The 114087-nt window shown below is 63.2% G+C and carries 106 protein-coding genes, 1 pseudogene and 1 other annotated feature (1 of these 108 cut by a window edge); of the genes and pseudogenes, 52 read left to right on the top strand and 55 right to left on the bottom strand.

All coding sequences use genetic code 11. The features are described from left to right. Both HV765_RS04545 and HV765_RS04540 read left to right on the top strand, forming a co-directional pair. Positions 1-578, top strand: partial view of a GAF domain-containing protein gene (locus HV765_RS04545; RefSeq protein WP_175168952.1) — the 3' portion only. It extends 2419 nt beyond the left edge of the window; the window shows 578 of its 2997 coding nt (coding positions 2420-2997); the start codon falls outside the window, past its left edge; its stop codon occupies positions 576-578. A 132-nt stretch (positions 579-710) separates the two neighbouring features. Further along, positions 711-1067, top strand: coding sequence for a superantigen-like protein SSL4 (locus tag HV765_RS04540; protein WP_175168951.1), 357 nt, complete (start codon positions 711-713; stop codon positions 1065-1067). A gap of 106 nt (positions 1068-1173) precedes the next feature. Here HV765_RS04540 and HV765_RS04535 read toward each other — a convergent pair whose 3' ends face one another. Next, entirely contained in the window at positions 1174-2670 is a 1497-nt protein-coding gene (locus HV765_RS04535) for an RNA polymerase factor sigma-54 (protein ID WP_254600445.1), read from the bottom strand. 104 nt (positions 2671-2774) lie between these two features. Continuing rightward, positions 2775-3719 (bottom strand): sigma-54 interaction domain-containing protein, encoded by a 945-nt coding sequence (locus HV765_RS04530; protein WP_338077793.1) that lies wholly within the window; start codon positions 3717-3719, stop codon positions 2775-2777. A gap of 262 nt (positions 3720-3981) precedes the next feature. On the opposite strand from HV765_RS04530, the gene HV765_RS04525 reads away from it, so the two are divergent. Next, positions 3982-5367 (top strand): sigma-54-dependent transcriptional regulator, encoded by a 1386-nt coding sequence (locus HV765_RS04525; RefSeq protein ID WP_054422136.1) that lies wholly within the window; start codon positions 3982-3984, stop codon positions 5365-5367. Positions 5368-5487: 120 nt separating this feature from the next. On the opposite strand, the gene HV765_RS04520 is transcribed toward HV765_RS04525, so the two are convergent. Further along, positions 5488-5871 carry a hypothetical protein gene (locus HV765_RS04520; protein WP_054422137.1) on the bottom strand — a complete coding sequence of 128 codons (384 nt, stop codon included), beginning with the start codon at positions 5869-5871 and terminating at the stop codon, positions 5488-5490. Between the two features lie 141 nt (positions 5872-6012). Here HV765_RS04520 and HV765_RS04515 point away from each other — a divergent pair, with 141 nt between their 5' ends. Further along, positions 6013-6294 carry a hypothetical protein gene (locus HV765_RS04515; protein ID WP_245636280.1) on the top strand — a complete coding sequence of 94 codons (282 nt, stop codon included), beginning with the start codon at positions 6013-6015 and terminating at the stop codon, positions 6292-6294. A 29-nt stretch (positions 6295-6323) separates the two neighbouring features. Here the strand turns inward: HV765_RS04515 and HV765_RS04510 are convergent, their stop codons facing one another. Further along, positions 6324-6602 (bottom strand): hypothetical protein, encoded by a 279-nt coding sequence (locus HV765_RS04510; protein ID WP_054422138.1) that lies wholly within the window; start codon positions 6600-6602, stop codon positions 6324-6326. A gap of 144 nt (positions 6603-6746) precedes the next feature. Between HV765_RS04510 and HV765_RS04505 the strand changes: the two genes are divergently transcribed. Together HV765_RS04505 and HV765_RS04500 are read left to right on the top strand one after the other, a co-directional pair. Then, positions 6747-7337: a hypothetical protein gene (locus tag HV765_RS04505; protein ID WP_054422139.1), complete on the top strand. Its 591-nt coding sequence runs from the start codon at positions 6747-6749 to the stop codon at positions 7335-7337. Between the two features lie 143 nt (positions 7338-7480). Continuing rightward, positions 7481-7654 carry a CsbD family protein gene (locus HV765_RS04500; RefSeq protein ID WP_054422140.1) on the top strand — a complete coding sequence of 58 codons (174 nt, stop codon included), beginning with the start codon at positions 7481-7483 and terminating at the stop codon, positions 7652-7654. Positions 7655-7726: 72 nt separating this feature from the next. Here HV765_RS04500 and HV765_RS04495 read toward each other — a convergent pair whose 3' ends face one another. Then, the gene (locus HV765_RS04495) at positions 7727-8068 is read right to left on the bottom strand and encodes an ElaB/YgaM/YqjD family protein (RefSeq protein WP_054422141.1); all 342 of its coding nucleotides are present in this window, start codon (positions 8066-8068) and stop codon (positions 7727-7729) included. A gap of 76 nt (positions 8069-8144) precedes the next feature. Next, positions 8145-8477, bottom strand: a complete 333-nt coding sequence (locus HV765_RS04490; protein WP_054422142.1) for a four-helix bundle copper-binding protein — start codon at positions 8475-8477, stop codon at positions 8145-8147. Between the two features lie 148 nt (positions 8478-8625). On the opposite strand from HV765_RS04490, the gene HV765_RS04485 reads away from it, so the two are divergent. Continuing rightward, entirely contained in the window at positions 8626-8877 is a 252-nt protein-coding gene (locus HV765_RS04485) for a hypothetical protein (protein WP_054422143.1), read from the top strand. On the opposite strand, the gene HV765_RS04480 is transcribed toward HV765_RS04485, so the two are convergent. After that, positions 8878-9936 (bottom strand): DNA topoisomerase IB, encoded by a 1059-nt coding sequence (locus HV765_RS04480; protein ID WP_175168949.1) that lies wholly within the window; start codon positions 9934-9936, stop codon positions 8878-8880. It abuts the gene before it with no gap. Between the two features lie 205 nt (positions 9937-10141). Here HV765_RS04480 and HV765_RS04475 point away from each other — a divergent pair, with 205 nt between their 5' ends. The 3 genes from HV765_RS04475 to HV765_RS04465 all read left to right on the top strand — a co-directional run bounded on the left by HV765_RS04475 (position 10142) and on the right by HV765_RS04465 (position 11708). Next, the gene (locus tag HV765_RS04475; protein ID WP_175168948.1) at positions 10142-10303 is read left to right on the top strand and encodes a hypothetical protein; all 162 of its coding nucleotides are present in this window, start codon (positions 10142-10144) and stop codon (positions 10301-10303) included. Positions 10304-10420: 117 nt separating this feature from the next. After that, positions 10421-10573 carry a DUF3309 domain-containing protein gene (locus tag HV765_RS04470; protein ID WP_006222114.1) on the top strand — a complete coding sequence of 51 codons (153 nt, stop codon included), beginning with the start codon at positions 10421-10423 and terminating at the stop codon, positions 10571-10573. 178 nt (positions 10574-10751) lie between these two features. After that, positions 10752-11708, top strand: coding sequence for a 2-hydroxyacid dehydrogenase (locus tag HV765_RS04465; RefSeq protein ID WP_175168947.1), 957 nt, complete (start codon positions 10752-10754; stop codon positions 11706-11708). 8 nt (positions 11709-11716) lie between these two features. On the opposite strand, the gene HV765_RS04460 is transcribed toward HV765_RS04465, so the two are convergent. Continuing rightward, entirely contained in the window at positions 11717-12553 is an 837-nt protein-coding gene (locus HV765_RS04460; RefSeq protein WP_054422146.1) for a universal stress protein, read from the bottom strand. A gap of 331 nt (positions 12554-12884) precedes the next feature. After that, the gene (locus tag HV765_RS04455) at positions 12885-15014 is read right to left on the bottom strand and encodes an FUSC family protein (protein WP_175168946.1); all 2130 of its coding nucleotides are present in this window, start codon (positions 15012-15014) and stop codon (positions 12885-12887) included. A gap of 305 nt (positions 15015-15319) precedes the next feature. Here HV765_RS04455 and HV765_RS04450 point away from each other — a divergent pair, with 305 nt between their 5' ends. From HV765_RS04450 to HV765_RS04435, 4 genes are all read left to right on the top strand, one after another. Then, on the top strand, positions 15320-16225 hold the full coding sequence (locus tag HV765_RS04450) for an EAL domain-containing protein (protein ID WP_175168945.1): 906 nt from the start codon (positions 15320-15322) through the stop codon (positions 16223-16225). Positions 16226-16513: 288 nt separating this feature from the next. Further along, positions 16514-16690 carry a hypothetical protein gene (locus HV765_RS04445; RefSeq protein ID WP_175168944.1) on the top strand — a complete coding sequence of 59 codons (177 nt, stop codon included), beginning with the start codon at positions 16514-16516 and terminating at the stop codon, positions 16688-16690. 202 nt (positions 16691-16892) lie between these two features. Further along, the gene (locus HV765_RS04440; protein ID WP_175168943.1) at positions 16893-17996 is read left to right on the top strand and encodes a DUF748 domain-containing protein; all 1104 of its coding nucleotides are present in this window, start codon (positions 16893-16895) and stop codon (positions 17994-17996) included. Positions 17997-18180: 184 nt separating this feature from the next. Next, the gene (locus HV765_RS04435; protein ID WP_175168942.1) at positions 18181-19854 is read left to right on the top strand and encodes an ABC transporter ATP-binding protein; all 1674 of its coding nucleotides are present in this window, start codon (positions 18181-18183) and stop codon (positions 19852-19854) included. 194 nt (positions 19855-20048) lie between these two features. Here the strand turns inward: HV765_RS04435 and HV765_RS04430 are convergent, their stop codons facing one another. From HV765_RS04430 to HV765_RS04395, 8 genes are all read right to left on the bottom strand, one after another. After that, on the bottom strand, positions 20049-21515 hold the full coding sequence (locus HV765_RS04430) for a SulP family inorganic anion transporter (RefSeq protein ID WP_175168941.1): 1467 nt from the start codon (positions 21513-21515) through the stop codon (positions 20049-20051). A 33-nt stretch (positions 21516-21548) separates the two neighbouring features. Next, positions 21549-21601: a sequence feature (sul1 is cis-regulatory element that is thought to sense ions involved in sulfur or methionine metabolism; They are found in Alphaproteobacteria), on the bottom strand. 105 nt (positions 21602-21706) lie between these two features. Further along, a complete protein-coding gene (locus HV765_RS04425) occupies positions 21707-23854 on the bottom strand; it encodes a TonB-dependent receptor (protein ID WP_175168940.1) in 2148 nt (715 codons plus the stop codon). A gap of 48 nt (positions 23855-23902) precedes the next feature. Beyond that, positions 23903-24307 (bottom strand): DUF2946 family protein, encoded by a 405-nt coding sequence (locus HV765_RS04420; protein WP_175168939.1) that lies wholly within the window; start codon positions 24305-24307, stop codon positions 23903-23905. A 48-nt stretch (positions 24308-24355) separates the two neighbouring features. Continuing rightward, positions 24356-25069: an MgtC/SapB family protein gene (locus tag HV765_RS04415; protein ID WP_054422153.1), complete on the bottom strand. Its 714-nt coding sequence runs from the start codon at positions 25067-25069 to the stop codon at positions 24356-24358. Between the two features lie 265 nt (positions 25070-25334). Beyond that, the gene (locus tag HV765_RS04410; protein WP_054422154.1) at positions 25335-25655 is read right to left on the bottom strand and encodes a hypothetical protein; all 321 of its coding nucleotides are present in this window, start codon (positions 25653-25655) and stop codon (positions 25335-25337) included. 358 nt (positions 25656-26013) lie between these two features. Continuing rightward, on the bottom strand, positions 26014-27009 hold the full coding sequence (locus HV765_RS04405; protein ID WP_175168938.1) for a c-type cytochrome: 996 nt from the start codon (positions 27007-27009) through the stop codon (positions 26014-26016). A gap of 2 nt (positions 27010-27011) precedes the next feature. Beyond that, a complete protein-coding gene (locus tag HV765_RS04400; protein WP_175168937.1) occupies positions 27012-28778 on the bottom strand; it encodes a GMC family oxidoreductase in 1767 nt (588 codons plus the stop codon). Then, a complete protein-coding gene (locus tag HV765_RS04395) occupies positions 28771-29577 on the bottom strand; it encodes a gluconate 2-dehydrogenase subunit 3 family protein (RefSeq protein ID WP_054422157.1) in 807 nt (268 codons plus the stop codon). The genes HV765_RS04400 and HV765_RS04395 overlap by 8 nt, the downstream gene beginning before the upstream one ends. Before the next feature lie 116 nt (positions 29578-29693). On the opposite strand from HV765_RS04395, the gene HV765_RS04390 reads away from it, so the two are divergent. The 13 genes from HV765_RS04390 to HV765_RS04330 all read left to right on the top strand — a co-directional run bounded on the left by HV765_RS04390 (position 29694) and on the right by HV765_RS04330 (position 46264). Then, complete coding sequence (locus tag HV765_RS04390; RefSeq protein ID WP_175168936.1) at positions 29694-30152, top strand: hypothetical protein; 459 nt, start codon at positions 29694-29696, stop codon at positions 30150-30152. A gap of 383 nt (positions 30153-30535) precedes the next feature. Continuing rightward, a complete protein-coding gene (locus HV765_RS04385; protein WP_175168935.1) occupies positions 30536-32116 on the top strand; it encodes a TerC family protein in 1581 nt (526 codons plus the stop codon). A 332-nt stretch (positions 32117-32448) separates the two neighbouring features. Continuing rightward, positions 32449-33825, top strand: coding sequence for a DUF1254 domain-containing protein (locus HV765_RS04380; protein ID WP_254600443.1), 1377 nt, complete (start codon positions 32449-32451; stop codon positions 33823-33825). Between the two features lie 21 nt (positions 33826-33846). Beyond that, positions 33847-34860 (top strand): SphA family protein, encoded by a 1014-nt coding sequence (locus HV765_RS04375; protein WP_254600442.1) that lies wholly within the window; start codon positions 33847-33849, stop codon positions 34858-34860. Between the two features lie 81 nt (positions 34861-34941). Continuing rightward, entirely contained in the window at positions 34942-36108 is a 1167-nt protein-coding gene (locus tag HV765_RS04370; RefSeq protein WP_082387000.1) for a formylglycine-generating enzyme family protein, read from the top strand. Positions 36109-36160: 52 nt separating this feature from the next. After that, the gene (locus tag HV765_RS04365) at positions 36161-37132 is read left to right on the top strand and encodes an AAA family ATPase (RefSeq protein ID WP_175169507.1); all 972 of its coding nucleotides are present in this window, start codon (positions 36161-36163) and stop codon (positions 37130-37132) included. Between the two features lie 8 nt (positions 37133-37140). Continuing rightward, entirely contained in the window at positions 37141-38091 is a 951-nt protein-coding gene (locus HV765_RS04360) for a DUF58 domain-containing protein (RefSeq protein ID WP_175169506.1), read from the top strand. Next, a complete protein-coding gene (locus tag HV765_RS04355; protein WP_175168933.1) occupies positions 38088-38597 on the top strand; it encodes a DUF4381 domain-containing protein in 510 nt (169 codons plus the stop codon). Before HV765_RS04360 ends, HV765_RS04355 begins: the two co-directional genes overlap by 4 nt. After that, entirely contained in the window at positions 38584-39639 is a 1056-nt protein-coding gene (locus HV765_RS04350) for a vWA domain-containing protein (RefSeq protein ID WP_175168932.1), read from the top strand. The genes HV765_RS04355 and HV765_RS04350 overlap by 14 nt, the downstream gene beginning before the upstream one ends. After that, positions 39624-41291 (top strand): VWA domain-containing protein, encoded by a 1668-nt coding sequence (locus HV765_RS04345; RefSeq protein WP_175168931.1) that lies wholly within the window; start codon positions 39624-39626, stop codon positions 41289-41291. Before HV765_RS04350 ends, HV765_RS04345 begins: the two co-directional genes overlap by 16 nt. Continuing rightward, positions 41288-42706 (top strand): BatD family protein, encoded by a 1419-nt coding sequence (locus HV765_RS04340; protein WP_175168930.1) that lies wholly within the window; start codon positions 41288-41290, stop codon positions 42704-42706. Before HV765_RS04345 ends, HV765_RS04340 begins: the two co-directional genes overlap by 4 nt. Further along, positions 42703-43707, top strand: coding sequence for an HAD family hydrolase (locus HV765_RS04335; protein WP_175168929.1), 1005 nt, complete (start codon positions 42703-42705; stop codon positions 43705-43707). The genes HV765_RS04340 and HV765_RS04335 overlap by 4 nt, the downstream gene beginning before the upstream one ends. An 88-nt stretch (positions 43708-43795) precedes the next feature. Next, on the top strand, positions 43796-46264 hold the full coding sequence (locus HV765_RS04330) for a fused MFS/spermidine synthase (protein ID WP_254600441.1): 2469 nt from the start codon (positions 43796-43798) through the stop codon (positions 46262-46264). A gap of 10 nt (positions 46265-46274) precedes the next feature. Here the strand turns inward: HV765_RS04330 and HV765_RS04325 are convergent, their stop codons facing one another. The 3 genes from HV765_RS04325 to HV765_RS04315 all read right to left on the bottom strand — a co-directional run bounded on the left by HV765_RS04325 (position 46275) and on the right by HV765_RS04315 (position 47958). After that, the gene (locus HV765_RS04325; protein WP_175168927.1) at positions 46275-46694 is read right to left on the bottom strand and encodes a hypothetical protein; all 420 of its coding nucleotides are present in this window, start codon (positions 46692-46694) and stop codon (positions 46275-46277) included. A 197-nt stretch (positions 46695-46891) separates the two neighbouring features. After that, positions 46892-47515: an FMN-dependent NADH-azoreductase gene (locus tag HV765_RS04320; RefSeq protein ID WP_175168926.1), complete on the bottom strand. Its 624-nt coding sequence runs from the start codon at positions 47513-47515 to the stop codon at positions 46892-46894. Continuing rightward, entirely contained in the window at positions 47512-47958 is a 447-nt protein-coding gene (locus tag HV765_RS04315; protein WP_054422168.1) for a GNAT family N-acetyltransferase, read from the bottom strand. Before HV765_RS04315 ends, HV765_RS04320 begins: the two co-directional genes overlap by 4 nt. A 109-nt stretch (positions 47959-48067) precedes the next feature. Between HV765_RS04315 and pdxR the strand changes: the two genes are divergently transcribed. Then, positions 48068-49492 (top strand): MocR-like pyridoxine biosynthesis transcription factor PdxR, encoded by a 1425-nt coding sequence (pdxR, locus tag HV765_RS04310; protein ID WP_175168925.1) that lies wholly within the window; start codon positions 48068-48070, stop codon positions 49490-49492. A gap of 74 nt (positions 49493-49566) precedes the next feature. Here the strand turns inward: pdxR and HV765_RS04305 are convergent, their stop codons facing one another. Together HV765_RS04305 and HV765_RS04300 are read right to left on the bottom strand one after the other, a co-directional pair. Next, positions 49567-50046 (bottom strand): carboxymuconolactone decarboxylase family protein, encoded by a 480-nt coding sequence (locus tag HV765_RS04305; RefSeq protein ID WP_175168924.1) that lies wholly within the window; start codon positions 50044-50046, stop codon positions 49567-49569. 98 nt (positions 50047-50144) lie between these two features. Beyond that, positions 50145-51470 (bottom strand): ATP-binding protein, encoded by a 1326-nt coding sequence (locus tag HV765_RS04300; RefSeq protein ID WP_175169505.1) that lies wholly within the window; start codon positions 51468-51470, stop codon positions 50145-50147. Positions 51471-51666: 196 nt separating this feature from the next. Here HV765_RS04300 and chrA point away from each other — a divergent pair, with 196 nt between their 5' ends. After that, positions 51667-52923, top strand: a complete 1257-nt coding sequence (gene chrA / locus HV765_RS04295) for a chromate efflux transporter (protein ID WP_175168923.1) — start codon at positions 51667-51669, stop codon at positions 52921-52923. Positions 52924-52950: 27 nt separating this feature from the next. Here the strand turns inward: chrA and HV765_RS04290 are convergent, their stop codons facing one another. Both HV765_RS04290 and HV765_RS04285 read right to left on the bottom strand, forming a co-directional pair. Further along, entirely contained in the window at positions 52951-53745 is a 795-nt protein-coding gene (locus HV765_RS04290) for an enoyl-CoA hydratase (protein WP_175168922.1), read from the bottom strand. Positions 53746-53841: 96 nt separating this feature from the next. Further along, positions 53842-55038, bottom strand: a complete 1197-nt coding sequence (locus HV765_RS04285; protein ID WP_175168921.1) for a multidrug effflux MFS transporter — start codon at positions 55036-55038, stop codon at positions 53842-53844. Positions 55039-55205: 167 nt separating this feature from the next. Between HV765_RS04285 and HV765_RS04280 the strand changes: the two genes are divergently transcribed. Beyond that, positions 55206-55526 carry an Rdx family protein gene (locus tag HV765_RS04280; protein ID WP_175168920.1) on the top strand — a complete coding sequence of 107 codons (321 nt, stop codon included), beginning with the start codon at positions 55206-55208 and terminating at the stop codon, positions 55524-55526. A 99-nt stretch (positions 55527-55625) separates the two neighbouring features. Here the strand turns inward: HV765_RS04280 and HV765_RS04275 are convergent, their stop codons facing one another. The 3 genes from HV765_RS04275 to HV765_RS04265 form a co-directional block, all read right to left on the bottom strand. Continuing rightward, positions 55626-57155 carry a tripartite tricarboxylate transporter permease gene (locus tag HV765_RS04275; RefSeq protein WP_175168919.1) on the bottom strand — a complete coding sequence of 510 codons (1530 nt, stop codon included), beginning with the start codon at positions 57153-57155 and terminating at the stop codon, positions 55626-55628. A 3-nt stretch (positions 57156-57158) separates the two neighbouring features. Continuing rightward, on the bottom strand, positions 57159-57629 hold the full coding sequence (locus HV765_RS04270; RefSeq protein WP_054422175.1) for a tripartite tricarboxylate transporter TctB family protein: 471 nt from the start codon (positions 57627-57629) through the stop codon (positions 57159-57161). Positions 57630-57889: 260 nt separating this feature from the next. Beyond that, a complete protein-coding gene (locus HV765_RS04265) occupies positions 57890-59083 on the bottom strand; it encodes an MFS transporter (protein WP_175168918.1) in 1194 nt (397 codons plus the stop codon). 109 nt (positions 59084-59192) lie between these two features. Here HV765_RS04265 and HV765_RS04260 point away from each other — a divergent pair, with 109 nt between their 5' ends. Then, entirely contained in the window at positions 59193-59678 is a 486-nt protein-coding gene (locus HV765_RS04260; RefSeq protein WP_054422449.1) for a MarR family winged helix-turn-helix transcriptional regulator, read from the top strand. A 127-nt stretch (positions 59679-59805) separates the two neighbouring features. On the opposite strand, the gene HV765_RS04255 is transcribed toward HV765_RS04260, so the two are convergent. After that, positions 59806-60285, bottom strand: coding sequence for a nuclear transport factor 2 family protein (locus HV765_RS04255; RefSeq protein WP_175168917.1), 480 nt, complete (start codon positions 60283-60285; stop codon positions 59806-59808). 25 nt (positions 60286-60310) lie between these two features. After that, entirely contained in the window at positions 60311-60889 is a 579-nt protein-coding gene (locus HV765_RS04250) for a TetR/AcrR family transcriptional regulator (protein WP_175168916.1), read from the bottom strand. Between the two features lie 414 nt (positions 60890-61303). On the opposite strand from HV765_RS04250, the gene HV765_RS04245 reads away from it, so the two are divergent. Together HV765_RS04245 and HV765_RS04240 are read left to right on the top strand one after the other, a co-directional pair. Continuing rightward, positions 61304-61456: a hypothetical protein gene (locus HV765_RS04245; protein ID WP_175168915.1), complete on the top strand. Its 153-nt coding sequence runs from the start codon at positions 61304-61306 to the stop codon at positions 61454-61456. Positions 61457-61787: 331 nt separating this feature from the next. Next, positions 61788-62420 (top strand): fused MFS/spermidine synthase, encoded by a 633-nt coding sequence (locus tag HV765_RS04240; RefSeq protein ID WP_245636284.1) that lies wholly within the window; start codon positions 61788-61790, stop codon positions 62418-62420. A gap of 135 nt (positions 62421-62555) precedes the next feature. On the opposite strand, the gene HV765_RS04235 is transcribed toward HV765_RS04240, so the two are convergent. The 4 genes from HV765_RS04235 to HV765_RS04220 form a co-directional block, all read right to left on the bottom strand. Further along, positions 62556-63590 carry a porin gene (locus HV765_RS04235; protein WP_175168914.1) on the bottom strand — a complete coding sequence of 345 codons (1035 nt, stop codon included), beginning with the start codon at positions 63588-63590 and terminating at the stop codon, positions 62556-62558. 105 nt (positions 63591-63695) lie between these two features. After that, positions 63696-63839, bottom strand: a complete 144-nt coding sequence (locus tag HV765_RS04230; protein WP_175168913.1) for a hypothetical protein — start codon at positions 63837-63839, stop codon at positions 63696-63698. A gap of 375 nt (positions 63840-64214) precedes the next feature. Further along, positions 64215-65765: a sensor domain-containing diguanylate cyclase gene (locus HV765_RS04225; protein ID WP_175168912.1), complete on the bottom strand. Its 1551-nt coding sequence runs from the start codon at positions 65763-65765 to the stop codon at positions 64215-64217. Positions 65766-65880: 115 nt separating this feature from the next. Continuing rightward, positions 65881-66960 carry a site-specific integrase gene (locus HV765_RS04220; protein WP_175168911.1) on the bottom strand — a complete coding sequence of 360 codons (1080 nt, stop codon included), beginning with the start codon at positions 66958-66960 and terminating at the stop codon, positions 65881-65883. Between the two features lie 242 nt (positions 66961-67202). On the opposite strand from HV765_RS04220, the gene HV765_RS04215 reads away from it, so the two are divergent. From HV765_RS04215 to HV765_RS04190, 6 genes are all read left to right on the top strand, one after another. Then, positions 67203-68288, top strand: a complete 1086-nt coding sequence (locus tag HV765_RS04215; RefSeq protein ID WP_175168910.1) for a DNA-binding protein — start codon at positions 67203-67205, stop codon at positions 68286-68288. Positions 68289-68730: 442 nt separating this feature from the next. After that, on the top strand, positions 68731-69867 hold the full coding sequence (gene ydiK, locus HV765_RS04210) for an AI-2E family transporter YdiK (protein WP_245636285.1): 1137 nt from the start codon (positions 68731-68733) through the stop codon (positions 69865-69867). A 143-nt stretch (positions 69868-70010) separates the two neighbouring features. Further along, positions 70011-70736, top strand: coding sequence for an RNA pseudouridine synthase (locus HV765_RS04205; RefSeq protein ID WP_175168909.1), 726 nt, complete (start codon positions 70011-70013; stop codon positions 70734-70736). A gap of 192 nt (positions 70737-70928) precedes the next feature. After that, positions 70929-71867: a S66 peptidase family protein gene (locus tag HV765_RS04200; RefSeq protein ID WP_054422451.1), complete on the top strand. Its 939-nt coding sequence runs from the start codon at positions 70929-70931 to the stop codon at positions 71865-71867. A 134-nt stretch (positions 71868-72001) separates the two neighbouring features. Then, positions 72002-72346: a helix-turn-helix transcriptional regulator gene (locus HV765_RS04195; protein WP_054422185.1), complete on the top strand. Its 345-nt coding sequence runs from the start codon at positions 72002-72004 to the stop codon at positions 72344-72346. A gap of 15 nt (positions 72347-72361) precedes the next feature. Next, on the top strand, positions 72362-73669 hold the full coding sequence (locus HV765_RS04190) for a type II toxin-antitoxin system HipA family toxin (protein WP_175168908.1): 1308 nt from the start codon (positions 72362-72364) through the stop codon (positions 73667-73669). Positions 73670-73714: 45 nt separating this feature from the next. On the opposite strand, the gene HV765_RS04185 is transcribed toward HV765_RS04190, so the two are convergent. Further along, positions 73715-74212, bottom strand: coding sequence for an Rrf2 family transcriptional regulator (locus HV765_RS04185; RefSeq protein WP_175168907.1), 498 nt, complete (start codon positions 74210-74212; stop codon positions 73715-73717). A 101-nt stretch (positions 74213-74313) separates the two neighbouring features. On the opposite strand from HV765_RS04185, the gene HV765_RS04180 reads away from it, so the two are divergent. Together HV765_RS04180 and arsH are read left to right on the top strand one after the other, a co-directional pair. Further along, positions 74314-74625 (top strand): ArsR/SmtB family transcription factor, encoded by a 312-nt coding sequence (locus HV765_RS04180; RefSeq protein ID WP_175168906.1) that lies wholly within the window; start codon positions 74314-74316, stop codon positions 74623-74625. 33 nt (positions 74626-74658) lie between these two features. Continuing rightward, positions 74659-75417, top strand: coding sequence for an arsenical resistance protein ArsH (arsH, locus tag HV765_RS04175; RefSeq protein ID WP_175168905.1), 759 nt, complete (start codon positions 74659-74661; stop codon positions 75415-75417). A gap of 146 nt (positions 75418-75563) precedes the next feature. Here the strand turns inward: arsH and HV765_RS04170 are convergent, their stop codons facing one another. After that, complete coding sequence (locus HV765_RS04170; protein ID WP_054422188.1) at positions 75564-76478, bottom strand: SAM-dependent methyltransferase; 915 nt, start codon at positions 76476-76478, stop codon at positions 75564-75566. An 18-nt stretch (positions 76479-76496) separates the two neighbouring features. Beyond that, on the bottom strand, positions 76497-77795 hold the full coding sequence (locus HV765_RS04165; RefSeq protein WP_175169504.1) for an APC family permease: 1299 nt from the start codon (positions 77793-77795) through the stop codon (positions 76497-76499). 354 nt (positions 77796-78149) lie between these two features. On the opposite strand from HV765_RS04165, the gene HV765_RS04160 reads away from it, so the two are divergent. The 7 genes from HV765_RS04160 to HV765_RS04130 all read left to right on the top strand — a co-directional run bounded on the left by HV765_RS04160 (position 78150) and on the right by HV765_RS04130 (position 88651). Further along, positions 78150-78599 carry a DUF6389 family protein gene (locus tag HV765_RS04160; RefSeq protein ID WP_054422190.1) on the top strand — a complete coding sequence of 150 codons (450 nt, stop codon included), beginning with the start codon at positions 78150-78152 and terminating at the stop codon, positions 78597-78599. 304 nt (positions 78600-78903) lie between these two features. Then, on the top strand, positions 78904-81222 hold the full coding sequence (locus HV765_RS04155; RefSeq protein WP_420840100.1) for a TonB-dependent receptor family protein: 2319 nt from the start codon (positions 78904-78906) through the stop codon (positions 81220-81222). Between the two features lie 34 nt (positions 81223-81256). Further along, positions 81257-82522 carry a PepSY-associated TM helix domain-containing protein gene (locus HV765_RS04150; RefSeq protein WP_175168904.1) on the top strand — a complete coding sequence of 422 codons (1266 nt, stop codon included), beginning with the start codon at positions 81257-81259 and terminating at the stop codon, positions 82520-82522. An 87-nt stretch (positions 82523-82609) separates the two neighbouring features. Continuing rightward, on the top strand, positions 82610-83584 hold the full coding sequence (ku, locus tag HV765_RS04145) for a non-homologous end joining protein Ku (RefSeq protein WP_175168903.1): 975 nt from the start codon (positions 82610-82612) through the stop codon (positions 83582-83584). Position 83585: 1 nt separating this feature from the next. Beyond that, a complete protein-coding gene (gene ligD, locus HV765_RS04140; RefSeq protein ID WP_175168902.1) occupies positions 83586-86102 on the top strand; it encodes a DNA ligase D in 2517 nt (838 codons plus the stop codon). A 105-nt stretch (positions 86103-86207) separates the two neighbouring features. Next, positions 86208-87845: a sensor domain-containing diguanylate cyclase gene (locus HV765_RS04135; RefSeq protein ID WP_175168901.1), complete on the top strand. Its 1638-nt coding sequence runs from the start codon at positions 86208-86210 to the stop codon at positions 87843-87845. Between the two features lie 14 nt (positions 87846-87859). Further along, on the top strand, positions 87860-88651 hold the full coding sequence (locus HV765_RS04130; RefSeq protein WP_175168900.1) for a bestrophin-like domain: 792 nt from the start codon (positions 87860-87862) through the stop codon (positions 88649-88651). A 7-nt stretch (positions 88652-88658) separates the two neighbouring features. On the opposite strand, the gene HV765_RS04125 is transcribed toward HV765_RS04130, so the two are convergent. The 9 genes from HV765_RS04125 to mdcA all read right to left on the bottom strand — a co-directional run bounded on the left by HV765_RS04125 (position 88659) and on the right by mdcA (position 98754). Beyond that, complete coding sequence (locus HV765_RS04125) at positions 88659-89021, bottom strand: DUF1294 domain-containing protein (RefSeq protein ID WP_175168899.1); 363 nt, start codon at positions 89019-89021, stop codon at positions 88659-88661. A 187-nt stretch (positions 89022-89208) separates the two neighbouring features. Further along, complete coding sequence (locus HV765_RS04120) at positions 89209-92202, bottom strand: autotransporter family protein (RefSeq protein WP_175168898.1); 2994 nt, start codon at positions 92200-92202, stop codon at positions 89209-89211. A gap of 341 nt (positions 92203-92543) precedes the next feature. Continuing rightward, complete coding sequence (gene mdcH, locus HV765_RS04115) at positions 92544-93479, bottom strand: malonate decarboxylase subunit epsilon (protein WP_175168897.1); 936 nt, start codon at positions 93477-93479, stop codon at positions 92544-92546. A gap of 2 nt (positions 93480-93481) precedes the next feature. Continuing rightward, complete coding sequence (gene mdcB / locus HV765_RS04110; RefSeq protein WP_175168896.1) at positions 93482-94396, bottom strand: triphosphoribosyl-dephospho-CoA synthase MdcB; 915 nt, start codon at positions 94394-94396, stop codon at positions 93482-93484. Beyond that, positions 94374-95069 (bottom strand): malonate decarboxylase holo-[acyl-carrier-protein] synthase, encoded by a 696-nt coding sequence (gene mdcG, locus HV765_RS04105; RefSeq protein ID WP_175168895.1) that lies wholly within the window; start codon positions 95067-95069, stop codon positions 94374-94376. The genes mdcB and mdcG overlap by 23 nt, the downstream gene beginning before the upstream one ends. 9 nt (positions 95070-95078) lie before the next feature. Beyond that, complete coding sequence (locus HV765_RS04100; protein WP_175168894.1) at positions 95079-95846, bottom strand: biotin-independent malonate decarboxylase subunit gamma; 768 nt, start codon at positions 95844-95846, stop codon at positions 95079-95081. Further along, positions 95833-96783 (bottom strand): biotin-independent malonate decarboxylase subunit beta, encoded by a 951-nt coding sequence (locus tag HV765_RS04095; RefSeq protein WP_175168893.1) that lies wholly within the window; start codon positions 96781-96783, stop codon positions 95833-95835. Before HV765_RS04095 ends, HV765_RS04100 begins: the two co-directional genes overlap by 14 nt. Further along, entirely contained in the window at positions 96780-97097 is a 318-nt protein-coding gene (gene mdcC, locus HV765_RS04090; RefSeq protein ID WP_175168892.1) for a malonate decarboxylase acyl carrier protein, read from the bottom strand. Before mdcC ends, HV765_RS04095 begins: the two co-directional genes overlap by 4 nt. A gap of 10 nt (positions 97098-97107) precedes the next feature. Then, entirely contained in the window at positions 97108-98754 is a 1647-nt protein-coding gene (gene mdcA / locus HV765_RS04085) for a malonate decarboxylase subunit alpha (RefSeq protein ID WP_175168891.1), read from the bottom strand. Positions 98755-98876: 122 nt separating this feature from the next. Between mdcA and HV765_RS04080 the strand changes: the two genes are divergently transcribed. Beyond that, positions 98877-99722 carry a LysR family transcriptional regulator gene (locus HV765_RS04080; RefSeq protein ID WP_175168890.1) on the top strand — a complete coding sequence of 282 codons (846 nt, stop codon included), beginning with the start codon at positions 98877-98879 and terminating at the stop codon, positions 99720-99722. 21 nt (positions 99723-99743) lie between these two features. On the opposite strand, the gene arsB is transcribed toward HV765_RS04080, so the two are convergent. Genes arsB through HV765_RS04065 form a run of 3 tightly spaced genes read right to left on the bottom strand, consistent with a single transcriptional unit; the run spans position 99744 to position 101669 of the window. Beyond that, the gene (arsB, locus tag HV765_RS04075) at positions 99744-100826 is read right to left on the bottom strand and encodes an ACR3 family arsenite efflux transporter (protein ID WP_175168889.1); all 1083 of its coding nucleotides are present in this window, start codon (positions 100824-100826) and stop codon (positions 99744-99746) included. Positions 100827-100830: 4 nt separating this feature from the next. Beyond that, on the bottom strand, positions 100831-101331 hold the full coding sequence (locus HV765_RS04070; RefSeq protein ID WP_175168888.1) for an arsenate reductase ArsC: 501 nt from the start codon (positions 101329-101331) through the stop codon (positions 100831-100833). An 8-nt stretch (positions 101332-101339) separates the two neighbouring features. Next, on the bottom strand, positions 101340-101669 hold the full coding sequence (locus HV765_RS04065) for an ArsR/SmtB family transcription factor (RefSeq protein ID WP_082386974.1): 330 nt from the start codon (positions 101667-101669) through the stop codon (positions 101340-101342). A 119-nt stretch (positions 101670-101788) separates the two neighbouring features. Between HV765_RS04065 and HV765_RS04060 the strand changes: the two are divergent. Further along, positions 101789-102034 (top strand): annotated as a pseudogene (locus tag HV765_RS04060) (YkvA family protein); the annotation flags it as partial. Positions 102035-102653: 619 nt separating this feature from the next. Here the strand turns inward: HV765_RS04060 and HV765_RS04055 are convergent. Both HV765_RS04055 and HV765_RS04050 read right to left on the bottom strand, forming a co-directional pair. Beyond that, positions 102654-103808, bottom strand: coding sequence for a type II toxin-antitoxin system HipA family toxin (locus HV765_RS04055; protein WP_276529721.1), 1155 nt, complete (start codon positions 103806-103808; stop codon positions 102654-102656). Positions 103809-104327: 519 nt separating this feature from the next. Beyond that, the gene (locus HV765_RS04050; protein WP_175168886.1) at positions 104328-104678 is read right to left on the bottom strand and encodes a hypothetical protein; all 351 of its coding nucleotides are present in this window, start codon (positions 104676-104678) and stop codon (positions 104328-104330) included. Between the two features lie 184 nt (positions 104679-104862). Between HV765_RS04050 and HV765_RS04045 the strand changes: the two genes are divergently transcribed. Further along, positions 104863-105108 (top strand): helix-turn-helix domain-containing protein, encoded by a 246-nt coding sequence (locus HV765_RS04045; protein WP_175168885.1) that lies wholly within the window; start codon positions 104863-104865, stop codon positions 105106-105108. A 42-nt stretch (positions 105109-105150) separates the two neighbouring features. Here the strand turns inward: HV765_RS04045 and HV765_RS04040 are convergent, their stop codons facing one another. From HV765_RS04040 to HV765_RS04020, 5 genes are all read right to left on the bottom strand, one after another. Next, a complete protein-coding gene (locus HV765_RS04040; protein ID WP_175168884.1) occupies positions 105151-106038 on the bottom strand; it encodes a hypothetical protein in 888 nt (295 codons plus the stop codon). 145 nt (positions 106039-106183) lie between these two features. Further along, on the bottom strand, positions 106184-107917 hold the full coding sequence (locus HV765_RS04035) for an ATP-dependent helicase (protein ID WP_175168883.1): 1734 nt from the start codon (positions 107915-107917) through the stop codon (positions 106184-106186). Next, positions 107914-109980 (bottom strand): ATP-dependent nuclease, encoded by a 2067-nt coding sequence (locus tag HV765_RS31700; RefSeq protein WP_217483336.1) that lies wholly within the window; start codon positions 109978-109980, stop codon positions 107914-107916. The genes HV765_RS04035 and HV765_RS31700 overlap by 4 nt, the downstream gene beginning before the upstream one ends. Positions 109981-111099: 1119 nt before the next feature. Continuing rightward, the gene (locus HV765_RS04025; RefSeq protein WP_175168882.1) at positions 111100-112107 is read right to left on the bottom strand and encodes a GlxA family transcriptional regulator; all 1008 of its coding nucleotides are present in this window, start codon (positions 112105-112107) and stop codon (positions 111100-111102) included. After that, a complete protein-coding gene (locus HV765_RS04020; RefSeq protein ID WP_175168881.1) occupies positions 112094-113095 on the bottom strand; it encodes a tripartite tricarboxylate transporter substrate-binding protein in 1002 nt (333 codons plus the stop codon). Before HV765_RS04020 ends, HV765_RS04025 begins: the two co-directional genes overlap by 14 nt. 135 nt (positions 113096-113230) lie before the next feature. Here HV765_RS04020 and HV765_RS04015 point away from each other — a divergent pair, with 135 nt between their 5' ends. Then, positions 113231-113953, top strand: a complete 723-nt coding sequence (locus tag HV765_RS04015) for a DJ-1/PfpI family protein (RefSeq protein WP_254600439.1) — start codon at positions 113231-113233, stop codon at positions 113951-113953. The last annotated feature ends 134 nt before the right edge of the window (positions 113954-114087 follow it).

Below are 114087 nucleotides of genomic sequence, written 5' to 3'. Positions count from 1 at the left end.
TGGGCGAGGGCACGGGCCTGGGCTTGTCAATGATCTACGGCTTTGCCAAGCAGGCCGGCGGCATGGCCACGCTGGAAAGCGCGGTGGGCCAAGGCACCACCGTCAGGCTGCTTTTGCCCAGGTTCGACGGCGCGCCGGATGCCGCACAGTTGTCTGAACCGTCCACGCCGCAGACCGCAGGCGTGGGGCGGCAGTCGCTGGTGGTGGTGGTGGAAGATGACGACAACGTGCGCGAGATGGTGCACGAGTGCCTGGCCGAGCTGGGCATGCAAGTGCTGACGGCCTCAGACGGCGAAGCAGGACTTGAACTGGTGTTGGGCACGGCCGACATTGATTTGCTTGTCACCGATGTCGGGTTGCCTGCGCTGAACGGCCGGCAATTGGCCGATGCCGCGCGGGCGGCGCACCCTGGCCTGAAGGTTCTGTTGATGACAGGCTACGCAGAAAGCGCGGCCCGCGATGGCGGCTTCCTGGAACGCGGACTTGAGCTGATCGTGAAGCCATTTTCGCTGGACGTGCTGGGTGAAAGGGTGCAGCGGATGCTGGATTCCAACGAGGGTGATGGCGCTGCGGGGTGACGGCCTTGCAAAGGCAGGTAAAAAATACCTGTTCATGCTGCTCTGCCTGTTTCCTGGGGCGGAACTCCCGGCGGCAGGTCCGGGAACGGGGCTTGCTTAATGGAAAGTGCATTCCAACCTAGGAGCCTGACCATGAAATCTCGTGCCCTGACTTGCGCTTTTGTACTGATGGCCGGCCTGACGTCCGCCGGCACGGTGTTGGCCCAATCCGCCGCGCCGACCACGCCGTCTTCCACGCCGAACGATGCGTCCGCCGCGCAGCCGAATCGTGCGCTGCCGCCGGGGCAGATGGCGCCCGCACCCAACGCGACGCCGTCCACCGGCACCACGCCGCCCAGCACGCAGCACAGTGGCACGATGTCGTCGGGTAAGAAGCATTCGGAAGAAACGCCGAAGCGCCCGCGCGAAGCGAACGATAACGTGCCGCGCACGCCTGCGGCCGGTGCGGCACCCCCTCCGGGATACCCGAACTCGGGCGGCTCGAAGTAAGTAGCCCGCCACGAAAAAGGCTTCCTTCGGGAAGCCTTTTTTTGGCGTGATGATTGGCGGCCAGACCATTGACCGTTCATCGTTCACGGCCCACCGTGACGCATTGCTAGTGCTGCCGGCGCAACTCCGCAGGCGGCACGCGCAACTGGCCGCGATACTTCGATACTGTCCGCCGTGCCAACAGAATGCCGCTTGCCGCCAATTGCTGCGTCAGCGCCACGTCTGACAAGGGCATGGACGGGTCTTCCGCTTCCACCATTTCCTTGATCAGCGCACGCACGGCGGCAGCGGAACAAGAGCCGCCGGATTCAGTCGCCAGCTCGCGCGAGAAGAAGTGGCGAAACTCGAAGACGCCACGGGGCGTCACCATGTACTTGCCGACCGTGGCGCGCGAGACCGTGGATTCGTGCATGTTTAAATCGTCGGCCACTTCGCGCAACATCAGCGGGCGCAGCGCCACCTCGCCGTATTCAAAAAAGGTCTGCTGACGTTTGACGATGGCCTCGGCCACGCGCTGGATCGTGGTGTAGCGCTGTTCGACATTGCGCACAAGCCAACGCGCTTCCTGCAATTCCTGCGCCATGGGGCTGCGGTCATCCAGCCGCGCGCGGCGGAACAGGTCGGCATAGGTGCGGTGCAACCGCGCATGCGGCATGGCGTTGCGGTTGGGCAGCACGCGCCAACGGCCTTGCCATTTATCCACGAACACATCAGGCACCACATAGACGGGCTCGTCCACGCTGTAGCGCGAACCCGGTTTGGGGTTCAGGCTGCGGATCAATGCGCAGGCGTCGCGCACCTCGTCGTCGGAACACCCGAGCACGCGGCGCAGGCCGACGCAGTCATTCTTGCCCAGGCGGTCCAGATGCTCATTCACCATACGCAACGCCAGATCGCGGATCGACGCGTCAACGGCGCGAACGGTCGCCAATTGCAGCGACAGGCATTCCGCCAGGTCGCGCGCGGCCAGGCCGGGAGCATCCAGCTGTTGCACCAGACGCAGCGCCGCCAGCCATTCGCCTTCGTCGGGCGGGGGGCTGAACTCGGGGCGCTCTGTGCTGCACAGACTGGTGAGCGGCGCGCGCAGATAGCCGTCGTCGTCTAACGCATCAATGATGAATTCGGCAAGCAAGCGGTCGCGCGGCTGCAGATGGTAGTTACCCAAATCCGCCGACAGACGTTCGCGCATCGATACGGATGCGCTGACCCATTGGCCCATGTCCTTGGTGTCGCCACCGCTGGCAGATTGCGTGGGGTAGTCGCCGGAATAGGCGGGCGCATCGGGTGGGGTGTCGTCGGCCTCGGTCGTGGCCGGGCTGGCCGGTTCCGCAACGTGTCCCGTTTCGCCGCCACCGTGCACGCTACTCAAGGGAACCGCGCCGATGGACGGCTGGTCGTTATCGAGCTCGTCGATATCCTCAAGAAACGGGTTGGTGGCAAGCGCGTGTTCCACCGCAGTCGTGAACTCCAGCGCTGACATTTGCAGCAGCTTGACGGACTGCTGCAAGCGGGGCGCCAACGTCATTTGCTGGCGCAGGCGCAATTCTTGCGTAGGGTGGCCCAAACGAGTCTCCTGAATGGAAGCCGCCAAAGGGCGGCGCATCCTGGTACTCATGCAAGAACTGTGCCAACTGCGTTGCCGGGCGGAAAGCAAGGTGCGCACCACCCGCTTGCGCCACCGTATTACAAGCGGGCGGTAAGAACTGCTCAATGCCCGGCTGCGCCTTCTTTTTCGTACACGTCCAGGCGGTTGTACAAGGTCTTCAGGCTGACGCCCAAGGTGTCGGCCGCCAAGCGCTTGTCGCCATCGTGATGCGCCAATGTGGCCAGGATGAATGCGCGTTGCGCGCGGCCCAGCGGCATGCCTACCGGGAAGTTCAACGCGCCATCGCGGACTTCGGCTTGCGAGTGCGCGGTTGCGCGGGTGAGTAGTGGGGTATCCAGTTGCGCGTCCGACAAGATGTAGGCGCGCTGCACGACGTTGCGCAATTCGCGGACGTTACCCGGCCAGTCGTGCTGCGCAATGGCGTCCAGCATGGCTTTGGAAAACGTCTTTTCCGTGCGGTGCTGCGTATTCAGGGTATCCAGGAACCGGTGCGCCAGAATCAATGCATCGTCGCCGCGCTCGCGCAACGGTGGCACGCGCAGCGGCACGACCAGCAGCCGATGCAGGAAATCTTGCCGTAGCCGGCCTTCAGCCACCGAGACGCCCGGATCGCGATTGCTGGCGCAGATGATGCGCACGTTCGCGCGCAGCAAGTCCGAGCCGCCAACGCGTTGATAGGTGCCGGCTTCCAGCACGCGCAGGAAATGCACCTGCATGTCGGGTGGCATCTCGGTGACTTCATCCAGGAAGAGGGTGCCGCCGCTGGCGTATTCGAAGTAGCCGGCATTCTGCGACACCGCGCCGGTAAAGCTGCCTTTCTCATGGCCGAAAAGTTCGGCATGGGCAAGCGTGCCGCTGATAGCGCCGCAGTTGACCGCCACGAAGGGCTGGTCGCGCCGTTCGCTGGCGTCGTGAATCGCGCGCGCAACAATTTCCTTGCCCGCGCCACTTTCACCAACGATGAACACGCTGGCGTCGGTCGAGGCGGCCAGTTGCAACTGGGCCCCTAGTTTTTGCATGACGGGCGACAGCCCCGTCACGTCCATAAGGGTCGGGGGGGACGCAACCGCATCCTCGCGCCCGGTGGTGGTGCGATTTACCATGCTGATACCTCGGCCCGCCGGGCCTGCTCGCGATATTTCCATGGTAGTAGGGCGGTGCCGCGCCGATTGCGACCAGTTGCAAGTATTCGAAAACTTTAGTGGACGGTATCGAAAATTTACGCTTCTCGCCGTCAGAGTGACTATTCTCAATCTCATGCAAACGCGCGCGCACATGTCGCGCCGCGCAGGGCAATACGGAGAAGCTATGCCACACCTGCTAATCGTCGACGACGATGATGCGATTCGGGAAACACTGGCCGAGATGGGCCGCGATAGCGGGTTTTCGGTTGCGGTCGCGGGCAGCGTCAAAGACGCGCTGATTCAGCTCGAGCGCCAAGCGCCGGATCTGGTCCTGACCGATGTCCGTCTGCCGGGCGGCAATGGCATGGACATTTTCAACAACGTGGCGATCGCCAGTGCCGAAGTCGTTGTGATGACGGGGCACGGCTCGGTCGACTACGCGGTGCAGGCATTGCGCCTGGGCGCCAGCGATTTCCTGGTCAAGCCCATCTGCATGGAACGGCTCAATGAGATCCTGACCCGCGTCGTCACCAATGCTGGGGGAGATTTGCCCGGTATGCCGTTTGAAGAGCCGGGACGCTTTGGCAAGCTGTTCGGCCAGTCTGAGCGCATGCTGGAGCTGTACCGGCAACTGGGGCGCGTGGCCCCCACCAATGTCACGACCTTGCTGATCGGCGAAAGCGGTACGGGCAAGGAACTGGCCGCCCACGCCATTCATGAACTGAGCACGCGGCGCCAACGCCCGTTCATTGCGGTGAATTGCGGCGCGATCTCTCCGAACCTGATCGAAAGCGAGATGTTTGGGCACGAACGGGGCAGCTTTACCGGCGCCGATCGTCAGCACAAGGGCTATTTCGAACGCGCCGATGGCGGCACCTTGTTCCTGGACGAAGTCACCGAAATGCCGTTGGACTTGCAGGTGAAGCTGCTGCGCGTGCTGGAGACCGGGCGCTTCATGCGGGTGGGAACCAACCGCGAAATCAGCTGCGATATCCGGATCATCGCCGCCACCAACCGCAACCCCGAGCAGGCGGTGCAGGAAGGCAAGCTGCGCGAAGATTTGTACTACCGGCTTAGCGTGTTCCCCATTCAATTGCCCGCGCTGCGCGAGCGCGGTGACGACATCCTGTTCCTGGCGCGGCGCTTTTTGCAGGCCCAAAACCAGGAATCGGGCAAGAACAAAGCGTTTTCACCGCAGGCCGACGAGGTGCTCAAGCAATACGAATGGCCGGGTAACGTGCGCGAGTTGAAGAACTTCGTGCGCCGCGCCTTCATTCTGGCCGACGGCGACGTGCTGGACGTGGATATGCTGGCACCGCATGTGTCGCCGGGCGGCGACGCGGACGCTGCGCAGGTCAGTGTGCCCGTGGGCGAAACGCTGGCTGAAGCAGACCGGCGCTTGATCCTGGCCACGCTTGAACGCTGCAATGGCGTGAAGAAGCAGGCGGCGTTGATGCTGGGCATCAGTCCGAAGACGCTCTATAACCGCCTGGAAGAATATGCGGCGGCCGGGTATGCGCTGCCAGGTGAAGACGCCGGCGGCGCGCGCAATTCCCGGAATTCCGCATAAGGTCTTTCGGAAGAGGCCCCGGAATTCCGTATAGGGCCTTTCTCGGTTGAGGCCCCCGAAATCCACATAGGGCCTTGCTGAACTGAGGCGGCAAGCATCGCGCCGCCGCCTCGAACCGCCTTACTTGCCGTGGCGCGTCTTCAGGTCAGCCATACACGCGTCTTTGGCGTTACCCGACATGGCGTCGCATTTTTCCTTGCCCACCTTGTAATCGGCGTCGTTCTTGACTTTGGCGGCGTCATGGTTGGCTTCGGCCTTTTCCTTGCCCGCCTTGGCATCGGCCTTCGCCTTGTCGCGATTGGCTTCGGCCTGCTGCTGGCAAACGTCCTTTTGATTGCCCTTCATACCGTCGCACGCCTTTTTGTCCATCTTGTATTGATTGTCGATCTGATCGTTCGTGCGAACGGGCGGAGAACCGCCTTGCGTGGTTTGCGCGGACGCTTGGAACGCCACGGCGGACAGGCAGAGAGCGATGGCGGGGCAAACGGTTCTGGACAGATTCATGACTGACTCCTTTGGATATGGGTCCGGGTTAGGCTGGACCTCAACCACCCCTTAGCAAGCGCCGTTCCCGCGCGGGGCCAGGCACGGCCCAGGCACGGCACTTGCGCCACAGCTTGCGCATGACGCCATATGGAGAAAGAGATGGAACCGCACTCGCGCAGTGATCAAGTGAATGACTCGGCCAACGGCCAGGCCAGAAACCCTGCCAAAAACCCGGCCAACGACCCGGCAAAACCCCAGGCCAACACGCCTACCGATGACACCGACACCGCGCATCGCAGCGGCCAGTTCGGTGCGGACAAGCCGGAGTTTGGCAAAGCGCCGCCGGCGAGCAAGCGCCACGCGGACAAACAACCCAACCAGCAGGGACCGGAGTACGAGGAAGGCGGGCAGTACCCGGGCAAGCGGCCCGAGGGGAAGTAAAAAAAGCCGGGCGCCTTGCCCGGCTTTTTTCAATCAGCCGTTCCGCCATTGCGCACCGGGTTGGGCGGTGAATGGGAAACGCCAGCTTCGTCTTCGCCTGTGACGCGGTCGGGTGCGATATCGCGGCCATCGTCGTCGCGCAGGTTGGGGTCTACGCTTTCGCGATCGCCCGTGGCCTGGGAATCGCTGTCCGTGTGGGCCATCCCGGGAGGCAGGTCGCTGGCGGAATCAGACGAATCGCTGGGGCCTAGATCCGGGCGCCCGCTCGGGTCCAGCTCAGGGAAATCGGGGGGTGGGGTGCGTGACATGGCGGTCTCCGGGAAGGTGAAGGCAGAAGCCTGGGCAGGACGCCCGTGCTTGCACCTACCCAGCAATCGTCGTGCCGCTTCAAGGCGGGTATGGCAATTGCTGGCCTCGGATAAGCAAACCGCAGGACAAAACGGGAGATCGCCATGTCACTAATCGTCGCTGCACGATTTCAAACCTTCGACCAGGCCACGGTGGCCGCACAGAAGCTCTTCGCGGAAGGCTTCACCGAAGATGATGTGCACACCTTCTATATCAATTCGGCGGGTGAGCATGGCCGCTACCCCTTGGGCGGTGACCGGCTGGCAGACCCGGATTCAAAGGGCGGGCACCTGGGCGCCGTCGCGGGCGCGTCGGTGCTGGGGCTGGTGTTCGCCTTGGCAGGCGGCTTGATCGCGGCGCGTGTGGCCGCGTCGATCTTTGTCGTGATCGCGGCGGCAGGGGTCGGGGCCTACCTGGGTGCGTTGGCGGGCGCGCTATGGATCATCGGACGGAACAAGCGCAAGGCGGCCAACACACCGCGCGCACAAGAGGTGCACCCGGCGGTAAGGCCGGCTGGCGTGATGCTGGCCCTGCATGTGGCCCCGGGCCAGGATGCGTTGGCGCGGCGCGTGCTTCGGGAATCCGGCGGCCGCGACATCGAGCGCGCACAAGGCCGCTGGCAGGGCGGCAAGTGGGAAGACTTTGATCCGCTCAAGCCGCCGCACCCGGTTGAGGAGGCGTCCACGCTGCCTTGATCGCGGGGCGCCCCGCGCGTGTCGACGGGTGCACGCAATTCCAATTCTCGTTGCGGCGGGTTTGGGCACGCCGCTTGCTGTAGAGGGGCAGGTGCTGGCGACAGCGCCACTAACCTATCAACGCGATGAAAAGTGAGAAAGCCATGAACAAGGACCAGGTGAAGGGCAGAGTCAATGAGGCCGTTGGCAAGGCGAAAGAAGTCGCTGGCAAAGCGACCGGCAGCACGTCCACCGAATTGAAGGGGACGGCGCAAAAGGTGGCCGGCAAGACGCAGGCCGCTTACGGCGATGCCAAGGACAAGGTCGAAAAGTCGTAAGACGCACTTGGCCAGTACGAAAAAAGCCGGGGAATGCCCCGGCTTTTTTTTGGCGCGTGTGCGAGGGCGGGCTTACTGCCGTCCGACAATCACGCCGAACAGGAATGCTGCGCCCGCGACGAGCCCAACGGCTTGCCAGGGGCGAGCGTGGATGTATTCCTCGGTGCAGTCGATGGTTTCGCGCATCAGATCGCCGGCATTTTCAGAGGCCTCGCGCAGGCTACTTCGCGTTGCCGCTAACTGATCGGCCAGGCGCGCCTTCAGCGCATCAAGATCGCCGGGATCGGCATCACGCAAGGTCGCTTCAATTTCATCGATCCAACTTTCCGGATGGCGTGCGCGCCTGCGCAACCCACGATTATCCGGGCCATTCTCGGGGAAATCGGAAGGCAGAGGGGTGTTCGTAGAGGCCATCTGAAAGCTCCTGGCAGTCGGGCGCAATATCCGCCAGCGCGATCCGGCCCGTGCGGCCGCGTGGCGTGCCGAGGCGTCAAGCCTCGAGCATGTCTTGGCAAGCCAGCGTGCACGCCAGGCATGCCCCGGCGCAAATCTGGCAATGCTCCATGTCCTGGTGCGGGGCGCATGCGCGGGCGCAGGCATCGCAGACCAAGGCGCACAAAGTACATAGCGCGGTAGAAAATTCTCCGTCACGCGCCAGCATGGCGGCGCACAAGCGGCACACGCTGGCGCAATCAATCGCCAGGCTGATGCAGCGCTTCATGCGAGCCGCGTTGATCTCCAGGCTGGTTGCGGCACACTGGTCACATGCCACCGCGCATTCGTAGCAGGCTTGCACACATTGCTCGAAGTTTGGGTCTCGCATTGCATCTCCTTGTGAGTGCCCAGGGTGGCCGGCCAAGGCGTGTGCGAGCTTGCCCGGCCACATCCGCTTGCAATTTGAAGTGGGTGCCAGTGCTCTGACGCGGCAGTTGGCCGTAGGATGAAAACTCGAAACCAGGCAGGAGACCCCCATGACATCCCGATCCGATTCGAAACCCGCTGCTTCCGCCAAGCAGGCGGCGCCTGTGCAGGACAACGCTAAGATACTGCCCCCGCAGGGTCCCGTCGACGTGCCAAATCAACCGGTTAAACCAGACGCCTCGACACCCGACGAAGCGGCGCGCGACAAGCGTGCGGTGGTGGATAACCAGACCGAGTCGAACTGGGCCGATGGGGCCGCGCCGCAGCCGCGTGCGAAGAACGCGCGCTCATCCTTGTTCTGATCAGGCCGGGGCGGCGGGCGGCAGCTTCTGAAGAAAGGCCAACAGCCGCCGCTCGCTGGCATCCAGTCCGCGTGGCCCGGCTGGCGCGCGCGCCTTGGCGGGCAAGGCGCCGGCCAGATAGGCGTCCAGCACGGCGGGGTGGACATAACATGCCCGGCATACCGCAGGCGTGTTGGCCAAACGCTTGGACACGTCCTTGATCACGTCGACGACCGTCTGCTTGGCCTGCGCGTCGTTCTCAAACGGCCGGGCTTGCAGCGCGGCGTAGGCCAACACGGAACCGGCCCAGGTGCGATAGTGCTTGGCGGTGAAATCGCCGTCGCCCGCCGCACGCAGGTACGCATTGACGGCCCCCGAATCCACCGGGTGTTTGCCGCCATCTTCATCCAGGTATTGGAATAGCTGCTGCCCCGGAATTTCCAGGCAGCGCTTGATGATGCGCGCCACGCGGCGGTCCCTGACTGTCACGTCATGCGGCACGCCGCTCTTGCCTTGAAAGCGAAACCGGAACTGGCTGCCGGCTACGGTGGTGTGCCGCCGCGTCAACGTGGTCAGGCCATACGATTTGTTCTCGCGCGCATATTCCCGCGCGCCGATGCGGATCAGCGTGGTTTCCAGCAAGCGCACCAAGGTGGCAATCACTTTCTCTTGCGCCAACCCCGGCGCCTGCATATCCCGGGCGACCTGGCGGCGAATGCGCGGCAGCGCCAAACCGAAGGCCAGCAGATTCTGATATTTGCCCGCATCGCGCATCGTGGCCCAGGCGGGGTGATAGCGGTATTGCTTGCGTCCGCGGGCATCGCGCCCAGTCGCTTGCAGATGGCCATGGGGAAGGGCGCAGATCCACACATCTTCGTAGGCGGGCGGAATGACCAGGGCATGGATGCGGGCGATTTCGGCGGCATCCTTAACCCGCTTGCCGTGCGCATCCACGTAGTGGAACGTGCTGCCGTTGACACGAACGCGCCGGTAGCCGGGCTGCGAGTCGTCTACATAAACCAGCGGAGGTTCGACGGCGGCGCAAAGGGCCGGTTCGGCGGGCGAGATGCGGGTATCCATTCGTTCTCCGGCTGCGTTGGGCGGCTGCACGGGTTAGCTGTAATGAGTGGCTGCTTGGACGGCTGACCCGCCTCTGGCGCTTAGCGAGTTCTAGCAAGCGGCGTGCCATCCAACGCTTTCCCGCAGGGCGGCGGGGCTTGGGCACGGCGCTTGCTGAAGGGTCGGGCAGCAAGACAAAGACCCGAAGCCCTTTAAGGAGAGTGCCATGCAAGACTCAATGCAACTACATGTGCCGCCCAAACCCGACCCGATTCCGCCCGGATCGCCGCCGGGTGATTTGCCGGTGGAACCGGATACGGATGAGCCGGAGGTGGACCTGCCGCCGCTGTCTCCCCCGATCAGGGAAATTGATCCGCCCAAGCGTTGATGCCAGTGATGCTGGATCTCGCCCTTGAATAAAACGAATCAACAAGATCGAAGTCCGTAAATTCGTATCACCAAGATCGAATAACCAAGATCGAATCAAACAAGACGAGGAGTCATCATGTCGACCATCCTGCTGATCATTCTGATCCTGCTGCTTATCGGCGCCGTGCCCGCTTGGCCGCACAGCAAGGGCTGGGGCTATTACCCCAGCGGCTTGCTCGGCATCGTCGTGATCGTGCTGATCGTGATGCTGCTGATGGGGCGAATATAAGCGCCTGACGGTTGACTGACGGCGGCTTGCCACGCGGCAAGCCGGGTCAGACAACGTGGTTTACCGGGAATGGTCGCTCGCTGGACGGCGGGTGGCGGTACCGGGTAGCGAAGGGGCGGGACGAGGCGTAAGATTTCCCCGCCTTGATACCGACCTTCGCTCACCCCGTTACGCCAACATGACCATTCCCTTATTGATTTTGATCGACAGCGTGCATGACTACCTGCACGCCATTGAAGCCCGCGGCTTTCACGCCGTGTACGCTCCCACCGCCCAGGCTCGCGCGGACGCAATCGCGCAACATGCGGACGATATCCGCGTGGTGTTGACCCGCGGCGCCACAGGTTTTCGCGCCGACGAGATGGCGGCGCTGCACAAGCTTGAGCTGATCTGTTCGCTTGGGGTGGGCTACGAAAATATTGATCTGGCCGCCGCCGCCGCGCGCGGCATCATTGTCACCAACGGCCCCGGTGCCAATGCGGTGTCGGTGGCCGACCACGCCATGGCGCTGCTGCTGGGCGCTGCGCGCCATCTGCCCCAAGCCGACGCCTGGGTGCGTCAAGGCCACTGGAGCGGGTTCATGGGGCCGCAAGTCACCGGCAAACGGCTGGGCATTTTGGGCCTGGGCACCATCGGCCTTGAAATTGCCAAGCGCGGCGCCAATGGCTTTGGCATGAGCGTTGGCTATTACAACCGGCGCGCTCGCCCGGAATCCGGCTACACCTATTTCGATAACGCGCGCGATCTTGCGGCGGCGTCAGACTTTCTGGTGGTGGCGACGCCCGGCGGCGCGGGTACGCGTCATCTGGTGAACGCTGATGTGCTGGATGCGTTGGGCCCCCAGGGCTACCTGGTGAACATTGCGCGCGGCAGCGTCGTGGATACCGACGCATTGATCGCCGCGTTGGCCAACGGCCGCATTGCGGGCGCGGGGCTGGACGTGGTGGACGGCGAGCCCACCATTCCCGATGCGCTCAAGGCGTTGACGAACGTGGTGCTGACGCCGCACAGCGCCGGCCGTTCGCCCGAAGCGGTCGAAGCCACCGTGACGTTGTTCCTGCAAAACGCCACGGCGCATTTCAGCGGCCAAGCCGTGCTGACGCCCGTGTTGGACGCGCACGCCGAAGCCGCCTGATCGCGGGCTTAGTGCGAGAACATGATCGGTACGGTCATGCTCTTCAGGATAGAGGCGGTGGCCCCGCCCATCGCCCATTCGCGGAACTTGCTGTGACCATAGGCGCCCATGACGATCAGGTCGGCGCTATGGTCGGCCGCGGCGTTCAGGATGGTGCTGCCCACGCCAACGCCCTTGATGTCGCGGCGCACGTGGTCGGGCGCCGGCATGCCCTGGGCGACGCAGTAGGTGGCCAGGTCTTCAAACGGCACGGCTTCGCCTTTTGACGAGGCGCCGCCTTCGTCCATGGTCAGCACCACCAGACGCGACGCCAGACGCAACGCGGGTGCGGCGTCGGCCAGCGCGCGGGCGGCTTCACGGCTGCCGTCCCAGCACACCAGCACGCGCTCGCCCACGGCGGAAAAATTCCCGCTGGAAGGCAGCACCAGCACGGGGCGGCCCGCGGTCAACAACATCTGTTCGACAAATTCGGTTTCGTGCGCGGCTTCCACGTCGTCCGGGTTGAACTGGCTGACGATGACCAGGTCGCTCGCGCGGGCGTAGAGGGCCACGCTGGCGCTGGGGGAGGCCTCTCCGGCGCGCACCACAGCCGGCACATCGGCGGCGGCGGCCGCTTCCAGGAACGCGTTCTGAACCGCGCCCCGATTTTGCGCCTGGATTTCCTTCATCACGCTAAGCGTGCGCGACATCAGCACGGATTCGCCGTAGTAATACTGTGGCGGTGCGGCGCTGGCGTAGATGCCAACGAGCTCGGCCTTGTGGCGCTTGGCGAGTGACAGCGCCAATGCCGTGCGGCGGGTGCAATCGAATCCGTGGTCCAGATGGACGGAAATGCGGCGATACATGGCGGCCTCCTTAATAAGCGTTCCATATCTGCATGGTTGCGCTTTCCATGAAGGCCGCTATTGATGCGTATCAAGCCGTCTTGATATTGCCGGGGCAGGGTCAAGATATTGACGGGGCAGGGTCAAGATATGGCCGGGGCAGGGTCAAGATATGGCCGGGGCAGGGTCAAGATATGGCCGGGGCAGGGTCAAGATATGGCCGGGGCAGGGTCAAGATATCGCCGGAGCCGGGTCAAGACATGGCCAGGGTCGGGTCAAGACATGGCCAGGGCCGGGTCAAGACATGGCTAGGGCCGGGCCAATATATCGCCGGGGCCGGCTGAAGGTCTGGCTATCGGGCCGGTTCCTTTTCGACGCGGTCCCGCAGTTGTCGAACCTGGCGCGCCTGCTGCGCGATGCGGTCTAGCGGCCCGGCCAGCGCCGGGTCGGCCGCCGCAATCGCGGGCGGCACCGCCAGTTGGCGCGGTGGCACATCCTGTGCGCCGTCCTGCGGATGCAGCGCATGCGCCAGGACCAGACCGTATTCGCGTAGCGCGTCCGCAGCCGGTGCTTGCGCGGGAAGCGCTGGCTGGATTTCCAGTACGGTGCCTGCCGCGGTGATCCGCCGCATGGCGTTCAGCAAATTCACGGCCGTGTCCACGTTGCGGTCGCGGTGCACTGGGTTTTGCTGCAAGCGCTGCAACGAGGCCTCGGCATTGTCGGCAGATAGGCAGGCCAGGCGGCGCAAGCCGACGATATCTGGCTCGCCTGGCGCATCCGGCTCGCCGCTTTTCTGCCGGATCAGCGCCAAGGCGTAGGCGGCGTGGCGTTCCAGTGCGCGGGTCAAGGCGCCTGTCAGTTGGCGGGGTTCTTTTTCCGGCCACACCAGAAAGCCCACCAGCAAGGCCAGGATGCCGCCCAGTACGCTGTTGAACGCACGCAGCGCAGCCAGCATGGGTTCATAAATATCCGGCTGCTGAATATGGCTGACCAGCACGAACTGCGACGTCAGAAAGAATGTGAACAGCGCGTAGTGAATCGTGCGGGCGGCGAATGTGCCCAAGGCAATGGGCAGCACGGCCAGCGCAACCGACAACGGCGTGCTTAGCAACAGGCCCAGCAGCGACGCGCCAATGGCGCCGGCCACGCTGCCGATCACGCGTTCGACGGTGCGCTGCCAGGTGGTGGCGAAGTACGGTTGCAGGATGAACACCAGCGTCAACGACATCCAATAGCCATGGTTGACGGCGAACGTCTTGGACAAGGCCACGGCGATGGTTGCGCCGATGCCCACCCGCAACGCGTGGCGGAACGCGTCGGACTCGACGCCCAGGTTTTGGCGCAACGTGCGCCAGGCCTGGCGCGCGCGGCTGCTCACGGCGGGGCCTTGCGCGGGCGCGGCAGGGGCGTCGCCCTGGTCGAACAGGGCCTGCATCACGGATTGCGCGGTGTGCAGCAGGCGGTCCAGCACCGGCACCACGGTGGCCAGATCGGGCGCATACGCCATAGCGCCGCCGCGCAAGTCGTGCAGGCCCGCGCTGTAATGGGCCAGCCGTTCGCGCAGGCACTCGGCCTGCTTGGCGTCGCTGACGTCCGACGTGCTGGCGATGGCGTTGCAGACGCTGGCGTAGCGGTGCAGCGCATGGGACAGGTGCGCGCCGGCGCTGCGGCCCAGCCAGCGCGGCGCATTGGATTCCAGCAGGTCCGCCGCCGCAACCAGGGCGATGAAGCTGTCTTCGGCGCTGTCCAGTAAATACATCAGCTGGTGGGCGCGGGCGCGCCGCGACGGGCGGGTGTCTTGCACTTCGCGGATGCGAACGCGGGCGGCTTCCAAGGCCGCGCGCTGGGCGCTGCGTTGGGGCTTGGTGACGGCCGTCCAGGCTTGCGGCCCGGCGGCGGGCGTCAAGCCTGAATACATGCGCGCCAGCGCGTCGGCAAAATCGGCCAGGCCACGATAGCAATGCGCAACGGCATGGGTGGCGTCCTTCCAGGGGCGGCGGCGCCAGACCAGCGCCGTCATCAAAATGGCCCAGACGGCGCCGGCCAGGAAGAACAGCGTGTAGGACAGGCTTTCAGTGAGTGTCGGCGCGGGTAACTCGGCGGCGACGACGAAGCCGGCTGACAGCAGCGTGCCGACAATGGCGGCCGCCGGCCCCAGCACGCGCAGCAGTCCGCCAAACGTGCAGCAGATGAACGTCAGCGGCAACAGCAGCCATAAATGCCCGGCGCTGGCGCTGGCCAGAAAACAGAAGAGGGCGCCAATCAGCCCCAACGCCAGCATGGAGCCGGCACGTTGCCGCAGCGGGCCGCCGGGGTCGCCGAAGCAGGCCCAGAACGCCGCGATGGCGGTCCAGCCCAGGCGCGGCTCGTGCGCCAGCACGGCAAGAATGACAGGGGCCGCGCTGATGGCGGCGGCTTGCAGGGCGTCCAGCCACAGGACATTGCGCAGCGATGCGCGCCAACGGGAAAGCAGATTCGTCACGCTGATCTTGAAGCAGCAATTAGGCCCGAAGGCCGAAAGACGCAAACCCTACCATGTCGACAAGGCGTGCGCGTGGACGTCGGCATAACGTATGGTTACATCCATGTGACCTTACGACATCATTTGTGCAAAATTGGCTGGAACAATTGCGCAAAATGGCATAAAAAACACTAGCGGTTCAGCGCGCCGAATTTTTCGTCGGCGCGCTTGCGGTAAGCCCGAAGTGAATACTCATGTCCCAATGTGCCTCTATCTGCGCCCGGACAGCGCAGGCCATTTATCAGAGGCGCGCGAGGAGCGTAGACATGACGCCGAATCACGAGGCTTCCACGAGCTCGGTGGTCAGCGATGACGAAATCGCGGCCATGGTGGCAGGTAAAGAGGGATTGCGGGTGCTGTTGCAGCCGCAGATGGATTTGCTGACTGGCAAGATCGTGTCGGCGGAAGCACTGGCGCGATGGCAGCATCCCCGCTTGGGGCTGGTCATGCCTGCTGAATTCATCCCCGCCATCAATCGCATGGGCCTGGACCGGCATTTGTTCGAACGCGTTTGCCTGCGAGTCATCGACATGCTGTTGACGATGCGCCGCGCCGGCGTGGCGGTGCCGATTGCCGTCAATGCGCCCGCCACCACCTTGTCAGATGAAAACGCCGTGAATTTTTTGCTTGAGCGCATACGCGCGGCCGAGCTGCCCGCGTCTTTGGTGCGTATCGAACTGACCGAAGACGAACCCATCAAAGAACTGGATGTGCTGCGCGCCTCGCTGTTGAAGCTGGAAGAGGCGGGCTGCGAGGTCAGCCTGGACGACTTTGGCACGGGCCACGCATCGCTCAAGTTGCTGTCGGCCATTCCGTTGTCTGAAGTGAAGATCGACCAATATTTCGTCACCCGCATGCGGCGCAGCGCCGTGGCGTTCGAAGTCTTGCGCTCGGCGGCCGAACTGGCTACCCGCATGGGCTGGCGCGTCGTCGCCGAAGGCGTGGAAAATGTGGCCGACGTGCCTGCCTTGCGCGCTGCGGGCTGCCGTTACGGCCAAGGCTATGCACTAGGCCGCCCGATGCCGCTGGACGCGTTGATGCTGCGCCTGCGCAGCCAACGCGACGGCGTCGAGCCCTTGTCAGCGCCGGCCAGTTACGCCTCGTCCTGGCTCGAGGCCTTCGACGGCAGCGAAGCCGAACCGGTCATTCCAAAGGGCGTCGTCACGCAATAAGGGCATCTTCACCCCTCAAAGGCGTCGTCACTCAATAAGGGCATCTTCACCCCTCAAAGGCGTCGTCACTCAATAGGGCATCTTCATCCCATATGCGCGCTGCCACCCCGTAATGGGCAGCGCTGGCGGGCGGGGCGGTAATTCTTACCGGCGCCGGCACGCCGCTCACCCCGAAGAAACGGGGCCGCTCAGAACCTGCATCCTTTTCCACCCCTAAACGGCGCTTGGGCACGTCAGTTGCTACCCCTGATAGCGCGGGAGTCCTTTCCGCCTACTAGGAGACTTGTAATGTCCAACCAGAATCAGCCGGACCAGCAAAAGCAGCCCCAAAAGCAACAGGCCCAGGAAAATCCCAAGGACCGCAACCAGCCGGGTCAGCAGCCCGGTCAAGCCGGCCAGACCGCCGACAAGGGTCAAGGGCAAGCGGGCCAAAATCCGGGCCAGCAAAACAAGACCCAACGCTAGCATCTTGATCGCGCCTTGAGTCCGCATACCGGCAGCGCGTATCCCGGCGGCCCCGTCCGTGCCAGCAAGCGCGGACGGGGCCGTTTGCATTGGGGACGGCTTAGCTGCCATCATCCTTTTTGGCCATTGAAACTTGCCGCGCGATCTCTGACGATGCGCTGTTGACCTTGCACCTGTCCACCCCAATCCATCCAGGAACTCTATGAGCACGAACGCCGTTGCGCCACGCCAGCGATCCGCCTTGGGCACCACGATGGGGGTGCTGCTTGTGCTGATAGCGCTGGCTGCCGTGCTGGCGTTCGCGGCAACCCGCATCGTCGAGCAGCGTATTGCGGGCATGCTCGGGCCGCGCGGCCAGGTCGCTGACATCCAGGTGGGATTTCGCCAAGTCGTGCTGACGGACGTCAACGTGCCCGGCTCGGCCAATCAGACTGCGGTGCGCGCGAAGCGCGTCGTGCTGGAGCCGGAGTGGTCCGCCTTTTTGCGGCATGAAGCCGTGTTCAAGTCGGTGGTGGTGGAAGGGTTCGATTTTTCGGTAATACGTGGCGCGGACGGCGACATGCAGATTGCCCCCGCCTTGCAAACCGCGCTGCACTCGGGCGACGGCGGCGATGGTAAATCGCGGCGGCCCATGCCGATCCACATGGGCGAGCTCATCCTGCGCGACGGCCGCCTGGATTATCTGGACGCCGCGGTCGCCAAGCCCCCGCATCGCATCCCCTTTAAAAATGTACAGGCCCGATTGAGCCCCGTCGCGATCCCGGGCGATGGCACGCAAAGCGACTTTGAATTCAATGGGATCGTCGAAGACAACCGCAACGGCGAATCCACGGTCCATGCGCAGGGCAGGCTGGCCGTGGGCAGCACGGACGCCGATATGAAGGTGGCCGTGCGCAATATGGATATCCGCCATGCCGCGCCGTACTTGTCGGCAAACGGCGCCGGCACGCTGACGGGCGGCACCATGGATCTGGACATGACCACCAAGATCGCCAAACAAGAGCTTCGCGCCGCAGGCACGGTGGCCTTGCGCGGTTTGCAGTTCAGTGGTGATGGCTCGCTGTTTTCGTTGCCGCGCAAAGCGGTGTTGGCCGCCATGAAAGACAAGTCTGGCGTGCTGCGCTTCGAGTTCGCATTGCGCGGCAGCCTGGACAACCCCAAGTTCTCGGTGACGCGCGGCTTCGCGGCGCAAGTGGCGCGGGGCTTCGGGCGTGCGATCGGTATCGGCGCGGAAGGCGCGGCGGAAGGGGTGAGCGGCGCGGTCAAGGAATTGGGCGACGCCATATCAGACATGCTCAGCCCCTGAAGTGCGGCGTGAGCAGCAGGCGCAAGCAGCAGGCGCAAGCGGCAGGTGCAAGCGGCAGGCGCAAGCGGCAGGTGCAAGCGATGCCGCGCGGGCCGCATGAGCAAATGAGGAATCGGCATTTCCCGGCGCTGGGGCGCAGACCTATCATCGGCAGCTTGTCTTATCCGAACTGCCGAGCCGTCTCATGCGCACCCCGTCCCAGCTGCCCCCGTCGTCATCGCGCCCCTTGCTGCAGATCAAGAACCTGACGGTAGACCTGCCGCCGGGCGCTGACCGCCAACATGCGTTGAAAGACGTATCCCTGACGATCAATTCCGGCGAAATCCTTTGCGTGGTGGGGGAAAGCGGATCGGGGAAATCGCTGACCGCGGGCGCCATTCTTGGCCTGCTGCCTCAGGACGTGCGCGCGAGCGCCGGCCAGATTTTGTGGCAGGGCGAACAAGATCTGCTGCGTCTGCCTGCTGAGGCCATGCGGCGTTTGCGCGGCCAGGGCATTGGCATGATCTTTCAAGAACCGATGACGGCGTTGAACCCGCTGCGCACCATTGGCGACCAGATTGCCGAGGTGTTTCGTACGCACACCCGCCTGGGCCGCGCCGACATCCGCGAGCGGACGCTGGCCCTGCTGGAGTCGGTGCGGCTGCCCGAGCCGGCGCAGGCGCTGGAGGCGTACCCGCATGAATTGTCGGGCGGACAACGCCAACGCGCCATGATCGCGATGGCGCTGGCGCTGGAACCCGCATTGCTGATTGCGGACGAACCCACCACCGCGCTCGATGTGACCACGCAGGCGCAGATTCTGCATTTGATCCACGACCTGCAACGCCGCAAAGGCACGGCGGTGCTGTTCATCACGCATGACTTTGGTGTCGTGGCCGAGATCGCTGACCGGGTCGCCGTGATGCAGCGGGGTGTGCTGGTGGAAAACGGCACGGCCGAACAAGTGCTGGAGCACCCGCGCCACCCGTACACCTGTGCGCTGATCGCTGCCGTGCCGCCCTTGGAGCCGGCTGCGGCAAGAGCAGGCAGCTTCGACGATGCGCCGGTCATTCTCAGTACCGACGCGCTGTCCAAGACCTACCGCAAGCGCGGCTGGCTGGGCCGTGCGGGCCGCGTAACGCATGCGGTCGACGGCGTGTCCATCACGCTGCGCGAAGGCGGCACGTTAGGCATCGTGGGGGAAAGCGGGTCTGGAAAATCCACGCTGGCGCGGACCTTGCTCGGTCTGGTGCCGCCCGATGCGGGCGCCATCACGCTGGCGGGCAAACCGTTGGTGTTCAAGGGTGGAAGCGCCCATCGAGACCATGCACGGCGCGTGCAGATGGTGTTCCAGGACCCGTATGGGTCATTGAACCCGCGTCAGCGCGTGGGCGAAATCGTGGCGCAAGGCCCGATGGTGCACGGCACGCCACGGCGCGAAGCCATGGCGCGCGCCGCCGAATTATTTGAACTGGTGGGATTGTCGGCGGACGCCATCCGTCGTTACCCGCACGAATTCTCCGGGGGGCAACGGCAGCGCGTGGGCCTGGCGCGCGCGCTGGCGATGCAGCCGCGCGTGCTGATTGCGGACGAACCCGTTTCGGCGCTGGACGTGTCGGTGCAAGCGCAGGTGCTGGCCTTGCTGGCGCGGCTGCGCGACCAGTTGGGCTTGTCCATCGTCTTCATCACGCATGACTTGCGCGTGGCCGCCCAGGTGTGCGACCACATCGCGGTCATGAAGAGCGGCCGCGTGGTGGAATCTGGCGTGTGCGCCGACGTGTTCCGCCAACCCGCCCACCCCTACACGCAAGCGTTGCTGGCGGCGGTGCCGGGCAAGAAGTGGAACCCGGCCGAAGTCGCGCTGCGCCTGGCGGCCTGAGGCGGAGCTGCCAACTGCAAGCCACAGACTCAAAGCCGCAGACTTCAAGGCGCAGACTCACAGCCAAAGACTCAAAGCCGCGGACTCAAAGCCACTGAGTCAAAGCCACTGAGTCAAAGCCACTGAGTCAAAGCCACTGAGTCAAAGCCACTGAGTCAAAGCCGAAGACTCAAAGCCACAGACTCCAAGCCACATCAATGCGCGCCCGGTGCTGCCGGCGCGCCATGCTTGCCCACGAGCGTCGCGCTGGCTTCGTTCAGCCCGATGACGTCCACGGCCCGGCCCGCGCGGCGCAGCTTGGCCACAGTCTTCTCCAACGCGTCCACGGCCGAAATGTCCCAGAAGTGGGCGGCCGACAGATCAATCACCACCGTCTTGACCGGCTCGTGGAAATCGATGGCGGCGGCAAAGCGGCTGGCCGATGCGAAGAACACCTGCCCCGCGTAGCGGTACGTGCGCGTGGCGCCGTCTGCCGACAGGTGCGACGTGACGTTCAGCATGCGCTTTACCTTGCCGGCAAAGAACAAACCGCTCAGGACCACGCCTGTGAACACGCCCCGGGCAAGGTCGTGCGTCCAGAGCACCACCAGCACGGTCGCCAGCATCACCACCGACGATTGCCACGGATGCGAGCGCAGGTTGCGGAACGAGCGCCAGTTGAACGTGCCAATCGACACCATGATCATCACCGCCACCAGCGCCGGCATCGGAATGCGGGCCACAAGCGGCCCCAGCACCACAATCAGGAACAGCAGAAACGTGCCGGCGACCAAGGTGGACAAGCGGGTGCGTCCGCCCGACCGCACGTTGATGACCGACTGCCCGATCATGGCGCAACCGCCCATGCCGCCCAGAAAGCCCGTGACGATATTGGCGATGCCCTGGCCCTTGCATTCACGGCGTTTGTCGCTGTGGGTATCGGTCATGTCATCGACGATTTGCGCCGTCATCATGGATTCCAGCAGGCCCACGGCGGCCATCGTCACCGAGTACGGCAAGATGATGCGCAGCGTGTCCAGCGTGAACGGCACGTCGGGAATCATGAACGAGGGTAGGGCCGACGGCAGTGCGCCCATGTCGCCCACCGTGTTGACGTCCAGCCCGCCGTAGATCGACACCGCGGTCATGGCGATGATGGCCACCAGCGGCGACGGCACCGCCGTGGTGACGCGCGGCAGCAGGTAGATGATGGCCAGCGCGCCCGCAACCATGGCGTAGGCGACCCAGGTCACGCCGGTCAGTTGGGGCAATTGCGCCATGAAGATCAAAATGGCCAGCGCGTTGACGAAGCCCGTCACGACGGAGCGCGACACGTATTGCATCAGCAAGTCCAGCCGCAAGAAACCGGCCGCGATCTGCACGACGCCCATCAGGACGGTGGCGGCGAATAGGTAGCCGATGCCGTGCTCGCGCACCAGCGGCGCAACCAGCACGGCGACCGCGGCCGTCGCTGCCGAGATCATGCCCGGGCGGCCGCCCGTGAAGGCGATGATCAACGCAATGGAAAACGAGGCGTACAGCCCGACGCTGGGGTCGACGCCAGCGATGATCGAAAAGCCGATGGCTTCAGGAATGAGGGCAAGCGCGACAAGAATGCCCGCCAGGATGTCGCCACGCGGATTGGACATCCAGCGGCTGCGAAGCTGCAAGAAAAAAGACATGTGTGGGCTCGGAATGCGTCCGAGATCGCTTGGAGTTGTCCGAGGGATAGGCGCCCGGCCGAGCCACCCGGCATGCCGGGTCCACGAGGACCGCGATGTCGGTCCGCCACCTCCGTTGCAGAGGCGGCGGGCGGAATTGTACACCCCGTCGTACGGGCGGGAGAGGGCCTTAGGCGGGGTGCTGGCGGGTCTTAGAAGCGGTAATTCGCGCTGAGCTCCACGCGCCGGCCTTCACCCACCAGCCATTGCGTCTGGTTGTAGTAAGCGGTTTCCGCGTACTGGCGGTCAAACACATTGAAGGCGCGCAGCGCCAGGCTCAGGTCGCGGCGGGGCTCCCATTGCAGCGCCAGGTTGGTGGTGGCGTAGCCCGCCATTTCCAAGCGGTTGGCCGCGTCCGCATAGCGCTTGCCCACGTAACGCACGCCCGCGCTGGCCGTCCATTGCGGTGCGAACTTCCAGCTGAGCCAGGCATTGGCCACGCGCTCAGGCACATCGGTCGGCACATTGCCATTGCGCGAGACCGACACGCCGCCCACCGATTCGTTGAAGTCGTCATAGCGGGCGCGCAGCGCCACGGCGTTCAAGTCCAAGCGCCAGGCCGGAGTCAGTTCCACACCCAGCGTGGCCTCCACCCCGCGCGACGATTGCTCACCGACCTGGATGCGCAGCGCCGGGTCGTTGGGGTCGCGCGTGACCAGGTTGTTCTTTTTGATGTGATAGGCGGCCAAGGTCCATTGGCCCTTGTTGTCCCAGAAGGTCTGCTTCACGCCGATCTCCAACTGCTTGCCTTGCGAGAGCTCGTAGTTCTTATTGGCGGGCGACAGCAGCAGCAGGCTGCCGATGGGGTCGGCGGCCTGGGCGTATTGCGCGTAGACCGACACCGTGGGCAGCACGTCGTACACCGTCCCTACGCGCCAGCCCACGTTGCTGTAGGTGGTGCGAAAGGCGGTTTCGTCGGCAACAAGATCGCGGCGCTTCAGGTCGATATGGTCATAGCGCAACCCGGCCAGCACCGACCAGCGCGAGTTCAGCATCAAGCGGTCTTCGGCAAAGAAGGCGTACTGGCTGGCCGTGTTGCGGTACCGCGGCGTGGTGCCGGCGATGTTGATGAAGCGGCCATGGTCGACGTCATACGGGTCCACCAGCGACGTGCCGGAATAGGGCGAGTTGTTGGTGTGCTTGAGCGAGGCGCGGTTCAGTTCGAACCCCACCGCCACCTTGTTGGCCAGGCCGAACAGATGCCCGTCAAAGGCGGCGTCGGTGACGGTGCCCACCTGTTCCTGGTCGTGGCGGATTTCGGTGTAGCCACTGCGCTCGATCATGCCGCCCGGCACCCATGCGTAGTTTTCGGCGTCGCGGTAGTCGCGCTTGCTGCCGATGGCGTAGATGCGGCTTCTGACAAGGGTTGCGGGGTTGGGCGACCATTCCGCCTTCAGCTCGGTGCGGCTGTCGCGATAGATGATCTTGCTGTCGGCGACGTTGTAATTGTGTTTGGCCAGCCCGTAATCCAGGGTGCCATCGGCCAGCGGGGTGCCGAAGTAGCGGGTGGGCTCCTGCCACGCATAGGCCTGCGTCAGCGTAAAATTCAGCTCGGGCGACACGTCCAGGCGCACCGCGGCGGTGATGGCCGCGTCGCGTGAATCGCCCAGGCTGATGCCGGAATCGGTGTGGTTGCCGCTGACGTCCAGCCGGTATGACCACTTGTCGTCCAGCGCGCCGCCGCTGCCAAAGCCGAAGCGCTGGGTATCGTGCGTGCCCACGGCCGTCATGAATTCGTTTTCGATGGGGCCGCGCGTGGGCTTTTTTGGAATCACGTTCACGACACCGCCGATGGCGCCTTCGCCATACAGCACGGAGGCGGGGCCGCGCAGCACTTCGATGCTGTCCACGGCCCAGGGGTCATACATGAACGTTTGGCCGACGCCGCCGTACTGGCGCACGCCGTCATACAACTGGGCGACCGAATTGGAATCCGTAAACCCGCGCGATGACAATGACGAGCCGCCGTTACCCGGGTGGCGCATGGCGGTGATGCCGGCGGCCTGGGTGATGGCGTCGGTGACGGTGGTGGCGCCGCGCGCACGCAGCTGTTCGTTGCTGATGATCTCGATGCTGGCGGGCGTCTCGAATGGCGTCAGGCCCAACAAGGTGCCGGTGGCCGATGGCGCGAGCAAGGTCGGCGATGGCGTGTCGCCCGACACAGAAATGGCGGGCAGGGTGGCGACGGGCGCCGTTTGGGCATGCAGGACTGATGACGTGGAAAAAACAGAGGCGAGTGCCGTCCAGACGGCCACGCGCCGCTTCAGGACGCAATGCGCCCCGGCGGGATGAAAAGACATGAGTGCTCTCGGTAAGCGATGACAGGCCGCGCGCGGGCGGCAACGGAATTAGCGCAATACCGAGGGCAGGGGCGGGGCGCGCGCGCCCAGCGGCGCCCCAATGAGCGACACCTGTACAGGCGCGGGCGGCGCACGTGCCGCCAAGGGATGCGCCATGATGGCGGCCGCCGCTACCCGCAAAACGGGTGAAGACGGCAGGGCTATGGCGGTGAGCGCTATGCCCATGGGGCAGGTCGCGGCTTGGGCGGCATGACGCTCGTCAGGTGCGTTGTCTTGTTTGGACGGGCCTTGCACCCAGATCGGGCCGGCTGCCGAACACAGCTGGATCAGCGTGCCGCCTTGATGGGTGGCGGGCATGAAGCCCTGCGGCACAATCGCCTTTAACGCGAACAGCATCAACACCAGCCAAAGGCCGGCGTTGCCGCGATGCAGGAAAGGAAAAGGGCTGCGCATGATCGGCGCCCATTCTAGAGCGTTTCGGCAGGCGCGTCGCCCCTTGCGCTAGACCGTGCGCGCGGCCCAGAACGCCGTGCGCACCGCGGGCGATGCGGCAATGCTGGCGGTGACGCGGTCCAGATCCAGCTCGTCAACCGAGGCCTCGCTGAGCGCGGCTTCAATCTCTACTTCGTTCTCGCCGAACTGATCGATCTTCAATTCCGATAGCGGCAGTTGCTCGGCTTCGAGCACGTCTTCCAGCACGGTCATCGCCGCCTGCCGGTGTTCGACGTTGGCAATCACATGAATCACGTTAGTGACTTCCGACGTCTGCGAATCCAGCGGCTGGCGGTTCACATAGCTGACCACGGGGCGCAGCAAGGTGTTGGCGGCCAGCACGAACGCGGTGGCGGCCACGGCTTCCAGCATCAAGGAAGCCCCGGCGCACGCGCCGATGGCGGCCGAGCCCCACAACGTTGCTGCGGTGTTCAGGCCGCGTATGCTGCCGCCTTCGCGCATGATGGCGCCCGCACCCAGAAAGCCCACGCCAGAGACCACATAGGAAATCACGCGGGCGCCGCCGTCATCGCCCGCCACCCGGAAGGCCAGGTCGACGAAGATGGCCGCGCCCACCGACACCAGCACGTTGGTGCGCAGCCCGGCGGTGCGTTGACGGAACTGGCGCTCGAAGCCGACGATGGCCCCCAGCACGAAAGCGGTCGTCAGGCTGACCAAGGTATTGGCCAGCGTCAGGTATTGGATGTTGTCGAAGTTTTTCATTGTTGTGTCCTGCTTTGTTCAGGCCTCCTTAGTCGGGCGTTCTTAGTCGGGCGTTCTTAGTTCGGCCCTTCGTGGTTCAGCCCTTCTTAGTTCAGCCCTTCTTAGTTCGGCCCTTCTTTGTTCGGGCATTCCTACGGCAGCCGCCAGATCGATTCCATGACCAGCCCCAGCCCAATCAGCCAGATCAGCACCAGTGCAAGCACGCGCGCCAGCAGCAAGACCTTGTACGGGTCTTTCATGACAGTCTCCTTGCAGAATGCGGCGCTCAGGCCGGCAGCACGGCAATCGAAGCGCCGGCGTCGCTTTCCCACTGCACGCGGCGCACGTCGGGGCTTTGGCCCAGGCGCAGCGCAACGGCATTGAGCAGCTTGCGCAGATGCGGCGGGCAGCGCAGGGTGACAACCGTTGAGGCCAATTGGTCGGATTCGCCGCGCGAGACGCGCACGGTCAGCACCGGAAGGTCTAGCGCTTGCAGCTCGAAGTACAACTGCTTGCGCAGTGCGGGCAGCACGGCGCTGAGGCTGACGATGGTGAATTGATAGACCGGCGTTGCGGCCGGCGCTTTGATGAATTGCTTGATGCGCATGTTCGTCTCCTTGAGGGGGGAGTACGGTGGAAGGTCCACAGGCATGCGCCGCCTGACCGGCAGAATGCGCGCGCAACAAGGCTCGCGTATCGCGTCGGTAAGCTTTTGGGGGGAGAGGGGCAAAGAGCCCAAGTCCTGGCTGTTCGCAGGACTTAGCGGAAAGAGGGTTTCCGCGAATCCTGCGTCAAGCGGCGCTAGCAGTCGGTGTTCGACTACATCCGTCGTTGTCCACAGTGATCTCTAAGTGGTTGAAAGTGCCCGGAGTTTAACGCGCACCTAGGGTAAATACCAGGGAAAATTTCAGTGGTTTGTGAAGGGTCAGGCGGAGCTTCGTATCCGGCCCGCCTGACCCTTTCCGTTACTTCGGCTGCGGAGGCGGGCCGGCGTAGTACAGCGCCAGCGCTTCGATTTCGCTATCGGTCAGGCGCTGCGAAAACGCACGCATGACGCCCACGTCGTCATTCTGGCGCGAGCCATTGCGAAAGGCGTTCATCTGGTCCGTGAAGTATTCCTTTGATTGGCCCGCCAGGCGCGGCAACAAGGGGCCTTCGCCCAGGCCACGCAGGCCGTGGCAGTTGGCGCATGCGGGTAGCGCACGGCTGCCATCGCCTTGCACGTCCAGCTTGCGGGCCGCTTCGCCGCCGAATTCGCCCACATGCATCGGCGGGCCGGCCAACGTGCCGTAATAGGCCGCGACCTGGCCAATTTCCTGTTCGGTGAGCCCGCGCGCGATGGTGTTCATCAAGGGTTGGACGCGCGTGCCGCTGCGGAAGTCGGCCAATTGCTTGGCCAGGTACTCGCTGCTTAAGCCCGCCAGATTCGGGAAGATGCCGCCGGTGGGCGTGATGCCGGCCGGGCCATGGCAGGCGATACAGGCTTGCACGCCAGCGCCGGGTTTGCCGTTGGCGGCCAGCTGCTTGCCCGCTTCCGGATCAGCGCCGCGCAGAAATCCTTCCCAGGCCGGGCGGGACGCGCTGAAGTCCAGCGCGCTGCGTCCCGGCACAGGCGTGGGCGGTTTGAGTGCGGCGGTGGCGGGTGCTGGCGCAGGGGAGGTGGCCGGTGCTGGCGCCGATGTTCCTGCGGGCGCCGATGCCGATGCCGATGCTGGTGCTGGTGCGGATGCCGATGCCGATGCAGGTGCGGATGCCGAAGCTGGTGCCGATCCCGCCGCTGGCGCTGCCGGGGCCTGTGCTGGCGCCGTCGCGGGCGGTGCGGCAGCCGTTACTGCGGCTGCGCGGATCAGGCCGTCGCCGCCCGTGCCGATCATCTGGTGGGCGGTGGCAATCAGCGTCACCGCAGGCGGCGCCATGATCAGCAGGACGGCGATGGTAATGCCTTTGCGATGTTCGATCATGATTACACCAGCCGCCCCGGCGAACGCAGGTAGTCCGCCTTGATTTTTTCGACGATCCAGTAGGCGGTGGCGCCCACAGTGCCTGTCGGGTTGTAGCCCGAGTTCTGCGGGAACAGCGCCGCGCCCGTCACGAACACGTTGGGCACGTCCCAGCTTTGCCCGTAGCGGTTGACGACGCTGGTCTCGGGGTTGTCGCCCATGGCCGCGCCGCCGGTCAGGTGAGTCGACTGATACGCGGTGGCTGAGAACGGTTTCTTGCGCGGCCCGGGTTCGGTGCGCGCAATGCCCTTCATGGCACGCCCGATTTCATCGCCCTTGTCGGTCAGGAACGCCGACATGCGGATGTCGTTGTCCGGAAAGTCATAGGTGACGCGCAGCAGCGGCAAGCCCCATGCATCCTTGTAGGTCGGGTCCAGGCTCAAGTAGCCGCCGCGCCAGGGCTGGGCGGAGCCGGTGATGGTGATGGAGGCCGAGTGGTTGTAGTAACGCTTGACCGCCTTCTTCCAGTCGGCGCCCCAGGTGGGCGTGCCTTTGGGGGTGGGGTGATAGCCAATCGGCGCGCCGCTCACGACCTGGATTTGCAGATAGCCGCCGCCCACGAACCCGTGCGGCCCGTGGTCGAAGTTGTCGGCGCTGAAATCGTCCATGGTGACGGCCACGGCGCCCGCGCCCATGAAGGGGTTGATGTTGACGGACTCATCAAAGAACAGGTTCACGCCGGACGTCGTCTGGTGCGTGTAGTTGCGGCCGACGACGCCGGTGTCCGTCACGGGGTCATAGGGCTTGCCGATGCCCGACAGCAGCAGCAAGCGCACGTTGTTGATACCGAAGGCGCACAGCACCACGATCTCGGCGGGCTGAAAGACCTCTTCGCCTGCGGCATCCACATAGGTCACGCCACGCGCACGCTTCTTGTCCGGCGTGAGCTCCACGCGCAGCACATGCGCGCCGGTGCGTATTTCAAAGTTCTCCATCTTCATCGCCACCGGCAGGATGCACACCTGCGGCGAGGCCTTGGCGAAGTGCTCGCAGCCGAAGTTTGAACAGAAGCCGCAATACACACAGGCGCTCATGTGCAGGCCTTCGGTGTTCACGTAAGGCCGGGTACAGAGCGCTGACGGCTGCACATAGGGGTGATAGCCCAGCTTCTTCGCGGCCTCGCCGAAGAGCGCGGGCGCGTAAGGCACTTTCATGGGCGGGTTGGGGTAGGGCCGCGAACGCCAGGGCTCGAACGGGTTGCCGCCTTCCTGCTTCTGGCCCTTGATGTTGCCGGCTTGGCCAGACGCGCCGATCAGGTAATCGTAGCGGTCGAAGTAGGGCTCAAGCTCGTCATAGGTCAGCGGCCAGTCCTGACAGGTCAGTTCCTTGTCGAAGATCTTCGCACCGTAGCGTTCGGTGTAGTGGCTGCGAATGCGGAAGTCGGTAGGGTCGAAGCGGTAATACGCGCCCGACCAGTGATTGCCCGCGCCGCCCAGATGCGTGCCGGGATACGCGAATTGCCAACGGCGCATGGGCAGCGCCTTTTGGTCGGTGGAATTGCGAAACGTGAAGGTCTCGGTGGCGGCGTCCTGGTGCAGCTCGTGCCGGCGCGTGTACTTCAACTCATCGTGCACGTTCGGGCCTTGGAAGTCGGGGGACGGCCAACGCGCCTGCCCGCGTTCCAGCACCACCACGCGCTGCTTGGCCGCCGCCAGCTCCTTGCCGATGATGGACCCGGTCCACCCGCCGCCGATGATCGCCACGTCCACCGCGGGTAAGGTCTTAGCCATGTCCGTCTCCCGGCTTCATGTTGTGGCTGACGGCATTGGCGATGGACACCGGTTTGCCGGCCCAGATGACGCCATGTCGTTCGATGTCGTTTGAGAACGAGGCGAACGCGCCGGGAAATCCCACCAGCTTCCAGCCGACCATGTCGGCGTTGCCGCCATAGAGCGGGTCCGAGAAGAAGCCTTCGATGGTGGCGTCCAGCAAGGCCTGGAAAAAGATATCGGACGGCAGCGGCGAAAAATCCGGTTTGCCGGCCTGCAAGTCATGAAGCCAGGCGTCTTGCCTGGCTTCATCGAGTTCTGCAAAGGGTTTGCCGTCTTGCTTGCGCGTGGCGGCGTCCAGGGCGGCCAGCCCGCGCCGGATCATCTCGGCGGGCGTGAACGACAACTGATAGCCCTGTTCCGGCGTGCCTTTTTCAAACGGACCCTGCCGGTAAAACTGGCTGCCCGCGCCCCAGGCGCCGGCCAGTTGGCCATCCAGGAAGTTGGTGACGCCGGCCTCTTTCGCGCCCGGGCCCAAGTCGTCGGCGGGGATCAGCCGGGCAGCAATGGCGTCCATCGCCAGCGCTTCCTGGGCATTGAAGAATTTGTAGGTGCGGTTGGCAGGGGAGGCGGCTGGCGGGCTCGCGCCATGCCCTGTTGCGGGTGGGGACTCGCCTGGAGCGCCGCGAGCTGTCACAGCCCATGCGGCGCCGGGTACACCCACTGCCAGCGCTTTGAGAAGTCCGCGCCGTCCTGCCAAGGGCTGATCGGCCGGCGCAGGGCTGATCGGGGATTCATTGTCCGGGGCTTGCTCGTCCATGCATCACTCCAGCATCGGGGCAGGCACGAAACTTGCCCCTTGTCGAAAGAGATACCGCATTACTTCGCTAATCCGTCGGCGCTTAGTTTGTCACTATTTACGTCTGGGAGACAACAATGAAAAGCCACAAACTGCTACTGCTATCCACATTACTGGCGGTGTTGCCTTGGCACGCCGCCAGCGCGCAGTCGCGCGAGGCAACGCTGGTTGCGCAAGCCGCACCGCCCACCATGCCAATGCCTACCGCAGACGAAAAGACTGCGCCCGCGAACGCCATTGGCAAGCCCGTCCCCGGCGCGCGGATGGATGACGGGAAGAAAATGCCATCGACGGAAGAAACGGATGCCCAGAACAAGGCTGGTTCCAGCCCCAGGCAGGATGACCCGGGCGCAGACACCCGCAGCCAGGGGCAGGGCAAACCGGGCGACAAACGCAGTGTGCCCGACGCAGGCAAGGCGCCCATGCCGGATGGAAAATCGACCACGCCTGGCGGTAAGACGGGCGCCCCGGATAACGCCGGCATGCCGGGTTCGGGCGCATCGTCAGGGTCAGGGGGCTCTGCCGATCCGCGCTAGGGTGGGGTTGCGCCGCCCGTGCAAGGAATTCGGATTCAGGTAATATTCAGCATCCTGTAAGAACGAGAGCACGGCGGTAATTTCGCGTGACGGCTGCCCCTGGCAGGCCTGCGATTGCCGCCCACTATGACCGAAGACCCTCCTCCTAGCAGGGCGCCCAGGCGCCCGACCACCTTCCGCTTTGCATACGCCGCCGGCTCCGCCCGGCGCGCCGATCCGGCCCGCGTCGTCGCAACCACGCCTCAATTGGCGTGCCGCGCACCGCCGCAAGCGCCGCCGGGCCTCCTTGCCCGCATCTCCCCGCTTGACCTCATACTCACATTTCAGCAAGGCGGAGCCGCTGTGTGTGCGCGCCCCGAACCTGCGACTACTGCGGACTATCGATGATTTTCGACTGGATGAACGACCCCACCGCCTGGCTTGGCCTGGCGACGCTGGTCATTCTTGAAATTGTTCTGGGCATCGACAACCTGGTGTTCATCGCCATCCTGGCCGACAAGCTGCCGCCGGAACAACGCAATCGCGCACGCCTGATCGGCCTGACGCTGGCGCTGGTGATGCGTCTGGGCCTGCTGGCCAGTATTGCGTGGGTGGTAACGCTGACCGCGCCGCTGTTCACCGTGTGGGGCGCTGAAATTTCCGGACGCGATCTGATCCTGATCCTGGGCGGCTTGTTCCTGCTGTTCAAGGGCACGATGGAACTGCACGAACGCGTGGAAGGCAGCGCCAGCCACGACGCTGGCCAAAAGCCGCAGCACGCCGTGTTCTGGCAGGTGATCTTGCAGATCGTGGTGCTGGACGCCGTGTTCTCGCTGGACTCCGTCATCACCGCGGTCGGCATGGTGCAAGACCTGAGCATCATGATGATTGCGGTCGTGGTGGCGATGGCCGTCATGATGGTGGCGAGCCGTCCGCTGATGGCGTTTGTGGGCCGCCACCCGACTGTGGTGATCTTGTGCCTGGGCTTGTTGCTGATGATCGGTTTCAGCCTGGTTGCCGAGGGCCTGGGCTTCCACGTGCCCAAGGGCTATCTATATGCGGCCATTGGCTTCTCGATCTTGATCGAGCTGTGCAACCAGCTAGCCCGCCGTAATCGCGCCAAAGGCACGCACGCGCTGGGACGCCGCCAGCGCACGGCGCGCGCCGTGTTGCGCCTGTTGCACGCGGGGCGTGCCGGCCAGGCGGGCCAGCAAGCCGACGAAGTGGTCGCGCTGGTGGACAGCGCGGGCGACGAACCTGCGTTTGCGCCCGAGGAAAGCTCCATGATCGAACGCGTGCTGTCCGTCGGCACGCACGACGTGCGCTCCATCATGGTGCCGCGCGGGGACATGGTCTGGTTGGATGTGGCCGATACGCCTGACGTCATCGTGCGCAAATTCTCCAGCGGCCATTCGCGCTTGCCGCTCTGCGCGGGAGACGTGTCGAACGTGCTGGGCATATTGCATTTCAAGGACTTGCTGCCGCTCTTGCAGAACCCCGGCCCGATTGACCTGGTGGAAATGGCTCGCGAACCGCGCTATGTGCTGGAGACGACGCCGGTGCTGAGGGTGCTGGAAGAACTGCGCGCTTCCCGCGACCACATGCTGATTGTGGTGGACGAGCATGGCGTCTGCGAAGGCCTGGTCACGCCGATGGACGTGCTGACCGCGGTGGCGGGCGAACTGCCCGAACACAGCGAAGACCAGCCCGAAGCCTTGCAGTTGTCTGACGGTTCCTGGTTGCTGGAAGGGCGTTTGTCGGTAGGTGAGGCCGCGCGGCTGTTGAATACCCCGGCGCTGGCCGAAGACTATCCAGAGGACGCCACGCTGGCCGGTTGCCTGCTGCGTGCCGTGGGCCGCATTCCCGAGGCGGGTGACACCATCGCCCTGCGGGACTGGGGCTTTGAAGTCACGCGCCGCGATGGCTTGCGCATTGACCAGGTGCATGCGCGTTCGGTGTCGCAGGAAAATGCCCCCATGCGTTGATTATTTCCTTCCATAACGCCCACAGCGGAGCCACCTCAATAGGTGCCTCCGCTGTTTTTTTGCAACGTCAAAATGGGCAATCGGGCCGTTTTCTATAGCGGATCGGCCGGGAATATCCGCCTTGACTCATCCCTTGGGGAAAGCAACACTCTGTGCGAATATTGCTTCAGATTTAACTCTTCTCATTTTCTTTATTAACAAATAAGAGAAGATTCCTAGTTCGACGGCGTGTCTTTGCATTTTGTTATCTCTGGTTTGGAGAGCACCGCATGGGCAGTACGAGGTCTCAGGCAAGGGAGTTAGGCAGAAGAGGAATGGGGTTGTGCTGGCTGATGACCTTGCGCAGCTTGCTGGCGGCCGCGGCGCTGGCCACGCTGGCGGCGTGCGCCAGCAAACCCGCGCCCATCCAGGATGAAGCGTTGCGCAGCGCGGCCAAAGAGGCATACCTGTATGCCTACCCGATGCTCTACAACTACAAGACGATGTCCGTGCAGGCCATCCGGCCCGGCGGCAAGGAGTACGTAGGCGGTTTCGGAAAATTCCGTCATTACTCCCAGCCGTACACGCCGGAAAATCGGGAGATTGTCACCCCCAACAACGACACGCCGTACTCATGGGCCTGGCTCGATCTGCGCGCGCAGCCTTGGGTGTTGAGCCTGCCCGCCACGCCGAAAGACCGCTACAACGTCTTCCAGATGGTGGATATGTACACCTACAACTTCGCCTATGCGGGGGTGCGCGCGACCGGCTTTGGCGCAGGCAATTACCTGATCGCCGGGCCGCATTGGAAGGGGGATACGCCCAAAGGTATTACGAAGGTGCTGCGTTCGGAGACGGATTTCGTCGCCATCCTGGGCCGCACCAGCCTGAACGGCCCGTCTGACGAGAAGGCCGTGCAGGCCTTGCAAGCCAAGTACCAACTGCGCCCGCTCAATGTCTTTGCGCACCAACCCGCGCCGCCCGCTGCACCTGATGTGGACTGGCTGCCTTGGGACGAACAGCGCGCGACGTCGGTCGACTTCATTGCCTATATGAATCAGTTGCTGGCGTTCACGCAGCCGCAACCCGCTTCCGAGCAGGACATGATGCGGCGCTTTGCTCAGATCGGCATTGCGCCGGGCAAACCGTTTGATGCGTCCAAGCTGGACCCGGTCACGCGCCAGGCGATCGAGGATGGCGTTGCAGACGGCAAGGCCGCCTTATTGCAGGCGGAAAAACAGACGCGGTCGTCCATCGGCTTGTTTGGATCGCGCGAGACGCTGGCGGGTGACTACACCAAGCGGGCGGTGGCCGCGGCGATGGGCATCTATGGCAATTCGTCAGAAGAGGCCGTCTATCTGGGATACGAAGAAGACGCGCAAGGGCAACCGCTGGACGGTTCCAAGTCGTACGTGATCCGGTTCGAGCCGGGCCAATTGCCGCCCGTGCAGTTCTTTTGGTCCATGACGATGTACGACTTGCCGGGCCGCCATCTGGTGGCGAACCCGATCAATCGCTACGCGATTGGTGACCGTACGCGCGGTTTGAAACGCGGCAAGGATGGTTCCTTGACGCTGTATGTGCAGCACGCCAACCCCGGCAAGGACAAGGAATCAAATTGGCTTCCCGCGCCGGAAGGCCGATTCAATATCGTGGCCCGCTTTTACGGCCCGAAACCCGCTGTCCTGGATGGCACATGGAAATTGCCCAAGGCCGAGCTGGCGCCTTGATGCGTAGGGGAAGGGGAAGCAATGAAGTCGAAAAACGCGCGCTCGAATTTGTGGCCAAAATCGGTCTGGCCCAAATCGGTCTGGCGTAACACATTGGTGCCGTCACTGGCCTTGGCGGCCCTAGGCGCATCCGGCGCGGCCCATGCCACCGAAGGCGCACTGGGCCGGCAGATCACCGGCACCAATGTGCAGCCCAATGCAGGCATCGTGTCGCCCGAGCCAATCTGGGCGGTGAACTTTGCCCAGATTTATCTGGATGGAACGATCGGCGGCAGCCGTGAAGTACCGGTCGGCGGCAGGACGTCGTTGGGCTTGGACGGGCAGGTTGCGTTCACGCTGGCCACCGTGCTCAAAACCTGGGACACCGGCCCTGGGCGCTGGAACTTTGCATCCAGCTTCACCTTGCCGTACGTCTACACGAAAGTGGACTCCACATTGACTGGCCCCGGCGGCCGCGCCGTGGGGCAGACCGACAAAGCCTCGAACCTGTTCGATCTGTATTTTTCACCGATCATCGCGGGCTATCACTTTTCCGAAACGTCGCATATGGCGCTCAGCCTGAACGTGTGGGCGCCCACCGGCAAGTACAACGCCAAGGACATGGCCAACCCCAGCCTGAACAATTGGACGTTCATTCCGCAGGTGGCCTATACGAAGATCTTTCCAGAGTCTGGCTTTCAGCTGGATACGGTGGCGGGCGTGCAGTTCTTTACCCGGAACAACGCCACCGACTACCAGAATGCGCCCCTCTTCAGCATGGATGTGATGGGCCGCAAGATGTTCAGCAATGGCGTCAGTGTGGGGATGATTCTGGGCACCATTCAGCAGTTGGGCAGCGACACCGGCCCCACGGCCGACAGGCTCGACGGATTCAAAGGCAGGGATTGGGCGCTGGGCCCGATCGTCACGTATGACACCAAGCTGGCCGACAAGCGTTCACTGTCTCTGGGCCTGCGCTGGGTGCCGACAATCAGCAGCACCAATCGCCTGGACAGCACCAGCACGTTCATGGGTACGGCCACGCTGGTGTTTTAGGGCGACCACGTCGATCAATGGACTGCCTGCAAGCCGGACAGCAGGCAGCGGTAATGACTTTGATATCGGATGGTGATTCAGATGACGGCAACGCAAACGAAACACAAGGCCCGCCTGGTTGGGGCATTGCTGCTGGGCGGCGTGGCGCTGGGCGTCGCGGCCAGCACGGCCTATTTGGTATTGGGCGACGATGGCCGCCCGGAAGCCGTGAAGGTGGTGTTGGGGGATGGCAAGAACGGCCCGCCCGGAATGGCATGGGTGCCGGCGCGTGAGTTCCTGATGGGCAGCAGCCACAAGCTGGCGCAACCCAATGAGATGCCCGCGCACAAGGTATCGGTGAGCGGCTTCTGGATGGATGTGAACGACGTGACGAACGCGCAGTTTCGCCGGTTCGTCGAGGCCACTGGCTACGTCACCACGGCCGAGCAAAAGCCGAAATGGGAAGATTTGAAAGTGCAGCTGCCCCCCGGCACGCCGCGCCCGGATGACAGTCTGCTGGTGCCGGGCGCAATGGTGTTTGTCGGAACCGAGTCCGAGGTATCGCTGCGTGATTACTCGCGCTGGTGGCGTTATGTGGCGGGGGCCAACTGGCGCCATCCGCAAGGGCCGGCCAGCTCCATTGCCGGCAAGGACGATCACCCCGTCGTACAGGTGTCGTATGAAGACGCCCAGGCCTACGCGAAGTGGGCGGGCAAGCGTTTGCCGACCGAGACGGAATGGGAAATGGCGGCGCGCGGCGGCCTGGAACAAGCCACCTACGCGTGGGGCGAAGAGTTGCTGCCGCAGGGCAAGCCCATGGCGAATATCTGGGATACCCAGCAACAGCAGCCATTCCCCGTGGTCAAAGACGAAAAGGTGCAGGTGGGCACGATGCCCGTGGGCAGCTTTTCACCAAACGGCTATGGCTTGTATGACATGGCCGGCAACGTCTGGCAGTGGACGTCAGACTGGTATCGCGCCGACGCCTTCAAGATTCAGGCGCAGTATCGCAAGCCGCCGGTTGACCCGGCCGGCCCGTCAGACAGCTTCGACCCGGATGACGGCATCGTGCCCGCCGGTGCGCCCAAGCGCGTCACGCGCGGCGGCTCGTTCCTGTGCAGCGATACCTATTGCATCAGCTACCGCACCAGCGCACGGCGCGGCACGGACCCGATGAACGGGATGTCGCACCTGGGCTTTCGCACGGTCATGACCACGCAGCAATGGAAACTGGCGCAGTCCAGCAAGCACGGCGTTGCCAGCCGATGACGCCGTCGCGTCGCAACGACGCAGGAACCACGCAAAGGAATAGGGCATGCCGATAGCCAACCGCGACAGCATCCTGGAACTGGAGCGTGCCATCGCCCAGTCCGTGTTGGGGCAGGACAGTGTGATTCGCGAGGTGTTGCTGGGCCTGTTGGCCGATGGCCATGTGCTGCTGGAAAGCCTGCCGGGCCTGGCCAAGACCCGCACGGTCAAGGCGCTGGCCGCGCATCTGGCGGCGGACATGAGCCGCATCCAATTCACGCCGGACTTGCTGCCGTCCGACATCACCGGCGCCGAAGTCTTGCAGCAGGACGCCCAAGGAAACAGCCGCATCCAGTTCCAGCAGGGTCCGTTGTTCGGCAATTTGATTCTGGCCGACGAAATCAATCGTGCGCCCGCCAAGGTGCAGGCGGCCTTGCTGGAAGCGATGGAAGAGCGGCAGATCACCGTGGCGGGCACCACGCACCGCATGCCTCCGCTGTTCATGGTGCTGGCCACGCAGAACCCGATCGAACAAGAGGGCACGTATCCCTTGCCGGAAGCGCAGATGGACCGCTTCGTCATGAAGATTGTGTTGGACTACCCCGACGCCGCCAGCGAAATCCGCATGCTGTCGCTGCTGCGCGGGGAATCGCAACAGAGCGGGGCGCCCGCTGATGCGCGCCTGCCGCAGGAAACGCTCTTTGCGTGCCGCGCCGAGATCAACCAGGTGCATGTGTCCGACACCTTGGACCGCTACCTGGTCGACCTGGTCAATGCCACGCGCCACCCCGCGGATTACGATGCCGATCTGGCGCGCTGGATTCAGGTGGGCGCAAGCCCGCGCGGCGCCATTGCGCTGGACAAGGTGGCGCGCGCCCACGCGTGGCTGGCGGGGCAGGACTATACGTCGCCCGATGATGTGCGCACCGCAGCCAAGCCCGTGTTGCGGCATCGGCTGCACCTGTCATACGACGCGGTGGCGGATGGGGTGACGGCCGATCAGGTCATCGGCAAATTGCTCGATGTTGTGGCAATTCCCGTGTGAGCGCACCCATGCCCACCGCCACGCCCGCGCCCGACGTCCATGTTCGTATTCCGGACCTGATGGCGTTGGAACCGGCGGCGCGCGGTTTGCGCTTTTCCAGCCGGCAGCCCATCAACAGCATCCTGGCGGGCCAGCATGGGTCGCGGCTGCGCGGACGTGGGCTGGACTTCGAAGAGCTGCGCCGCTATCTGCCGGGCGACGACTTGCGCCAACTGGATTGGCGGGCGTCGCAGCGTTTGGGCAAGCCCTACATACGCACCTATAGCGAAGAGCGCGACCGCCCGATGCTGGTGCTGGTCGACCAGCGCATGGGCATGCACTTTGGCTCGGTGCGCAGCTTCAAATCGGTGGTGGCGGCAAGGCTGGCGGCCATGTCGGCATGGATGGGGTATCAGGCGGGCGACCGGGTCGGCGGCCTGGTGTTCAGCGACGACGGCATCGACGCGATTCGTCCCTTGCGCAGCTGCGAACGCATCCAGGCCTTATTCGCGGCTATCGTCCGGCGCAACCAGGCGTTGCGCGCAGATGCCCCGGATGTGGATGCGGCCGGCCGCTTGAACCAGGCGCTTGAGGGCGCGCTGGCCCAGGCGCCGCACGACAACCTGATCTGCCTGATCAGCGACTTCGCCGGCGCCAATGACAAGACCTTGCGGCTGCTTCGCACCCTTGCCGCGCACAACGACGTGATTGCGACGCTGGTCTACGACCCCTTGGCAGTGCACATGCCGTTGCGCGGCCGCTTGGTGGTGACGCAAGGCGAGTTGCAGGTTGAGGTGGCGGCCGACAAGCGGCAGGTGCATCAGCCCTTGTCGGACTTCTTCACGGGCCGGCTGCGCGATGTGGCGGAACTGCTGCGCCGCAGCCATGTGCCGCTGCTGTCTATCGACACCGCCGACGACACCTTGACGCAATTGCGCCGCGAACTGGGCCGCGAAGCCGGGGCAGGGAGGCGCACATGACGGTAAGCGCCGACGACGCATTGCCCTCGGTGGACCAGCTAGTGCAACTGCCGTTGCCCGCGCCGGTCAGCTATTGGCCGCAAACCTGGGGCTGGCTGGTGGTGCTGGCCGTGGCGCTACTGCTGGGCGGCTGGCTCACATGGCGCGCCGTACGTAAGCATCAGCGCAACGCCTACCGCCGTGCGGGCTTGCAGCGCCTGGAAGCGCTGCGGCAAGCGGCGCAGGCCGATGCGCTGGCGGCGCGTGAATTACCCATTCTGCTCAAGCGCGTCGGCCTGTCTTCGGTGCCAGAGGGCGAACGCGCGCAGGTTGGAGCCTTGACGGGCGAGGCCTGGCTGGCCTTTATGGCGCGTAATGGCGGCGCGTTCACGCCGGATACCGAGGCGCTGCTGCGGGTGCTGGCCTACGCGCCGCCCGACGCGGTGCGCGCCATTCCGCCCGCGCACTTGCAATCGTTGTTTGCCGCCAGCCGGCAGTGGATGGAGCGGCATCATGTGGCGGCTTGACTACCCCTGGCTGCTGATCCTGCTGCCGCTGGGGTGGCTGGCGTACCGCTATCTGCCCGCCTATGTGCAGCGGCGTGGGGCCTTGCGCATTCCATTTTTTGAATCCGTCGCGCGGACGATAGGGCAGTCTCCCCAGCGCCCCGGGGTGCGGCGCGACGGCTGGCAACTGGCGCTGAACGTTCTGGTCTGGGCCTTGCTGGTGTTGGCGTTGGCGCGGCCGGAACGCGTTGAGCCGCCGGTGGAACACCGGCAACCCGTGCGCGACCTGATGCTGGCGCTGGACATTTCCCAGTCGATGGAAACGCAGGATTTCGTTGACCCGTCGGGGCAGCGCAAGGACCGCCTGAGTGGCGTCAAGGCCGTGGTGGCCGATTTCATCGCGCGCCGCAAGGACGACCGGCTGGGCCTGATCGTGTTCGGCACCGCCGCGTATCCGCAAGCGCCGCTGACGCAAGACCACGCCACCCTGAGCCTGCTGCTGGACCAGGTGACGACCGGCATGGCGGGGCCAAACACCGCCATCGGTGATGCAATCGGGGTGGCGATCAAGCAGCTTGAACAAGCCAAAGAACGCGACAAGGTGCTGATTTTGCTGACGGACGGCAACGATACCGGCAGCGCCGTGCCGCCCGACCGCGCGGCGTCGATGGCGGCCGACCGGCACATCACCGTCCACACGATCGGGATTGGCAACCCGCAGGCGCAGGGGGAAGACAAGGTGGATTTCGCCGCGCTGGAACGGATCGCCAAGGCCACGGGCGGGCGCTTCTTTTCAGCGCAGGATCAGGCGTCCCTGCAACAGGTGTACGCCACGCTGGACCACATTACGCCGCACGAGGTGCGCGAGCTGCGCCATCAACCCAAGCAGGACTTTTTCTGGATTCCGCTGGGTCTGGCGGTGCTGTTGCTGGCGGTGTGGCACGTGGGCGCCAGCCTGCGCGCGCGCTGGGCAGCCAGATCGGCCAGCTCGGCGGGCGGAGCAGACACAGCAAGCAGGGCAGGTGGTGCAGCAGCCAAGGAGGACGCGTGGACGTCGACCTGAGCGCCTTCCATTTTCTGCGCCCCTGGTGGCTGCTGGCGGTGCCGCTGGCGTTGCTGTTGCTTTGGCTGGGCCGGGCGCAAGGCGGACGCGTGGGTTGGGGCAGCACGATTGCCCCTGCCTTGTTGCCGTACCTGATCGTGAACGCACCGGGCAGCCGGGGGCCGCGCCCGATCCATGCCGTGGCGGCGCTATTGATGCTGGGCGGCATTGCGGCTGCCGGCCCGACGTGGCAGCAAGACCTGCCGCCGTTTCTCGACAATCAGGCGCCGCTGATCGTGGCCGTGGATTTATCGCCATCGATGGATGCGGCAGACGTGCCGCCCAGCCGCTTGCAGGCGGCCAAGCACAAGCTGCATGACCTGCTGGCGCGCCGCGCGGGCGCGAAGACGGGGCTGATCGCCTACGCGGGCTCCGCGCATCTGGTGCTGCCGCCTACCGACGACCCAAGTCTTGTCGACCTGTTCATCCAGTCCTTATCCACCGAACTGATCGCCGCGCCGGGCAAGGACGCCGCCGGGGCAATCAACGTGGCCGCCTCGGTGTTGAAATCCACGCAGGCGGGCGGCACGGTGTTGCTGGTGACAGACGGCGCGGACACCAGCCAGTTGCCGCAGGTGGAGCAACTGGCCAAAGCGGCCGACTTCCAGATACTGGTCCTGGCCGCCGGGGCGTCGGATGGCGGCGTGCTGCGCGACGCCCGGGGCCAGCCGCGCATGGACAAGGACGGCAAGCCCGTGCTGGGCACGTTCGACGCCGGCGCCATCAAGCAACTGGCCGACGCCGCCCGCGCACCGCTGGGCAGCCTGACCTTGAATGATGACGACCTGGACTGGGTGACGCTGCACGCGCAACGGCATTTCCAGGACGTGCAGAACGCGGGGCAGGCGGTGCACTGGAAGGACGTGGGCTACTGGCTGTGCTGGCCGCTCGCCATCCTGGCGCTGCTGTGCCTGCGGCGCGGCTGGAACGTCAACTGGCTGGCTGGGCTGATGCTGGCGAGTCTGGCGGGCTTGTATGCGCCCAATACTTACGCAAACCCCAACGCAAACCCCAACGCAAGCGCCAACGCCAACCCTGTCGCCAGCACCAACCCTGTCGCCAGCGCCATCGCCAACGCCTTCTTCACGCCCGACCAGCAAGGCCGCTGGGCCTACGAGCACCACGATTACACGCGCGCCGCCGCCCTGTTCCAGGACCCGTACTGGAAGGGCCGCGCCGCCTATGACGCGGGCGACTACTCATTGGCCTTGGCGGCTTTTGCCCGGCTGGATACGGCCGAGGCGAACTTCTATTTAGGCAATACCCAGGCTCGGCTGCGCCACTATGACGACGCGCTTGCCGCGTATGACCGCGCCCTGCATCAGCGCGCGGACTTTCCCGAAGCCAAGAAGAACCGCGAGCTTGTCGCCAAGCTGCAAGCCGCCATCGAGGCCGAGCAAGAAGACGACAATAACGATCAAAAGCCCGACGATGTGGCCCGCGACAACAAAAAGGGCGCGGGCAAGATGACGCAGGTCGAGGTGGCTAAGGCGTCGTCCGATGATGTCTGGCTGCGCAACCTGAGTTTGTCGCCCGCCGGGTTCCTGAAGCAGAAGTTCGCGATTGAAGACGCGCGCAGGGGCGCGTCCGTTCCCACGGGAGCGCGTCCATGACGTTGACGCTCAGGCTGCGAATGCTAATCGGGGTGCTGGCGCTGATCGCGCTCGGCTCGTTCGCGCAAGCCCAACCCCAAACCCAAACCCAAACCCAAACCCAAACCCAGCCTGCCGACCCCGGCCCACAACTCCGCGCAACGGCACGCATGGCCACCGACACACCGTTGACGGTAGGCGGCACCGCCACCTTGCAAGTTGATGTGCTGACGTCCACCTGGTTTACCCAGCCGCCAGAACTGCCGCCGCTGACCATCCCCGGCGCCATGGTGACGGGCCCCACCGGTGACGCCACCTTGATCCGCGACACCATCGACGGTGTGCCGTACAGCGGATTGCGCTTTGCGTACCTGATCAGCCCGACGACGGCGGGCGCGCTGCAAGTGCCTGCCATGTCGATCCGCGCCCAGGTTGGCCAGGCCAAAGCGCCGCTAAGCACGCAAACCCAGCCGCTCGACGTACAGGCTTCTGGCCCGCCGGCGGGCGCGGCGGGTTCGGGTCATCTGCTGGCGGCAACGGCTGTGCAACTGACCCAGCAGATTCAGTATTCCGCGCAACCGCCGTCGGTGGGCGACCACATCAGCCGTGTCATCATCGTGCAGGCGCAAGGCGCGCAGGCCATGCTGATTCCACCGCCTGCCAGCCCCGATGTGCCGGGCCTGAAGGCGTACCGCTCAGAACCCGTGCTGACGCAGTTGTCGGATAGCCGCGGCGGATTTCTGGGCGGACAACGGGTCGACCGGATCGACTACGTGGTTGAACGCGCCGGCGCCTATGCGTTGCCCGACGTCGAACTGCCGTGGTGGAACCTGACCACGAACAAAGCGGATCGCGCCGTGTTGCCCGAACAACGGTTCGAGGCTAAGGCTGGGGCCGCGTACCAGACGCCATTTTCAATCCAGCAAGACCTGCGTGATCTTGGCCGGCAGGTGCAGGTTCGCATCCCCGGCGGCTGGCTGCTGGTGGCGGCCGTGTTGATCGTCGTGGCGCTGGCGGTCTGGCTTGGCCGGCCAAGCTGGCGCCGCATTACACGGTGGACACGCGAACGCGCGCTGGCTTTACGCGCCCGTTGGCAAGCGTCGGAACCGTATGCCGCCCGCGCCATGCGCAAAGAACTGGCCCAGCCTCAGGGACGCTTGAACGCGCTGTATCACTGGCTGCGCTTGAGCCGCCGCTCGGTCTCTATCGCTGACGCCACGGCGAGCCTGCCGCCGGATCTGCGCAACGGCGGCGCCGCGGCGATGCGCGATTGCTACGGCGCCACGCCGAACCCCGCCCGAGGGCTCCAGGCTTTGCGCCAAACCACACCGCGCTGGCGAAAGGCGTTTCGTGCCGACGTTGCCCAGGCGCGCCAAGAAGACCTGTTGCCGCTGAATCCCCGCAAGATCGACCGCCACTCCGGAGAGCACCGATGACCTTGACCCTGCGCACCGCACAACGCCTGTTCGCCATGCTGGCGCTGCTGTTTCTGGCCGGCATGGTTCACGCCCAGACGCCACTGCCGTCCTGGAACGATGGGCCGTCACGGCAAGCCATCGTGGAGTTCGTGGCGGCGGTCACGAAAGAGGGCGGGGCGGATTACGTCGCGCCGGCCGACCGCATCGCTGTCTTCGACAACGACGGCACGCTGTGGAGCGAACAGCCGTTTTACTTCGAACTGATATTCGCGCTGGACGAACTCAAGCTTATGGCGCCCAAGCACCCGGAATGGTCGCAAGAGCAGCCGTATAAGGCAGCGCTTGAAGGCGACCACAAGACGTTGGCCGAGTCCGGCATGCACGGCCTGATGAAAATCGTGGGCGTAACGCACACCAACATGACAACCCAGGCCTTCTCGGACGAGGTCAAACAATGGGTCAAGACCGCGCAGCACCCGCGCTTCAAGCAGCCCTACACCAGCTTGACCTTCGCACCGATGCGCGAACTGCTCGATTATCTGCGCGGCAACGGCTTCAAGACCTATATCGTCTCAGGCGGCGAAGTGGAGTTCATGCGCGCCTGGGCGCAGGATGTCTACGGCATCCCGCCCGAGCAGGTAATCGGCACCACTGTTGTCACCGAATATCAAATGCAGGACGGCAAGCCCGTGCTGATGCGCACGCCCAAGCTGGACTACAACGACGACGGCCCGGGCAAACCGGTGTCGATCAACAAGTTCATCGGCCGCCAGCCCATCTTCGCCTTTGGCAATTCCGATGGCGACCTGCAAATGCTGCAATGGACGATGGCCGGGCCGGGCAAGCGCTTTGCCGGTCTGGTGCATCACACCGACGCCAAGCGCGAATGGGCGTATGACCGCGAGTCAAAGATCGGCAAACTGGACAAGGCCTTGGACGAGGCCAACAGCAAGGGCTGGGTCGTTGTGGACATGGCGCGCGAATGGAAACGCGTCTACGCGTTTGAAATGCCAAGATAAATTGGGAAACCAGAAGGCCAGGCCGACGCCAGCACGGCGCCTGGCAACACGCTAGAGGAACAGCGGCATGCGGATGGGGACGGCAGCAATGGAAGGCTTGGACACACAACGGGCGGATAGCGGCGCACGCACATTGACAACGGCTCGCCCGGCGGCGCTGCTGTTGATGTCGGGCGCGGCGGCGCTGGTGTTCCAGGTGTTGTGGATCAAGCAGTTGTCGCTGGTGGTGGGCGTGGAGGTCAGCGCCATCGCCGGGGCGGTCAGCGCGTTTTTTCTAGGGCTGGCGCTGGGCGGCTGGTTCCTGGGCCGCAAGGCCGACCGCCTGGATCGGCCCGTGCGGTTCTACGCGTGGCTGGAGGCAGGCGTCGCGGTGTCATGCGTGGCCGTCACCGTGGCGCTGGCGCATAGCGCGGCGCTGTTCGTGGCGGTGGAGTCGTTCAGCCCCTTGGCCGCGTGGCTGATGATCGGGCTGCTGCTTGCCATTCCTTCCTTTCTGATGGGCGGCACCTTGCCCGTGCTGATGCGCGCCGTGAATCGCCAGGATGCAGCGGCCAGCCGGCGCGGCGGCATTCTGTACGCCGCCAACACCTGTGGCGCAATCGTGGGGGCCTTGCTGCCGGCGTTTGTGCTGATTCCGCGTTTTGGCGTGCAAGGCGCCGCGTTGGCGGCGGCGTCGTTGAATGTGTTGGCCGCGCTGGGCGCCTGGACGCTGGACCGCAAGGCGGGGGCGTTGGCCGCGCCCGCGCCAAGCGCCACCGCCCCGTTATCGGGCGAGGCGCGCTTGGCGGTGGCGCTGTACGCCGCAGCGGGTGGCGTGGCGCTGGGCTATGAAGTCATTTGGTCGCAGATGATCGTGCCGTTCATGAGCACGCGCGCCTTTGCGTTTGCGATTGTGCTGGCGACGTATCTGGCTGGCTTGGCCATTGGCGCGGCTGTGTACGCCCGTTACGCGCACCGGGTGCGCAACCCCTGGGGCGTGTTCGGCTGCCTGATTGCCGGTGCGGGCCTGCTTGCCGTGCTGGAAGTGGCGGTGTTGGGCAAGTGGCTGGTCGTGGCGCAGACGCATGCGGAAGCGGCCGTCGTGCAGCTGACGGGCAGCGCCATCGCCGGCATGTGCGCGCGCTTTGCGGTGGCGGCGGCAAGCTTTGTGCTGGCGCCCACGGTGTTGCTGGGCGCGGCTTTTCCGGCCGTGCTGCGCATTGCCGTCGGCGACCGCCACGTGGGCCGCGAGGTGGGCGCGGTGCTGGCCTGCAATACGCTGGGCGGCATTGCTGGCACGCTGCTAACGGGATTTTTGCTGTTGCCGGCCTTGGGGCTCGTGCGCACGTTGGGGGTGCTTGCGGCCATGGCGGCGTTGATCGGGGTCATTGCGGCGTGGCGCGGGCGGGTGACCGGCACGGCCACTTCGGGTATCGCGACGGCCCTGGTCGGGATGGCGGCGTTGGCCGTGGCGGTGCTGTTGCCCGTGGACCAATTCGCGCGGCTGCTGCCGGGCGCAAGCGGCGCGGGCCTGGTGTTCTATGAAGAAAGCCATGGCGGCACGGTGGCGGTGGTTGAGCAGCCCGGCCAAGGCACGCGCTTTCATCGTTTGTACATTCAGGGCGTATCGAATTCGGGTGACGCCATGCCATCGCTGCGCTATATGCGCTTGCAGGCGCTGCTGCCGCTGATCGTGCACAACGGCGATCCGAAATCCGCGCTGGTCGTGGGCTATGGCACGGGCATCACGGCGGGCGCGCTGTCGCAATACCCGGGGCTGGACAAGCGGGCGGTTGCCGAACTGCTGCCTGCCGTATTGCGCGCCGCGCCCCATTTCCAAGGCACGTTCCAGGCGGCATCCGATCCCGGGCTGGAAAAGCGTCTGCGCGACGGCCGCCGCGCGCTGCAAGCCAGCACTGAACAGTGGGACTTGATCACGCTTGAACCGCCGCCACCGTCGGCCACGGGCGTGGTCAACCTGTATTCGCGTGACTTCTATCAGTTGGCCGCCAGCCGCCTGGCGCCGCAGGGCATTGTGGCGCAATGGCTGCCATTGCCCACGCAGAACGAGGAAGACACGCGGGCGCTGATCGCCAGCTTCATCCAGGTGTTTCCACACGCGTCGTTATGGACGAGCGAGCTGCATGAAATGCTGTTGGTGGGATCGATGCAGCCGCTGGATCTGGACGCGGCGCGCATTCAGGCGCGCTATGCGCAACCGAACACGGCGGCAGCCTTGAAGGCAGTGGGCATTCCATCTGCGTCGGCGTTGCTGGCGACGTGGGTCACGGATCGCGAGGGCTTGGCGCGCTTTGCCGGGGACACGCCCGCCGTCACGGATGACCGGCCGGGTATTGAATACGCCACCTGGGTGCGGCCTCGCGAGATTGCCCGCGTATTGCCAGCGCTGCTGGCCGGCATCGAGCTTGAACGCGCGCGCCTGGACACCTTCTACCGGGCGGCATTGGCCGCCTACGCGGGCGACCGGGAAACGTGGGGCCGGGAGATCAATCGCCTGGCCCGCAACGATGGCGACAACGCCTATTACCGGTGGTTCATGGGCGAGGGCGGCAAATAGCGCTTAGCCGTCAACTGCACACCTGCCGCCACGGCGCAATGCCGCGCGGCGGGCAATAGCCCGCGCAGGGCATGGCAATGGACACGCCGCTCTGGCAGCGCAGTTCAGGGGCTTTTTCCCCGTACGGGATGGAGCCCTTGCAGTCGCAGCTGGCTAAGCCTGCGCCCGATGGCAACTTGCGGGGCAAGGGGGCTGCGGAAGGCGAGGGTGAAGCTGCGGCGACGTCGTCGTTGTTGTCATCGCTTTCGACGACCGCACGCACCTTGGCCACCGGCATATTGCAAGACTTGGCAATGGCTTTAACGGATTTCCCTTCGTCGGACATCGACAGTATTTTCTTATCGCTGCATGCCGCGTGAGCCGGTGAAGAAAAACCACCCCAAATCGCAATCGAAACGATCGCCAGAAATAATGACCGGTGCAAAATCATCACGCGTCTCCAGCATATTTAATGGGTCAGAAAATACGCCGTAGGCCTGATGGCGCAAGCTGTCGCGGCCTAGCGTAGTGCGCTGATTTCCGCAGTGTCAATGCGACCCGATTAAATAATCTGAACGGTGAATGATGAACGCCGGCCATGATATTGGACGTGGCCGAAATGCCCGGTCCATGCGTACGGTTCTGGAATTACCAAGCGCCGAGGATTGGGTGTGCGGCAATCTCGGCATCCGCAGCCGCGCGCGCGGCATGCAGCGCCGCCTCGCCGCGCGCCGTGCCTTCCACCGAAAAGAACGTCACGGTTTTCAAGCCGATCGTGCCCAATACGTGCTTCAGGTACGGCGTCAGGAAATCGGGCTGACGCGCGGTATCCCCCGAGAATTCGCCGCCCGACGATACCGCCACATACACGGGCCGGTCGGGCAGGTTGCCGATCTTGCCTTCCGGGGTGATGCGGAACGTGCTGCGCACGCGCACCACGTGGTCGATCCACACCTTCAGCGATGCGGGCACCGTGAAGTTGTGCATGGGGGTGGCGATGACGATGTGCGTCGCGTCGAGCAGCGCCTGAATCAACTCAGCCGATTGCCGCAGCGCGCCGCGCGCCAATACGTCTTCGGCCGGGTCCATCGGGGCGCTCAAGGCGGCGGCATAGTCCTGATCAACATGGGGCAGGGTGGTGGCGTCGATTTCAACTACGGCAGGCGGCGTGTCGCCCGCCGTGGCGATCAAGCGTTGAATAATGCGTTGCGACAGACGATGGCTTTCGGCGTCGCGGCCACGCGGGCTGCAAATGATGTGAAGAATGCTCATGCGGTGGGAAGATCCAGGTTCTTGCTGAAACGAATGGCGCTGGTCAACAGACCTTGCCGGAAATAAAAACGTTGGGCTAGCGCGTTGGACAAGCCTGTGTCCAATACCAGCTTGGCGCAGCCGGCCTCGCGGGCAATGCCGTCCAGGGCGTGCAGCAGGCGCGCGCCCCAACGGCCGCCACGGCGCGTGCTGTCCACCACCAGATCATCCACGTACAGGAAGCGGCCGTAGATCAGGTTTTCCTGGAAGCGATAGCCGGCCAGCGCCACGGCGCGCCCCGCGTCGATGCCAGCCAACAGACGGTAGTGGTCCGCACGCATGCGGCCGATGCGAGCGGCAAACTCGCTGGCATCCGCCAAATGCGGGCGCAGCTCGCGCATCAAGGGCAGGCAGGCCTGAATGTCGTCGTCGGTGTCGAGGTGTTTGAGATCGGTGTCGGTCATGAATGGCATCAGGAGAAGGCAGTACGAATGGGCTCGAATGCGTCAGGCCTCATCGTAAAAAGGCCATGCCATAATTTGAAGGGCCATAAATTGAACTTTGGACTATGCCATGATCAGCGATCACGCCGATGACCTGCCGCCGTTGGCGCCTAATAGCGCCGAGCCCTTGTACCGGCAGATCTATGAGCGCTTTCGGAACGCCATCGCCGAAGGCACCTTGAAACCGGGTGACCGCATTCCGTCGGCGCGCGCCTTGGCCAAGGAAATGGGCGTGGCGCGCGGCACCATCGAAGTCGCCTATTCCTTGTTGGGCGCCGAGGGGTATATCCAGACGCGCGGGCAGGCAGGCACGATCGTCACCCCCGACTTGCAGCCCCAGCCGCCCGCACCGGCTTCCGCGCCCCTGGTCGACGCCGCCGACGATGACCACGGCTGGCAGCGGCCGGCCCGCATCCTGCCGTTTCAAATGGGCTTGCCCGCGCTTGATGCGTTTCCGCGCAAGCTGTGGGCCCGTTTGGGTGCGCGGCAACTGCGCAGCCTGCAAGCGCCGGACTTGTCCTACCCGCCGGCCAACGGCCTGGCCAGCTTGCGCACGGCGGTGGCGGCGTACTTGCAGGTGGCGCGCGGCATTCACTGCCAGCCCGCGCAGGTGTTCATCACGTCGGGCTACAACTATTCCATGCAACTGATCACGCAGGCGCTATTGGAACCGGGCGACCGCGTATGGGTGGAAGACCCCGGCTATCCGCCCACGCGCGCATTGCTGGCGCAGGCGCGCTTGCAGGCCGTGGCGGTGCCGGTGGACGCAGATGGGCTGATCGTCAGTGAAGGCATCGCGCGCGCCGGGCAGGCGCGGGCGGCGGTTGTCACGCCGGCGCACCAAAGCCCATTGTCCATGTCCTTGTCACTGCCCCGCCGGCAGGCGTTGCTGGAGTGGGCCGAACGGCAGCAGGCGTGGATTGTGGAAGACGATTACGACGGTGAATACCGGTATGTCAGCCGGCCGTTGCCGGCGTTAAAAAGTCTGGATACGCAGGGGCGGGTGCTGTACGCCGGGTCGTTCAGCAAGGTGCTGTTTCCCGGCATGCGGCTGGCGTATCTGGTGGTGCCTGACGCGCAAGTGCCACGATTCGACCGGATCAGCCGCCTGCTGTCGGGTGGCGCGCCAGGTTTCACGCAGGCGATTCTGTCGGCCTTCATCACCGAAGGCCATTTTGGCCGGCACATTCAGCGCATGCGCCGCTTGTACAGCGAACGGCGCGACGCCACGGCGGCGGGGTTGAGCGCGGCATTGGGCGCCAGCATGCACATCGAACCGCAGCCCGGCGGCATGCATCTGGTGGCGCGCATGGATGGCAAGCTTAGCGACCGGTCATTGGCCGCCAGGATGCTGGAGCAGGGCATGTACGCGCACCCCTTGTCGCGGTGGTCGTCGTTGCCCAACCCGCCGTCGGGGCTGCTGCTGAGCTTCACCAACATCGCCTCGCAAGAGCAGGCCCATGAGCTGGGCCTGCAAATCCGGGCGTTGATGTAGGCGGGTGCGTTGCGAACGGGGCTTAGGAAAGCCGAGCCCACGTCTTCACGCTGGGCCGGCTTCGGAAGCTGAGCCTAGTTCAGCCCGGCCTTGTCCAGTCCGAAGGCGGCATCCGCTGAGCCTGGCACGGTGCGAAATGCCACGTTCAAGCGGTTCCAGCCGTTGATGCCGATGACCAAAAAGCTCAGGTCCGAGATTTCTGCTTCGGACAGATGCTCGCGCACCTGTTCGTAGACCTCGTTCGATACCCCTTGCGGCGACAAGGTGGTCAGCGCTTCGGTCCAGGCCAGCGCGGCGCGCTCGCGGGGCGAAAACAGCGTCGATTCGCGCCAGATGGCAATGTGGTGCAGCCGCAGTTCGCGTTCACCGTGAATCTTCGCCTGCTTCACATGCATGTCCAGGCAAAAGCCGCAGCCGTTGATCTGCGACGCGCGGATATCGACCAAATCGCCGAACTCCTGCACCACAGGGGATTTTTTCACTGCCGCGCTGTAGTCCATATATTTCTTGGACAGTTCCGCCGACACCTGGAAGTAATTCAACCGCTGGCTCATAGGCCTACCTTTCTGAAGAGCTGTTATCGAATGGGGATCACGAGCCCGTAGGATGCGGCAGATTGGACCAGGGAAGAAGTGCCATAAAGGGTGTTTTGTTATAGGCCATGCTGGGCCATGACGGCGCCAGCTGCCGGCCAGCGCAACGCAAAGCGCGCACCGCCCAACGGGCTGTTCAGGATGCCGATGGTGCCGCCATGGTTGGCCGCCACCCGCTTGACGATGGCCAGGCCCAGGCCCGCGCCGCCCGTGCCCCGGTCACGGCTTTCGTCCAGGCGCACAAAGGGCTCGAACACGCGTTCGCGGTCGGCTTCGGGGACGCCGCAGCCATCGTCGTCCACCCACAATTCGTAGCCGCCGTCTGGCGTCTCGGTCAGTTCGATTTCCACACGCGCGCTGGCGTAGCGCACGGCGTTTTGCACCAGGTTCAGCAATGCGCGGCTCATATAGCGCGGGTGCAGCGTCACGTGGGCAGGGTGGCCCGCGCGCACGTCGCAACGGATGCCGCGGGCGTCGGCCTGATGGGCCACCAGCGCCAGCGCCTCGCCCAGCCAGTCACAGACGTCAACGGTTTGCAGGGTGACGGTTTCGTCAGTGGGCCGTTCCAGCCGCGCGTAGACGAGCAGCTCGGCCACCATGGCTTCCAGTTCTGAAATGTCGGCGCGCATATCTTGCAGAATCTGGCTGCGGCGGGGCGGGTAGTTGTCCTGGCCCAGCATGTCGACCTCGAATGACAATCGCGCAAGCGGCGTGCGCAACTCGTGCGACACCGCGTTGGTCAGGCTGCGCTGGCTGTCGATCAGCGCCGAGATGCGCTTGGCCATCAGATTGAAACTCTCGCCCACATGCCGGATACCGGAAATGCGCGACAGGCGCACGCGCACATCCAGGTCACCTTGGCCCATGCGCAACGTGGCGTTGCGCAGCGCATCCAGGTCGCGCCAGATGGGCATCGCCCACGCCAGCAGCAGAATCACGGTCAGCACCATGCTCACCGCCGCCCAGGCAGACCAGGTGATCCAGCGTTCCATGGCCGGCTCGCCGGGCAGGCGCACGTCCAGCCACTGCACGGGTTCGCCGGGCAGGCGCGTCAGATAGGTGTTGTAGTCGTCACGCATGATCAGGCCGGTGCGGTCCAGCTGTTGCTGTTCCGCCTGCGTGATGGTGACGGCGTCCGGATGCAGCAAGGTCAGCTTCAGACCGTAGTGCGGCTGGAGGGCGTCCTGGATGAAGCCGGCGCGTTCGGCGGGCGCGACGGGGTCAAGGTCTTTGTGCAGCGCGTACATCTGTCCCCGCACAGTGCTGTAGGACAAATCGGCGCTGATGGCTTCCAGGAAGTAGCCAAAGCTGATATTCACCAACTGGGACGCCGCCACGAAGGCGATGGTGGCCACAATAAAAACGCGGATCGCGAACTTGAGCATGCGCGGGCTGGCCGGGAAACAATCGCGCATGCTAGCGGCGGGCCACCGGGCAATCTGCCGATGTTTGTGGGGCAATTGTGAAAATTCGTGCAGTGAATCCCCTTGGCGCCCGATTGAAACCCGGGCGCGGCCCGGCTATAAGCTTGAACCTGGATCTGAAATCCGGCGCCCCGACTGTCTACGAAGCTTGAGTCCCATGCCGCACCCCCCATCTCATGACGAACACGTCGCCAGCAAACCCGCCACCCACGAACGTGCGGAGCCTGGCCGGGGGTCTTGCCTGGAAGTCTTTCTGATCTTTCTTCGCCTGGGCCTGACGTCGTTTGGTGGGCCGGTGGCGCACCTGGCGTACTTCCGCACCGAATTCGTTGACCGCCGCCACTGGATGGACGACTACGCGTTTTCGGATCTGGTGGCGCTGTGCCAGTTTCTGCCGGGTCCAGCCAGCAGCCAGGTCGGCATGGCGATCGGTCTGCGGCGGGCCGGTTGGGCGGGCATGGCGGCGGCATGGCTGGCGTTCACCTTGCCTTCGGCGTTGGCGCTGATCGGTTTTGCGCTGGGCCTGGCGCACTTTGGCTGGTTGTCGGCGTCGCCCGTGATTCATGGGCTGAAGGTGGCCGCGGTGGCCATCGTGGCCCAAGCCGTCTGGGGCATGGGCCGCAGCTTGTGCCCGGACCGCCCGCGCGCCGGGCTGGCGGTGGCCGCTGCACTGATCACGATCACGCTGCCCACCACGTGGGGCCAGCTAGGCGCTATTGCCTTGGGACTCGTCGTGGGTGGCGCATTGCTGCAAGTGCCGCCTCGGCCCATTCTGGCCAATCGCGCCCAAGGGGTGTCGCGCCGAGCGGGCTACACCGCGCTGGGGTTGTTTGTGGCGTTGCTGGTCGGGCTTCCGGTCTGGGCGGCGATGTCGGACGCGCCGCTTGCCGCGCAGATCGCCGGGTTCTACCGCGCGGGCGCGCTGGTGTTCGGTGGCGGCCATGTGGTGTTGCCGCTGCTGGAGACGGCCTCGGTCTCCGGTGGAATGGTTTCGAATGCGGATTTCCTGGCGGGCTATGGCGCGGCGCAAGCCATGCCGGGGCCGCTCTTCGCTTTCGCCGCTTTTCTCGGGGCCATGTCATCCGGACCCCTAACCGGATGGGGCGGGGGCCTGTTGCTTCTGGCCGTCATCTTTCTGCCCGGCGCCTTGCTGCTGGCGGGCGCCTTGCCGTTTTGGGAAAGCCTGCGCCGGCGTCCCGGCGTGCGCAACATGGTTGCCGGGGTAAACGCCAGCGTCGTGGGCATTTTGCTGGCGGCGCTGTACGACCCGCTATGGACCAGCGCCATCGTGAACCCGGCCGACTTCGGCCTGGCCCTGTTGCTGTTCGCCTTGCTGGTCTATGCCCGCTGGTCCGCCGTGTGGGTGGTGTTGCTGGCGGCGGCGGGCGGGTGGGCGCTGCAATGGCTGATGTAAGCCTGCCAGCGCCGAGCGCGTGCTGATTTACGCTTGCCAGCGCGGCGCGCGCTTTTGCAGGAAGGCGTCAATGCCTTCGCAGGCGTCCGCTTCCATCATGTTGCGCGCCATCACATCCCCCGCGTAGTCATACGCGTCCGCCAGCGCCATTTGCCGCTGTTGATAGAACATGCGCTTGCCGTAACGGATGGCGGTGGGACTCTTGGCCAGGATGTCGTCCGTCAACGCGCGCACGCGGGCATCCAGTTCGGATTCAGGCACGGCATCGTTGATCAAGCCCCAATCCAGCGCCTGCGCCGCGTCGATGAAGCGGGCGGTCACCAGCATTTCAAACGCGCGCTTGGCCGACACATTGCGGCTGAGCGCCACGGCCGGCGTCGAGCAGAACAGCCCTACGTTGATGCCGGATACGGCAAATTTCGCGGTGTCGGCCGCCACCGCCAGATCGCAGCTGGCCACCAGCTGGCAGCCCGCCGCGGTGGCGATGCCATGCACCTTCGCGATGACGGGAACGGGCAGGGCTTGCAGCCCCTGCATCACCCGGCCGCACTGGCGAAACAGCGCGCGGTAGTAGTCCAAAGCGGGCTGGCTGCGCATTTCGCGCAAATCATGGCCGGCGCAAAACGCCTTGCCCGCGGATTCCAGCACCACGCAACGCACGTCAGCGTCGCGGGAGACGGCGTCGATCTCGTCTTGCAACGCCGCCAACATGCCTTCCGACAAGGCATTGAATTGCGACGGACGGTTCAGCCGCAGCGTGACGACACCCCCTTCGGACGTGCGCAGCAACAGGGGTTCTTGCGTGGGGGAATCCAGGGCCATGGTTGTCTCCAGAAAGGTTTTTTCTGGATACTAGCGCAAGCGGCTTGGCCCCGATGACTCAACCCGCCACCTTGCGCAATCGGCTTGGCCCGATGACTAACCCGCCAACTTGCGCGCCATACCCGCCGATACGCACAATAGCGGCGCCACAATCACCAGGCCGATCAACGCCATGGCGGCTTGGGGCGGCATGGCGCTGTCCAGCAGCACCGTCGCAATAACGGCGGAACCGCTCATCTGGAAAAGCCCGTACACGGCGGCTGCCGTGCCGGCGCGTTCCGCGAACGGCTCCAGCGCCAGGCTCAAGCCCGATCCCAGCGCCAATGAAAAGCCCACGGTCAGCACGGCCACGGGCAGCATGAAGAGCCGTGCCGATAGCGGCGCCCACATCCACGCGGCGGCGTGCATTGCCGAGGCGAGCAGCAGCGCCACCATGCCGACGCGCACCATCGTGTGCCGGCCAAATCGCGCAATGAAGGTGGGCGCCAGGAAGAAGGCCGCGATATTGATGGCGGCGTTGCCGCCAAACCAGGCGGAAAAGCCCAGCTCGGAATAGCCCAACTGCTGCACCAGCACCACCGGGGCGGCGGATACGAACACCAGAATCATCGCCATGCCCGCCATGCCGAACATCGCGAAATACAGGAAGCGCCCGCTGGCGACGATCGGCGTATAGCGGCGCAGGCTGTACAGCGCGCCTCGCGGTTGCGTGGGCGCGGCGCGGGTTTCTTCGAAGCGGCGGGCAAGCAGCACGGCCAAGGCCAGCGCGAACAGCACCATGAATACAAACGTGCTGCGCCAGCCGGCGTGAACCGCCAGCGCCCCGCCCAGCATGGGCGCCAGCGCCGGCACGGAACACAGCGCGCCATTCAAATAGCTATAGACGCGCGCACCCACCGCCGGGCTGAAGCGATCACGCACCGCGGCAAACGCCACCAAGGATGCCGAACATGCGCCCAGCCCCTGGATGACGCGCGCCACGTAGAAGACCTCAAGCGATGACGCCGCCGCACCCAGCGCAGACCCCGCCAGGTACGCCACGGCACCGCCCAGCGCAACAGGGCGCCGGCCATAGCGGTCCGCCAAGGGGCCAATCAGCATCTGGCCCAGGCCCACCGCGAAGATGAACAGCGTGATGCTGGCTTGCAGCGCGCTGACCGGCTGGCCAAAGCCGTCGGCCATGGCGGGTAGCGAGGGGAGGTAGATGTCGATGCCCATCGGCGTCAGCGTGACCAGCCCCATCAAGAGACCGATCAGCCAGCGTTGGCTTCGGGAGGTTGCAGCAGACTTCATTGCAGGCTCGGGGCGCAAGGCCCGGGAAAACCCGACATTATCCATGAATGCGCTGGCCGTCCATTGCGGCGCGGTCGCCGGGCGCTGGGGTGCGTCGTTGTGCGCTGTTGTGTGTGATTGTGTGCGCCGTAGTGAGCGCGGCAATGTGCGCAGTAGAATATTTCCCCATGAACACACCCGCCTTTCGTCCCCGCATCGTCATCCTCTACTGCACGCAGTGCCAGTGGTTGCTGCGCGCCGGCTGGATGGCGCAAGAACTGCTATCGACGTTTGCGAACGACTTGGGAGAAGTGGTGTTGCAGCCCGGCACGGGCGGCGTGTTTCAGATTACCTACAACGGCGATCTGATCTGGGACCGCAAGAGCGACGGCGGCTTCCCTGAAGCCAAGGTGCTCAAGCAGCGGGTGCGCGACCGGCTCGATCCGGGCCGGCCGCTGGGCCATATCGACGGCCACACCGCCGGGCCCGTGGCGGCGCCCGACGTGTAGTGCTTACGCGGTTGCGTTAGTGCTTGCTTGGGCGCTGCACAGGCGGTTGCTTAGGCGCTTGCACAGGCGATCAACGCGAACGTTGATCGCCTTGCGGTATTACGCCGCCGATCCCGACTCGCGCAGCGTTTCGCGCGTCTTGTTGCGCTGACGCACCGCAGACACCACCAGCAACGCAATCAACGCCACGCAAGCCAGGATGAAGCCCAGGCTGATCGGACGCGTCACGAAGATCGACAGTTCACCGCGCGACAGCAGCAGCGCACGGCGGAAGTTTTCTTCCACCATGGGCCCGAGCACAAAGCCCAGCAGCAATGGCGCAGGTTCAAACCGCATGCGAATCAACGCATAGCCGGCCGCGCCAAACACCGTCACCATCGCCACATCGAACAGGTTGTTGTTCGTGCTGTAGACCCCCACGCAGACAAAGAACAGCGCGGCGGGGAACAGATAGCGGAACGGCACCGTCAGCAGGCGCACCCACATGCCGATCAGCGGCAGGTTCAGCAGCAAGAGCAGCACGTTGCCAACCCAGAAGCTGGCGATCAGCCCCCAGAACATGTCGGCGTGTTCGATCATCATCTGCGGACCCGGCTGGATACCATGGATGATCAGCGCGCCCAGCATCAGCGCCATCACCGGATCGCCAGGAATGCCCAGGCTCATCGTGGGGATGAAGCTCGTCTGCGTCGACGCGCTGGTCGCCGCTTCCGGACCGGCGATGCCTTCGATGGCGCCGCGGCCGAAGCGACGCGGTTCACGCGCCACTTTCTTTTCCACCGCGTACGAAATGAACGACGCGATCGTCGGGCCGGTGCCGGGCAGAATGCCGAACGCCGAACCGATGGCCGTGCCGCGCACCAGCGCACCGCGAGACTGCTTGATGTCGCCGGCTTCGGGCCGCATCGACTTCATGCTGATCTTGGCGGTGGTGACCTTGGTGTCGCCGCCGATGCGGTTGATGTTCTTCAGGAAGTCGGCCACGCCGAAGAGCCCCATGGCCAGCGCTACGATCTGCAAGCCGTCGGACAGTTCCAGAATGCCGAAGTGAAAGCGCATCGTGCCGGTGTTGACGTCGGTGCCGACCACCCCCAACAGCAGGCCGACCACCACCATCGCCACGCCCTTGATCGCCGAACCCTTCGCCAAGGTGGCGCCCGCCAACAGGCCCAGCATCATCATGGAGAAATACTCGGCCGGGCCGAACTTGAAGGCCACGTCCACCAGCATGGGCGAGAACAGGATCATCGCCAGGATGCCCACCGATGCGCCGCAGAACGACGAGAACATCAGCATGAACAGCGCGGAACCGGCCTTGCCGTTGCGCGCCAGCGGATTGCCGTCCAGGCAGGCCACCGCATGCGACGCGGTGCCAGGCAGGTTCAGCATGATCGACGTGATGCCGCCGCCATACTGCGAGCCGTAGTAGATGCCGGACAGCATCACCAGCGCCGCCGTCGGCGTCATCGTGTAGGTGAGCGGCAGCAGAATGGAAATGGCGGCCAGCACACCCATGCCCGGCAGCACGCCGATCAGGTTGCCCATGAACACGCCGAACACGGCCCACATCAGGTTGTCCAGCGCGAACGCGACGGAGAACCCATGCATCAGGTTGTTGAAAATTTCCATGGATCAGCCCCAGCGGAAGAGCGGAAACTGCAATTGCAGCGCCCACGAAAACACGGCCACGCCCAGGATCGTCACGCCCACGGCCAACGCGGCCGCGCTGCGCCAGGTGTGCTGGCGGTCGCCCATGGCCGAGATGAACACCAGGACAAACGTGGCGGGCACCAGGCCGCCAAACTTGCCGACCAGAATGAAGGCGAGCAGGCCGCCGATGATGCAACCCCAGCCGCGCCATTCGGGCGGCGGGATCTCTTCGGCGTCTTCTTCGGCCGCAACGGGCGAGGCCGCCATCTTGGCGATGATCAGGCCCAACAAGACCAGCAGCACGCCCAGGATGGCCGGGAACATGCCCGGCCCCATGCGCGCCAAACTGCCTAAGGTGTATGTGGATGCCTGCGCGATGGCGCCCAGGCCCAGCACGATCATCGTGCCTGCTGCCCACGCCTCGCGCCGGACGGCGCTGCGTTTCGATTGCATTGGTCTAGTCCTCCCTTGTTGTGCTTTTGTCTGACTGACGTCTGAAAAAAAGCTGACATTGCAATGAATGCGGGAGTCTAAAAATCCAAACTTCCGTTCACCTTTCAGGCAAGCGGAGAATTGCGGCGGTGCTTATTTTTTTTGGCTAAATCGCGGGAAATCCCTAGGTTTTAGGGGGCTTCATGAGTGTTGGTGAGGGGCGGGTTGCGGTTGGCCGGAAGGGGAGTGCTGGTTACGGATGGCCGGTTGTGGATGGCCGGTTACGGACGGCCGGTTGTGGACGGCCGGTTGCGGATGGCCGGTTGTGGACGAAAGCACGCAGCCAAGGCGAACAGCACCAGGCAGATCAGCGTCATCAATATCCACGCCAGCGTGAGGTCCGCCAGATGCTGCCGGATGACGCCGGCGGCAAACGGAAAAAGGGCGGCGATCAAATACCCCACGCCTTGCACGAACGAAGCCAGCCTGCCCGCTTCAAGCGGGGTTGCAGCATGGTCCATCGCCACGATGAGCGACAACGGAAACAGCGCGCCGATGCCCAGGCCTGCGAGGACGGCGGCGGGCCACGCCAGCGTGGCGGGCGACAAAATCCAGCCGAGCAGCCCAACGAGCAGTGCCGCGATCGCCAGGAATAGCGCCGGCCGGCGATCCGGCAAGCGGCTGATACCCAGCGACACCAGCAGCCCCGCCACGATTTCCGCCGCCGTCACCGCGCCCAACAATTGCCCCGACGCGACGGGTGTCCAGCCCAGCGCGGTGTAGTAGGGCGGCAGCCAGGCCAGCACCAGCGTATAGGCGCCAGTGCCAAGTCCGAAGAACACCGCAAGCAGCCAGCATCGAGCGCGCGACGTTTGGAATTGGCCAGCGTCCGCGTGCAGGGCGGCGGCGGGATGCTGCGCGCGGCGGTTGACCAGCAGCCAAGCCGCCAGCGCCACCGCCGCAGGCATCGCCCACACGGCCAGCGCTTGCAGCCCGCCTGCGTGTGCCGCCATGACGGGAGAGGCCACGCTGGCGACCGCCGCGCCGCCCATGATGGCGGTGGAATAAATCCCCATGATGGCGCTGCTGCTCGCGTGGAATCGGGTCTTGATGTAGATCGGCAGCAGCGCTTGCGTGACGGCAATGCCCAGCCCGGCCACCACGCCGCTGGCGAGCATCAGCAGGGTCTGGTCGGCCCACAAGCGGCCCGCCGTCGCCGCAGTGATCAGCGCCAACCCGGCGATTACGCCATGTTGTTCGCCCAGCAGCCGGCGCAGCGGCGCCACGCTTAACGCGCCCAATCCCATGACGAACACCGGCAATGCGGTCAATAAACCCGCCGCGGTGTCGGACATGCTGGTGGCGGCTTGCAGCTGGTCCAGCAAAGGGGGAATGGAAGCCAGGACAGGGCGAAGATTCAGCCCCACGAGGATGATGGCGGCGATGCGCCAGGCGTTCAGACGAGAAAAAGACACGGTTGCTCCACAGCCGGCCGCGCCGCTTGATGCTGCGCGCTCCGGTAAACTATCTCGGCGTCAAGATATTTGGATTTTATCTTGACGTCAAGACAAATGGAGAATGACCGTGGATAGAGCAAGCCGAGCCGTCGAACAATGGAACCGCGAACGACCCGAATTGGATGTGTCGACAATGCGAGTGCTGGGGCGCTTGGGCGAATGCGCGCTCGTCATCACCCGCGACCGCATCAACCCGTTGTTCGCGGAATTTGGGTTGCAGCCGGGCGAGTTCGATGTGCTGGCCACGCTGCGCCGCAGCGGCAAACCTTATGCGCTGACGCCGACGGCGCTGTACGAAGACGCGATGATTTCATCGGGCAGCATGACCAATCGGATTGATCGCTTGGAGAAAGCCGGGCTGGTCGTACGAACGCCCAACCCCGATGACGGGCGCGCCACGCTGGTCATGCTGACCAAGCCTGGTTTGAAGCTGATCGACGAAGCCGTCGTTGCGCATCTGCGTAACCAGGCAGAGGTGCTATCGCCCTTGAGCGCAGCGGAGCAAGAGCAATTAAGCCGCTTGCTTGGGAAATTGCTCAGCGCTTACGAATAGGGCGCAAATAGGGCGTGGACAGCACGTGAACAGGGCGCAGAACAGGGCGCAGAATAGTGCGCAAACAGGGGGAGCTGAGCGAGCTGATCGAAGTCGGCGCGCTCAGCTCCCGTTTCCAGCCGGTTCGCTACAGCCCCAGTTCCGACAAGCCCGGGTGGTCATCCGGGCGCCGGCCCAGCGGCCAGCGGAACTTGCGGTCGGCTTCCTTGATGGGCAGGTCATTGATGCAGGCGTAGCGATTGATCATCAGGCCGTCTTCGCCGAATTCCCAGTTTTCGTTGCCGTAAGACCGGAACCAATTGCCGGAATCGTCATGCCATTCATAGGCATAGCGCACGGCAATGCGGTTGCCCGTGTACGCCCAGAGCTCCTTGATCAACCGGTAATCCAATTCCTTGGCCCATTTGCGCGCCAGAAAGTCGCGGGCTTGGTCGCGGTTCTTGACGAACTCGGCGCGGTTGCGCCAATGCGTGTCCAGGCTATAGGCCAGCGCGACCTTGTCCGGGTCGCGGCTGTTCCAGCCGTCTTCGGCCAAGCGAACTTTCTGCACCGCGCTCTGGTGCGTGAAGGGCGGCAACGGCGGGCGGACTTCAGTTTGCGATGTCATGGCTAAGGCCTCCAGGGGAAAAACTTCAACGGGCGCGCGGTAGCAACGCTTCGGCTGCGCGCTGCGCGCTACGGGTAATGGACAAGTCGCCCGTGACGAGCGCCACGGCGATGGCGCCATCGATCAGCACCAGCCATTGGCGGGCGGTCTCTTCGGGTTCGGGCAAGCCAGCGGCCTGCACCAAAGACAGCACGTGGCTCAGCAAGCGTTCTTTGTGCAGCCGAGAAACCTTGCGGATGGGATGCTCGGCGTCGCCAATTTCGCCCGCGGCGTTGAGGAAGGCGCAGCCATGAAAGCCATCAGACGCAAACCATTCTTGCAGGGCGTCAAAGACGGACAGCAAGCGGGCCTGCGGCGTTTCCGCTTGGGTCGTGGCGGCGATGAACCACTGCATCCAGCGCTCATCGCGCGCTTGCAACGCAGCCGCCACCAGCGCGTCTTTCGTGGGGTAGTGCTTGTACACGCTCTTGCGCGCCACACCCGAGGCTTTCACGATGGCATCCATGCCCGTGGCATGAATGCCGCCTTGGTAGATCAGGGTTTCGGTTGCGCGTAGCAGCCGCGTTTGGACGTCGGAAGCAGTGTCAGGTGTGGTGGTATTCATGGTGGGAGAATGATCGTTCTTCTGTTGATGGCGAATCGTAGAATGATCGTTCTCGTTGGTCAATCGATTTTGCTGAAACGCGTACGGCGCGACGCGTCATTTGTTCTGAAACCCGCCTTTTGCTTGCTTTTTCAGTCAAAAATATGCTAAGATCTTTCAATTGCTGGTGAAAAATACAAAATAATTTTCCAGGGCTGATTTTGACCGGAAACCCGGGCCCCCCACTGGAAACCCAGAAGACCAGATCAATCGCCGCGTACGAACAACAACATAAACGTACGTGGCGTTTTCATTACGGCGCTGCCATTTCAGAATGCTCCCCCCGCAGCTTCACAGGGCATTCCAGGCGCGTCCGAACCCGGCGGTGCTGCGCTTTAGCGGGGGAGGCCATGCGCCTCGCATAGGAGAACGCTCATGTCGCATCAACTTATTGGTAAGAAGTGGCGCTTCGAGATTCCGCCCCTTAACTGGAAGGCCCCCGACGCGAACACGGATTCCGAAATCGACGCCGTCGCTTCAGATTCCGACTCCTCCGACGACACTGACACGTCACGGTCCTCCAAGTAGTTCTCAACGCTGTCCGCGTTCGCGGCCTGATCCACGCTGATTAAATTGCCCCAAACGGCGCGCCTTGTGCGCGTCGTTTCAGCTTGTCAGCCGCACTTTCCCTTCCCGTACCGAGTCTTTGCGCCGGCGCCCATTGCGCTGGCGTGACTTCGCCTGCGCGCGTGATGGAGCAGGCTAAGGCGCGGGCAACGTCCGCACGCATCCCAATTCCTGTCAGTGAGTCTTTGGAATGCCTGAAAACACGTCAAGTCATCAGCAGGTTAGGCCATTCATCTATGCCACGACCACGTCGCGGTCATTGATGTTTTCTCATGCCGAAATCCAGAGCCGTATGTGGACGAAAGATCCGTCGGCGCTCAATCTGGAATACACGCGGATCATGATGGCGTTCCTGCTGTTCAACCCCGAGCCCCGGCGCATTGCGATGGTTGGCTTGGGCGGCGGGTCGCTTGCCAAGTTCTGCTATCAGCACCTGCCATCGGCCAGTATCGATGTGTTCGAGATCAATCCGCACGTCATCGCATTGCGGGATTCGTTCATGGTGCCGCGGGATGATCACCGCTTTGCCGTATTGCAAGGCGATGGCGCCGAACTGGTTCGCCAGCACCAAGGCGAGTACGACGCCATTCTGGTTGACGGCTACGACATCAACGGCCTGCCACGGCAACTGACCACCGACACGTTCTATGACGCCTGCCGCAATGCTTTGGCGCCCGAAGGCATGATGGTGTGCAATTTCCATGCGTCTAATTCACACTACGGCACGTATCTAGGCCGGATCAAGCAGAGCTTTGCAGGTTCAGTCATTGAAGTCAGCGATACGTCGTGCGCGCACAGCATCGTGTTCGCTTGCCATGGCGAAACGCTCAAACGCCGCAGGGCGTTGCCCAAACGCAAGCCAGATGCAATGAGCACCGAAATGTGGTTGCGCCTGGCGCCCACGTATTGGCCGATGCTGGTGTGACGCACCGCGCCGGCGCAGGCGTTGGGTGCGCGTAGTTGCGTGCGTTTATTTGCGTGCGCTTATCCACCTCGATACGACGCCCCGAAGGCAGGTTGCCATCGGGGCGTCAGGTGTTACGGCCAATAAGTTTGCGCCTTAGAAGTGGTGGCGCATGCCCACCACGGATTGGAGCACGTGCGAATCGCGATGATCGACGCGGTCAAGCAGGGCGTAGAGGTTGGTCCGCTTGGACAAATCATATTGATAGCCCAGCCCCCAGCCCTTGATCTTTGAGCTGGTGGCGCGCTGGTACGTGCCCAGCACCTTGCTGTTGGCGCTTAGCGGGAAGCTGGCGCCACCCACGAACGAATTGACGCGCTTGTATCCGGCAGACGGCCCGACGTTCGGGTTACGCAGGTTGCCATACCCCCCATGCAGCTGAATCCATTCAAAGTCATACGAGCCGGCCAACTGCAAGTTCGACGCGCGCTTCTTGTCGGGGATGCTGGCGTTGGGGTTCAGACGCTCGTACGTGAGCGCGGTGGAAAACGGCCCATTGCGATAGCGCAGGCCGGCGGTCCAGACGCGGTCGTGGTCGGCGGTTTCGAACTGGGTGTTGTCGTGGGATTCAAAGCTGTACCCCAGCCCGGCCTGCCACCCATTCCACACCGGCGTACGGTAGATCAAGGCGTTGTTCACGCGGCCTGAATGTCCGAAGTCGCCGTCGTTATAGCCCGATGTGACGGACGACGACGCGCCGCCCCACGACGTGCCGAAGGGCGACGCAATGCCGCCCCAGCTATCGCTTAGCACTTGCTGGCGGCCCGCGCGCAGTTCACCAAAGGGACCGGCCAAACCCAGATACGCCCAACGCCCGAATAAGCGGCCTTGACCTTGCGTGCCGTTGGAGGCGTGGAATCCGCTTTCCAGCCGGAACACCACGCTGTATCCGCCACCCAGATCTTCAACGCCGCGCAGTCCCCAGCGCGACCCGGATTGTGTGCCATCCCGCATGTCGATGCGGGATTCCGACGAGGGGTTGGCGCTGTCGTGTTTGCGCTCAAACGCCAGACCCAGATCAACGATGCCGTACAGCGTGACACTGGTGGTGGACGCCTGCGCCATGCCGGTGACGGACACGGCGGCCAAAGCGGTGAGCAGAGCACCTGCCTTTTTCCTTGCTGCGGTCATAAGAACCCCATGTGATGTTGTTGTGTTGCGTGGGACAAAAGAACCCCCTGCGGCCGGCCAAAAGGCAGGTCGCGGAGGATGGTGGAAAGGATTTAGGGGAGGGGGCTAGGAGGCCGGCAGGCGGCCACGGGCCAACGTCACGGGCGACGTTGCCAGGGATAGCGATAGGGGCGTGATGACGCCACTGTGCGGAATGAAATGTGGGGTGAAGTGCGGAATGAAGTGCGGGATGAAAGTGCGCGCGGACACGGCAAGCGAAGCTCCCTGGAAATAGCGCTTAGCCGCCGCTGCCTAGCCGCCAGTCAAGCACTAGTTAACATCGCAATGAACATGGCGCATTATGGGGAAGCGAGGTCGCGAAGAGAATCAGACGACTACGATAGTTGGTGCTAGCAGCGCTGACCGCGCGGCCAAGCCGAGAAAATCAGACGGATTTACCTGATGGCCGCAGCTCAACACTGTCGTCAAGACACGGGCTCGCCAATCGTCAAGACACGGGCTCGCCAATTGTGAAGACAACGGCTCGCCATGTTGTGAAGGCAACCGCTCGCCATATTGTGAAGAAAACGGCTCGCCATTGACCTGCTCTGGCCTGGGCTCGCGGCCGCCGAAACCTTGCGGCGACTACCCCGCGTGCACGACCACCCGGTTACGCCCTTGCTCCTTGGCCGCGTAGAGCGCCGCATCGGCCGCCTGGAACACCTGGCTCACCTCTGGCCCGGCTGACGGCCATTGCGCCACGCCTGCCGACACCGTGATGCCATCCACGCCATGCAGCCGTCGGCCGGCCAGGTGTTTGCGCAGGCGCTCGGCGACGGTTGCGGCCTCTTTGGTTCCCACTCCCGGCAGCAGAATCAGGAACTCTTCGCCGCCATTACGGCTAAGGATGTCGGACGGCCGCGAGCATTCGCGCATCAGTTGCGCCATGCCGCGAATAACCTCATCGCCCGTGGTGTGCCCATAGGTGTCGTTCACGCGCTTGAAGTGATCAATGTCCAGCGCCACCACCGCAAAGGGCGTGTCGGATGCTTGCAGCTGCTCGACGGCGTCCTGCGTTCCGCGGCGGTTGCGCAAGCCCGTCAGGGGGTCAGTGATGCTGGCCAGGTTCAGCTTGCCGATCTTGTCCTGCAAGCTTGTGAAGCTCCAGATCACGGCGCGCTTTAACCGTTCCGCTTCGAAGTACCAGGCTTTGATGGACTGCACGCGCTGCATCGCAACGGCCACATCCTGGTGTTCCACATTGGTGGCCAGTTGCGACAGGGGCAGCGAGATCATTCGTGCGCACCACCAGATGGCCAATAAGAACGCCAGCGCCAGCGGCGCCGCGTAGCCGATCAGCGCCCAGATCAGGTCATGAATCGGCTCCAACGTTTTTTCCGCCGGACGTTGCGCGACGATGCCCCAGCCACTTAGCGGCTCCGCCGCGTAGCCCGCCAGCATGTCCACCCCCTTCGTGTTGACCACCCGTTGCGCGCCGGCGTGGCCTTGCGTGACGGCGGCTACGACCGGATTGCGCATCACGTTTTCACCAATGCGGGCGGACTCCATGTGATAGATCAACTGGCCGTCGCCATCCACCACAAACAAGTAGGAGCCGTCTTGATAGTGGTGCTTGCCCAGCAATTCCTGCAACGCGCTGTCGTTGCGCAGATAGATCGTGCCGGCGATATAGCCCAGATACCGGCCGTCGTTCGAGAAGATCGGGTGCGACAGGTTGATGAGCATGTTGCCGGCAATCGACACATAAGGCTTGCTGATCAGCGGCTGGCGCGCCTTCAATGCCGCTCGGCTGCCGGCGCTATCTACCCGCGTGCCTAGAAAATTGCGGAAGCTCTGGGTCGTGGCCAGGATGATGCCGTCTGCGCTGACGACGCCTACCGAGTTGAAGTTGTCGGCCTGCTCCTGCAGGCGCATGACTTCCGCTGCCAACCCATCCAGGTCGTCGACCTGGCTGGCCAAGTGGCGCGCGCTGTAGGCAAGCTGCTGCTGCGCCGCCTTCAGGAAATGGGTGGTGCTTTCCGCAAGCTTGGCGGCATAGACGCGGTTGGCCTCCAGCGTGTTGGTGATGAGCTGGTCGCGCTGCACCAGGTAGCTGGCGTATAGGGCATTCGCGGTCGCCGCGATGGCGCTGAATACGGTAAGCGCAAGCACAAGCCCGCGTAGGTTGATTCGCATGGGGTGGCGGACTAGGGCTAGGACTTGGGCGGGCGAGGGGCGCACCGTAAATGTGGGCGGCGCAAAGAGGGCGAAGGAAAAGGCGTCATCGTATTACGGCAGGCGCGGCGCACATCTATAGGTCGTCTGGCTCAGCTTCGTCCATCAGGCGGGCAGCGGGAGACTGGGCCGCAGCCCCCGCCCGGAAATAACCCATGACGGTGGCGACGCTGGCATGGCCCGTCATGGCCATGGTGTCGCCCAGCGGAATGTTGCGCCGGCCAGCTTCGGTAACGAAACCCGAGCGCAGGCTGTGGGCGGAAAATTCGCCTTCCAGCCCGGCAAGCTTGCAGCGTTCCAGCACGATGTAGCGCACGGCCGCTGCCGCCAGCGGCTCTCCGATCACATCGCCCCGGCGCACGCGGCGAAAGATCGGACCCTGTTGAATGCCGCTGGCGGCTAGCCAGGCGTCCAGCGCCTGCGCGGCGCTGCCAACAATGGGTTTCTGGTCGTCTGCGCGGCGCGCGCCCGACTGATTGGTCTTGGATTGCGCCAGCGTATAGAGAAAGCCTTCAGCCGTGCGGACGGTGTTTTCGACCGTGGCGCGCACCACTTCTGACCGGCGCCGGCCGCCGCTGGCCCACGCAAACAACAAGAGCGCGCGGTCTCGGATGCCGCGCAAGGTGTCGTCGCAAGTGGCCAGCATCGCCTGCAAGGGTTCGCGGGTCAGCGCTTCCTTCTTCGCCGGCGCCACGCCGCGGCGGGCATAGGCGCGGCGCGTCTTGGCCAGCAATTCGCGCACGGTGGCGGCCCGGCAAGGGTTCGGATGCCTTAACAATTCATGGGCCTTGGACAGCACAGACACCCGTTGCAGCAAGGTATTCAGACTGGGTGCGCCCAGCCGCCCTTTGGCTTTCAGGCGAACCAGCTCCTGGTCCAACGCCAGCGGAAGCTCCCATTTCAGGCCGTGATCCGTCGTGCGCTGTGCATGGTCGACCACGAACTGGATGACGGCAGCCTCAGGCAAGGGCAGGGCAAAACGCTGCCCGTAGCGCAGCTCGAACCAGGCCGTCCAGTAACGGATGGCGGCGCGGTAGCTGGCGGCGGTGTTGGCCGAGCTGCCTTCGCGCATCAGGCTGCGCACGGCGGCGTCGGCCTGTACATCCAGCGCATGCGGGTCCAACAAGGGCAGCGAGGCCAGCAATTTCAACTGCATGGGGCAAGGGTGGCTTCAGGGGTGGGTCAGGCGAAGCCAGAACTATACGGAATTGCCGCGCAACTGGGGTGGGGCCGCAATTCCGAGGGAATTCGTTCTGAAATCGTGCGATGTGCCTATTTCATACATATTATTATGTATGCTGTATGATATCTAACACTAATATGAAATAGATCACGATAAGGTTCCATTATCGTGACTAATTCAGTACCCAAATGACGATAAACGAGGGAGTGACGGCGATGGCCACGGGAATTACGGAAAACGACGTCTGGACGGCCGCCGACGCCTTGCTGCTGGAAGGCGCGCGCCCCACCATCGAACGGGTCAGGCAAAAAATTGGCCGGGGCTCGCCCAACACCGTCAGCCCGCACCTGGAAACCTGGTTCCGCGCGCTGGGCGCCCGAATCAAAGACCCTGGCGCGTTTGCCGCCGCCCCGGCCATCCCCGACCCGGTAACGCAGGCCGCCACCCACTTCTGGGAAGCCGCCTTGGCGGAAGCGCGCGCCGAACAAGCCGATTCATATCGGCAGCGCTGGGAAGAACTGGCGGAAGAGGGCGAGCGACTGGCGGGGCAGGCCGAACAACTCCAGCAGCGTGAGCTCCAGCTGGCGAATCGTGAACAGGATTTGCAGGAAAGCTTGCGGCTGGCTACTGCACAGCTGGCCGCCACCGAAGATCGCCTTCAGGCGGCGGAGCAGCTGTTGCGCCAACGCGATGAACAGCTCAAGCAAAGCCGGCTGCAATTGGAAGACGCGCGCGGCGCCGTTCAGACGCTGCTGACCGAAGCCGAGAAGATGCGCGGGCTGCACGCCCAGGCGCTAGAGGCGGTAGAGGCTCGGCACACCGCACACGAACGACGCTGGATGAACGAGCTGGATGCCGAGCGCGGGGCCGCTAAAAAGCTGCAATTGCGGTTCGACGAGGCCCAAATCGCCAGCCAACGGCAGATCAGCCAGCTGCAAACCTCGCTAACCCAGGCGCAAGAGGGCAAACGCGCGGCAGAGCAGGAGACGCAGCGGGTCAGAGCCGAATTCAGAACAGAAATCCAGGCGGCGCAGGCACGCCACGAGGTCAGTCAAGATGTGGCGCGTGACGCGCTGGCGTCCGCACGCGAGCGGGAACAGGCGCTGGAAGCCCGGGCGGCCGCGTCCGACGCGCAATCGGCCGCGCTGCTGCTTCAGCTACAACAAAAGGATGCGCAAGTGGGCGAGCTGACGCGCCATTTGATGACATTGGCGCAGCAGAATACGGCGGCGCGTAGCGCTCTGGATGAGAACGCCGCCGCGCGCGCCGCTCAAGCGGATGCCGATCAACGGCCCGGGTAAGTACCCTGAAATGGCGTGTTGTCAGGTTCGCCGAAGTTCTCGGCGTGGTAGTTGGCGTGATTCCGTGTATCAGTGCTGGAGCTAGAGCGTGGTTGCGGGGAGCTGTACGAGCTGGGTGCCGTGCAGCCGGCCAGCGCAAAAGCCAGCAAAATGGCCGACGATAAGCCGGTAGTGGTCAGGAGCCTCATGGCATACCTCCATAGAGATGCGCCGCCCGGAAGGCAGCCACCGGAGAACCCGGCGCCGTCGCCATCCTCAATCAATTCGCGTTCAGCGGCATCTGCCCTTAGCAAACGGCGTGCCTGTCCCGGCGCGCAACTAGTACAAGTCTGAGCAAAATTCGGATAAATTCGAAAGATCGCATCCCATGGCGCCTTGGGCAGCCGCCCAACCCTGGCGATGCGCCATCACGCGGGGCGTCATGCCTTGCCAGGAGCACCGGGTGAACCCACGTCCGAACGTCGATCTAGCCCGCATCCTGCTTCTTATCGTCATCCTGGCCGCCTTGATGGTGGGCAGCCTGTACGTGTTGCAGCCCTTCCTGCCGGGCCTCATCTGGGCAACCACGATTGTGGTGGCGACCTGGCCAGTGATGCTGGCCATTCAGGAACGTTGCGGCGGCAGGCGCTGGGCGGCCACTGTGTTCATGCTGCTGATCCTGCTGTTCGTGATCGTGCTGCCGCTCTATCAAGTCATTGCAACGCTGGCGGAACATAGCGGCGCAATCATGGCCGCCGTCAAGAGCCTGCCGGACTATGCGCTGCTTGCGCCGCCGAGCTGGATACGCAGCGTTCCCATTGCCGGTCCGCGCATCGCGCAGGAATGGCAGACCTTGTCCGATGCCGGCGCGGGCGGGTTGCTGGCACGGCTGGAACCTTATCTGACCACCGCGGCGCGCTGGCTGCTGGGGCACGCCGCGATTGTCGGCGTGTTTGTGGTTCACATGCTGGTCACCATCGTCATCTCCGGCATTTTGTATGCCCAAGGCGATATGGCGGCCGACTTCGTCAGGCGCTTCGCCAACCGTTTGGCGGGTATGCGCGGTGTGGCGGCCATTCGGCTGGCGGGCGCCGCCGTCCGGGCCGTGGCGCTGGGTATCGTCGTGACCGCCGTGGTTCAGTCCGCACTGGGCGGTGTGGGCTTGTGGATTGCCGGCGTACCGTCTGCCGGCATCCTGACTGCCTTGATGGTGATGCTGTGCCTGGCGCAGCTGGGTCCGTTCCTGCCGATGCTGGGCGGGGTCATCTGGCTGTTCCAGAACGATATGAAACTGGCCGCGACGCTGCTGCTGATCTGGGCGGTGCTGGTCGCCATGTTGGACAACCTGCTGCGCCCGCTGCTGATCAAACGCGGCGTGAATCTATCGATGCTGCTGATTTTGTCGGGCGTGCTGGGCGGCATGTTCGCCTTTGGCATCGTCGGCCTGTTTATCGGGCCGGTCATTCTGGCCGTGACGTCCACGCTGTTGACGGCCTGGATCAACGAGGTGCCGCCGCCTGACGATACCGCCGCAGAGTTCACCGCAATTCCCACCGTGGCCGACCCGGCGTTGCCGGGAACGCCCGTGGAAAAGGCGTAACATTCGTCTGACACCGCGGGCGCAACGCCCGCTTTTTTTGCAACACCCCGGCAATACATGACGATGCACCCGACTGCGCTGGCTGACAGCGCGCCCGAATTCCTTTTCACCCCGGCAGCGCCCGCATTCCAGGCGGGGGCCCGATGAGCGAAAGCGTACGCCTGGCCAAGCAGCTGGCCGCGGAACAGAACTGCTCGCGCGGTGACGCCGAACGCTATATCGAAGGCGGCTGGGTCGCCGTGGACGGCAAAACCATCGAAGAGCCCGGCTTTCGCGTGGCGCCGGGCCAAACCATCAGCCTGTTGCCCGGCGCGAAGCTGGAAGACATGAAGCCGGTGACGTTTTTGGTGCACAAGCCCGCCGGCACCTACGCAGACAACGAACCGGGTTCCGCCCGCGACCTGATCATTCCCAAGAACCAGATGCCGGGCGACCGCGCCAGCCAGCGCTATCTGAAGCGCATGTTCAATGGGCTGAAGCTCGTGACGCCGCTTGAGCGCGCCGCAAGCGGCCTCGTCGTGTACACGCAGGAATACGCCGTGTCGCGCAAGCTGGTGGAAGAGGGCAAGCTGGTTGAGCAGGAATACATCGCGCAAGTCAGCGGGCAATTGAGCGAAGGCGATCTTGCGCGGTTGCAGCGCGGGCTGGCGTTTGATGGGCGCGCCGCGACGCCAATGAAGGTCAGCTGGCAGAACGAAACCCACCTGCGCTTTGCACTGAAAACGCCGCTGCCGGGCTTCATTGAATTTGTGTGCGACACGGCGGGCTTGCAGTTGCAGGCCCTGCGCCGCATCCGCATTGGCCGCTTGCCCCTGGCGGGGCTGGCGGTTGGCCAATGGCGCTATCGGTTGGACTACGAACGGTTTTAAGTGCCCATGATCTTGCCTGGCGAGCCTACGCAACGTTCCGATCACAGCCGTCGACGCTTTTTGAAGCAGACGGGCGTCTTGTGCCTGTCGGCATTGGCGTTGGCTGGTTGCGCTGGCCCCGGTCGCACCCCCGTGAAGGGGCAAGCCCCGCCAACGCCGCCTGCGCCCGCCAATGGCAAGGGAGCGGCTGCGGTGCCGGCCCTGCGCCCGGGTGCAAAAGTGGCAATTGTGGCGCCGGCTTCGGCGGCGCTTAATGCCAGCGATGATGCGGCCCAATGGTTGGAGTCGCGCGGGTTCGTGGCGCAAGTCATGCCTGCCAGCCGCACGCGGCAGGATGTGCCGTATGAGTATCTGGCCGGCAGCGACGCCGACCGCTTGGCCGATCTGCATGCGGCATTCGAAGATCCCGACGTAGGCGCGGTGTGGTGTCTGCAAGGCGGCTTTGGCTCGTGGCGCTTGCTGGATCAGCTGGACTTCGGACTTTTGCGGCGGCATCCCAAGCCCTTCATCGGCTACAGCGACATCACCGCGCTGCACCTGGCGCTGCAACGCCATGCGGGCTTTGTGACCTTTCACGGGCCGATGCTGGCGCAAGACCTCTTGGCCGGCAAACGCGAACCCACGGAATCCGCCTTGTTCGCGATGGTCACCGGGCAGATGGGCAAGGGCGCATGGATCACGCCCCCGATGAACTCGCTGCCGACCGAGCTTGTGCCGGGCGTGGCCAGCGGCCGCTTGATTGGGGGCAATTTGGCGTTGATTGGCGCGCTGATCGGCACCCGCAACGACATCGACACGCGTGACGCAATTCTGTTCATCGAAGACGTCAACGAAGCGATTCCGCGCGTGGACAGGCTGCTGGGCCAGTTGGCCGCCGCCGGCAAATTCGATGGCGTCAAAGGCCTGCTCGTGGGCAACTTCACGCGGCTTGGCGTGCAAATGGACGATGCGCAGGCGCAAGGCCTGCTGTATCCGTTGATCCTGGACCAGTTCCGCGCGCGCGGAATTCCTATTCTGGCCGGCTGGCCCAGTGGCCACGGCGACCCAAATCTGACCTTGCCGCTGGGGGCGCGCGTCACGCTCGACACGGCGCGCGGGGCATTGCGCCTGGATCAGGCTGTGGTGGTGTAGCCTTCGCGTTATGCATCATTAATAGCGCATAGTGCATATTAATGATCTATTAATGATCTATCAATGATGCATTTAATTGTTCAAAATGCATCATTAATCGTGCAATTCGCGCAGCACGGTTCTATTATTGACCCATGAAAAAGAAGATAGAACCCAGCTTCGATGCCGCCGAGGCGCTGGTCCGCCTGGGCGCCAACCTGCGCACGGCTCGCCTTCGCCGGGGCGAATCCGAAACCACGCTGGCCAGCCGGATGGGCGTGTCGCGCGCCACCATCGCGCGGCTGGAACGTGGCGACGGCGGCGTATCGCTCGCGCTTGCCGTCGAAGCGTTGCTGCAATACGGCTTTCGCGATCAGGTGTTTGCGCTGGCCGACCCAGAAGAAGACGGGGTGGGCAAGCGCCTGGATGCGATGCGCCGGCCCAGCCGGGGCAGTGGCGGGGCGTTGCCAACGCATCGCGCCGACCCCGCCAAGCTGTAACGCCCGGGCCCGGCCATGGCACGCTCCCGCAAGCACAAATCGGTTGAAAGCGAACTCTTCGTCTATGTAGACATACGCGGCGAAGCGGTCTTGGCTGGCGTGCTGACGCTGGACGACACCGACGAGAACCACTTTTTCGCCGAATTCACCTACGTGCAGTCCTACGTCAACGACGCCCGCGCCTTTGCGCTGGACCCGTTGAATCTGCCGCTGATCGACGCCAAGACCACCTTTCGCACCGAAAGCCGCTACGAAACGCTGGGCGCCATCTTCGACGCCGCGCCGGACGCGTGGGGGCGCAACGTCATGCGCGTCGACAAAGCGGGTGCGCGCGTCACCGAAGATGAAGTCCTGCTGCGCGGGCGCGGCATGGGCGTGGGCGCGCTGTTCTTCAGCGCGCGCTTGCTCACGCCGAACATGCGCAAAACCTACCGGCTGCCTGAAGTCAGCCAGGTGGAATCGCTGGCCGATCTGCTGACAGATATCGACCAAGGTGTGAAACCCAAAGGCTTGTACCGCGACATTCTGGGCAGTTCCTGGGATATCGGCGGGGCGCGGCCGAAGACGATTGTTCGCGACGAACACGGCGAGATGTGGATCGCCAAGTTTCCGCGCAAGGGCGACTCCTACGACCGGCAGCGCGTGGAATTCGCCAATTTGCAGATGGCGCGCGAGATCGGGTTGACCGTGCCTGAGGTGCGTTTGACCGAAACGCATCTGGGCGCGGTGCTGTTGACGCATCGCTTTGACCGCCAGCGCCTGCCTGCCGCCAGCGGCGCCGACCCGGTTGTCGCCCGGCGCCATTTCCTGAGCGGCGCGTCGCTGATCAGCCCATCGGTACAGATTGGCAAGCGCGAGCTGGACGGCGCGCGCGGCAAGGCAACCTATTCCTATGCGCGTCTGGCGGACGTGGTGCGCCGCGTGTCTTCGAACCCCGTGCAGGATCTGAAAGAGCTGTACGCCCGCATGATCCTGAACGTGGCGGTGCACAACACCGATGATCACCTGAAGAACGTGGGATTTCTGAAGGATGACGGCGCGCACACGTACCGCTTGTCGCCGCTATTCGATGTGGTGACGCAGGAAGGGTCCGCCAAGCATTACCTGCATATTGGCGCGGCGGGCCGGGACAGCACGTTCGAGAATTGCCTGACGGAGTACCGGCGCTTCGGCCTGCGATCGGAAGCGGCTGCGCGTTCCATCCTGGACCCGGTGCGCGACGTCGTCACGCAACGCCGGCGGTACTACGAGGCGGCTGGTATGCCGCCGCGCGAGATCGAGCTGGTGGAAACGACGCTGGCGGCGTGGCGCGTGCAAGGCTAACAAAGTCGCCTGGAACCTGATCTGCACGCTGATCAGCAACCCGGCCTAGGACGACGCCGCCGGTGCGGCGCCTTCACCGTCGTTCGCATGGATGGCGTTGAAGTCGATGCGGCGTCCTTGCGTGACCATGCCTTCGTGAAAATCCCGGCTAAGGGCGGCCAGCGTCACGCCGCCAAACCGCTCCATCAGCAACGCCTGCGCGTCTTCGAAGGCGCCGTCCAGCGCCTTGTTCACGGCGGCTTCCACCAGGCAGCCGGGGGATTCGCTGCGGTTGCCCATGGCGAAGATCTCTGGCGAACCTAACGCTTCGTAGATGTCGCGCAGCGTGACGTCGTTGAAGTCGCACGAGATGGTCCAGCCGCCGCCGTGGCCTTTTTCCGATCGGACCATGCCTTGTTCGCGCAAGCCCGCCATGATGCGGCGGATAACGACGGGGTTGGTCTGCATGACCCGGCCCAGGTCTTCGGAGGTCATGGGGCCGGGCGCTTCGGCCATGTGTAGCAACACGTGGAGGACACCGGAAAGTTTGCTGTCTCGTCTCATGCAACGCATGCTATTGCATGAGCTGGGGCAGGGTCAAACCCCTCAGCCTCAAACTAAATAAGCGCTTTTCATTGATTCAATAATCGTTGTATTATCCACGCATGACTGAAGATCAAGCCGTATCCGCTCTTGCCGCCTTGGCTCATGTGCAGCGCCTGCGTGTGTTCCGCGCGCTAGTCGTTGCCGGCCCCGAGGGCCTGACACCCAGTGTTCTGGCCGACCAGCTTGGCGTGGCGCGCAATGCGCTGTCGTTCCACTTGAAAGAGTTGTCGCATGCGGCCCTGGTCACGGCCGAGCAGCAGGGCCGAAACCTTATCTACCGCGCCGCGTACCCGCAGATGAACGGTCTGCTGGCGTATCTGACCGAACATTGCTGCCAGGGCGCGCCTTGCGGCCCCGACGTTTCCCTTTGAATTTCCCTGAATTAAAAGCTGTCATCAATGCAAATGCCGTCTTCCTTCCCATCCGTATCTCCGGCGGATTCCCCCACTGATTCCCCGTCCGATCTGCCAAACCTGCTTGCCGAGCTTGTGGATAGCAACATCGGCGCCGCCCTCGACCGTCCACGGTCCACCCACTCGCCGCGCATCCTCTTGCTGTATGGCTCGCTGCGCGAGCGCTCATTCAGCCGCTACGCCACCGAAGAGGCCGCCCGATTGCTCCAGCGCTTTGGTGCGGAGGCGCGTATCTTCGATCCCTCTGGCTTGCCGCTGGTGGACGACGCGCCAGAAGATCACCCGAAAGTCGTGGCGCTGCGGGATGCCGTGCAATGGGCCGAAGGCATGGTCTGGTGTTCGCCGGAACGCCACGGCGCGATGACCGGGCTGATGAAGTCGCAGATCGACTGGATTCCGCTCACGCTAGGCGCGGTGCGGCCCACGCAGGGCAAGACGCTGGCGGTGATGCAGGTCAGCGGCGGGTCGCAATCGTTCAATGCGGTCAATCAGATGCGTATCCTGGGCCGCTGGATGCGCATGCTGACAATTCCGAATCAGTCGTCGGTAGCCAAAGCCTGGCAGGAATTCGACGACGCCGGCCGGATGAAGCCGTCGGCGTATTACGACCGGATCGTCGACGTCATGGAAGAACTGGTGAAGTTCACGCTGTTGACGCGCGATGTCTCGCCGTATCTGGTGGATCGCTATAGCGAACGCAAGGAGTCTGCCGAAGCGCTGTCCAAGCGCGTGCGCCAGGCGGCAATCTAAGCCGCCGCCTGCGTTCAGCGCCAGTGTTCACCTCTTACACAGCCGCTGCCTGCGTTCACCGCCAGCTTTCACCTCTTACACAGCCGCTGCCTGCGTTCACATCCAGCTTTCATCTCGTAATCCGCGGCCTGGCCTCGCGCCATTTCCTATATCCGCTTGGCCGTCCAGCTTCCCTTGCCGGCGGCGCTGCCGCTCATGGTCTTGCCATTGACCTCGCCCGTGTAGCGCACGCCGTTGGCCACGAACGAAATCGCTTTGCCGTCCAGGCGCGCGTCGGAGATATCCGCCGAACCCAGCTTGCCCGACAGCATCTGGTAGTGCTGGGTCAGATGCAGCGTCTGACCATCGACCTCCCACTTTCCGTCGACCTTGGCCGGCACGATCCACAGCAGCGCCGTGCAATAGGTGGAGCACTCCTTCGTGACGGTCTCGGCCGCGTCCGGCTCCCAATCGCCCATGCGGAACGTGTTTGACACCACGCGGGTGCCGGGCGGCAACTGAAGCAGGGTGGGGCGCAGCTTCTCGTTGATGGTTGACAGCAGGAACATGGTGATCACGTCGGCCTTGGACAAATCCGTCTTGAACAGGTCGGCCGCCACGAAGGTGGCCCGGTCGGCCACGCCCGCGCGTTGCGCGTTGCGGCGCGACAGCTCAACCAAATCCGGGTTGTATTCAATGCCTTGCGCGGTCAGCCCGCGCTGCGCGGCGGTGATGACGGTGCGGCCGTCGCCCGAGCCCAGGTCCATCAGCCGGTCTTGCGGCGTGACTTTGGCCATGTCCAGCATCTTGTCCACGAGCGTTTGCGGCGTGGGCACCCAGATGACGTCTTTGCCATCCTGGCCCACGTCGGGCACGTAGTCGCCGGACGCTTTGGCGTCTGTCGTAGTGACTGTCCTAGCCTCTGTCTTGGCCGCCGGCTGGGCGTTGGCGGCGGCCACGAACGCCAGCGACAGCGCCATGGCGGTGGCCACCATCATCATGCGTGTGCGCGTCTGCGTAGCGCGCTGGACACCGGCAACGGGCGGGCGGGCGGAGTAGGGAGGCAGAGTCGAAGGTTTCATGATGGAAGGTTCCTTGGGTTAGCCCGGCAGCCGGGCAGGCTTGAGCAATCGCAACATGGGGACGCCAGCCGCCAGCACGGCCAGCCCGATCAAGGCGCCAGCGCCCGCATACACGGCGCTGGAATAGACCAGCCCGGCGCACGTCAGGGCCAGCAGCAGCGGGGGCAGCGGATACAACGGCACGCGAAACGGCCGGGCGCGATCCGGGTCTATCTGGCGCAAGCGCCAGACCGACGCCGCGACCAGCAGCATGAAGATCCAGAAGACGGGCGCGGTATACGCCACCATGGTCTGCACGCTGTTCTGGCTGAAGGCGCCCAGCGCCACAAGCGCCAGCGTGATCGCGCCTTGCGCCAACAGCGCCGCAACCGGCGTTGCATTGCGTGCGCTCCAGCCAGACAATCCCCGCAGCCGCGGCACGTCGCGCCCCAGCGCGTAATACACCCGCGCCCCGGTGATGATGGTGCCGTTGATGGTGCTTAACGCCGTCGCGCAGATCATCAAACTGAGCAAGGCGGCGGCATAGGGTCCGGCGGCCAATTGCATGACGTCTGCGCCCAGCGCCGGCGTGTCACGCAGGCCTTGCAGGCCGAAAATCTCCAGCAACGCCAGATTGGTCAGGACATACGCACCCGTCACAACGACCGTGCCGATGAGCAGCACGCGGCTCATGTTGCGCCCCGGATTGCGCAGTTCGCCGCTAAGGTAGGCCGCTTCGTTCCAGCCGCCGTAGGTCAGCAACACAAACACCATGCCCATGCCCATCAAGCCCGCGGGGTTGCCGGTAAGCGCGGCGGGCGCGGCGTCCAAGGCTGTGCTGTCGGTGGTGGTGGTGGACAGGCTGGCGATCAACACGGCGCCCAGCGCCAGCAGCGTCAGCACCGTAAATACCCATTGCAGCCGCTTGGAGTGTTTCGTGCCGATCACGTTCAGCGCCGTCAGGGCGACCACGGAAATCGCGGCATGCAGCGCCGGGCCGTGCGCCCCCAACGGCATCAAGCGCTGGGCGTAATCGCCATAGATATAGGCGACAACGGCGATGGCGCCAGTCTGGATGACCGTGCACCGCGCCCAGGCGAACATCAACCCCACGCGTGAGCCCCAGGCCCGAGTCAAATACAGATATTCGCCACCTGCGCCGGGGTACGCCGAGCCCAATTCGGCGTAGCACAGCGCGCCCACCAACATCACCAGGCCGCCGGCGCACCACAAGCCGATGTACATGGCTTCTGAGCCGGCATGCTGCGCCACAAGCGGCGGGAAGCCAAAAATGCCGATGCCGATCACCACGCCCACCAAGACCACGATCGCGTCCATCACTGACAAACCGGCGCGCGGGTCCTCCACCTCGGTGTGGGCGGCGGGCGAGGAGGAGGTAGTCATCGGAGGCTCTCGGATAGGCGGCGGGACACAGGCGCGGCGCGTGCCGGAGAAGGCGCCTGACATTAACCTGAATCATTAGCGACCCGAACGAAAGCAGAAAAGTTTCTGCGGGTTTTCCCGGGAAAGTCCAAAACTATCGAACGATCATTGCGCGCAGCATCTATAAATGACTTCACAAATGCAATGCAAAGTCTTGATTTAGCTTATAAAACGTCCTGCACCTAAAGTGATGTAGTTAAAGTGCTTTATGAAGTATTTTTTAGCCATCTCCACCCGTAAAATTTCCAGATGAATCAACACGACTACCAAATCGCACTGCGCCGCGTGCTGGACCAGCACACCGGCCGCGCCCAAGAAAAACTGGCTGCGCTAATTGCCGCCTTGCCGGAAAAAGCCCGCGAAATTCAATTTGGCATATTCCCCGACCAGGACGGCGAGGGCACGTTCTCGGTCGTCATCAGCCTGGACGGCCCCGACTTGTATGTGCTGAACAAGGCGGTGGACGCCCACCGAACCTTGTTCGACGTCCGCCACACCAGCAAGGGCCTTAGCCCGGCGGTGCCGCAGTTCGCCCCCGACAGCACCGGCTTTGCCGTGCATGACGCCATTGCGGATACGGCAGCGGACTGGATCGAAGTGCTGTGGGAACAGGCGGGGAAGGGAAGGTCGCCGTTGCCCGGTTTGGTCTACGGCGATGACGACGCGGGCAAGACCTTGCCGCGCGAATTAAAGCCGTAGTTCGCCTGCAGTTGCCCCAAAAGTTGCCCCAAAAGTTGCCACGAGGTTGCTCCGACGTTGGAGCCTAAACTGCCCCGTTAGCTGCCTCTGCATTCGGCGGAAACCCAAGCCAGGCGCCAATTTCGCTTAACGTGGCAACCATTTTGGCGCCTATTTACTTGCAAATAGATCCTATTTATACTCCCGCCCGGAGTCGGACGCTGGGTGTCCGGCTGTCGTGTCATTGACTCTTGCTGCCTCCTGTCGCACTGAGGATGACCGCTACCTGTGGTGACGTCTCAGCAGGCGTCTGGAGAAGAGCAAGATGGCGAAGGCCAACCTTAAGCAAGCGCGGGCATCGTTCCCGCTGAACCGCCGCGCCGCGGCGATTGCCGCCGCCTTGGCTGGTCTGTCCGGTTTGGCTCAGGCGCAGACGGCCCCGGGGCCTGCTACAGCATCTGCTACAGCATCTGCTACCGTACCGGCCACAGCGGCCACAGCGGCCACAGCGGCCACAGCGGCCACAGCGGCCACAGCGGCCACAGCGGCCACAGCAGCCGCCGCCGGCGAAGCAGGGGAGTTGGCCGCCGTCACCGTAACGGGCGACTGGCTTGGCACGCCCACCGAAGAAAAGGTGTTGTCGCATCCCGGCGCCCGCACGGTCGTCGAGCAGCAGCAGATCGTGGAAAGTGGGTCCAGCAATGTGCGTGACGTGCTGCGCCAGATTCCGGGCGTGCAGGTGCAAGACAGCAACGGCACCGGCGGCAGTGACGTGTCGCTGAACGTGGGCGTGCGTGGCCTGACGTCGCGCCTGTCGCCCCGGTCCACCATCTTGATGGACGGCGTGCCGATGGCCTATGCGCCTTACGGCCAGCCGCAGTTGTCGCTGGCGCCGGTGTCGCTGGGCAACCTGGAGTCGGTAGACGTAGTGCGTGGCGCGGGCTCCGTGCGTTACGGCCCGCAGAACGTGGGCGGCATCATCAACTTTGTGACGCGCCAGATTCCGACGGACTTCACGACCAGCCTGAACGTAGGCAGCGAAATCTATAGCCACGGCGGCAACGTCAAGACCACGCCCAGCCTGTTCCTGGGCGGCACCACTGACCAAGGCCTGGGCGGCGCGCTGCTGTATTCGGGCACGCACGGCGACGGCTATCGGTCCAGCAACGATTCCACCGACATCGACGACGTGATCCTGAAAGGCGCTTATCGCTTCTCGTCGACCGACAACGTGGCCGTCTCGTTGCACCACTTCGAAGGCAAAGGCCGGATGCCGGGCGGCCTGACCACCGCGCAATACTCAGAAGACCCGTTCCAATCCACCCGCCAGTACGACCAATTCACCGGCCGCCGCACGGACGGGTCACTGAAGTACACGCATAACGACGGCGTGAACAACTTCGAAGTGCTGACGTATTACGTGGACTCGTATCGCGGCAGCGACATCGAACAAGCCGGAACCGGCGCCACGGCCAACCAGTTCCGCCTGACCTCAGCCCCCCGCAGCTACCACTATTTCGGGTTTGAACCGCGCTATTCGCGCCTGTTTGACTCGGGTTCGTTCGTGCAGGAGATCAGCGTTGGCTACCGTTACCTGAAGGAAAGCAGCTCGGAAGTGGCGGGGCGCACGGCGTACTACAACCCGGCGGCCGGTGGCGACGCTTTCGACCTGAAGATGCCGACCTACCAGACGAGCGACGGCGGCACCACCGCCCACGCCTTCTATATCGACGACCGTATCGACATCGGCAAATGGACCATCACCCCCGGCGTGCGCTTTGAAAGCATCAGCACGTACAACAACGTCACCAACTTCAATACCGCCACGGGCGCGGTCACCAGCGCCTTGTCGCCGTCGATCGATTCGCGCGTGACGCTGCCAACCTTGTCGGTGCTGTACCGCGTGGATGAAAAATGGTCGCTGTTCGCCAACGCCGGCAAGTCATTCGGGCCGCAGCAGTACAGCCAGTTGGCGTCTACCACCGAAGGCTTGCACCCGGAAACGGCCAAGACCTATGAAATCGGCACGCACTTTGCCGGTGAGGCCTGGAGCGGCGAATTCACCTTGTTCAATATCGATTTCGACAAGGAATTGCAGCTGACGCGCTCCATCGTGGGCGAGGGCATGTGGACCGACCTGGGCGCCACGCGCCATCGTGGCCTGGAATCCGCCTTGCGGTACGACCTGGGCGACCTGAGCGACGCCTTGCGCGGCCTGTCCGTCTACGCCACCTACACCTACACGCAAGCCATCGCCAAGGCAGGCGCTTTCGAAGGGCGCGACCTGCCGCTGTATTCGCGCCAGGTCGCCTCCATTGGTGCGCGCTACGCGGTGCAGCGCTGGACGTTCAACGCCGACGTCTTCGCGCAATCCAAGCAACATTCGCCCGGTTCGCCGGACGCGGGCGCGGGCTACGTTACCGAGGAAGACGCCAGCGGCCGCTTGGGTGACATCCCCGGCTTTGCGACGGTGGCGGTGCGCGCGGGCTACGACTTTGGCAAGGAAATGAACAACATGAAGGTGGCCGTGGGCATCAAGAACCTGTTTGACCGCCGCTACTACACGCGCTCCACCGACAACAACGGCGGCAAGTTCGTGGGCCAGCCGCGCACCGTCTACCTGCAAGCGTCGGTGGCATTCTGAACCGCGCCCGCACAATCGAAAGCGGGGCCTTCCTATGAAGGGCCTGCGCGGCGTGTGGCTGCGGGTGCACCGCTGGCTGGCGCTTAGCGCCGGCTGGGTGCTGATCTTCTCCGGCTTGTCCGGCGCGGCGCTTGTGGTGACGCCGGCGCTGGACCGCTGGGCGAACCCGCAGCTCTTTGAAGTCCGCCCCGAAGCGCAGTCCGACGTCCGGTCCGAAGCGCAGTCCGACATCCGCCCCGAGGCGCAGTCCGACGTCCGCCCCGAGGCGCAGTCCGACGTCCGGCACGAAGCGCAGTCCCACGTCCGGCCCGAAGCCTCGTCCGACGTCCGATCTGCAATCGCGCCTGCGCAAGCCCCCGTAGCCCTTGATACCGTGTTGGGCCGCGTCCGGAAAGAATTCGGCGACGGCGCCAACCTGGTATTCCGGCCCGCCCGCAACCCCGGCGAAACGCTGCAAGTGCGGGTACGCGGTTCGTGGCGCGGCACGCTGTACCTGGACCCCGCCACGGGAGCCGAGCAGGGCCGGCGCGGTGACGCCGAGGGCGCGGCGAACGTGCTGTTCAAGCTGCACAGCGCGCTGTACCTGGACGGCACGGGCAAAGCCATTCTGGCGTGGGTGGCGCTGGCCTATCTCTTCCTGCTGATCACGGGCCTGATCCTGTGGTGGCCGCGTCATTGGGCAAAGGGCTGGAATATTGCGTTGAACCGGGGCTTGCTGCGGTCGCTGTTTGATCTGCATCGCGTTGGTGGCGCCACATTGGGCCTGCTCATTGCGGTGTCGGTGGCAACCGGCACTTACATGGCCTGGCGGCCGCTGGGCGCGGCCGTCACCTGGCTAAGCGGCGCAACCCCCGTCAAGGCGCCCAAGCTGCCGCCCCTGGCTGGCGAACCGGCCGGCGGTTCCCCCTGGACGCTGGATCAGTTGGCGGCCCGCGCCGTTGCGCAATTCCCCGACGCGCCGCCCATCGGCTATATCGTCGTGCCGCCTCATGCCAACGCGCCCACCCGATTCCGGATGATGCTGGCCGATGATCCGCATCCCAATGGCATGACCTCGGTCTGGATCGACCCTCGCACGGCGCAAGTGTTGGCGGTACATCGCTGGAACGAGCTGGACCCGGGCGCCCGCGCCACGGCGGTGATCTATCCGCTGCATACGGGTGAATTAGGTGGGGTCGCGCTGGAAACGGCGGTGGCAATCGGTGGACTGGCGCTGGGCGGGCTGGGCATCAGTGGCGCCTGGCTGTGGTGGCGACGGCGGGCCATCAAGCGGGCAGGGCGCCCGCAGACCGCCGGCTAGCCGCCCGCAGACCGGCCCCTAGCCGCCCGCACCGACCCCGCGCAGGAATACTATTTGCTGATCACTCTCTAATAAGAGGAGCTGATCATGGCAACAAGAACCATCTGGAAAGGGGCCATTTCGTTTGGCCTGGTCCACATACCGGTCGGCCTGCACACGGCGACCACCGAGTCCGGCGTGGACTTCGACTGGCTGGACAAGCGCTCGATGGACCCGGTGGGCTACAAGCGCATCAACAAGCGCACCGGCAAGGAAATCGACCGCGACAACATCGTCAAGGGCGTGGAATACGAAGACGGCCAGTACGTCATCATTTCCCCGGAAGAGATTGCCGACGCCTACCCGCGCACCACGCAAACCATTGAAATTCAACAGTTCGTGGACATGGCGGACGTGCCGTTCGTGTATCTGGAACGGCCGTACTACGTCGCGCCCATCAATAAAGGGCAGAAGGTGTATGCCTTGCTGCGCGACACGCTCGCCAAGACCGGCAAAATCGGCATCGCCAAGGTCGTGATCCAGACCAAGCAGCACCTGGCCGCGCTGATTCCGTCGGGCGATGCGCTGGTGCTGAACCTGATGCGCTGGGGCGACGACGTCAAATCGATGGATGATCTGGAGCTGCCCAAGTCCGGCGCCAAAGGCATGACCCCCAGCGCCAGCGAACTGAAGATGGCCAAGATGTTGGTGGATGACATGTCCGGCAAGTGGGACCCGACGGAATACAAGGATGAGTTCAAGGCCGCCGTGATGGGGCTGGTTGAGAAGAAGGTGAAAGCGGGCAAGACCGAGACGGTGTTGGAACCGCAGGAAGAATCGCCGGCCTATGCGGACAACGTCATCGACCTGACCGAGTTGCTGCAACGCAGCTTGAAGGGCGGCAAGAAGACGGCGCCCGCGGCCAAGAAGGCGCCGGCGGCGAAGAAGGCGGCCTCTGGCAAAACGGCCGCAAAAAAGACAGCTGCAAAAAAGACACCCGAAATAAAGGCAGCTGACATAAAGACAGCCGCAAAGAAAGCGCCCGCCCAGAAAACCGCGGCGAAGTCTCGCAAGGCGGCGTGACATGGCCGATTCGCTCAAGACCTATCGGAACAAGCGCAATTTTCAGGTGACGTCTGAACCGGCGGAAGGCGGCCAACCCAATGAAAGCGCGCGCGCCTTCGTCATTCAGAAGCACTGGGCGAGCCGGCTGCACTACGATTTTCGGCTGGAACTGGATGGGGCGATGAAAAGCTGGGCGGTGCCTAAAGGGCCCAGCTACGACCCGTCGGTCAAACGCATGGCGGTGCAGGTTGAAGATCACCCCATCGCCTACAACCAGTTCGAAGGGCAGATTCCCGAAGGGCAGTACGGCGCGGGCAAGGTCATTATCTGGGACGAAGGCGTGTGGGCCCCCGTGGGTGATGCCCGCAAAGGCTATCGGGAAGGCCACCTGAAGTTCGACTTGCAGGGCAAGAAAATGCAGGGCCGATGGGCGCTGGTTCGAATGAAAGGCAAGGAAAGCGACAAGCAGCCGCCCTGGCTGCTGATCAAAGACCGCGACGATTTCGCGCGCGCCGAGGCTGACTTCAGCGTGGTGGATGAGATGCCCGACAGCGTCGTGCCATTAAGGGCAAAGGGGGACAAAGGGGCGAAGGCGGCGAAGGGCAAAACGACGGGCAAGGCCAACGCCCGGGCGAAGCCGGACTCCAAACCTGACGCCGTGCCCGATTCCAAGTCCAAGCCCAAGCCCGCCGCAGAGGAGAGCAAACTGCCCGGCCACGCGGCTGCCTTGCCCGCGTCGCTTAAACCCCAACTGGCCACCTTGATCGACGGCGCGCCGCCCGAGTCCGACGATTGGCTGTACGAATTGAAGTTCGACGGCTACCGCTTGCTGGTCCGCATCGATGGCGACGACGTCAAGCTGTATACCCGCAACGGGCATGATTGGACGTCCAAGCTGCCCCATAGTGCCGAGGCCTTCGGCAAGCTGCCCGCCAAATGCGCCTGGGTGGACGGCGAGGCCGTGGTGCTGGACGAGAACGGCGTGCCGAATTTCCAGGCCTTGCAAAACGCCTTCGATGGCGACCGCACCGGCAACATCATCTTCTACGCTTTCGACCTGCCGTTCATTGGCCAGCGCGACTTGCGGGACGAACCGCTGCACGTGCGCCGGGCGTTGCTGGCGCAGCTGATGGAAACATCGCACGACGACCACCTGCGCTTCAGCGAGGCCTTCAACGCGACGCCCGCAAGTCTGGTGGCGTCCGCCTGCAAGATGGGCATGGAAGGCATCATCGCCAAGCGCCTGTCGTCGCGCTATGTGTCGCGGCGCAGCGACAACTGGCTGAAGATCAAATGCGCCAAGCGCCAGGAATTTGTGATCGTGGGCTACACCGCGCCGCAAGGGTCCCGCGAAGGGTTGGGGGCGCTGCTGCTGGCGGTGCACGATGAAGATGGCGCGTTGCGCTATGCGGGCAAGGTCGGCACGGGCTTTGACCGGGCGAAGCTGATCGCGCTGCAAAAGGAACTGGCGCACATTGAAACCCACGACAAACCCGTGTCCGGCGGACAGGCGAAAGGCGTGCACTGGGTGAAGCCGGAACGCGTCGCCGAGGTGTCGTTTGGCGAATGGACCAGCGACGGCCATATCCGGCACTCGGTGTTCCGGGGACTGCGCGACGACAAACCGGCACGCCAGATTACGCGGGAACGGCCGGCCATCCCACGCGCCAAGCCCGCCAAGCTCACGCATCCCGAACGGGTGATTGACCCGTCCGCCGGAATCACCAAGCTGGACCTGGCCCGTTACTACGGACTCGTCGCGCCCTTGCTGCTACCGCACCTGAAAGACCGCCCCGTGTCATTCCTGCGCGCGCCAGGCGGCTTGAACGCGCCGTTCTTCTTCCAGAAGCACCTGGAAGCGGCCATGCCCGGCGTCAAATCCCTGCCGGCCAAACTCGACCCTGATCATCCTCCGCTCTTGGAAGTGCCTACGGCCGAAGCCATCATGTCGGCCGTGCAGATGAACGTGGTGGAATTCCACACCTGGAATGCGGTGAAAACCGCCATCAGCAAACCCGACCGCATGCTGTTCGACCTGGACCCCGGCGAAGGCGTGGACTGGCCCGCGGTGCAACAGGGGGCGCAGCTCATGCGCACGATGCTGCAAGAGATTGGCCTGGAAGGGTGGCTAAAAACCAGTGGCGGCAAAGGTTTGCATGTGGTGGTGCCGCTGCGCCGGCAACAGGATTGGGACACCATCAAGGCGTTCTCGCAGCGTATCGTGGTGCATATGGCCGCGACCTTGCCGCAGATCTTCGTCGCCAAGAGCGGGCCGAAAAACCGGGTCGGAAAGATCTTCGTCGACTATCTGCGCAACGGCTTCGGCGCCACAACGGTAGCCGCCTGGTCGGCCCGCGCCCGGCCAGGCATGGGGGTGTCGGTGCCCGTCGCCTGGGACGAACTCGCGGACTTGAAGAGCAGCGCGCACTGGACCATCAGCAATATCCATACGCGGCTGGATGCGGGCAACACCCCGTGGGACGGCTACGCGCCGCAGGCGGTGGGCCGCGCGATGGCGTTCGATCCGGCGAAGTGACGGGCCCAAGTGAACCCGCCCAAGTCACCCGCTCCACCGGCCTAGACCCTGTTTCATCGATTCTGTATTCTGCACGCTGGCAGCTAGCGGGTAGGACGCTTCCCGATGAAAAGAAAAGTAGGGCTGTTGACGGTACTGATCGCCTTGGCCATCTTCAGCGTGGCCATCGGCTTTTTCAACGCGCTCTACGCCGGCTATCAGGTGCAGAAGGCGCAAGTGGTCAAGAATTCGCTGGAATCCAATCTGGCCTATTCGGAAAAGCTGGCCGAATTCATCAACCTGTATATCGATTCGGTGCACCGGCAGCTGACGGCCAGCGCCGGCCGCCTGTCGGCCGCGTCAGTCTCGTCCTCGGCCACATCATCTGCCACCTCTTCGGCCGCGTCAGTCTCATCGGACGCACGGGCAGCGGCAGTGACGGAATTGTCGCGTCTGGCCAGCCAGACCCAGGGCGTTTCCGCCGCCATGCTTGCGGACGCCAGCGGCGTGGTCATCGCGCATTCGGGCCAGGCGTCGGCGGTGTTGTCCGGCGTGAAAACACTTCAAGAATTGGGCATGAAAGAACGCCGGCGGGCGGATTGGGTCATGCCCTGCTGCACGCGCGAAGACCAACGCGCCGCGCTGATGCTGGTGGAACCCATCGTCAACCCGGCAGGCGCTATCGCGGGCTTTGTTGCGGCGGTCGTCATCCTGGAACGCGGCAGCCGGCTGGACAAGCTCATCGGTGAACACGCCTATGCCGACGGCACAGACGTCTATTTGGTGAACGTGGATGGCCAGGTGTTGTACAGCCACCAGACCAGCGGACCAGACCCGTCGGTGCTCAGCCTGATCAAGGCCGACATCTCGCCGACCTCTGGCCCAGGCTCCGCGCAAATCAAAGAAGCCTCGGGCAGCACGATGCTTGCCGGGTATGCGCCCATCACCAAAGGCAAATGGGCCGTCGTCATGCAACGGCCGCTGGACGAGGCCTTGTCCCCGGTGAAATCGCTGCTGGCCGAATCATTGCGGCTTGCCATCCCCGCCATTGTCCTGACCTTGATCCTGGTTTGCGCATTGGCGTACGCCATCGCACACCCCTTGACGCGGTTGACGCGCGCCCTGGCCAGCTCCAAGGCCGTCGATGCCCAAGACCCGCGCGCCAGCACCCTGACGACCTGGTATGACGAAGCGGACCAACTGCGCCAGGCGCTGGTCGCCACCTTGGCCCAGCATCGGCGCGAAGTGGGCCGGCTGAATACAGAAACAATGACCGATCCCATGACGGGGTTGATGAACCGCCGCGCCCTGGATCAGCGCTTTGACGAACTGGTGGCGGCCGGTTCGCCCTTTGCGGTGATTGCGCTGGACCTGGACCATTTCAAGCAAGTCAACGACGTCCATGGCCACCCGGTGGGTGACAAGGTGCTGATTTCATTGGCGAATACGCTGATCAGCAGCGTGCGCCAGCAAGACCGGCCGTTTCGCATCGGCGGCGAAGAATTCGTGGTGATTGTTCACGCGCCCACGGCCGACGTGGCCATGCACACGGCCGAACGCATCCGGGCAAGCGTGGCCGCCAAGCCGATGCCGGATGGCGTGGGCCACATCACGGTGTCGGTGGGCGTGGCGTTATGGCCACAGCATGGATATTCGCCCGAAGCTGTTGTCAAATGCGCTGACCTGGCGTTGTATGCCTCGAAAGAAGCAGGCCGCAACCGGGTCACGCTGTGGAAAGAGGGAAGTCCGATCAACGAAGGCTGAGCGTAGGTGGCACTTTGAACTATTCATTTGTTCTGGTTGGCGCGGCGGTTGTCTTCTTTTTTCTGTTGCTTGGCGCGATCCGCGTGGGGCGATACCTGGGGCGCCGGCACGCCGGCGATGACAAAGGCACGGCGGGGTCGGCGGCCATTGAGGCCTCGGTGTTCGCATTGCTTGGTTTGCTGATCGCCTTCACGTTCTCGGGCGCGGCCCAACGCATGGCTGACCGGCGCAACCTGCTGGTTGTCGAAGTCAACGCGATCGGCACGGCGTGGCTGCGCATTGATTTGCTCAATGCCGACGACCAGCCCCTCTTGCGCGACCAATTCCGCCGCTACGTGGACGAACGGGTCAGTTACTACAAGCACGTGGCCGACCTGGAGCACCGCGACGCCATCGCCACGAAGGTGGGCGCCCTGCAGAACGAGATCTGGAAAAGCTCCATCGCCGCCAGCAAGCACGCCGTGCCGCCGTTTGCCGCGTCATACATCGCGTCGGTCAATGACATGTTCGACTCGGCCACGGCGCAAACCGTGGCGCAGAAAGTGCATCCGCCCATCGTCACGTATATGTTCCTGGGCTTCCTCGCCTTGGTGTGCGCGTGCCTGATCGGCATCAACCTGGCCGGCGCCAAGCGCGACACCTTGCTGCACCAGATGATCTACGCGCTGGTGATGGCGGTGGCGCTGTACATCATTGTTGACTTCGAATTTCCGCGTATCGGGGCGATACGCATCGACCAAAGCGACGCCTTGCTGCTATCGCAACGGCAGGCGATGGGTAGCGCGGCAGAGGGAGTTTCGAAGTAGGGGGCAGTCAAGCCAGCAGCGGCGTCAGGCGGCCGAGCAACGTGCGGCCGATGGGCGACGCCAAGCACGCAAACGCCGCCACGTTCAGCCCGACCGTGACCCAGAACCACGCCCGGAAGCTGGGCTTCACGGACTTGTGCCGGAGTCGTTGCTGCGCCAGCAACGCGCCCGGCCAACCGCCGACCAGCGCCCACGCATGCAGCGTCCGTTCCGATATCCGCCAGCGCTTGGCCCTGGCCGCGGACTTGTCATAGGCGTACACGGCGAACGTGATCAGGCTAAGCGCCACATAAGCCAGCCCGACCCACAGCGGCACGCCCCAAAAGTAAGCGGCCAGCCCGTAAGCGAAGACAAACAGCGCAATCAGCATCCGGAAAGTCCGAGTTGATGTGAAGAGCCGCCATTATCCTCGCAAGGGCTGGCCGACGCAGGGGCCGCAATGATGACGCGTGTTTGCAGCGCGCCGCGATGATGACGCTAGCTTGCTGCGAGCCGCGATGTTGGCGCTTGCAAGCAGACGCCGCAAACACGACGCCTGCTTGCCAGTTGGCGTCTGCTTAGAAACGCACTGCCAGCTTCAACACGCCGGATTGCTGGCGGTTGCCGCCACCGAACTGCGCGTCGTAGGAAACGCCCGCCGTCGTGTTGCGCGTGATCGCCATTTCGGCGCCCAGACCCACCACGGCGGCATCGCGTGCGATGGGCACACCCGTCACCGAGAACGTGCTGCCGCCGTCAAACGCCAGTTCCTGCTTGGGTTTCACATCACCCATGGCATGGCGCCAGCCCAACGATGCGGTCAGACGGCCCGGCGCCACGTCGGAACCGAACTGCCATGCGCCGCGCAGGCCCAGCGTGGTGCTGGTGACGTCGTCAGTGCTGCTCGACCCATGCAACGCAGCCGTTCCGCCGGACTCCTTGAAGTCACGCGTGCGCAGCTGGTTCCACGCCAGACCGGCGTAGGGTTCGATGCTGGTGACATCGTTCAGCGGCACGTTGTAGCCGAGTTCGGTGAACAACTGCGTCGACGATGCGTTATACGACGACTTGAGCTGCTGATTCAGGCTGCCCGCCACCACATCGCGCTTCGCGTCGATCTCATGCCAGGTGTAGGCCGCGCCCGCCATGAAGCGGATATGGCCCGCGCCAGCCTCGAAGTTGCGCCCGCCGAACAACGCTGCGGTGTAGCTGTCGACATTCGTGCGTGAAGACACATCGGCCATCGAGTTGTGGCTGCCGATGTAGCCCAGCGCGCCACCCAGGCGCCAGCCGTTGCCGACCGCGCCATCACCGCCAATGAAAATGCCGCCCGCCGATTGGCTGACGCTTGTCGCGTTGCCATCACCGCCGAACTTGCTCCAATTTCCGAACGCTTGCGCCCAAACGGGCGAGGCACCGCTTTGCGGCAGCGCGTCAGCCGAGGGCGCACCCAATTGGGCCGTCGGCCGGCCGGCAAGCACCGGGGCGTCAAGGTTGCCGCGGAAGTGCGACAGCGGCAACGTGCGCACCATGTCGCCCTGGCTTTGCAAGACGCTCGTCGTGCTGGCGTAGGCTTCGCCGGACAGCATCGACAGCGCCGAGCGCGCTTCGCCCGGGGTCATGGTCAGGACGGCCGCGGTCACCTGGCTGGCGCCAGAGGTTTTGTCCGCTGCGCTGCCGCTTGCGACGACGGAAGATCCGGTGGTGGGTGCAGGGGTGGTCCCCGCCGTCGTGCCAGTGGTCGTGCCGGTGGTGGTTCCGGTGGTGGTTCCGGTAGTGGTGCCGGTGGTCCCGGTTGTCGTTCCCGTCCCGGTCGAAGTCGATCCGTTCCCGGTTGTGGCAGAGCCGTTACCCGTCGACGTCGAGCCGTTACCCGTCGAACCGTTACCCGTGGAGGCCGACCCATTCCCCGTAGACGCCGATCCGTTTCCAGCCGACGACGATCCGTTGCCGGTCGCGGGCGGATCTTGCTGATCCAACGCATTCCCCGCGTTGTTCGCGTTGTCCGAGCCGCCGATGCTTCCGATCGGCACGTCGTTGCGCGTCAGCGTCATGAACGCATTCTTGGCGTCGTAGCTGAGCGTGGGCGTCAGGAACGCATACGAGCTGGATGCGCCCTTGAACGTGCCTTGCACGCCGCCGTCCGCCGTCAGGATGTTGTAGGTGGTGCGCGGCGCGTAATTGCCGTCGGGGCCCACATGCGCCACCGTGCCATCCAGGTAGGCGACGCCCGTGACGTGGATGCGGTCGCTGGCGCTGCTGGCCGGGTCGGCATGCACGCGATAGATCGTGTTTTCGCCAAAGGTCATGTTGCCGTTGACGGTCAGCGTGCCGATGGGCGAGCCATCGTTGCCAGGCGACACGACAGCGGTGGGGTAGAGCGTGGTGGTGCCCACTTGGCCAACGCCTGCCAGCACCACTTCGCGGCCGATATCAATGGGGCCGTTCAGCTTGCCGTCGATCTCCAGCGCGCCGTCGGCGATCAAGATGGGGCCGGTCAGGCCGCTGCTGTCGGCGGTCAGGATGACCGAGCCGGGGCCGGTCTTGACGAAGCCCTGCGTGCCTTGCAGCGGGTTGTCGATGATGTCGACGAACTGGCCGGACGCATACGTGCCGTCGCCCACGACAATGGCCGGCGGGTTGCCACCGCTGCCAACCAGCGTGATGGGCGCGCCTTGCAGGCGATACCGGTCAGTGGCGAACTGAAGGCCCGATACGCGCACCGGGCCGGCGCTGCCGTCGACGGTGACCGTGCCGGCCGCGCCCGTGAAAATGGCATAGCCGGCATCGGGGAGGGCGCCCGTGGCGTTGGTGGGGCTGTTCCAATTCGTGCTGGCCGCCGTCCAGGTGCCATCGCCGCCGCCCGAACGGGTCGCGGACGCCACACCATTGCCGTTCCACAAGTTGGTCGTGCTGGGACCCAGGATCAGGTTGATCTGCTTGTCACCCGTCAGCGACTGGATGGTGGCGCCGGGCTGCGAGTCGCCGGTTACCGTGCCCAACGTCAGGCCGTTGCCGCTCAACGTGCCGCCGTAAGACAGGATTCGGTAGTAGCCCGCGTTGACGCCCAGCGTGTTGACGGTGACGTTCAGCGTGGTGTTGTTGATGGCTGCATTGCCGCCAACGGTGATGTTGTCGCCGGTGCCGGGTTGCGTAATCGGCAGTCCGGCGTAACCGGTTTCAAATGCAAATTCGGCATTGTTCATCGACAGGTTGCCGTTCACGACCAGATTGCCGTTGGACACACCGGTCGGCGTGCCGACGGAATAACCCGGCGCAACGCGCGAGTTGCCCGACACGTTCAAGTCGCCATTGATCCGGCCAAAGCCTGCGACGGTGCCGTTCGACGCGGCATTGACGTTACCCGTGACGGCAACGCCAGCGCCGCCGCCATTGCCGCCAATCACCAGCGTGCCGCCGTTCACATCGACGCCGCCGGGATAGTTCACCGAACCATCGAACACCTGGGTATTACCTTGCGTAACCGTCATGTCCGCCGCCATGACGCCGCCGTAGTACGTGCTACTCAAAGCGAGCGTTGCTGTCAGCCACTTCTTCGTGCCATTGATCAAAACGTGAGTCCTCTATCTTCTGATTATTAAACTCGGCGCCCACGCATTACTAAATCGCTGTAAACGTATAATTGCGTTACGGCGAAATAGGCGAATAAATGGAACGCGCCGTCGAAAAAAGGACGCAATGTATACCAATTTGTTTACAGCACAAAATACGGGTTAACAGATACCATCCCTTTGAAATAACTAGGAAATTTGGATACCAACCGATTTTTTAATACTAGTTATCTGGATACCATCCGCATAATAAAAATGGCATGAATCGATACATTTAATATTATTAAAAAACAAAATTTATTTGAATGAAGGGCCACGCTGCCTGGAACACGCTTTCATGGTTAGTCTGGAATGCGCGCCAACCAGTCGCTCACCCCCTGCAAGGTGCGAAAGTCGTCCAGTGATCTTGCGGGAACGCGGGGAAAGGCGCTTGCCGCCATGTCGGTCAACGCTCTGCCAGGCCCCAGTTCCAGAAAAGCGGTGGCGCCTGCTTCGACACAGGCCTGCAGACACTGTTCCCACTGAATGGGTTCGGCAATCTGCCGCGCCAGTTTGTTCAATCCTTCGTCAACGTTCAGCACGGCCTGTGCATCGATGCCGCTGAATAGCCGGATACCAGGTGTGGCGCGCGCCGTGGGAGGCGCAGCTTGATGCAACTCGTTGGCGAAGGGCGCCACCGCGTCGGCCAGCAAAAAGGTATGCGACGCGACCGACACAGGAATGCTGGCCACGCGATTGGCGCCGTGATGTTCCGCTTGGGTGGCAATGGCCGCCAGGTCGGTCAGGCGGCCGCCCAGCACCCAGGCCTGGCCCGGGTTGACGATGGCCACCGCAGCCTGCCGGCCCTGGCACAACGCTTGGATGTCCGCCAGGGGTAACCCTCGCACAAACAACATGCCTTGGGCACCGCCGCTGGCGGCATCCATGGCCTGCGCACGCGTAACGGCCAAGTCCAAGGCAGCCTGAACGGGCAGCAACCCCGCCACTGCCCACGCCGCCAGTTCTCCCACGCTGTATCCCGCCACGCACAACCGGCGCGGCAACAGGGAGCGCAATGCGGCGTGTGCGGCAATGGCCTGCACAACGCACAGCACCTGCGCTGTGCGGTTCACGCACCGTTGTTCGTCAGTGGCATGGCGGACCCAGGTCCTCGGATCTTCGCCCAGCAGCAACGCGGCGTGGTCGAACACGCCGCGTGCCGCGGGCGCCGCGCCTGTCAGGTCGAACATGCCTGCGTGCTGGCGCCCCTGACCCGAGCACAGTAAAGCCAAGGCCATGGTCAGTCTCCGGCCGCATGCGCAAACAGCGTCATGGCCAGCAGATCCGCCGCGCCGCCGGGACTTAAGCGGCGTTGGACGAACGACTGATGCATGCGTTGCGCCCGGGCGTGCCACCCGGCTTGGAATACGCCGCCCGCCGCCATGAAGCGCCGCGCCTGCAACTGCGCATACTGCAATCCCGCCTCGCCACCGCGATGCAGCAGATTGGTGTCTTGAACTTGCGACACGAGCGCCAGACAGGCATGCACACGCGCAGCGTTGTCATCCATGCACGCACCCGCAAGGGCCTGCCGCAATGCGGGCAAGCCCAGTTCATACACGCAGGGAAATCCGCAAGCGGCCTCCGCACGCGCGCCACCCACGCCATAACGCCGCACCACGGTTTCGCCATGGCTGCCGGGCAGGCGCGGGCCGCCCAGGATGTCGGCGCCCCATCGCGTGCGCACAATGTCGCCCAGCGCGGGACCGTGTGTGGTCGATGCGCCTTCTTGCTTGGCGCGCAGGCCCGCCGCGGCGCACAACAGCCCCAGTCCGAAAATGGCGCCGCGATGCGTGTTGATGCCGCCTGTCGCGGCAAACATGGCGGTCTCAGCACGCAGGCCGATCTTGCGTAGCGTGCTCATCGGGGCATTGTCCGATCCCGCTTGCGCCAATTCCGTGAAAAAGGGTTGCAGCGCAAGGGCGCTGCGTTCAAACGTGGCGGCATTCATGTCGTCGTGACTGCCTGCATCGACATGACTGACAAGGCCGGGCTTGGGCCAGGTATGCACCTCTAGCCACAAACTTCGCGCCGCCAACGCACCCAGCCCCTGCCCCGACCATGGCGAGCCGCAGGATTCAGGGGTGGGGCTGGCATTCGCATCACCACCGTTCGCTTGCCGGTTGAAGGTTTCACGCGATAGCAGCGCAGTCATGTCCAGTCCTGAAAAACTCCATGGGCGTCAGCAAGCGTGCTTCGTGCGTCGCTTTCAACAGCACCGTGGCTGCGCCGCCCTGTAGTTCGCGCCAATTCACCCCTGCGCCATCGGCACGCAGCAGCTCGCCGTCCAGCCGCATGGGCGCAGCCGCATCCAGCATGGCTAGCTCGTCCAGCCACTGACGGATCTGTTTGGAATTGGCGGTCAAACGCCACAACAGATCAATATCGGAGTGTGGCGACAGATAAGGAAGACCGGTCAGATGCTGCCAGGCCAGGCTGCCAAACACTCTGACTTCTACGGCATGCGCTTGGGCGCAATGCAGCACGCGCCGCAGGGATGGCAACCATGCCGCGGGCGCCACGTACAGGACGTCCTGCAGCAACGGGCAGGGGCCGTGCGTCACGATATCGGCTCGCGACATACTCAGGAACAGGCGCTGCTTGCCATCGGCGGGCGGCAACGGCAGGCCCAGTGGCACCCGGTCATCGGTGGCCTGGGCGTCCTCGTGGCCATAACGGCGCACGATCAGCGGATAGTCTTGTAACGCCCAGTGTTCTACGCGTGGCAGCGCCGCCAAATCGGGCCGGCTTGCCATCACGGCCCGCCACGCATCGGGCCGCACCCATACCAGGCTATGACGGGGATAAGGCGGGCTGGCGCGTGTCATTGACGCCCCTTAGATTGCGGCGCGAGCCAGCGCATAGACCTGGTCGGCGATATCCGCGGCCACGGGCCGGCCGCCGCGCGTTTTGCCCAAGCGGTCGCGGTGATCTTGTGCGCGCTCGCGCGGGGTCAAGCCCGTGGTCAACGTAGCCAGGACGTCTCGCACCTGCGCCGACAACGGCTGGTCCGGATTCAACACCTGCGCCACGCCGCCGGTTTGCGCCAGATTGTCCAGACCGGGCGCGAACACCGGCGTGGATTTGGCCTTTTCTTCCAGCACCGTCAGCGGCAACTTGGTCACACGCGCCATCGACGGCAGATCCATGACGGCGGGATGCGCGCCGGGCAGTGCTAACAAGGTGCTGGTTGCCAGGGCGGTTGCGATGAATGCGCCGGCGGCCGTATGGCCGTATAACAATCCCACCGTCGCATGACCGCGCGCATGGGCGTAGATCAGGCTTTTGGCCAGATGGGCCAGGAACTCGTTCAGGCCCAGCAATTCATCGCGTTTACTCATGCGCTGGCTGCTGCTGTCGATCAGCACCAGGATGGGTTCTTGCGAGCCCTGCGCCGCGCCTTGGGCGATCGTCTGCAGCACCACGCGGGCAAGCACAATGGCATCGTCCACGCCGACAAACGCACGTCCTTCCACACCGATCACGGTTGGCATGCGGTCCTGGCCGTCATCCGCCAGCCGAGCGCGTCCCCACAACAAGCCGTTTTCCCGCACCAAGCCCTGCGAGTCCGCGAATAGCGAACCCAGAATGTCATCGAGCGTCATGACGCGCCTCCTGCAATCTATCCGCCAATTCCGAAAATGCCTCGTAGTCCAGATCGGGTACGTCCGCAGGTAAGGGAACTCCCAGCGCCGCCCAGATATCCCGGGCGTCGGCGCAGGCGCCGAATTGCGTCAACCGGTCTTCCAGACGTGCTTGTTCGTTCTGCAATACCGAAGCACTTAAGGGCAGGGCAGTGGCCAGCAAGTTCAACGCGGCCTGGCGGAATCCGGCCAACGTGTCGTCGGCATACGCATCCGCGCCGCCCAGCAAGCGCCGGTGTTTGCCGCCCATGGTCCGCCACACGAGCGGCCGGTCGGATGAATCGAATTCTTCAATGCCGCGATTGGTCTCGATGACTTCTGGGCCGGACACGCTGATGCGGCCAGATTCGGAAACGGCCAACGCCGAGCAACAACCGGCGATCAGCCCGCCGCCGCCATAACATCCGGAGCGTCCGCCGATCAGACCGATCACCGGCACACCCGCCAAGCGAGCTTCCACCACGGCACGCATGATTTCCGCGATAGCCAGTTCGCCAGCGTTGGCTTCCTGCAGCCGCACGCCGCCGGTGTCGAACAGAATCAGCACGGGCACGGTGGCCAGGTCGCGCGCGGCGCGCAGCAGCCCCGTCAGCTTCGCGCCATGGACTTCACCCACGGCGCCGCCCATGTAACGGCCTTCTTGCGCCGCGACGAATAGGGGCTTGCCATCCAGCAGGCCTTTGCCCACGATCATGCCGTCGTCGAATTGTTGCGGCAGGTCGAATAGCGGCAAGTGCGGGCTGACCGCGCGCGCCTCGGGACCCAGGAATTCAATGAACGTTCCCTCGTCCAACAGCCCCGTCACGCGTTTGCGCGCGGAGGATTCATACCAGCTTGCCGGGATGGGCGCCAAGGCCGGCTGCGGCCGCGTGGTTACCTCGTGTGGTTGGGCGCTCATTGCTGTCCTCCTTCCATGACACGCACGGCTTGCGCCAGGCGCAGCGCCACCGTGTCGGGGCGCGCCCCGCCATCGTTGATCGAAAATCGCAGGCCGCCCACGGCGCGGCGCGATACAAAATCCGCGATCACCGCACTCCATACATCGCCAAAACCCGTGGCCTGACTGTGTATGTCGACTTCGCAGTCATGGTGGGGAAGGGCGCGCTCGACCAGGACTTCCAGATTGCCCGATGCCACGACGCCCACCACCGCGCTGGTCTGCGTGCCCGACGCTTGCCGCGTCGTCTTGTGGCGATAATTTAAATGTTCCATGTGTTCACCTTTACCAATTGCGGAATTGCGCGGGCGGCGAATACAAACCGCCCGACCAGCGCACTAGATCCTTGACCGAGCGTGCGGCCAGCAGGCTGCGGTCGGCGTCCAGCGGATCAATGCCCAGGTCTTCCGGACGTTGAATGATCTTGCGTTCACGCAGCTGTTCGACCAGCTTTTTGTTGCGTTGCCGTCCAACCGGCGTGTAGCCGGCAACGCCGCGGATCGCGTGTTCGCGTTCATCCGCGTTGCGGCACAGTAGCAAGTTGGCGATGCCTTCTTCGGTCACGATGTGCGTCACGTCGTCGCCATAGACCATGATGGGCGCCAGATCCAACTGCAGTCTTTCAGCCAGCGTCAACGCGTCCAGACGATCTACGAACAACGGTGCATTCTTGTCGCCAAAGGTCTCGCCGATTTGCACGACCAGTTTGCGGCCGCGCCGCAGCGCGGCGGGGGTAGCAGGGTCCGCCTGTTCGCCGGCAATCAGCCAGGGTGCGCTGGAATGGCGGCGACCCCGCGCATCGCTGCCCATATTGGGCGCGCCGCCAAAGCCGGCGATACGACCCGCGGTCACCGTGGACGAATGCCCCTGCAGATCAATCTGCAGCGTGGACCCGATGAACATGTCGCAGGCATACAGACCCGCCGTCTGGCAGAACGCGCGGTTGGACCGCAACGACCCGTCCGGCCCAGTGAAGTAAATGTCGGAGCGCGCACGGATGTATTCGTCCATGCCGACTTCGGAGCCAAAGCAATGAATGTTCTGCACCCAGCCCGATTCGATTGCCGGAATCAATGTCGGATGCGGGTTCAGTGCCCATTGCGTGGCGACCTTGCCGCGCAAGCCCAGCCGTTCGCCGTAGGTGGGCAGCAGCAATTCGATGGCCGCCGTGTTAAAGCCGATGCCGTGATTCAGACGCTGGACGCCGTACGGCGCATAGATTCCCTTTAACGCCAGCATGGCGGTGAGAATCTGCGTTTCGGTGATGGCGGCTGGATCACGCGTGAACAGCGGTTCCACATAAAACGGTTTGTTGGCCTGCACCACGAAATGCACGCGGTCTCCGGGGATGTCCACGCGCGGCACCTTGTCCACGATCTGGTTCACCTGCGCAATGACGATGCCGTCCTTGAACGCGGTGGCCTCGACGACCGTGGGCGTGTCTTCGGTGTTCGGCCCGGTGTACAGATTGCCGTCCCGGTCGGCGCTGACCGCAGCGATAAGGGCGACTTGGGGCGTCAAATCAACGAAGTACCTCGCGAATAGCTCCAGATACGTATGGACGGCGCCCAGTGCAATCTTGCCGCCGAACAACAATTGGGCAATGCGTTGCGATTGAGGACCGGAGTACGCAAAATCCAGCCGCTTTGCGATACCGCTTTCGAACACATCCAGATGTTCGGGCAACACGACGCCCGACTGAACCATGTGCAGGTCATACAGGATCTGGTTGTTAGCGGCAGCCAGCGCCACGGCCAGCAGATCCGCTTGCTTTTGATTGTCGCCTTCCAGGCAGACACGGTCGCCGGGCCGGATCACCGCCTCCAGCAAGGCGGTGGCGTCGTCCGCGGCCACCTCCTTGCCCTGGGCGTACCGGGCTCCGGCCGTTATCCGTTCTTCTTTCGCGCGCCGGGCGCTATTCCAGGCCGTCATCAGGCATTCTCCACTGTTGATCCGTACGGCCGCCGTTGATCGGCAACCGTCTGCGTAAAATCCTAACGCCAGTCGCGGCCTTGATTTATGAAGTTATCTGCTGCCATTCAGAGGGTTTCGTAATGCGTCCTTTATCTCCCGAGTTGCTGCGCAGTTTTGTGGCGGTCGTCCAAAGCGGCAGCTTCACTGCGGCCTCGGAGCGCGTCAGCCTGTCACAATCGACGGTCAGCCAGCACATACGCCGTCTTGAAGACATCGTGGGTCAGCCACTATTCGAGCGCAACACGCGCAACGTGCGGCTGTCGCGCCAGGGCGAAACCCTGTACGACTACGCTCAACGCATTCTGGAACTGATGGATGACGCGTTTACCGCGATATCTGGTCCGGCGTTAAATGGCACCGTGCGCCTGGGCCTGTCGGAAGACTTCGCGTCAACCCGGCTGACGCTCGCGCTGGCCAATTTTCTGCAGCGAAATCCCCAGGTAGAACTGGTCATCGCCACGGGACTTAGCGGTGATCTTTTTCGGGAACTGGACGAAGGCCGCCATGACCTGGTGTTCGCCAAGCGGCTGTCAGGCAGCCATCGCGGCCAGGTCGTGCGTACCGAAAGGCTGTATTGGTGCGTGGGTCCGCAATCCAGGATTACCGGTGGCGAGTCTGTGCTGCCGCTCGCTTTGCATCCGGAACCCAGCGTGTCGCGCACTCGGGTGCTGGAAACCTTGAAGGCGGCGAACCGCGAATACCGCATCGCCACCGTCAGCAGCAGTATCGCGGTTCTGAAGTCGGCGGCCATTGCGGGGCTGGGTATCAGCGCCTTCGCCGATTATGTGGTGCCAGATGGCTTGGTGCGGCTGGACGCCGGTTTGCCTGATCTGGGCGAACTGGACTTCGTGATCGACCGTGCGTCGGTCGTGTCCGAGGCGGTGCTGGCGCTGGAAGCCACGCTGCGCGCGGCTGCCTTGGAGTAGTCGTCCGTTATCGCTCTGACCTTAGCCCCGTTTCGCGCCAGCGTCGTACCAGCCTTTGGACTGGTTCACCACCCGCACAACCAGCAGCATTACCGGCACTTCGATCAACACGCCGACCACCGTCGCCAACGCGGCGCCCGACTGAAACCCGAACAGGCTGATCGCGGCGGCGACGGAAAGCTCGAAGAAGTTGGATGCGCCAATCAGCGCTGACGGGCAAGCGATGTTGTGCTTTTCGCCCACGCGACGATTCAGCCAGTACGCCAGGCCTGAATTGAACAGCACCTGGATCAGGATCGGCACCGCCAGCATGGCGATCACCAACGGCTGGCCAATGATGGCTTCGCCCTGGAATGCGAACAGGAGCACCAGCGTCAACAGCAAGGCGGCCATGGAAAACGGGCCGATCCGCGCTAACGCCGCTTCGAACGCGTCGTGCCCGCGACGCAGCAGCGCGCGGCGCCAGAGCTGGGCGAGGATGACCGGGATCACAATGTAGAGCCCAACGGACACGAGCAAGGTGTCCCACGGCACGGTGATGGCCGACAAGCCCAGTAGCAGCCCGACAATGGGCGCGAAGGCGAACACCATGATCGTGTCGTTCAACGCCACTTGGGAAAGCGTGAACACCGGATCACCGCCGGTCAGCCGGCTCCAGACGAACACCATGGCGGTACATGGGGCTGCGGCAAGAAGAATCAGGCCAGCGATATAGCTATCCAACTGATCAGCCGGCAACCACGGCGAAAAGACCTGGCGGATGAATAGCCACCCCAGGAACGCCATGGAGAAAGGCTTGACTGCCCAGTTGATGAACAGCGTCACGCCAATGCCGCGCCAATGCTGTTTGACCTGGCCCAGTGCGCCGAAGTCCACCTTCAGCAGCATCGGAATGATCATCACCCAGATCAAAATGCCAACGGGCAGGTTGACCTGCGCGACTTCTAAATGCCCGATGGTTTGAAATAGGGCGGGCATGAGCTGGCCCAGGGCAACGCCGAGGACGATGCAGAGAAACACCCAGAGCGTCAGGTAACGCTCGAAGATGCTCATTCCACCGTTCGCGTGAGGCACGGGCGCCGCTGCCTGTGTAGGGACTGACATCGGCTTACTCCTGGGCTTTGCCAATGCCGCGCAGCTCGGTCTGGAGTGACAGGGCGTCCAGGCGGTCAATGGGCAAAGAAAGGAAAAGCTCGATGCGGCGCTTGAGCACACGCGCGGCGTCATTGAACGCCTTGCGACGCTGTTCCTCGCTTCCTTCATCAGCCGCAGGGTCAGGAATGCCCCAGTGGGCGGTCATGGGTTGACCTGGCCAGACGGGGCAAACTTCCCCGGCGGCGTTATCGCATACGGTGATGATGAAGTCCATTTTCGGCGCGCCCGGTTCTGCGAATTCGTCCCAGCTCTTGCTCCGATAGCCATCGGTAGGCAATGAAAAAGCGCTTAGCGTGGCAAGGGCCAATGGATGAACCTCGCCTTTAGGGGTGCTGCCGGCGGAATAGGCGTGGAACCTATCGTTAGCCAGTCCTTTGAGCAGGCCTTCGGCCAAGATGGAGCGGGCCGAGTTGCCCGTGCAAAGAAACAGCACATTGAAAGGGGGGTGTGACATGGGAAGTCCTAGCAGCAACGAGTGGAGAGTGTGGAGTCGGAGGCCTCGCAAGGGGCACCTTGGCAGCAGTGTTCAGTGAGGTAGCCAAGCAGCGCATTCATCTGCGAGAAGTCAGCGCGATAGATCAGATTTCGGCCTTGTTGCTCAACGGTGACCAAGCCGGCGTGCGACAGCTCTTTCAGATGGAAAGACAAGGTGTTGCGCGCCACGCCGAGCTGGTCGGCCAAGACGCTGGGAGTGAGACCGCCGAGCCCAGCCACGACGAGCGCGCGAAAAACGCGTAGACGTTGGGCGTGGGCGAGGGCGCCGAGGGCTGAAACTGTTTGATCTTCGTTCATTGTTCGATCATACAACGATTGTCGAACTATAGAACAGTACAAGTCTGTGATCGGGAAGATGGACGTCCGCTGTCGCTTTGAATTTTCAACATTGAGCAGCGCAAACGCGCTGCGCATTCGATCTGCTCCCGGACTTCATTCCGGTGTTGGGGTATGTCGATGACGTACTGTTGCTGCCAGGCTTGATCTACCTGGCCATCAAACGCTTGCCGCCGGACGTGCTTGCCGATTGCAGACGCCAGGCAGAGGCCTGGATGGAGTCGGCAGCCTCAAAGCCGCGCAGCAGGATGGGAGCCGTGCTGATCGTGGCAGTGTGGGTGAGCGCGGGCCTGGCTGCGTGGTTTTGGTTCGTGCGACGAGCCTGAATGGGTCGATAAGTAGGGCTTCACCCATAGCTAGTACTTTACATAATACACATTATGCGCATTACGTCTAAAGCTAGCGGGGTACCGGCCATTCCTGATCCCGAACCTAAGCCGCCAGCGAAGTCGGTGGACGCAATCTTTTCCCAAATCAACAAAAGGCGGCCTTTTTGCTAGAAGAAAATGCCCGCCTACTTAAGAAGCAAACATTGCGTCCACCAAAATGGACGTAAAGTTCATGCAATGAATGAAAATGGACAAAAAGATTGTCCTAAAAGTGCCAGATGGACGTAAAGATGGCGGAAAAAGTATGGCCATTCGAGGGATGTGAAATTCCCGTCGAACACCCATCGACGGGCAGGCGTTTGCTCGTTACCCGAGTGAGCTGGTCCTCAGTTGCCCCGTTAGCCACGAGTCGGCGGCCATGCTGTTGATCTTGAAGACTTCAGAAGCACTAATAGACCGGGAAAACTTTCAGAATCTAGGCCAACTACCAACTTCATGGCCGCGCAAAAAAGGCCATGAAGTTGGTAGTTGAAGGATGGGACATTCGCGGTGGACGCCCTTCACAAGCCACAAGTCTGGTCTTTGAAGCTCGTGCCGGCGCTCGGTGGCCCTCCAGTCACAGGCCTGAAGGACCTGTGACTCCCCGCGAAAGCTGTCGCACGAACTCGGCTGCTGCTGAGTCGTACGGCCTCAATCCGATGGACCAAAGCTCCAACATCCTGGCAATAGCCGCCTTCGTTTTTGTGTCGACGTCTGCCAGACGCCTATCTTTGGTCATTTCTCTGGCGGCGTCTACGAGTGCTGTCACCAAGCGGTCAACCCAAAAGGCTTCGCGTTCATGCGACACTTTGCAGCGTCGAGCCAGGCCGCTCAGCATGGCTGGCGCAGGCCACCGACGGCTTCCATTGAGAGTCAAAGCCATCCCATCATCGGCATCCCCGTCATTACGTTTTGGTGCGTAAACCGCCATGCTAAGCATGTCATAGACAGGCGAAAGCGTTGCTGGACAAGTCTGTCCGTACAACAAGCCAAAATTCTTGAGATGTGCGTCACCGTTCCGGATGACGCCGGCCAGCAGGTACTGAGCAAAGAACCCATCCAGGCTGCAGGCTACTGTCGACGAATCACAAGCTGCTTCAAGCATCCCGACGATTCGTTCGGCCGAACTGGCGTACTTGTCAGCTGCGGGCGAGCCGCTGATTGCACACAGATCGGCGAACCCAAGTTGCTCGCCTCTGGCGTCCAGGTCGAACCGCTCGACCATGTAGCGCGAGTAATCATCTGAGATGATCGTCTCAGGAACCTCTAGTCCCATTGACCTTGCCGCGCACATCCCAAAGTACTCGATAGCACACAGCCCGGGACGGTCACCATCCGCTAGCTTGACGATCCAATGACGATCGCGTTCCAAAGGGGCCGCTGCAGGGCTGGTCACGAAGAGCTTCATGAAACCGCCGGAGATCCCTGGCCACGCCTTTCCTGAGTCGAAAACCAAATCGATGAGGCTCCCCTCCTCCATTTGAAGCGCCTCAGTGACGCCCAGCCTCAAGCCGGCGCTCGATGGCAGAGCAATTGCGCTGGAGTCGGCGACCTGGATGAGGCCGATCATGTTGCTACCGACAGCGCGCAGCAATGCGAAATCGTCGGGCTCTACCCTCCCCGCCAAACGCGCAAGCATCGCACGCCTCATGTGGCCTTCAGGCAAGGAAACTTCAAGAAATGGCGGCGGCGCCCCACCCCTTGTCGAGCGCGCGTACTGCGCTGCGAGCATGGCCGGAGCCCAAGTGGTGGGAGCATCGATCTCGCCAATGTACGCGCTTTCGCCAAGCGCATAGACCATACTCCCGACAGTGACCGTCCGGTGGCGGATCTCGAGCTTACAACTCATTGTTCGTCTGAAGGGTTATGAATGCTGTTCTCGAAACACGTAGTGCACCTCGCGCTCAACCACCCTGCCCGTTCCCTTACAGCCGCTGCCGCTCCACATCGCTCACATACTGTTCTCGAGCGTTGCTCGGTCTGGCTAATCAAGGCCCCAACAACTTCTACGTCCGCCCGCGTACCGTTAGGGACGCCGATGTAAAGGCGAAGGGCGCCAAACTTCTCTGTTGCTTGTAAAAAGGTGAACTTGAGATGTGGCGCCAACTTTTGGAGCCTATCTAACTCTTGCAGCGCAGCATCAATCAGCGGGAACCATCCGGGGCCGCAGGTAATCGACAGCGGATGAGGTCTGAAGCTTGCATGGCGCGCGCACAGCATTTCAAGCTTTTGAAGGTCTTCGTCCATCAGTTCACCACCAAGAACGGAGCTTGATTTTGGTCGCTGACACAAATACGCCGCAACACGTTGCGTCAACGTAATCATCGGGCGCAAAGGTTTCGACATCCGGCGGTATCGGCTTCATCGCGCCCTGGCTATCACAGTAGCCATATCGAGTCGGTCGAGGCTTTCCCTCAGGCCGTTGGATGTACAGTTCAGCAACTTCAGTGACCTTGCCTTCCCATAGCATGCGCACTTCCGAGGGCTTTTCCCCGAGCTCTCGCGTTACTTCATACAGGCGAGCACCGCCTCTGACAATTCCTGAAGGCAGATCCACGCGCAATACGCCCCATTTCACGCGGCGAAGGACGAACAGCGCCACGTGTGGGCACATCAAAATCCAGCGATTCCGCCTTCCTTGGCGGGTCGACGGTACTCCACGTGGGTGCGTCCATGAATCGTCAGTAACAAACATGGTGAAGATCGGAGGACCAAAATGAACATGATAGTCCAATTGGGTCGTAAATGCCGTGGCCCTAATTACCGTGAATCGACACGATCCACGGATGCAAAGAACTTCGGCAAAAACGGACGACGATCAACACCTAGCAGCTATCGGGACGGCCATCCGTGCCCGCAGGAAACATCTTGAGCTTTCGCAGGAAGGTCTTTCGTTCCGATCAGGAATTGACCGCAGCCACATGGGGCGTATCGAGCGTGGCGAAAGAAATCTTACGCTCCTCAATCTGATTCGAATTTGCGCCGCGTTGGACTGTAAGCCAAGCGATCTCATGGTTTTTGCGGGTCTATAGGGGCAGGTAGGCCCCCCTCGCAGCGCCGCTATGTCCTACCAGTCACGCTCTTGGCAAACTCTGCACTAGCGCACCGGCCAAGATCCGCAGGTGCCCTATTAGGGTGCGGACCTCGGCGTCCGTGATCGTTACCTTTCGGCCTAGCAGAGACGGGGGGGAGCCAGTCTTGCCGATGTACTCGGCATCAATGATGCCGAGCTTGTGCGCGAGCAAATGGCGCTTTTGGAATTGCGTGCTGACAAAAATCCAGGCTGCCGCGTCGAGCGAGGCGCTCAGGTCAAAGCCAGTTTCGCGAAGCAGCCTATCCTTAGCGGCGTCGATACTTTGAAACGAAATTTTGAAGGGCTTCGGAGCGCAATGTTCGCGGCCGAAACCGTCGAAGCAGGAAACAGCATCTTCCAGAGCGTTGTTAATCAGCGTGGCAGCTAGATCCGCCGGGGCGGATTGAGCTAGGTCGAGCACCTTTAGCACTAAGTCAAAGTTGGCATTGGCGATTTGCAGAGAATTGTGGGTCCCGCAATCGGGACAGAACCCGAACGCTCCATAGATCGTGTACTCCATTGTGCAGGCACTGCAGGTCACCCGCTCTTCCAGATCGTCCTCCTTGTAGTACACGATCGGTGTCGGCCTGCCCTTGACCGAGATTCCAATTGAAACTAGGGCGCGCGGATCAGGCCGACGCTCAAGTTTTTTTAGCCCCTTCAGGAACTGCCCGGACAGCTGATTCATAGCGTCCGACTGCGCGAACTCGATCTGCCGCTTGGTCCAGAATTCGTTCTGCGGACCGGAGTGGTTGCAGTAGGGGCAATGGCAGTCAGGATCACCCGGAAGGCCAGTGCCGAACTTGATTTTGAAGTATTTCTCGCATACAGGACACTCGCGTCCGGTATAGCCATCAACGTCGGGATCAATCTTCACAGAGAATTTCATGTGGGCATCTCCAACATGTAGTTTTGATCAAGAGGCTTTGAAGCGCGTTGGCTTCGACCTGCCGGGCATTTTCGACCTGGTGTCGCGATCGAAGTGGCCAGGAAGATGGCTCCGAAATTTTCTTGCGTGGAGAGCTGGAGTTCCGTCAAAGGTGGACTACCTTCACCCCATCTGCGTTGGATGGAAAAGTCAACAGATAGGCAAGCTTCTTGACTTGAGTGTGCGGCACAGCGATCGCTAGCAAACGCTGCGCGCGTGATGCACCGACGTAGATTTTTCGAAGCTCTTCCGCCATCTCGGAATTCGCACCCGTTTCCAGATATTCGATCGCGCCTTTGGCCATCTTCGTTGAAAGGACCACGCATACCGCCGGAAATTCTGCACCCTTGACGCTATGAATCGTTCGTGGAGAGTGGCGATGTGTCGGGCGTGGCAGCAGCGCTTGTGCCAATAGGTCATTGCGCTTCAAAACCTGCTTTATTGACTTATCTTCGCCGGAAGGCAGCTTGGCGCTGAGGGCGTTTCTTGCTTGCTCCAACCAGCCGTCCGCGTCTCGGTGCTGTTCTGGGACGTAGCGCAATTGCTTCGGAAGCACGAGCATTTCGGAGCGCCAAGTTTGATGCTTGTCGTCGACAGTATCCAGGTACTGGCGATAGGTCTTTTGTTTCAGCTTCCCTCCTACCGTGAGGACTACGCGGTGCAACTCTTCAAGCGCGTACTTTCGCTCGCTAAATTCAGACAGCGAATGCAGCCCTCCTACCGCGGCAGCCAACCTGCATACGAGATGTCCCGAGGTGCTTTCGACCGGTAGTCCTAGAGCACGAAATGCGCTTAAACGCGTCGAGGCGATCACCGGACAGTGTTGCGCCGCCACGTCGATTTCGAGGGTCAACTGCTTAAAGTAATCTCCTATGCTTGAGGGGACGCTCGTCCCCTTATAGGCGAGCAAGTACACCGGCGAAGGCTCGGTACGATGGATGCCAAGCGCTTCATCAACAGGCCAAGCAGCTTCGGGCCTCTTCAGGCGTGATACTGCTCTGACAATGTTTGCACTCGATCGAAAGTTGCCCGTTAGACAGAGGCGGCGATCTTCCGGGAAAGTCTTTGCGAAGGTCTCCAGTTCGTTGGAGACTCCGCCTCTAAAGCCATATATTGACTGATTCGGGTCGCAGATGACCTTCACAGGGATACTGGCATCGCGAAACCACTGAATGATTCGCAGGTCGTCCGGATTGCAGTCCTGAGCTTCGTCGACGATGATCTCGCCGAACCGAGCAACCAAGGCCTTGGCCAGGGGCGAGTCAACCTTCAGTGCCTTGAGTCGTCCAAGCGCTACCGCGCGTGCATCCCGATGATCAAGTTCACCGCGCGCTGCGAAGCGCGACCGCATTTGCTTTGCTGCGGTAATGTACGCTTTCGACACAGTGTCAATTTTCAGTTCGGCTAGCGCTTCGGGAATTGGATCTCCGGTCAGCCGATCGAAGCATGTCAAGGGAATTGGCCTCGCCCTGGGGAATGGCACCACTTCTCGAGACTCCAGGTCAGGGATCAGTCGCGGTCGGGCTGAAGAGCCAGGGATACCAAAAGGGGCCACTAGAATGCGCCACAGAAAGCTGTCGAAGGTCCCAATGAAGTGTGGCATTGTCGGGGATGGCATGAGCCCCTCCTTGCGCAAGCGCATCTCCAGCTCAGATACTGCCACCTCCGTGAACGACAGAAACGCGATGCCGCGCTTCCAACCCGGCATCGCGTTCAAACAGCGTGCTCTTTCGATCAACACGCGAGTCTTGCCCGCGCCGGGGCACGCTGTGACGAAGGCTGAGCCATCGAAGGTAATGAACCGCGCCTGCTCCTCTGTCGGATTGAATGCCGTCCTCATTGGACCAGCGCCTCAATAGCAACCTGCAGGTAGGCAGGCACCTGGAAATCCTCGGACTTCCTAAGAGACTCGGCCAATATCTGCGCAAAGTCACCTTTGGCAGTGTTCCCGAATAGGCCTTGAATCGCGCGCGCTTGGGCCTCACGACCGGTACTCGCTAAGGCTGCCGTCCAATTTGCCTCCGACCTCGGATGCGCGTCCAGATAAGCATTCCGCAAAAGCGCCTCATTGCCCGCGAGTGCGAGTTCCGACTCCAATGAGAAGTCATTCACAGACACATGCAAGAGGTCAGCAGCGCCTTGCTTTGCAGCGAACCTGCTCAACTCAACCTTCCTGATTTCTCCCGGGCTACGCTGGCCAGCGGCAAGGCCCCATCCGTCGCCATCCGTGATCGCAACCACTCGATCGGCTACTCGAACGCCCTTGTGATGGGCAAGCAGTAGTTGAACGTAAGGCATGAAATCCACGCCATCAATTGGAACAAAGATGGCAGACCGGAAGAGCCGAAGTTTTTCAACTTGGCCCTTCAACACAAAGTTCTTGGCAATTACCGGGAGTAGAAGCGCTTCGGCAATACCCTCAACTAAGGCCACACGCCCGCCGAAGAGTAATGCCGACTTGGTGACATCCAGGTACCGGTCGATCTTTCTGCGCGAGACGCAATCAAGTGCGAGTTCTCCAAGCGGAACACAACGGGTCGCACGGCGTCGCGAAGGCGATGATGCCGCGGCGCTGTCCACGGTCATGTTAGGAGCGCTGGCCATTGCATCGTGCAGCGCAACAGCAGAGCTGGCCTCCCATTGCTGACGCGAGTGTAGGGATACCGTAGCCACCGGCAGCGCGCTAGCGGCGCTTCTTAACTCATCCGGAAGGGCCGAACGCAAGGGCTGAACCATGGAGTACAGGGCTCCATGCCCCATCGACTCCTCGCGCATATCTAACGCTAACGATGCGGCGGGCACACCAGACTTAGCGTCAGAGAGAACCCCCCCAGTTTCTTGGGCGGGTGCTGCACCACCTATATGGTCAGGCGCCAGCGCAGAGCGGAACACGACTATCTTCTTACTTTCGACCCATGCCGACAGATTGGGCGAATGGGTCGCGACTATCACCTGCACGCGACCCGCTGGCGCATCGGCCTCAACGGCTCGGGACTTAGACTTCTCAGCTTGATCCTCCAGAAATCCGAGAACCGCAGCCTGCAGCTGTGGGTGCAGATGAGCCTCCGGCTCTTCGACCAAGAAAACGGTAAGGTCGACATCGTTCGACCGTTCCAATTCAATTGCAATCGTCGCCATGAACAGGAGATTGGCGTATCCGTGCCCCGAATATCGGAGATCTTCCGGGTCGAGCCCGTGGTCTGCCAGCTTGAATCGGAGATCTCGAGCGATGTCGATTAGATTTTCGTCACTCGCAAATCCCAATGAGCTACCCTGCCTTCGAACTCCGGCTGTGAGCGCCTCCAGATTGCCGTCTACGGCGCGTCCCACCCGGTTCAGGATCGGTGAGGAATTCGTGCGGCGAAGCTCGGCAGTTACCTCTTCTGCCCTCTGGCCACTTAGGAAATGGTTAAGAAGCCCATGAATTCTGGTCGGATTCCCGGAAGCGAGAGCTCGTTTCGCATCACGTAGCGGGGGCAAGTAAACATGCCGAATTGCATCATGGGCGCCAGGCTCAGGTGCCTCTTTGTGGGGCCCGGACCAAAGCCGTGGTCGAACCGGTTGGCGACCGCTCGATGCGACATACTGCAAGCCGAATGTGCATGCTGTCATGGAGTCATCGGTAACCGCGCTAAGGAGTCGTCCACCCTGGCCGGGATTGAGGTCAGCGAAATGTGCCTCGAGCTCGAAGTGAGGGAGCGCACTGCCGAACCGAACGTCAGTAGCTTCGCAATACAGTTCCCGCCGGCCACTTAACGGCAGGGTCAACAAGCGGATCGCGTCGATTGCGTTGCTCTTGCCCCCGTTGTTCTCACCCACGAAGACCGTCAGATCTTCGTAGAGCGGAATCTCAACGTGATCAAACGAACGAAAGTTCTTCGCTGTCAGTCTCTTTAGATACATGGCCCTCCCTCATCACGCCTACCTGGCCTCTTCAGCATTTGGACAGATCTCGGCTCAAAGTGTATCGCGTCGTTACCGAGCTGTGCGCATAAGGCAACTTCCACCAGGGCGCCGTTATTTTGATAAGAGCGAAGCACCCTGCCCCAGCGCCGATCAGGCGCCGATTTCCGCGCTAAGCCAGCATTTGACGAGTTTTGCCAGTGATGCGCCGAAAAAATTGAATCCGTTGTGCTCTGTGTTGAATAAGGAATACTTATCCAACATAGACGGTTCATAGCTGTACTGTTCCGCAACACATAAATATTATTTTCACCACTTGGGGCCAAATTTCGCGATGCGCCGCGCCTCGTCGCACTTTTGCCACACCAAAAACTGGAATTCGCAGCCAACAAGAATAGACTGGATATAATTACAGTATCCCACTCGGGACAGCTGGACGTTCCACCTTTCTTGGAGATGTGAAATGGCAGTTAATCCGAAGCAAACATCGCAGCGAGTCGCATCCACGGCGGGCAAGACCCTGGGCAGTAGCAGTGCCAGTAACCTGCAACGGTCGTTGGCAGGCTCCGCCCTGCGCCAGGCCGGCAGTTCCGCGCAGACGAGTTCCGGCATGGAACAAAAAGCGTCACGCGCGCTAGATGGCAGTCGGTCCAGCCCTTTGACGAAGACGCTCGCCGGCAGTGTTGTGGCGCAGTCCAACCGTAAGCGTTAATTGCCCCTGACGCGCTTAGAGCGCGCTTGCCTGCAATCGAACAGGCACCGACCTTTGGTGTAAGTTCTTTAAATCACCTCAATTGCAACGAGTGAACTCTTGTGCGCTCGACGCAGCCCAGCCAGGCGCGTTCACGCCTCCAGGAAAATTTTGTGTGCTTGCGCGGGTTCATTCACACCGAGCGCATAGCCTGCGCCAGGTTAAGCTTCGGTATCCGCGTAGTTGACACGCGGAATGCACTCGGTAAACTACGCCACCCGGAGCGACTGACCGGATGAGATTGAGCGCTCCCCAGCAGCATAGGCTGTACTCGCGCAAGGCGGGTTGCAAATGGTTTCCGGATCGGCTCAGCCATTTATCGGCTCAGCCATTTATTACGTAGTCATTGAAGTGTCCACTTTCGCGCCTCAATAGGCTGCACCGCGAATGGACATAGGCGTAAGGCCCACCCTGCGCTCAAACGCCCGCGACATCTGCTGCCGGCCCGAGAACCCGCATCGAAGCGCGATCTTGTCGAGTGACTGATTGGTGCTCGACAAAAGCTCTCTGGCCAGATCCACCTGCGCGGCACGGATGTACTGCGCGGGCGAAATTCCATACACGTCTTTGAACGTCCGGGAAAGCTGCCGCGTGCCCAGGCAGACGTGGTCCGCGACCTCCTCCACCGTGACGCCATGTTCCAGGCGAGCCAGGATGAAGTCCGTCGCGCGCCGCAAGCGGTCTGACGATCCGCCGTACGCAGCCAGCGCCATGCTTTGCTGCCCCTGCCCAGGAGCGCGCACGCGATAAACCACCAATTCACGGGCAACATTCAGCGCCAGTTCCCTGCCGAAATCCTCGTCGACCAGGCTCAATGCCAAGTCGATTCCCGCCGTGGCGCCCGCGGCGGTAAAGGTCTTTCCTTCGCGCGTGATGATGGCATCGTTGTCAACGTGTACCGAGGGATACAGCTCGGACAGCTTGTCGGCTTGGCCCCAATGCGTGGTCGCAGTCTTGCCCGCCAGAAGGCCGGTCTCAGCCAGGACGAAGGCGCCCGTGCAAACCGACCCCAGCCGGCGGACGCGAGGTTCCACAGCCAGCAACCAATTCCTGAGCTGGGCATCGTGCATCGCATTCATGACCCCCGGGCCGCCGGCGACAATCAGCGTGTCGAACGCGCAGATGTCGGGCGGCGGCAAAGCGGCCGTCTGCAGCCGAAGGTTCGACGAGCATGTGATTTCCCCGCCGAATGTGGAAAGGGCCGTGATCCGGTAGCGGTCCGGTTCACGGACGTCGCGCAGGTGACAATTGGCCCGGCTGAAAACATCGGCCGGGCCGGTTGCGTCAAGCAAGAGGACGTCATCGAAAACGACAATGCCGATCTCGCGCGTGCCTTTGAACGCCCTTTCCGTCACATCATGTTCAATCCGCGACAAAGCCGCTTTCCTTGGCAACTTGCTGCCACTGCGCATATTCCCTCTTCATGGTATCGGCAAGCGACTGGGGATCTCCATCGCCGACCTCGAGTCCGGCCGCCTGAAGCGATGTACGGACTTTCTCATTCATCACGACTTTGAGGACCGCACTGCGGTAGCGTTCAATGGTCTCCGGACTGGCCTTGCTGGTCAGGAAGTAGGAAAACCATTCCTGCGCGACCAGGCTATCGAAACCCGCTTCCGGGAACGCGGGCACGTCCGGCAATTGAGAAAACCGGTTCTTGCCCGTGATGGCCAGGATACGCAGCTTGCCCGCCCGATGGTGCTCGAGAATATCACTGGGCGCCAGGAAGGCAAACGGCAACTGGCCTGAAAGCACGTCCGCCAGCGCCGGCGCGGAGCCTCGATATGCGACTTGATTAAATTCGCAGCCCAGCGCCCGTTGAAGCAGCACACCGGAAAAGTGGAACGCGCTACCGGAGGCCGGAGAGCCGTAAAACCCCAACTTCGGATCCCGGGGAATGAGCGCTACCGCCTCCTTCAGCGACTTCGCCGGCACGTTGGGCGCACACACGAACGCTATCGGCGCGGTGGCGACGGTGCCTACAGGCACGAAGTCCCGAAACGGATCGTAGGGCAGGTGTCGATAGGTGTGTGGATAGATGACCATCGAGGACCCGATGGTCTGCAATAGCACGCTGCCATCCGGAGGCCCCGTCTGGGCGAAGCTGACAGCAACCTGCCCGCCGGCGCCGGAACGGTTCTCGACGATGACGTTGGAATTCAAGCTGGCGGCCAACTCCGGCGCCACCAATCTGGCTATTCGATCCCCCGTCGCACCCGGCGGAAAACCAACCAACAGACGTACCGTGCCGTGCTGGCTGTGCTGCGATCTGGACATACCCGGCGCCGCCAAAGCCAGCGCGCCGAGCAATCGAAGGCAATTTCTTCTGCCGTTCATCATTTCCCCTTGCGTGTACGGCCGCATGACTGCGACTCTGATGCGTTGAGTTTGACGGCAATCTCGCCCAGCATCGGACATTCTCGGTGCGTTGCCGGACATCGGCTGCTGAAATCTGTGTCGCATGTCAGAAAATGCATGCACTATGTCCGGTGACGGATCATGTTTGCCTACATGCTTGGCCGCATGAACACCCAACCCAAAACCCGCATCGGCATGCTCGTCTTCCCGATGATGACGTCGCTGGACATTCTTGGTCCCTTCGAGGTCCTGGCGCGCGCGCCCTCCTGTCATGCGGAACTGGTATGGAAGGATCGAAGTCCCTTGAAGGGGGATACCGGCCTGACCATCGTGCCGGACCGGGGGTTTGCCGATGCGCCTCAGTACGACGTCATCGTCGTCCCCGGCGGGCCTGGCCAGACGGCGCTGATGGAAGATGCCGAGGTGGTCCAGTTCCTGCGCCAACAGGCGGCGGGTGCGGAGCTCGTCACGTCGGTGTGCACCGGTTCCCTGCTCCTTGCCGCAGCCGGTCTTTTGCAGGGCAAAAAGGCGACGTGTCACTGGCTCTCGATAGACCAGCTCCCGATTTTTGGCGTCGAAGCGGTGCCCGATCGGGTGGTCGTGGATGGCGACAGGATTACCGGCGCGGGCGTGACGTCGGGGTTGGATTTCGCCTTCACGGTGCTCGCCGCAATCCGCGGTGAAGAGGCTGCCAGAGCCCTGCAACTGATGCTCGAGTACGACCCCGCCCCACCCTTTGACAGCGGCCACCCGCGGGTAGCCAGCGCGGACCTTGTCGAGAAAGTACGTCACGCGGCGGACAGCATGATCCGTGAAAGGCGCGCGGTCTCATTGCGAGTCGCGCAGGGCATGGTGGCGACATGACGACCGCGAGCCGCCGCCGCAGAGTGCGCGGCAGCGTCCCAACCGGTTCTGCGGCATGACTGAACTACGATGACGTACATAGCGTCGCGCCATTCTCGCTTGGCGTCCATCGCGCTATGGGCCATCGCCGCATG

This window comes from Achromobacter kerstersii (assembly GCF_902859595.1).
GTDB lineage: Bacteria > Pseudomonadota > Gammaproteobacteria > Burkholderiales > Burkholderiaceae_B > Achromobacter > Achromobacter kerstersii.
This window is presented reverse-complemented; position numbering and strand designations above follow the sequence as displayed.

Coding starts and splice junctions, on each gene's coding strand:
- HV765_RS04040 (WP_175168884.1), bottom strand. CDS start 106,038: ATGAAATTCTCTGTGAAGATTGATCCCGACGTTGATGGCTATACCGGA.
- HV765_RS04035 (WP_175168883.1), bottom strand. CDS start 107,917: ATGAGGACGGCATTCAATCCGACAGAGGAGCAGGCGCGGTTCATTACC.
- HV765_RS04255 (WP_175168917.1), bottom strand. CDS start 60,285: ATGACATCGCAAACTGAAGTCCGCCCGCCGTTGCCGCCCTTCACGCAC.
- HV765_RS04510 (WP_054422138.1), bottom strand. CDS start 6,602: ATGTCACGCACCCCACCCCCCGATTTCCCTGAGCTGGACCCGAGCGGG.
- HV765_RS04225 (WP_175168912.1), bottom strand. CDS start 65,765: ATGCGAATCAACCTACGCGGGCTTGTGCTTGCGCTTACCGTATTCAGC.
- HV765_RS04165 (WP_175169504.1), bottom strand. CDS start 77,795: ATGGACGCGATCGTGGTCTTGGTGGGCGTGGTGATCGGCATCGGCATT.
- mdcA (WP_175168891.1), bottom strand. CDS start 98,754: ATGACGGCCTGGAATAGCGCCCGGCGCGCGAAAGAAGAACGGATAACG.
- HV765_RS04405 (WP_175168938.1), bottom strand. CDS start 27,009: ATGATCGAACATCGCAAAGGCATTACCATCGCCGTCCTGCTGATCATG.
- pdxR (WP_175168925.1), top strand. CDS start 48,068: ATGATCAGCGATCACGCCGATGACCTGCCGCCGTTGGCGCCTAATAGC.
- HV765_RS04190 (WP_175168908.1), top strand. CDS start 72,362: ATGGCACGCTCCCGCAAGCACAAATCGGTTGAAAGCGAACTCTTCGTC.
- mdcH (WP_175168897.1), bottom strand. CDS start 93,479: ATGGCCTTGGCTTTACTGTGCTCGGGTCAGGGGCGCCAGCACGCAGGC.
- HV765_RS04015 (WP_254600439.1), top strand. CDS start 113,231: ATGTTTGCCTACATGCTTGGCCGCATGAACACCCAACCCAAAACCCGC.
- HV765_RS04385 (WP_175168935.1), top strand. CDS start 30,536: ATGATTTTCGACTGGATGAACGACCCCACCGCCTGGCTTGGCCTGGCG.
- HV765_RS04540 (WP_175168951.1), top strand. CDS start 711: ATGAAATCTCGTGCCCTGACTTGCGCTTTTGTACTGATGGCCGGCCTG.
- HV765_RS04445 (WP_175168944.1), top strand. CDS start 16,514: ATGTCCAACCAGAATCAGCCGGACCAGCAAAAGCAGCCCCAAAAGCAA.
- HV765_RS04055 (WP_276529721.1), bottom strand. CDS start 103,808: ATGCTCGCAGCGCAGTACGCGCGCTCGACAAGGGGTGGGGCGCCGCCG.
- HV765_RS04490 (WP_054422142.1), bottom strand. CDS start 8,477: ATGCGAGACCCAAACTTCGAGCAATGTGTGCAAGCCTGCTACGAATGC.
- HV765_RS04070 (WP_175168888.1), bottom strand. CDS start 101,331: ATGTCACACCCCCCTTTCAATGTGCTGTTTCTTTGCACGGGCAACTCG.
- HV765_RS04270 (WP_054422175.1), bottom strand. CDS start 57,629: ATGCAATCGAAACGCAGCGCCGTCCGGCGCGAGGCGTGGGCAGCAGGC.
- HV765_RS04235 (WP_175168914.1), bottom strand. CDS start 63,590: ATGACCGCAGCAAGGAAAAAGGCAGGTGCTCTGCTCACCGCTTTGGCC.
- HV765_RS04355 (WP_175168933.1), top strand. CDS start 38,088: ATGACGGTAAGCGCCGACGACGCATTGCCCTCGGTGGACCAGCTAGTG.
- HV765_RS04150 (WP_175168904.1), top strand. CDS start 81,257: ATGAAGGGCCTGCGCGGCGTGTGGCTGCGGGTGCACCGCTGGCTGGCG.
- HV765_RS04500 (WP_054422140.1), top strand. CDS start 7,481: ATGAACAAGGACCAGGTGAAGGGCAGAGTCAATGAGGCCGTTGGCAAG.
- HV765_RS04135 (WP_175168901.1), top strand. CDS start 86,208: ATGAAAAGAAAAGTAGGGCTGTTGACGGTACTGATCGCCTTGGCCATC.
- HV765_RS04180 (WP_175168906.1), top strand. CDS start 74,314: ATGACTGAAGATCAAGCCGTATCCGCTCTTGCCGCCTTGGCTCATGTG.
- arsH (WP_175168905.1), top strand. CDS start 74,659: ATGCCGTCTTCCTTCCCATCCGTATCTCCGGCGGATTCCCCCACTGAT.
- HV765_RS04370 (WP_082387000.1), top strand. CDS start 34,942: ATGACGGCAACGCAAACGAAACACAAGGCCCGCCTGGTTGGGGCATTG.
- HV765_RS04435 (WP_175168942.1), top strand. CDS start 18,181: ATGCGCACCCCGTCCCAGCTGCCCCCGTCGTCATCGCGCCCCTTGCTG.
- HV765_RS04340 (WP_175168930.1), top strand. CDS start 41,288: ATGACGTTGACGCTCAGGCTGCGAATGCTAATCGGGGTGCTGGCGCTG.
- HV765_RS04420 (WP_175168939.1), bottom strand. CDS start 24,307: ATGCGCAGCCCTTTTCCTTTCCTGCATCGCGGCAACGCCGGCCTTTGG.
- HV765_RS04220 (WP_175168911.1), bottom strand. CDS start 66,960: ATGCAGTTGAAATTGCTGGCCTCGCTGCCCTTGTTGGACCCGCATGCG.
- HV765_RS04520 (WP_054422137.1), bottom strand. CDS start 5,871: ATGAATCTGTCCAGAACCGTTTGCCCCGCCATCGCTCTCTGCCTGTCC.
- HV765_RS04170 (WP_054422188.1), bottom strand. CDS start 76,478: ATGAAACCTTCGACTCTGCCTCCCTACTCCGCCCGCCCGCCCGTTGCC.
- HV765_RS04155 (WP_420840100.1), top strand. CDS start 78,904: ATGGCGAAGGCCAACCTTAAGCAAGCGCGGGCATCGTTCCCGCTGAAC.
- arsB (WP_175168889.1), bottom strand. CDS start 100,826: ATGTCAGTCCCTACACAGGCAGCGGCGCCCGTGCCTCACGCGAACGGT.
- mdcC (WP_175168892.1), bottom strand. CDS start 97,097: ATGGAACATTTAAATTATCGCCACAAGACGACGCGGCAAGCGTCGGGC.
- HV765_RS04205 (WP_175168909.1), top strand. CDS start 70,011: ATGAGCGAAAGCGTACGCCTGGCCAAGCAGCTGGCCGCGGAACAGAAC.
- HV765_RS04460 (WP_054422146.1), bottom strand. CDS start 12,553: ATGTATCGCCGCATTTCCGTCCATCTGGACCACGGATTCGATTGCACC.
- HV765_RS04300 (WP_175169505.1), bottom strand. CDS start 51,470: ATGCTCAAGTTCGCGATCCGCGTTTTTATTGTGGCCACCATCGCCTTC.
- HV765_RS04215 (WP_175168910.1), top strand. CDS start 67,203: ATGGCCACGGGAATTACGGAAAACGACGTCTGGACGGCCGCCGACGCC.
- HV765_RS04160 (WP_054422190.1), top strand. CDS start 78,150: ATGAATCAACACGACTACCAAATCGCACTGCGCCGCGTGCTGGACCAG.
- HV765_RS04440 (WP_175168943.1), top strand. CDS start 16,893: ATGAGCACGAACGCCGTTGCGCCACGCCAGCGATCCGCCTTGGGCACC.
- HV765_RS04330 (WP_254600441.1), top strand. CDS start 43,796: ATGGAAGGCTTGGACACACAACGGGCGGATAGCGGCGCACGCACATTG.
- HV765_RS04410 (WP_054422154.1), bottom strand. CDS start 25,655: ATGCGCATCAAGCAATTCATCAAAGCGCCGGCCGCAACGCCGGTCTAT.
- HV765_RS04515 (WP_245636280.1), top strand. CDS start 6,013: ATGGAACCGCACTCGCGCAGTGATCAAGTGAATGACTCGGCCAACGGC.
- HV765_RS04185 (WP_175168907.1), bottom strand. CDS start 74,212: ATGAGACGAGACAGCAAACTTTCCGGTGTCCTCCACGTGTTGCTACAC.
- HV765_RS04475 (WP_175168948.1), top strand. CDS start 10,142: ATGCAAGACTCAATGCAACTACATGTGCCGCCCAAACCCGACCCGATT.
- HV765_RS04020 (WP_175168881.1), bottom strand. CDS start 113,095: ATGCGGCCGTACACGCAAGGGGAAATGATGAACGGCAGAAGAAATTGC.
- HV765_RS04290 (WP_175168922.1), bottom strand. CDS start 53,745: ATGGCCCTGGATTCCCCCACGCAAGAACCCCTGTTGCTGCGCACGTCC.
- HV765_RS04485 (WP_054422143.1), top strand. CDS start 8,626: ATGACATCCCGATCCGATTCGAAACCCGCTGCTTCCGCCAAGCAGGCG.
- HV765_RS04450 (WP_175168945.1), top strand. CDS start 15,320: ATGACGCCGAATCACGAGGCTTCCACGAGCTCGGTGGTCAGCGATGAC.
- HV765_RS04080 (WP_175168890.1), top strand. CDS start 98,877: ATGCGTCCTTTATCTCCCGAGTTGCTGCGCAGTTTTGTGGCGGTCGTC.
- HV765_RS04380 (WP_254600443.1), top strand. CDS start 32,449: ATGACCTTGCGCAGCTTGCTGGCGGCCGCGGCGCTGGCCACGCTGGCG.
- HV765_RS04245 (WP_175168915.1), top strand. CDS start 61,304: ATGTCGCATCAACTTATTGGTAAGAAGTGGCGCTTCGAGATTCCGCCC.
- HV765_RS04045 (WP_175168885.1), top strand. CDS start 104,863: ATGCAAAGAACTTCGGCAAAAACGGACGACGATCAACACCTAGCAGCT.
- HV765_RS04065 (WP_082386974.1), bottom strand. CDS start 101,669: ATGAACGAAGATCAAACAGTTTCAGCCCTCGGCGCCCTCGCCCACGCC.
- HV765_RS04375 (WP_254600442.1), top strand. CDS start 33,847: ATGAAGTCGAAAAACGCGCGCTCGAATTTGTGGCCAAAATCGGTCTGG.
- ku (WP_175168903.1), top strand. CDS start 82,610: ATGGCAACAAGAACCATCTGGAAAGGGGCCATTTCGTTTGGCCTGGTC.
- HV765_RS04095 (WP_175168893.1), bottom strand. CDS start 96,783: ATGAGCGCCCAACCACACGAGGTAACCACGCGGCCGCAGCCGGCCTTG.
- HV765_RS04480 (WP_175168949.1), bottom strand. CDS start 9,936: ATGGATACCCGCATCTCGCCCGCCGAACCGGCCCTTTGCGCCGCCGTC.
- HV765_RS04250 (WP_175168916.1), bottom strand. CDS start 60,889: ATGAATACCACCACACCTGACACTGCTTCCGACGTCCAAACGCGGCTG.
- HV765_RS04275 (WP_175168919.1), bottom strand. CDS start 57,155: ATGGAAATTTTCAACAACCTGATGCATGGGTTCTCCGTCGCGTTCGCG.
- HV765_RS04465 (WP_175168947.1), top strand. CDS start 10,752: ATGACCATTCCCTTATTGATTTTGATCGACAGCGTGCATGACTACCTG.
- HV765_RS04240 (WP_245636284.1), top strand. CDS start 61,788: ATGTGGACGAAAGATCCGTCGGCGCTCAATCTGGAATACACGCGGATC.
- HV765_RS04400 (WP_175168937.1), bottom strand. CDS start 28,778: ATGGCTAAGACCTTACCCGCGGTGGACGTGGCGATCATCGGCGGCGGG.
- HV765_RS04125 (WP_175168899.1), bottom strand. CDS start 89,021: ATGCTGATTGCGCTGTTTGTCTTCGCTTACGGGCTGGCCGCTTACTTT.
- HV765_RS04530 (WP_338077793.1), bottom strand. CDS start 3,719: ATGGACGTGACGGGGCTGTCGCCCGTCATGCAAAAACTAGGGGCCCAG.
- ligD (WP_175168902.1), top strand. CDS start 83,586: ATGGCCGATTCGCTCAAGACCTATCGGAACAAGCGCAATTTTCAGGTG.
- HV765_RS04335 (WP_175168929.1), top strand. CDS start 42,703: ATGACCTTGACCCTGCGCACCGCACAACGCCTGTTCGCCATGCTGGCG.
- HV765_RS04325 (WP_175168927.1), bottom strand. CDS start 46,694: ATGATTTTGCACCGGTCATTATTTCTGGCGATCGTTTCGATTGCGATT.
- HV765_RS04505 (WP_054422139.1), top strand. CDS start 6,747: ATGTCACTAATCGTCGCTGCACGATTTCAAACCTTCGACCAGGCCACG.
- HV765_RS04390 (WP_175168936.1), top strand. CDS start 29,694: ATGAAAAGCCACAAACTGCTACTGCTATCCACATTACTGGCGGTGTTG.
- HV765_RS04430 (WP_175168941.1), bottom strand. CDS start 21,515: ATGTCTTTTTTCTTGCAGCTTCGCAGCCGCTGGATGTCCAATCCGCGT.
- HV765_RS04495 (WP_054422141.1), bottom strand. CDS start 8,068: ATGGCCTCTACGAACACCCCTCTGCCTTCCGATTTCCCCGAGAATGGC.
- HV765_RS04415 (WP_054422153.1), bottom strand. CDS start 25,069: ATGAAAAACTTCGACAACATCCAATACCTGACGCTGGCCAATACCTTG.
- HV765_RS04425 (WP_175168940.1), bottom strand. CDS start 23,854: ATGTCTTTTCATCCCGCCGGGGCGCATTGCGTCCTGAAGCGGCGCGTG.
- HV765_RS04525 (WP_054422136.1), top strand. CDS start 3,982: ATGCCACACCTGCTAATCGTCGACGACGATGATGCGATTCGGGAAACA.
- HV765_RS04360 (WP_175169506.1), top strand. CDS start 37,141: ATGCCCACCGCCACGCCCGCGCCCGACGTCCATGTTCGTATTCCGGAC.
- mdcG (WP_175168895.1), bottom strand. CDS start 95,069: ATGACACGCGCCAGCCCGCCTTATCCCCGTCATAGCCTGGTATGGGTG.
- HV765_RS04280 (WP_175168920.1), top strand. CDS start 55,206: ATGAACACACCCGCCTTTCGTCCCCGCATCGTCATCCTCTACTGCACG.
- HV765_RS04305 (WP_175168924.1), bottom strand. CDS start 50,046: ATGAGCCAGCGGTTGAATTACTTCCAGGTGTCGGCGGAACTGTCCAAG.
- HV765_RS04320 (WP_175168926.1), bottom strand. CDS start 47,515: ATGAGCATTCTTCACATCATTTGCAGCCCGCGTGGCCGCGACGCCGAA.
- mdcB (WP_175168896.1), bottom strand. CDS start 94,396: ATGACTGCGCTGCTATCGCGTGAAACCTTCAACCGGCAAGCGAACGGT.
- HV765_RS04470 (WP_006222114.1), top strand. CDS start 10,421: ATGTCGACCATCCTGCTGATCATTCTGATCCTGCTGCTTATCGGCGCC.
- HV765_RS04535 (WP_254600445.1), bottom strand. CDS start 2,670: ATGCGCCGCCCTTTGGCGGCTTCCATTCAGGAGACTCGTTTGGGCCAC.
- HV765_RS04315 (WP_054422168.1), bottom strand. CDS start 47,958: ATGACCGACACCGATCTCAAACACCTCGACACCGACGACGACATTCAG.
- HV765_RS04285 (WP_175168921.1), bottom strand. CDS start 55,038: ATGAAGTCTGCTGCAACCTCCCGAAGCCAACGCTGGCTGATCGGTCTC.
- HV765_RS04350 (WP_175168932.1), top strand. CDS start 38,584: ATGTGGCGGCTTGACTACCCCTGGCTGCTGATCCTGCTGCCGCTGGGG.
- HV765_RS31700 (WP_217483336.1), bottom strand. CDS start 109,980: ATGTATCTAAAGAGACTGACAGCGAAGAACTTTCGTTCGTTTGATCAC.
- HV765_RS04195 (WP_054422185.1), top strand. CDS start 72,002: ATGAAAAAGAAGATAGAACCCAGCTTCGATGCCGCCGAGGCGCTGGTC.
- HV765_RS04395 (WP_054422157.1), bottom strand. CDS start 29,577: ATGGACGAGCAAGCCCCGGACAATGAATCCCCGATCAGCCCTGCGCCG.
- chrA (WP_175168923.1), top strand. CDS start 51,667: ATGCCGCACCCCCCATCTCATGACGAACACGTCGCCAGCAAACCCGCC.
- HV765_RS04100 (WP_175168894.1), bottom strand. CDS start 95,846: ATGACGCTCGATGACATTCTGGGTTCGCTATTCGCGGACTCGCAGGGC.